General features: G+C 53.6%; 111 protein-coding genes and 4 tRNA genes (2 of these 115 only partly in view). 72 read left to right on the top strand and 43 right to left on the bottom strand.

What is annotated here, in order from left to right:
* On the top strand, positions 1–143 hold the end of the coding sequence (locus ACK3CJ_RS17310; protein WP_409523459.1) for a sodium ion-translocating decarboxylase subunit beta. Its footprint begins 1,159 nt before the window's first position; the window shows 143 of its 1,302 coding nt (coding positions 1,160–1,302); its start codon lies off the left edge, out of view; it ends in the stop codon at positions 141–143.
* Between the two features lie 45 nt (positions 144–188).
* Here the strand turns inward: ACK3CJ_RS17310 and ACK3CJ_RS17305 are convergent, their stop codons facing one another.
* Positions 189–1,058 carry a LysR family transcriptional regulator gene (locus tag ACK3CJ_RS17305; RefSeq protein WP_409523458.1) on the bottom strand — a complete coding sequence of 290 codons (870 nt, stop codon included), beginning with the start codon at positions 1,056–1,058 and terminating at the stop codon, positions 189–191.
* Between the two features lie 188 nt (positions 1,059–1,246).
* Between ACK3CJ_RS17305 and ACK3CJ_RS17300 the strand changes: the two genes are divergently transcribed.
* Positions 1,247–2,791: an aldehyde dehydrogenase family protein gene (locus ACK3CJ_RS17300; RefSeq protein ID WP_409523457.1), complete on the top strand. Its 1,545-nt coding sequence runs from the start codon at positions 1,247–1,249 to the stop codon at positions 2,789–2,791.
* 25 nt (positions 2,792–2,816) lie between these two features.
* Complete coding sequence (locus ACK3CJ_RS17295; RefSeq protein WP_409526610.1) at positions 2,817–4,085, top strand: NAD(P)/FAD-dependent oxidoreductase; 1,269 nt, start codon at positions 2,817–2,819, stop codon at positions 4,083–4,085.
* 42 nt (positions 4,086–4,127) lie between these two features.
* Here the strand turns inward: ACK3CJ_RS17295 and ACK3CJ_RS17290 are convergent, their stop codons facing one another.
* A complete protein-coding gene (locus ACK3CJ_RS17290) occupies positions 4,128–5,051 on the bottom strand; it encodes a histone deacetylase family protein (RefSeq protein ID WP_409523456.1) in 924 nt (307 codons plus the stop codon).
* A gap of 257 nt (positions 5,052–5,308) precedes the next feature.
* Positions 5,309–6,676: a DEAD/DEAH box helicase gene (locus ACK3CJ_RS17285; protein ID WP_409523455.1), complete on the bottom strand. Its 1,368-nt coding sequence runs from the start codon at positions 6,674–6,676 to the stop codon at positions 5,309–5,311.
* Positions 6,677–6,911: 235 nt separating this feature from the next.
* On the opposite strand from ACK3CJ_RS17285, the gene ACK3CJ_RS17280 reads away from it, so the two are divergent.
* Entirely contained in the window at positions 6,912–7,652 is a 741-nt protein-coding gene (locus ACK3CJ_RS17280) for a glutathione peroxidase (protein WP_409523454.1), read from the top strand.
* A gap of 740 nt (positions 7,653–8,392) precedes the next feature.
* Here the strand turns inward: ACK3CJ_RS17280 and ACK3CJ_RS17275 are convergent.
* Together ACK3CJ_RS17275 and ACK3CJ_RS17270 are read right to left on the bottom strand one after the other, a co-directional pair.
* Entirely contained in the window at positions 8,393–9,748 is a 1,356-nt protein-coding gene (locus ACK3CJ_RS17275) for a DUF1329 domain-containing protein (protein WP_409523453.1), read from the bottom strand.
* Positions 9,749–9,769: 21 nt separating this feature from the next.
* Positions 9,770–11,737 carry a DUF1302 domain-containing protein gene (locus ACK3CJ_RS17270; protein ID WP_409523452.1) on the bottom strand — a complete coding sequence of 656 codons (1,968 nt, stop codon included), beginning with the start codon at positions 11,735–11,737 and terminating at the stop codon, positions 9,770–9,772.
* Positions 11,738–11,960: 223 nt separating this feature from the next.
* Here ACK3CJ_RS17270 and ACK3CJ_RS17265 point away from each other — a divergent pair, with 223 nt between their 5' ends.
* The 5 genes from ACK3CJ_RS17265 (at position 11,961) to ACK3CJ_RS17245 (ending at position 13,546) form a co-directional block, all read left to right on the top strand.
* Entirely contained in the window at positions 11,961–13,046 is a 1,086-nt protein-coding gene (locus tag ACK3CJ_RS17265) for an AraC family transcriptional regulator (RefSeq protein WP_409523451.1), read from the top strand.
* Between the two features lie 123 nt (positions 13,047–13,169).
* Positions 13,170–13,257 (top strand) — tRNA-Ser (locus ACK3CJ_RS17260).
* Positions 13,258–13,283: 26 nt separating this feature from the next.
* Positions 13,284–13,359: transfer RNA gene (locus tag ACK3CJ_RS17255), tRNA-Asn, on the top strand.
* A gap of 15 nt (positions 13,360–13,374) precedes the next feature.
* A tRNA-Lys gene (locus ACK3CJ_RS17250) sits at positions 13,375–13,450 on the top strand.
* Positions 13,451–13,470: 20 nt separating this feature from the next.
* Positions 13,471–13,546 (top strand) — tRNA-Lys (locus ACK3CJ_RS17245).
* A gap of 68 nt (positions 13,547–13,614) precedes the next feature.
* On the opposite strand, the gene greB is transcribed toward ACK3CJ_RS17245, so the two are convergent.
* On the bottom strand, positions 13,615–14,130 hold the full coding sequence (gene greB / locus ACK3CJ_RS17240) for a transcription elongation factor GreB (RefSeq protein WP_409523450.1): 516 nt from the start codon (positions 14,128–14,130) through the stop codon (positions 13,615–13,617).
* 78 nt (positions 14,131–14,208) lie between these two features.
* Between greB and ACK3CJ_RS17235 the strand changes: the two genes are divergently transcribed.
* Positions 14,209–14,643, top strand: a complete 435-nt coding sequence (locus ACK3CJ_RS17235) for a hypothetical protein (protein WP_409523449.1) — start codon at positions 14,209–14,211, stop codon at positions 14,641–14,643.
* Positions 14,644–14,704: 61 nt separating this feature from the next.
* On the top strand, positions 14,705–15,604 hold the full coding sequence (locus ACK3CJ_RS17230) for a DMT family transporter (protein WP_409523448.1): 900 nt from the start codon (positions 14,705–14,707) through the stop codon (positions 15,602–15,604).
* 4 nt (positions 15,605–15,608) lie between these two features.
* Here ACK3CJ_RS17230 and ACK3CJ_RS17225 read toward each other — a convergent pair whose 3' ends face one another.
* The 7 genes from ACK3CJ_RS17225 to ACK3CJ_RS17195 all read right to left on the bottom strand — a co-directional run bounded on the left by ACK3CJ_RS17225 (position 15,609) and on the right by ACK3CJ_RS17195 (position 21,653).
* Entirely contained in the window at positions 15,609–15,995 is a 387-nt protein-coding gene (locus ACK3CJ_RS17225; RefSeq protein ID WP_409523447.1) for a hypothetical protein, read from the bottom strand.
* Positions 15,967–16,263: a hypothetical protein gene (locus tag ACK3CJ_RS17220; protein ID WP_409523446.1), complete on the bottom strand. Its 297-nt coding sequence runs from the start codon at positions 16,261–16,263 to the stop codon at positions 15,967–15,969. The genes ACK3CJ_RS17225 and ACK3CJ_RS17220 overlap by 29 nt, the downstream gene beginning before the upstream one ends.
* Complete coding sequence (gene dapE, locus ACK3CJ_RS17215; RefSeq protein WP_409523445.1) at positions 16,260–17,399, bottom strand: succinyl-diaminopimelate desuccinylase; 1,140 nt, start codon at positions 17,397–17,399, stop codon at positions 16,260–16,262. The genes ACK3CJ_RS17220 and dapE overlap by 4 nt, the downstream gene beginning before the upstream one ends.
* A gap of 54 nt (positions 17,400–17,453) precedes the next feature.
* Positions 17,454–18,485 carry a 2,3,4,5-tetrahydropyridine-2,6-dicarboxylate N-succinyltransferase gene (dapD, locus tag ACK3CJ_RS17210; protein WP_409523444.1) on the bottom strand — a complete coding sequence of 344 codons (1,032 nt, stop codon included), beginning with the start codon at positions 18,483–18,485 and terminating at the stop codon, positions 17,454–17,456.
* A gap of 103 nt (positions 18,486–18,588) precedes the next feature.
* Positions 18,589–18,939 carry an ArsC family reductase gene (locus tag ACK3CJ_RS17205; protein ID WP_409523443.1) on the bottom strand — a complete coding sequence of 117 codons (351 nt, stop codon included), beginning with the start codon at positions 18,937–18,939 and terminating at the stop codon, positions 18,589–18,591.
* Between the two features lie 21 nt (positions 18,940–18,960).
* Entirely contained in the window at positions 18,961–20,157 is a 1,197-nt protein-coding gene (gene dapC / locus ACK3CJ_RS17200) for a succinyldiaminopimelate transaminase (protein WP_409526609.1), read from the bottom strand.
* 122 nt (positions 20,158–20,279) lie between these two features.
* Positions 20,280–21,653 carry a class II fumarate hydratase gene (locus tag ACK3CJ_RS17195; RefSeq protein WP_409523442.1) on the bottom strand — a complete coding sequence of 458 codons (1,374 nt, stop codon included), beginning with the start codon at positions 21,651–21,653 and terminating at the stop codon, positions 20,280–20,282.
* Between the two features lie 109 nt (positions 21,654–21,762).
* Here ACK3CJ_RS17195 and ACK3CJ_RS17190 point away from each other — a divergent pair, with 109 nt between their 5' ends.
* Positions 21,763–22,758, top strand: a complete 996-nt coding sequence (locus ACK3CJ_RS17190) for a hypothetical protein (protein ID WP_409523441.1) — start codon at positions 21,763–21,765, stop codon at positions 22,756–22,758.
* 8 nt (positions 22,759–22,766) lie between these two features.
* Here ACK3CJ_RS17190 and ACK3CJ_RS17185 read toward each other — a convergent pair whose 3' ends face one another.
* From ACK3CJ_RS17185 to ACK3CJ_RS17165, 5 genes are read right to left on the bottom strand one after another with little or no spacing between them, the layout of a single operon-like run.
* Positions 22,767–23,480, bottom strand: coding sequence for a hypothetical protein (locus tag ACK3CJ_RS17185; protein WP_409523440.1), 714 nt, complete (start codon positions 23,478–23,480; stop codon positions 22,767–22,769).
* A 22-nt stretch (positions 23,481–23,502) separates the two neighbouring features.
* Complete coding sequence (locus tag ACK3CJ_RS17180; RefSeq protein WP_409523439.1) at positions 23,503–25,734, bottom strand: PqiB family protein; 2,232 nt, start codon at positions 25,732–25,734, stop codon at positions 23,503–23,505.
* On the bottom strand, positions 25,712–26,374 hold the full coding sequence (locus tag ACK3CJ_RS17175) for a paraquat-inducible protein A (RefSeq protein ID WP_409523438.1): 663 nt from the start codon (positions 26,372–26,374) through the stop codon (positions 25,712–25,714). Before ACK3CJ_RS17175 ends, ACK3CJ_RS17180 begins: the two co-directional genes overlap by 23 nt.
* The gene (locus tag ACK3CJ_RS17170; protein ID WP_409523437.1) at positions 26,367–27,023 is read right to left on the bottom strand and encodes a paraquat-inducible protein A; all 657 of its coding nucleotides are present in this window, start codon (positions 27,021–27,023) and stop codon (positions 26,367–26,369) included. The genes ACK3CJ_RS17175 and ACK3CJ_RS17170 overlap by 8 nt, the downstream gene beginning before the upstream one ends.
* Positions 27,013–27,804: a substrate-binding periplasmic protein gene (locus tag ACK3CJ_RS17165; RefSeq protein ID WP_409523436.1), complete on the bottom strand. Its 792-nt coding sequence runs from the start codon at positions 27,802–27,804 to the stop codon at positions 27,013–27,015. Before ACK3CJ_RS17165 ends, ACK3CJ_RS17170 begins: the two co-directional genes overlap by 11 nt.
* Before the next feature lie 139 nt (positions 27,805–27,943).
* Between ACK3CJ_RS17165 and pdxH the strand changes: the two genes are divergently transcribed.
* Positions 27,944–28,591 carry a pyridoxamine 5'-phosphate oxidase gene (gene pdxH, locus ACK3CJ_RS17160; RefSeq protein WP_409523435.1) on the top strand — a complete coding sequence of 216 codons (648 nt, stop codon included), beginning with the start codon at positions 27,944–27,946 and terminating at the stop codon, positions 28,589–28,591.
* 84 nt (positions 28,592–28,675) lie between these two features.
* Here pdxH and ACK3CJ_RS17155 read toward each other — a convergent pair whose 3' ends face one another.
* Together ACK3CJ_RS17155 and ACK3CJ_RS17150 are read right to left on the bottom strand one after the other, a co-directional pair.
* Positions 28,676–28,936, bottom strand: coding sequence for a hypothetical protein (locus tag ACK3CJ_RS17155; RefSeq protein WP_409523434.1), 261 nt, complete (start codon positions 28,934–28,936; stop codon positions 28,676–28,678).
* Between the two features lie 489 nt (positions 28,937–29,425).
* Positions 29,426–29,626 (bottom strand): hypothetical protein, encoded by a 201-nt coding sequence (locus tag ACK3CJ_RS17150; RefSeq protein ID WP_409523433.1) that lies wholly within the window; start codon positions 29,624–29,626, stop codon positions 29,426–29,428.
* A gap of 198 nt (positions 29,627–29,824) precedes the next feature.
* Here ACK3CJ_RS17150 and ACK3CJ_RS17145 point away from each other — a divergent pair, with 198 nt between their 5' ends.
* Both ACK3CJ_RS17145 and ACK3CJ_RS17140 read left to right on the top strand, forming a co-directional pair.
* Positions 29,825–29,959, top strand: coding sequence for a hypothetical protein (locus tag ACK3CJ_RS17145; protein ID WP_409523432.1), 135 nt, complete (start codon positions 29,825–29,827; stop codon positions 29,957–29,959).
* A 154-nt stretch (positions 29,960–30,113) separates the two neighbouring features.
* Complete coding sequence (locus ACK3CJ_RS17140; protein WP_409523431.1) at positions 30,114–30,827, top strand: alanyl-tRNA editing protein; 714 nt, start codon at positions 30,114–30,116, stop codon at positions 30,825–30,827.
* Between the two features lie 62 nt (positions 30,828–30,889).
* Here the strand turns inward: ACK3CJ_RS17140 and ACK3CJ_RS17135 are convergent, their stop codons facing one another.
* From ACK3CJ_RS17135 to ACK3CJ_RS17125, 3 genes are all read right to left on the bottom strand, one after another.
* On the bottom strand, positions 30,890–33,727 hold the full coding sequence (locus ACK3CJ_RS17135) for a valine--tRNA ligase (protein WP_409523430.1): 2,838 nt from the start codon (positions 33,725–33,727) through the stop codon (positions 30,890–30,892).
* A 182-nt stretch (positions 33,728–33,909) separates the two neighbouring features.
* On the bottom strand, positions 33,910–34,377 hold the full coding sequence (locus ACK3CJ_RS17130) for a DNA polymerase III subunit chi (protein WP_409523429.1): 468 nt from the start codon (positions 34,375–34,377) through the stop codon (positions 33,910–33,912).
* Positions 34,361–35,857 (bottom strand): leucyl aminopeptidase, encoded by a 1,497-nt coding sequence (locus ACK3CJ_RS17125; protein WP_409523428.1) that lies wholly within the window; start codon positions 35,855–35,857, stop codon positions 34,361–34,363. Before ACK3CJ_RS17125 ends, ACK3CJ_RS17130 begins: the two co-directional genes overlap by 17 nt.
* A gap of 129 nt (positions 35,858–35,986) precedes the next feature.
* On the opposite strand from ACK3CJ_RS17125, the gene lptF reads away from it, so the two are divergent.
* Positions 35,987–37,102 (top strand): LPS export ABC transporter permease LptF, encoded by a 1,116-nt coding sequence (gene lptF, locus ACK3CJ_RS17120; protein WP_409523427.1) that lies wholly within the window; start codon positions 35,987–35,989, stop codon positions 37,100–37,102.
* Positions 37,099–38,160 (top strand): LPS export ABC transporter permease LptG, encoded by a 1,062-nt coding sequence (gene lptG / locus ACK3CJ_RS17115; protein WP_409523426.1) that lies wholly within the window; start codon positions 37,099–37,101, stop codon positions 38,158–38,160. Before lptF ends, lptG begins: the two co-directional genes overlap by 4 nt.
* 29 nt (positions 38,161–38,189) lie before the next feature.
* Here the strand turns inward: lptG and ACK3CJ_RS17110 are convergent, their stop codons facing one another.
* From ACK3CJ_RS17110 to gloA, 4 genes are all read right to left on the bottom strand, one after another.
* Complete coding sequence (locus tag ACK3CJ_RS17110) at positions 38,190–38,636, bottom strand: RDD family protein (RefSeq protein ID WP_409523425.1); 447 nt, start codon at positions 38,634–38,636, stop codon at positions 38,190–38,192.
* Between the two features lie 32 nt (positions 38,637–38,668).
* On the bottom strand, positions 38,669–39,877 hold the full coding sequence (locus ACK3CJ_RS17105) for a YeeE/YedE family protein (RefSeq protein ID WP_409523424.1): 1,209 nt from the start codon (positions 39,875–39,877) through the stop codon (positions 38,669–38,671).
* Between the two features lie 15 nt (positions 39,878–39,892).
* Positions 39,893–40,699 carry a tetratricopeptide repeat protein gene (locus tag ACK3CJ_RS17100; RefSeq protein WP_409523423.1) on the bottom strand — a complete coding sequence of 269 codons (807 nt, stop codon included), beginning with the start codon at positions 40,697–40,699 and terminating at the stop codon, positions 39,893–39,895.
* Between the two features lie 199 nt (positions 40,700–40,898).
* Positions 40,899–41,291, bottom strand: coding sequence for a lactoylglutathione lyase (gloA, locus tag ACK3CJ_RS17095; RefSeq protein ID WP_409523422.1), 393 nt, complete (start codon positions 41,289–41,291; stop codon positions 40,899–40,901).
* A 190-nt stretch (positions 41,292–41,481) separates the two neighbouring features.
* Between gloA and ACK3CJ_RS17090 the strand changes: the two genes are divergently transcribed.
* The 3 genes from ACK3CJ_RS17090 to ACK3CJ_RS17080 all read left to right on the top strand — a co-directional run bounded on the left by ACK3CJ_RS17090 (position 41,482) and on the right by ACK3CJ_RS17080 (position 42,895).
* Entirely contained in the window at positions 41,482–41,811 is a 330-nt protein-coding gene (locus ACK3CJ_RS17090; protein ID WP_409523421.1) for a phasin family protein, read from the top strand.
* 9 nt (positions 41,812–41,820) lie between these two features.
* Positions 41,821–42,354, top strand: a complete 534-nt coding sequence (locus tag ACK3CJ_RS17085; protein WP_409523420.1) for a flavodoxin — start codon at positions 41,821–41,823, stop codon at positions 42,352–42,354.
* 70 nt (positions 42,355–42,424) lie between these two features.
* Complete coding sequence (locus ACK3CJ_RS17080) at positions 42,425–42,895, top strand: c-type cytochrome (protein ID WP_409523419.1); 471 nt, start codon at positions 42,425–42,427, stop codon at positions 42,893–42,895.
* Between the two features lie 3 nt (positions 42,896–42,898).
* Here ACK3CJ_RS17080 and ACK3CJ_RS17075 read toward each other — a convergent pair whose 3' ends face one another.
* Positions 42,899–43,639: a cytochrome b/b6 domain-containing protein gene (locus tag ACK3CJ_RS17075; protein ID WP_409523418.1), complete on the bottom strand. Its 741-nt coding sequence runs from the start codon at positions 43,637–43,639 to the stop codon at positions 42,899–42,901.
* Between the two features lie 169 nt (positions 43,640–43,808).
* Between ACK3CJ_RS17075 and prfB the strand changes: the two genes are divergently transcribed.
* The 3 genes from prfB to ung are packed head-to-tail and all read left to right on the top strand — an operon-like array spanning position 43,809 to position 47,161.
* Positions 43,809–44,903, top strand: coding sequence for a peptide chain release factor 2 (prfB, locus tag ACK3CJ_RS17070; protein WP_409523417.1), 1,095 nt, complete (start codon positions 43,809–43,811; stop codon positions 44,901–44,903).
* Between the two features lie 35 nt (positions 44,904–44,938).
* Complete coding sequence (gene lysS / locus ACK3CJ_RS17065) at positions 44,939–46,447, top strand: lysine--tRNA ligase (RefSeq protein WP_409523416.1); 1,509 nt, start codon at positions 44,939–44,941, stop codon at positions 46,445–46,447.
* A gap of 30 nt (positions 46,448–46,477) precedes the next feature.
* Positions 46,478–47,161, top strand: a complete 684-nt coding sequence (gene ung / locus ACK3CJ_RS17060) for a uracil-DNA glycosylase (protein WP_409523414.1) — start codon at positions 46,478–46,480, stop codon at positions 47,159–47,161.
* A gap of 119 nt (positions 47,162–47,280) precedes the next feature.
* On the opposite strand, the gene ACK3CJ_RS17055 is transcribed toward ung, so the two are convergent.
* From ACK3CJ_RS17055 to rsgA, 6 genes are all read right to left on the bottom strand, one after another.
* Complete coding sequence (locus tag ACK3CJ_RS17055; protein WP_409523413.1) at positions 47,281–47,847, bottom strand: FlgO family outer membrane protein; 567 nt, start codon at positions 47,845–47,847, stop codon at positions 47,281–47,283.
* Between the two features lie 10 nt (positions 47,848–47,857).
* A complete protein-coding gene (locus ACK3CJ_RS17050) occupies positions 47,858–48,526 on the bottom strand; it encodes a hypothetical protein (protein WP_409523412.1) in 669 nt (222 codons plus the stop codon).
* Positions 48,527–48,625: 99 nt separating this feature from the next.
* Entirely contained in the window at positions 48,626–49,666 is a 1,041-nt protein-coding gene (locus tag ACK3CJ_RS17045) for a YgfZ/GcvT domain-containing protein (RefSeq protein ID WP_409523411.1), read from the bottom strand.
* Positions 49,663–50,544: an archaetidylserine decarboxylase gene (asd, locus tag ACK3CJ_RS17040; RefSeq protein WP_409523410.1), complete on the bottom strand. Its 882-nt coding sequence runs from the start codon at positions 50,542–50,544 to the stop codon at positions 49,663–49,665. Before asd ends, ACK3CJ_RS17045 begins: the two co-directional genes overlap by 4 nt.
* 17 nt (positions 50,545–50,561) lie before the next feature.
* Positions 50,562–52,232 (bottom strand): HDOD domain-containing protein, encoded by a 1,671-nt coding sequence (locus ACK3CJ_RS17035; protein ID WP_409523409.1) that lies wholly within the window; start codon positions 52,230–52,232, stop codon positions 50,562–50,564.
* Between the two features lie 18 nt (positions 52,233–52,250).
* A complete protein-coding gene (rsgA, locus tag ACK3CJ_RS17030; RefSeq protein ID WP_409523408.1) occupies positions 52,251–53,279 on the bottom strand; it encodes a small ribosomal subunit biogenesis GTPase RsgA in 1,029 nt (342 codons plus the stop codon).
* Positions 53,280–53,381: 102 nt separating this feature from the next.
* On the opposite strand from rsgA, the gene orn reads away from it, so the two are divergent.
* Positions 53,382–53,924: an oligoribonuclease gene (gene orn, locus ACK3CJ_RS17025; RefSeq protein ID WP_409523407.1), complete on the top strand. Its 543-nt coding sequence runs from the start codon at positions 53,382–53,384 to the stop codon at positions 53,922–53,924.
* A 37-nt stretch (positions 53,925–53,961) separates the two neighbouring features.
* Here orn and queG read toward each other — a convergent pair whose 3' ends face one another.
* Complete coding sequence (gene queG, locus ACK3CJ_RS17020; RefSeq protein ID WP_409523406.1) at positions 53,962–55,035, bottom strand: tRNA epoxyqueuosine(34) reductase QueG; 1,074 nt, start codon at positions 55,033–55,035, stop codon at positions 53,962–53,964.
* A 53-nt stretch (positions 55,036–55,088) separates the two neighbouring features.
* On the opposite strand from queG, the gene ACK3CJ_RS17015 reads away from it, so the two are divergent.
* The 12 genes from ACK3CJ_RS17015 (at position 55,089) to ACK3CJ_RS16960 (ending at position 68,490) form a co-directional block, all read left to right on the top strand.
* Positions 55,089–56,615, top strand: coding sequence for an NAD(P)H-hydrate dehydratase (locus tag ACK3CJ_RS17015; RefSeq protein ID WP_409523405.1), 1,527 nt, complete (start codon positions 55,089–55,091; stop codon positions 56,613–56,615).
* Positions 56,602–57,084, top strand: a complete 483-nt coding sequence (gene tsaE / locus ACK3CJ_RS17010) for a tRNA (adenosine(37)-N6)-threonylcarbamoyltransferase complex ATPase subunit type 1 TsaE (protein ID WP_409523404.1) — start codon at positions 56,602–56,604, stop codon at positions 57,082–57,084. Before ACK3CJ_RS17015 ends, tsaE begins: the two co-directional genes overlap by 14 nt.
* A 17-nt stretch (positions 57,085–57,101) precedes the next feature.
* Positions 57,102–58,448, top strand: a complete 1,347-nt coding sequence (locus tag ACK3CJ_RS17005; RefSeq protein WP_409523403.1) for an N-acetylmuramoyl-L-alanine amidase — start codon at positions 57,102–57,104, stop codon at positions 58,446–58,448.
* A 26-nt stretch (positions 58,449–58,474) separates the two neighbouring features.
* Positions 58,475–60,406, top strand: coding sequence for a DNA mismatch repair endonuclease MutL (gene mutL, locus ACK3CJ_RS17000; RefSeq protein WP_409523402.1), 1,932 nt, complete (start codon positions 58,475–58,477; stop codon positions 60,404–60,406).
* Positions 60,407–60,411: 5 nt separating this feature from the next.
* Positions 60,412–61,353, top strand: coding sequence for a tRNA (adenosine(37)-N6)-dimethylallyltransferase MiaA (gene miaA, locus ACK3CJ_RS16995; RefSeq protein ID WP_409523401.1), 942 nt, complete (start codon positions 60,412–60,414; stop codon positions 61,351–61,353).
* A 129-nt stretch (positions 61,354–61,482) separates the two neighbouring features.
* Complete coding sequence (gene hfq / locus ACK3CJ_RS16990) at positions 61,483–61,722, top strand: RNA chaperone Hfq (RefSeq protein WP_151702873.1); 240 nt, start codon at positions 61,483–61,485, stop codon at positions 61,720–61,722.
* Between the two features lie 8 nt (positions 61,723–61,730).
* The gene (hflX, locus tag ACK3CJ_RS16985) at positions 61,731–63,032 is read left to right on the top strand and encodes a ribosome rescue GTPase HflX (protein ID WP_409523400.1); all 1,302 of its coding nucleotides are present in this window, start codon (positions 61,731–61,733) and stop codon (positions 63,030–63,032) included.
* Between the two features lie 72 nt (positions 63,033–63,104).
* Positions 63,105–64,328, top strand: a complete 1,224-nt coding sequence (hflK, locus tag ACK3CJ_RS16980; protein ID WP_409523399.1) for an FtsH protease activity modulator HflK — start codon at positions 63,105–63,107, stop codon at positions 64,326–64,328.
* Positions 64,325–65,254, top strand: coding sequence for a protease modulator HflC (hflC, locus tag ACK3CJ_RS16975; protein WP_409523398.1), 930 nt, complete (start codon positions 64,325–64,327; stop codon positions 65,252–65,254). The genes hflK and hflC overlap by 4 nt, the downstream gene beginning before the upstream one ends.
* A 168-nt stretch (positions 65,255–65,422) precedes the next feature.
* The gene (locus tag ACK3CJ_RS16970; RefSeq protein WP_409523397.1) at positions 65,423–66,595 is read left to right on the top strand and encodes an ATP phosphoribosyltransferase regulatory subunit; all 1,173 of its coding nucleotides are present in this window, start codon (positions 65,423–65,425) and stop codon (positions 66,593–66,595) included.
* Between the two features lie 39 nt (positions 66,596–66,634).
* Complete coding sequence (locus ACK3CJ_RS16965; protein ID WP_409523396.1) at positions 66,635–67,930, top strand: adenylosuccinate synthase; 1,296 nt, start codon at positions 66,635–66,637, stop codon at positions 67,928–67,930.
* Between the two features lie 197 nt (positions 67,931–68,127).
* Positions 68,128–68,490: a hypothetical protein gene (locus ACK3CJ_RS16960; RefSeq protein WP_409523395.1), complete on the top strand. Its 363-nt coding sequence runs from the start codon at positions 68,128–68,130 to the stop codon at positions 68,488–68,490.
* On the opposite strand, the gene ACK3CJ_RS16955 is transcribed toward ACK3CJ_RS16960, so the two are convergent.
* Complete coding sequence (locus ACK3CJ_RS16955) at positions 68,474–69,286, bottom strand: inositol monophosphatase family protein (protein ID WP_409523394.1); 813 nt, start codon at positions 69,284–69,286, stop codon at positions 68,474–68,476. The genes ACK3CJ_RS16960 and ACK3CJ_RS16955 overlap by 17 nt on opposite strands.
* A 188-nt stretch (positions 69,287–69,474) precedes the next feature.
* On the opposite strand from ACK3CJ_RS16955, the gene ACK3CJ_RS16950 reads away from it, so the two are divergent.
* From ACK3CJ_RS16950 to ACK3CJ_RS16900, 11 genes are all read left to right on the top strand, one after another.
* Positions 69,475–70,233, top strand: a complete 759-nt coding sequence (locus tag ACK3CJ_RS16950; RefSeq protein ID WP_409523393.1) for an RNA methyltransferase — start codon at positions 69,475–69,477, stop codon at positions 70,231–70,233.
* On the top strand, positions 70,226–71,026 hold the full coding sequence (gene cysE / locus ACK3CJ_RS16945; protein ID WP_409526608.1) for a serine O-acetyltransferase: 801 nt from the start codon (positions 70,226–70,228) through the stop codon (positions 71,024–71,026). The genes ACK3CJ_RS16950 and cysE overlap by 8 nt, the downstream gene beginning before the upstream one ends.
* An 81-nt stretch (positions 71,027–71,107) precedes the next feature.
* Entirely contained in the window at positions 71,108–71,605 is a 498-nt protein-coding gene (gene iscR / locus ACK3CJ_RS16940; RefSeq protein WP_409523392.1) for a Fe-S cluster assembly transcriptional regulator IscR, read from the top strand.
* A gap of 35 nt (positions 71,606–71,640) precedes the next feature.
* Positions 71,641–72,813, top strand: a complete 1,173-nt coding sequence (locus ACK3CJ_RS16935; RefSeq protein ID WP_409523391.1) for an IscS subfamily cysteine desulfurase — start codon at positions 71,641–71,643, stop codon at positions 72,811–72,813.
* A gap of 14 nt (positions 72,814–72,827) precedes the next feature.
* On the top strand, positions 72,828–74,264 hold the full coding sequence (gene sufB, locus ACK3CJ_RS16930; protein ID WP_409523390.1) for a Fe-S cluster assembly protein SufB: 1,437 nt from the start codon (positions 72,828–72,830) through the stop codon (positions 74,262–74,264).
* Positions 74,265–74,310: 46 nt separating this feature from the next.
* Positions 74,311–75,060, top strand: a complete 750-nt coding sequence (gene sufC, locus ACK3CJ_RS16925) for a Fe-S cluster assembly ATPase SufC (protein WP_151702885.1) — start codon at positions 74,311–74,313, stop codon at positions 75,058–75,060.
* Positions 75,061–75,062: 2 nt separating this feature from the next.
* Positions 75,063–76,373, top strand: a complete 1,311-nt coding sequence (gene sufD, locus ACK3CJ_RS16920) for a Fe-S cluster assembly protein SufD (protein WP_409523389.1) — start codon at positions 75,063–75,065, stop codon at positions 76,371–76,373.
* On the top strand, positions 76,366–77,616 hold the full coding sequence (locus tag ACK3CJ_RS16915) for an aminotransferase class V-fold PLP-dependent enzyme (RefSeq protein ID WP_409523388.1): 1,251 nt from the start codon (positions 76,366–76,368) through the stop codon (positions 77,614–77,616). Before sufD ends, ACK3CJ_RS16915 begins: the two co-directional genes overlap by 8 nt.
* A gap of 14 nt (positions 77,617–77,630) precedes the next feature.
* Positions 77,631–77,990, top strand: a complete 360-nt coding sequence (locus tag ACK3CJ_RS16910) for a HesB/IscA family protein (protein WP_409523387.1) — start codon at positions 77,631–77,633, stop codon at positions 77,988–77,990.
* A 2-nt stretch (positions 77,991–77,992) separates the two neighbouring features.
* Positions 77,993–78,526 (top strand): putative Fe-S cluster assembly protein SufT, encoded by a 534-nt coding sequence (gene sufT, locus ACK3CJ_RS16905; protein ID WP_409523386.1) that lies wholly within the window; start codon positions 77,993–77,995, stop codon positions 78,524–78,526.
* Positions 78,527–78,593: 67 nt separating this feature from the next.
* On the top strand, positions 78,594–79,016 hold the full coding sequence (locus tag ACK3CJ_RS16900; RefSeq protein WP_409523385.1) for a SufE family protein: 423 nt from the start codon (positions 78,594–78,596) through the stop codon (positions 79,014–79,016).
* Between the two features lie 10 nt (positions 79,017–79,026).
* Here ACK3CJ_RS16900 and ACK3CJ_RS16895 read toward each other — a convergent pair whose 3' ends face one another.
* Together ACK3CJ_RS16895 and ACK3CJ_RS16890 are read right to left on the bottom strand one after the other, a co-directional pair.
* Positions 79,027–79,296, bottom strand: coding sequence for an EscU/YscU/HrcU family type III secretion system export apparatus switch protein (locus ACK3CJ_RS16895; RefSeq protein ID WP_409523384.1), 270 nt, complete (start codon positions 79,294–79,296; stop codon positions 79,027–79,029).
* Positions 79,293–81,338: a flagellar hook-length control protein FliK gene (locus ACK3CJ_RS16890; protein WP_409523383.1), complete on the bottom strand. Its 2,046-nt coding sequence runs from the start codon at positions 81,336–81,338 to the stop codon at positions 79,293–79,295. Before ACK3CJ_RS16890 ends, ACK3CJ_RS16895 begins: the two co-directional genes overlap by 4 nt.
* A gap of 221 nt (positions 81,339–81,559) precedes the next feature.
* Here ACK3CJ_RS16890 and ccmA point away from each other — a divergent pair, with 221 nt between their 5' ends.
* Genes ccmA through ligA form a run of 11 tightly spaced genes read left to right on the top strand, consistent with a single transcriptional unit; the run spans position 81,560 to position 93,360 of the window.
* On the top strand, positions 81,560–82,198 hold the full coding sequence (gene ccmA, locus ACK3CJ_RS16885) for a cytochrome c biogenesis heme-transporting ATPase CcmA (RefSeq protein WP_409523382.1): 639 nt from the start codon (positions 81,560–81,562) through the stop codon (positions 82,196–82,198).
* Entirely contained in the window at positions 82,195–82,935 is a 741-nt protein-coding gene (ccmB, locus tag ACK3CJ_RS16880; protein WP_409523381.1) for a heme exporter protein CcmB, read from the top strand. The genes ccmA and ccmB overlap by 4 nt, the downstream gene beginning before the upstream one ends.
* A 9-nt stretch (positions 82,936–82,944) precedes the next feature.
* Complete coding sequence (locus tag ACK3CJ_RS16875) at positions 82,945–83,700, top strand: heme ABC transporter permease (RefSeq protein WP_409523380.1); 756 nt, start codon at positions 82,945–82,947, stop codon at positions 83,698–83,700.
* 7 nt (positions 83,701–83,707) lie between these two features.
* A complete protein-coding gene (ccmD, locus tag ACK3CJ_RS16870; protein WP_409523379.1) occupies positions 83,708–83,887 on the top strand; it encodes a heme exporter protein CcmD in 180 nt (59 codons plus the stop codon).
* Entirely contained in the window at positions 83,884–84,408 is a 525-nt protein-coding gene (ccmE, locus tag ACK3CJ_RS16865) for a cytochrome c maturation protein CcmE (protein ID WP_409523378.1), read from the top strand. The genes ccmD and ccmE overlap by 4 nt, the downstream gene beginning before the upstream one ends.
* On the top strand, positions 84,405–86,372 hold the full coding sequence (locus tag ACK3CJ_RS16860) for a heme lyase CcmF/NrfE family subunit (RefSeq protein ID WP_409523377.1): 1,968 nt from the start codon (positions 84,405–84,407) through the stop codon (positions 86,370–86,372). Before ccmE ends, ACK3CJ_RS16860 begins: the two co-directional genes overlap by 4 nt.
* 14 nt (positions 86,373–86,386) lie before the next feature.
* Complete coding sequence (locus tag ACK3CJ_RS16855; protein WP_409523376.1) at positions 86,387–86,923, top strand: DsbE family thiol:disulfide interchange protein; 537 nt, start codon at positions 86,387–86,389, stop codon at positions 86,921–86,923.
* Positions 86,923–87,456 carry a cytochrome c-type biogenesis protein gene (locus tag ACK3CJ_RS16850; protein WP_409523375.1) on the top strand — a complete coding sequence of 178 codons (534 nt, stop codon included), beginning with the start codon at positions 86,923–86,925 and terminating at the stop codon, positions 87,454–87,456. The genes ACK3CJ_RS16855 and ACK3CJ_RS16850 overlap by 1 nt, the downstream gene beginning before the upstream one ends.
* Positions 87,453–88,685: a c-type cytochrome biogenesis protein CcmI gene (gene ccmI, locus ACK3CJ_RS16845; RefSeq protein WP_409523374.1), complete on the top strand. Its 1,233-nt coding sequence runs from the start codon at positions 87,453–87,455 to the stop codon at positions 88,683–88,685. The genes ACK3CJ_RS16850 and ccmI overlap by 4 nt, the downstream gene beginning before the upstream one ends.
* Positions 88,686–88,743: 58 nt before the next feature.
* The gene (zipA, locus tag ACK3CJ_RS16840) at positions 88,744–90,999 is read left to right on the top strand and encodes a cell division protein ZipA (RefSeq protein ID WP_409523373.1); all 2,256 of its coding nucleotides are present in this window, start codon (positions 88,744–88,746) and stop codon (positions 90,997–90,999) included.
* A gap of 21 nt (positions 91,000–91,020) precedes the next feature.
* A complete protein-coding gene (gene ligA / locus ACK3CJ_RS16835) occupies positions 91,021–93,360 on the top strand; it encodes an NAD-dependent DNA ligase LigA (protein ID WP_409523372.1) in 2,340 nt (779 codons plus the stop codon).
* Here the strand turns inward: ligA and ACK3CJ_RS16830 are convergent.
* A complete protein-coding gene (locus ACK3CJ_RS16830) occupies positions 93,357–94,127 on the bottom strand; it encodes a LuxR C-terminal-related transcriptional regulator (RefSeq protein ID WP_409523371.1) in 771 nt (256 codons plus the stop codon). The genes ligA and ACK3CJ_RS16830 overlap by 4 nt on opposite strands.
* A 138-nt stretch (positions 94,128–94,265) precedes the next feature.
* Here ACK3CJ_RS16830 and ACK3CJ_RS16825 point away from each other — a divergent pair, with 138 nt between their 5' ends.
* The gene (locus ACK3CJ_RS16825; RefSeq protein WP_409523370.1) at positions 94,266–95,960 is read left to right on the top strand and encodes an FAD-dependent monooxygenase; all 1,695 of its coding nucleotides are present in this window, start codon (positions 94,266–94,268) and stop codon (positions 95,958–95,960) included.
* An 8-nt stretch (positions 95,961–95,968) separates the two neighbouring features.
* Positions 95,969–96,154, top strand: a complete 186-nt coding sequence (locus tag ACK3CJ_RS16820; protein ID WP_206060366.1) for a hypothetical protein — start codon at positions 95,969–95,971, stop codon at positions 96,152–96,154.
* A 43-nt stretch (positions 96,155–96,197) separates the two neighbouring features.
* Here the strand turns inward: ACK3CJ_RS16820 and ACK3CJ_RS16815 are convergent, their stop codons facing one another.
* Complete coding sequence (locus ACK3CJ_RS16815) at positions 96,198–96,845, bottom strand: CBS domain-containing protein (RefSeq protein ID WP_409523369.1); 648 nt, start codon at positions 96,843–96,845, stop codon at positions 96,198–96,200.
* Between the two features lie 118 nt (positions 96,846–96,963).
* Complete coding sequence (gene mnmC / locus ACK3CJ_RS16810; RefSeq protein ID WP_409523368.1) at positions 96,964–98,205, bottom strand: FAD-dependent 5-carboxymethylaminomethyl-2-thiouridine(34) oxidoreductase MnmC; 1,242 nt, start codon at positions 98,203–98,205, stop codon at positions 96,964–96,966.
* A gap of 138 nt (positions 98,206–98,343) precedes the next feature.
* On the opposite strand from mnmC, the gene rfaH reads away from it, so the two are divergent.
* The 4 genes from rfaH (at position 98,344) to ACK3CJ_RS16790 (ending at position 102,411) form a co-directional block, all read left to right on the top strand.
* Positions 98,344–98,835 (top strand): transcription/translation regulatory transformer protein RfaH, encoded by a 492-nt coding sequence (gene rfaH / locus ACK3CJ_RS16805; RefSeq protein WP_409523367.1) that lies wholly within the window; start codon positions 98,344–98,346, stop codon positions 98,833–98,835.
* Between the two features lie 69 nt (positions 98,836–98,904).
* The gene (locus ACK3CJ_RS16800) at positions 98,905–99,918 is read left to right on the top strand and encodes an NAD-dependent epimerase (RefSeq protein WP_409523366.1); all 1,014 of its coding nucleotides are present in this window, start codon (positions 98,905–98,907) and stop codon (positions 99,916–99,918) included.
* A gap of 9 nt (positions 99,919–99,927) precedes the next feature.
* Complete coding sequence (tviB, locus tag ACK3CJ_RS16795; RefSeq protein WP_409523365.1) at positions 99,928–101,205, top strand: Vi polysaccharide biosynthesis UDP-N-acetylglucosamine C-6 dehydrogenase TviB; 1,278 nt, start codon at positions 99,928–99,930, stop codon at positions 101,203–101,205.
* A gap of 126 nt (positions 101,206–101,331) precedes the next feature.
* The gene (locus ACK3CJ_RS16790) at positions 101,332–102,411 is read left to right on the top strand and encodes an MraY family glycosyltransferase (protein ID WP_409523364.1); all 1,080 of its coding nucleotides are present in this window, start codon (positions 101,332–101,334) and stop codon (positions 102,409–102,411) included.
* Here ACK3CJ_RS16790 and nadC read toward each other — a convergent pair.
* A complete protein-coding gene (gene nadC, locus ACK3CJ_RS16785; RefSeq protein WP_409523363.1) occupies positions 102,401–103,243 on the bottom strand; it encodes a carboxylating nicotinate-nucleotide diphosphorylase in 843 nt (280 codons plus the stop codon). The two genes, ACK3CJ_RS16790 and nadC, sit on opposite strands and share 11 nt — an antisense overlap.
* A 76-nt stretch (positions 103,244–103,319) precedes the next feature.
* Here nadC and ampD point away from each other — a divergent pair, with 76 nt between their 5' ends.
* Positions 103,320–103,880 (top strand): 1,6-anhydro-N-acetylmuramyl-L-alanine amidase AmpD, encoded by a 561-nt coding sequence (gene ampD / locus ACK3CJ_RS16780; RefSeq protein WP_409523362.1) that lies wholly within the window; start codon positions 103,320–103,322, stop codon positions 103,878–103,880.
* Between the two features lie 181 nt (positions 103,881–104,061).
* The gene (locus tag ACK3CJ_RS16775; RefSeq protein ID WP_409523361.1) at positions 104,062–105,264 is read left to right on the top strand and encodes a methionine gamma-lyase; all 1,203 of its coding nucleotides are present in this window, start codon (positions 104,062–104,064) and stop codon (positions 105,262–105,264) included.
* A gap of 4 nt (positions 105,265–105,268) precedes the next feature.
* Here the strand turns inward: ACK3CJ_RS16775 and ACK3CJ_RS16770 are convergent, their stop codons facing one another.
* Complete coding sequence (locus ACK3CJ_RS16770) at positions 105,269–106,081, bottom strand: SPOR domain-containing protein (RefSeq protein WP_409523360.1); 813 nt, start codon at positions 106,079–106,081, stop codon at positions 105,269–105,271.
* Positions 106,082–106,230: 149 nt separating this feature from the next.
* Between ACK3CJ_RS16770 and ACK3CJ_RS16765 the strand changes: the two genes are divergently transcribed.
* From ACK3CJ_RS16765 to ACK3CJ_RS16740, 6 genes are all read left to right on the top strand, one after another.
* Positions 106,231–107,085, top strand: a complete 855-nt coding sequence (locus tag ACK3CJ_RS16765; protein ID WP_409523359.1) for a metal-dependent hydrolase — start codon at positions 106,231–106,233, stop codon at positions 107,083–107,085.
* Entirely contained in the window at positions 107,075–107,899 is an 825-nt protein-coding gene (locus tag ACK3CJ_RS16760) for a class I SAM-dependent methyltransferase (protein WP_409523358.1), read from the top strand. Before ACK3CJ_RS16765 ends, ACK3CJ_RS16760 begins: the two co-directional genes overlap by 11 nt.
* Before the next feature lie 95 nt (positions 107,900–107,994).
* Positions 107,995–110,415, top strand: coding sequence for an EAL domain-containing protein (locus ACK3CJ_RS16755; protein WP_409523357.1), 2,421 nt, complete (start codon positions 107,995–107,997; stop codon positions 110,413–110,415).
* Between the two features lie 39 nt (positions 110,416–110,454).
* The gene (locus ACK3CJ_RS16750; protein WP_409523356.1) at positions 110,455–111,702 is read left to right on the top strand and encodes a capsule biosynthesis protein; all 1,248 of its coding nucleotides are present in this window, start codon (positions 110,455–110,457) and stop codon (positions 111,700–111,702) included.
* The gene (locus ACK3CJ_RS16745; RefSeq protein ID WP_409523355.1) at positions 111,703–112,497 is read left to right on the top strand and encodes an SDR family NAD(P)-dependent oxidoreductase; all 795 of its coding nucleotides are present in this window, start codon (positions 111,703–111,705) and stop codon (positions 112,495–112,497) included.
* Positions 112,498–112,685, top strand: the 5' end (the start) of a protein-coding gene (locus tag ACK3CJ_RS16740) for an LTA synthase family protein (RefSeq protein ID WP_409523354.1). 1,363 nt of this gene lie beyond the right edge of the window; only the first 188 of its 1,551 coding nucleotides appear in the window; its start codon is at positions 112,498–112,500; the stop codon falls past the right edge of the window.

Below are 112,685 nucleotides of genomic sequence, written 5' to 3'. Positions count from 1 at the left end.
CTATGGCAGCTCGCGTATCCAACAAACTGGGTCTGGAAGCCAACTCACAGAACTTCCTGCTGATGCATGCAATGGGCCCGAATGTGGCGGGTGTTATCGGATCTGCGATTGCGGCAGGTGTGATGATCAAGTTCGTAGGTTGATCTGTTAATAGGCTGACCTGTTAAACAGACAGTCTGAACTCGAGCCTAAACCGATCGGGTGGTACCGACGGCAAACTGACTGATCTGCTGCCTTGCTTCCTGCAGGGCAGCAAACAGACTGTTCGGTACCGCCTGATGCTTGTCATGAGTCAGTCCTACATGTCTGACCAGATGTACCCCCTCTATCTCACGAATACAGATATCCGGCCGCTGGTTATGCGAATGCAGCGGAATAATGGATACGCCTACTCCCGCCGCCACCAGATCCAGAGCATACTCCTCCGTTTTGACAACCGCTTTCACATTCAATGAGATATGCTGGCGTTGTGTCAGATAATTCCATTGCTGAATAACATCGCAAGGCGAGCGACTGACAAAAGGCATCTGATCGAGCTGGTTGAGTGAAACCTGCTCCTGATCCGATAGCTCATGGCCGACCGGCATGGCCAGAACATAGTGATCATCCCATAGATGATGAAACGCCTCCTTTTGATTGTTGCACAGGCTCTGACAGGTAAGTCTGAGTTCTGCTTCCTCATCAAAGTCCACCAACGTGAGATCAACCCCGGGTATCGTTTGCAGCAGAGTTTTCAGCAGCAGACTGACGCGCTGGCCTGAAAGAAATGGCATCAGTGAGATACTCACTGGCAGCCGGTCGGCAGGTTCTTCAAACAGGGTTTTGATTGCCCGTGATGCTTGCAGCAGGCTGCAGGCTTGTGGATAAAGTTTAGTCGCCTGCGCGGTGGGGGTAACGCCCTTCGCGTGTCGGATGAACAATGGCTGTCCGAGTTGATCTTCCAATATCGAGATAGCTGCAGAAATAGAAGGCTGTGAGATAAAGCAGCGCTTGGATGCGGCGCTCAGGCTCAGTTCCTCGTAGGCAGCGACAAAGTAACGAAGATTTCTCAGTTCCATGCTTGCTCACTCATCAGTCAGGAAAGAGATCTAATATAGGCAATAACTTTAAATATTTCTATATGGTAAAGCTTTTATCTATGCCTGATGCAGGAAAAGGATATTTCACTGTCACGTTTGAACGCGCTAAGGTGTTGTCATCAAGCATTGGGTGATAGAGGTTGGAGATAGAGATGGGAGACAAAGAGATGAGCAAAGATTTTCTGGAGTCACTGGGTGTCAATCAGTTGATGCAGCAGGGTGAGTATTGCAGCCTGCTCAGTGGCGGCAAGGCAGAGGCAGGTAAGGGGGAGCTGTTCACTATCACGACCCCTGTGGATGGTTCAGTGGTTGGACGATTCCGTGATGCAAGCGCCGATCAGCTTGACCAGCTGGTAGCGGAGATGGAACAAGCCTTTATCGAGTTTCGTACGGTACCGGCTCCACTGAGGGGTGAACTGGTGCGTCGAATCGGTGAGTTTGCGCGTGTTCACAAGGAGGAGCTGGCGCAGGTGATCTCGCTCGAAGCGGGCAAGATTCTGCCGGAAGCGCTGGGAGAGGTGCAGGAGTGGATCGATGTCTGTGATTTTGCGGTCGGCCTGTCACGTCAGTTGCATGGCCTGACCATCGCCAGTGAAAGACCGGGTCATCGCATGATGGAACAGTGGCATCCGCTGGGACCAGTCGCCGTGATTACCGCATTCAACTTTCCGATGGCGGTCTGGGCCTGGAACAGCATGTTGGGGCTGGTCTGCGGTAACCCGATTCTGCACAAACCTTCCGAAAAGGCACCGCTGTGCGCGCTGGCTTGCTTTGCGATTGTTCAAAAAGCGCTGGATACCATGCCTGAGCTGCCCAAGGCTATCTGTAATGTGGTCATTGGCAGACGTGCAACAGGCGAAGCGATTGCTGCAGATCGCCGTTTCCCACTGGTTTCTGCGACAGGGTCAACCGGTATGGGTAAGGCGGTGGCGGCGACGGTTGGTGCAAGACTGGGACGTTCATTGCTGGAGTTGGGTGGCAACAATGCGATGATTGTCAGTGATGCGGCTGATCTGGAACTGGCTTCACGCGCCATCGTGTTTTCTGCCGTGGGTACTGCGGGGCAACGCTGCACGACGCTGCGACGCCTGATTGTGCAGTCATCAGTGCTGGATCAGCTGTTACCGAAACTGCTCAAGGCCTATGGCTCTCTGCCTGTTGGCAACCCATTGGAAGAGGGGACTCTGGTTGGTCCGCTGATTGATGAGCAGAGTTATGGGGCGATGCAGAGTGCTCTGCAGCAGGCGCGTGATCAGGGTGGTGAGATCCTCTTCGGCGGCGAGCGTGTCACGGCTGGTGTACCTGAAGGTGGTTTCTATGTCAGGCCGGCTATCGTCAGCATTGCACATGATGCCCCTATTGTTCATGAAGAGACCTTTGCACCGATTCTCTATGTCATGACCTATGATCGCTTTGAAGAGGCGATCGCGATTCAGAATGAAGTACCACAGGGGCTCTCATCGGCAGTGTTCACCGAGCGCATGCGTGAAGCCGAGCTGTTCCTGTCGGCTGCCGGTTCTGATTGCGGCATCTCCAATGTCAATATCGGTACATCCGGCGCAGAGATAGGCGGCGCCTTCGGTGGTGAAAAAGACACGGGCGGTGGTCGTGAAAGTGGCTCCGATGCCTGGAAGAACTACATGCGCCGTAGCACCAATACGGTCAACTATGGTGGTGACCTGCCGCTGGCGCAGGGCATCCGTTTCGAATAGCCGCCTGGAGCAAGGGGTGATTCAGATGCAGCAGGCCGAAAGTTTATGGAGTGCCAGTGCCGTCGAAGCTGCAGTGGGTGATCCACTGCAGGAGTCGATGAGTGCGGATGTTGTGGTGGTCGGCGGTGGTTTTACCGGCTTGTCCACGGCATTGCATCTGGCGCGTCAGGGTGTCAGCGTCATTGTGCTGGAAGCGCAGGAAATAGGGCATGGTGGCTCGGGGCGCAATGTCGGGTTGGCAAACGCCGGGCTATGGATGGAGCCGGATCAGATGGTCAGTAAGCTGGGCGAGGAGCCCGGCGAGCGTCTCTATCATGAGCTGGCACAGGCGCCAGATCTGGTGTTTTCGCTGATCGAACAGCATCAGATCGCCTGTGAGCCGGTGCGTAACGGAACGCTGCATCTGGCCCATTCTGCTATGGGGGAGCGAGAACTGCAGCGGCGATGGCGTCAACTCAATGCACGGGGAGCGCCTGTAACATTGCTGGATCGTGCACAGACTCGCAAGCGCACCGGCGCTGAAGGTTATCAGGCAGCGCTGTTTGACCCTCGTGCCGGCACGATACAGCCGCTTGCCTATGCAAGAGGTCTGGCGCGTGCGGCACAGGAGGCGGGTGCCATTATCGCAACGCAGACGCCAGTAACTGCGCTGGATCGTCAGGCACCTTCCGGCTGGCTGTTGCACACCCCCAGTGGCACAGTGACAGCGGCTCAGGTAGTGCTGGCGACCAACGCCTATTCCGGGCCGCTCTACCCATCACTGGTACAGAGCTTTGTACCGATCAACTTTTTCCAATATGCCAGCGAGCCATTGACCGAAGTACAGTTGGCACGTGTACTTCCCAACACGGAGGGTACCTGGGATACGCGCAGTATCATGAATGCCTTCAGACTGGATCAGCAGGGGCGTTTTATTCTTGGCAGCATGGGCGATCTGTTGCCGGCTGACCGTCTGGCGGACTGGGCTGATAACTGGATCACCCGCACTTATCCTGAGCTGGGGCGACTCAACTGGCAGCATCGCTGGGTGGGGCAGATCGCTTTCAGTCAGGATCACCTGCCGCATTTTCATGAACTGGCCAGCGGTCTCTACAGTTGCATGGGATACAGTGGGCGGGGAATTGGACCAGGTACCTGGATGGGGCGGGCGCTGGCGCAATATCTGTGTACGGGGGATACCACTGTGATGCCCCTGCCGGTGACACAGCCGTCACGAGTTCCTTTGCGGGATCTGCAGGCGGCATTCTATGAGGTTGCCGCCAGAACAGCACATCGCTTCCCTCGGCTCTGTTAAAGGTGGTGTTGAAAGGGGAGGGTAAAAGAGTGCTGAGAGGGATCAGTATCCCGCCAGTACCTCAATATGTGCCTGAACACTGAACGCCAGCGCGACTGGATTGTAGCCACCTTCGAGTACTGATACGATCCGACCGCGGCTGTACTCCTCTGCAACGGCCATGATCTGCTGCGTCACCCAGCGATAATCCTCTTCATCCAGATTCAGATCCGCCATCGGGTCTTCCTTGTGTGCATCAAAACCCGCTGAGATAAATATCATGTCGGGCTTGTGCGCTTTCAAAGCGGGCAACCACCTGTTTTCCACAGCATCACGAAAGAGTTTACTGTTACTGTGTGCCGGCAGCGGGCAGTTGACGATATTGGGCCGCGCCAGATCGTGATAACGCATCGGGTAGTAGGGGTGCTGGAAGGTAGAGCAGACCAGTACTTCCGGGCGATCCTTGAAGATATCCACAGTGCCGTTGCCGTGGTGTACGTCGAAATCGAGAATCGCGACCCGTTCAATACCGGGTTGCTTCAGCGCATAGCCGGCACCGATGGCGACATTATTGTAAAAGCAAAAGCCCATCGCCGTGCTGTATTCGGCATGATGTCCGGGAGGGCGTACGGCGCAGAAAGCGTTGTGATTATGTCCGGCCAGCACACGATCGGCTGCCAGAATCACACTGCCGGCAGCCAGGCTGGCGGCATGCAGAGAGTCGGGGCAAAGTGCCGTATCATCATCGGCATAGACGATCCCCTGCTGAGGGCTGAGGATCTCGAGCTTGCTGTGATGCAGTCGAGCATGCACCAGCTGTATCTGTTCCTCTGTAATGGCAACGGAGTCTGTCTGATCCAGATGATCAATCAAGCCGGTTCGTTCCAGCACCTTGCGGATCGCCTGAAGCCTGACTGGGCTTTCAGGATGGTCAGGCCCCATATTGTGCAGCAGACAATCCTGATGGCTGATGTAGGCGGTGCTCATTTTATTATTATCTCCCGGTGAAGCGGCCAGGAATATTCAATAGAGACGTGTCACAGTTGTCATGAATATCAGGCCGCCAGACAGACGTTGATACACAGCATTGTAGAGCAAAATGGGCTCTGGAGACGTTAGCCCTTGGTTGTATGCGATTTTTTTGCTGCACAGACCAATACTTGATCCAGATCATAACTCGGAATCTGAACGGGGCGTAGTATTGGCCTCACAGCATAGAACTGTCTTGGGGCATCAGACGCCGTTCACCCTGCGTCCGGTGTCCCTCTTTTTTTCAGTGGTGCAAAACCGTCACTGATCACGCTGGGTTCTACTTTTTTCTCCACTGCTTTTTCTGCCGAAGGTACACGTCGTTTACCTATGGACTTCTGATCACGCAAGCGCTTCTTCACCTTGACGGTTTCCACGCTGCCCTTTCTGTCCGGCTCTTTCTTCTTACCGACCGCTTTACCTGAACTTCGAACCTTCTTCGGTCCGGTATAGCTGCCTTTCAGGCCTGGCAGGGCACGACGCTCGAAGCTGGTTTTCAGATAGCGTTCGATGCTCGACATCAGGTTCCACTCGTAATGAGCGATCAGCGTCACCGCTAGCCCCTCTTTACCGGCACGTGCGGTGCGGCCGATACGATGCACATACTCATCACCGCTACGCGCCATATCAAAGTTGATCACCAGATCGATACCGTCGATATCCAGACCACGCGCGGCGACATCAGTGGCGACAAGCACTTTGACCTTGTTCTGGCGCAGCAGGTTGAGCACCTGGCGGCGTTGCGGTTGTTGCATCTCACCATGCAGGACTGCTGCGCGATGCTTGTTATAGCGCAGTATGCCGCCCAGATGATCGGCTTGAACGCGGGTATTGGTAAACACCAGCGCCCGGTCGTAGGTTTCGTTGTTGAGAAGCCAGTTGAGCTCCTTTTCCTTATGCTGGTTATCATCTGCCAGTACAACCTGCTGACGGACATGATCCGATGAGGTCTGTGCCGTACTCAACAGAATCTGAATCGGATCTTTCAGCACGCGCTCGACCAGATCGTTGATCTCGCGACGATTCAGCGTGGCAGAAAAGAGCATGGTCTGGCGCTCTGCCTGACAGGCATCAGTAATTGTCAGCACTTCATCGCGAAACCCCATGTCCAGCATGCGATCGGCTTCATCGAGTACCAGACATTCCAGATCCTTGAAGTCCAGGGTATTGCGTTCGATATGCTCCACCAGACGACCAGGGGTACCGACAATGACTTCAGGATTGCGGCGAATACGTGCCGACTGCTCCTTGAAGCCTTCGCCACCACAGACCTGTATCACCTTGATGCTGCTGAAGGCCACCAGCGATTCGCAAACCTTGCTGACCTGTTCCGCAAGTTCTCGGGTCGGTGTCAGAATCAGTGCACGGGTACCACTGCGTGGCGCGTCTTTCTGCATCAACTGGTGCAGGATCGGCAGCAGAAAGGCCAGGGTTTTACCGCTGCCGGTTTCAGCGCCGACCATCAGGTCGCGTCCTGCCATGGCATCTTTGATGGTGCTGGACTGAACCGGTGTAGGCTCGGTAAAGCCGAGGGTTTCGATCGCCTTGTTCAGGCTGGAATCCAGGGTAATGTCAGTAAACACGCGTGTTAATTCTCACTGAGGATATATTAACCGTGATGCTAGCAGAAAATGAAGCGTTTGTCGGTCTGAGTTGGTGGTGATGACGTAGATAGTCACCAGGTAGAGAAACGGTATCGGGATAATATTTCGATAGTTTATTGCAATCGATTTTCAGAAAACAATTAATTTTCTTTCCACGACACATTTTTATACACTGTTTTCAATGAATTAATAAAATCTCAAATGGAGAACACATATGCTGCAGAACCGTGAAGGTCAACGTGTGCCGGATGTCACATTTCGAACCCGTCAGGGCAATGAGTGGGTCAACCTGACAACAGATGAATTGTTCAAGGGCAAGACCGTTGTACTGTTTGCACTGCCGGGAGCTTTCACACCTACCTGCTCCAGCACCCATCTGCCGCGTTACAATGAATTAGCGCCTGTTTTGAGCGGTTGTGGCGTGGACAGCATCATCTGTCTTTCTGTTAATGATGCATTTGTGATGAATGCCTGGGCTGCCGACCAGAATGTTGAAAACATCATGATGTTGCCAGATGGTAATGGTGAATTCAGCGAAGGGATGGGCATGCTCGTAGACAAGCAGGAGCTGGGATTCGGCAAGCGTAGCTGGCGCTACTCCATGCTGGTGAAGGATGGTGTGATTGAGAAGATGTTCATCGAATCTGAAACCGGTGGTGATCCCTTCCGCTTCTCTGATGCCGACACAATGCTGAACTACATTAATCCGAATGCGGTACAACCCAAGCGTATCACCGTGATGAGCAAGCCCGGTTGCCCGCACTGTGTACGTGCAAAACAAGCATTGGGTCAGAAGGGATTGCGCTATGAAGAGATCGTTCTTGGTAGCAAGGGTATCAGCTACTCTTCACTGACAGCGATTACCGGCCGCGGTACCACGCCGCAAATCTATGTGGATGGTCAACTGGTCGGTGGTGCTGATGAGTTGGAGCAGTGGTTAGCTGCTCAGGCTTGAACAACTGCTGTTGATACTCATCGGTGCTGATTAGCATACTGCACTGTTTACTGCGACAGTGCTTGTGAATGACGCCTGTGAATAGCTCTTGTAAACAGCTCTTGTATATAACCCCGTACACTTATCCTGTGTGATGGATAAGTGTACGGGGTTTTGTATTTATACAGGCCCGAAATGAGCTGTTATTCAACGAATATCGGCGGGGTGTAAAATGGTTGTGCATAAAATTTCAACTTCCTTCATTTACAAGCTCTTCAGTCTGCTATTTAAGGTAAATTAGTATCCTGGCCGGGTTGACTTTCTCTACCTGTTTATAATCGTGCTGGGGGTGGGTAACTTTTGACCTGTTTTTTTAAAGCCAGCATTGACGGGGCTTTCAGCTCTGTCTCCTAGCCCTGTCCCTAACTTGTTCACTGTTTTACACACAGAAACTGTGTGCAACCGCAGCAGTTGATATGGATTGAGGATAAATTGCCGTCAACTCGGGGTTTTTTGTGTATAAGGTGTTGATGGAACGGCATGAGAAGGGCCTTGTGGAAGCTCATTTCAGCTTCCGCATAAGTCTTCAGTGTTAGAAAGAGGGTTTGTGTATAAATAGCTGTGGAAATGTGTTTCTGGTTGCCGAATTCATGCATGGGGGCAGTTAGAAAATAATCCCCACCCTGTAATAGCAATAAAAAAGCCTCCAGTGTGGAGGCTTTCGGGTTGAAGGGGTAAATCAGTCAGCTTGCGATGCTGCCTCAGCGACCCATGCGACGAATCGCCTGCGGGGTGAAGTCCGCATAGTCAAAGCGCTGGGTGAAGTCGAAACCGTTACCCTCTTCGTTAGTCAGGCTGCCGACCAGGTAGCGACCGGACTGCAGGTCGTACAGAGTTTCAGCTGTGTACCAAGGTACATCGACATCACGATACTGGAAGTGGTGGGCTTCACCGACACGCCAGAGCTCACCGCGGCCATCGTAGTGATCCACCACGGCGGCCTGCCAGGTATCTTCATCGATGTAGAAGCTGCGCTTACCGTAGATATGGCGCTGGCCTTCCTTCAGTGTTGCTTCCACATGCCAGACACGGTGCAGCTCATAGCGTGTGTGCTCAGGGTTCAGATGGCCTGTGTGCAGGATATCGTTGTACTTCAGTGAACGATCAGCCAGCTTGAAGCTGTTGTAGGGGATATACATCTCCTTCTTACCAACCAGCTCCCAGTTATAGCGATCAGGGGCACCGTTGAACAGATCAAGGTTGTCGGTGGTGCGCTGGCCATCAGTGGCAGTGCCGGGCGCGTCATAGGCGATGTTCGGTGCCAGACGCACGCGACGCTGACCAGCGTTGTAGGTCCAGGCCTGACGAGGCTGGGTGATCTGGTTCAGTGTTTCATGGACCAACAAAATGTTGCCGGTCAGACGAGAAGGGGCTGTCACCTCCTGGACAAAATAGAACAGGATATTGTCGGTACGGTCTTCACCTGTTGATTTGAGATAGCCAGGAAACGCCATTTTTTCATTGATTTTTACTGGAGTGAAGGAGCCATTTGCCTGCACGGGTACCTGTACGAAGGTGCGTTCCAGTGAGCCTCCACGGAAGCGGGTCAGATGGTTCCATATCACTTCGAGTCCTGTCTCAGGAATCGGAAAGGCCAGCGCTTCCTGGAAGTTGATCAGCCCATTGCCATCGTCGGTCAGGCTTGTGTTGGCTGCATTGTGGCTGGCTGCATCATAGATTTTCTGAGGCATGGCTGCTGTACGATGAGTCGGGTAGACCGGCATGGTAAAGCTGTCTGGGTAGCGCTGGAACATTGCCAGTTGGCCGGGGCTCAATTGCGCACTGTAATCGGCTGCATTGGCTGCAGTAATCACGAACAGGGGCTGTTCATCCGCGAAGGGATTGCTGTATCGGTCACTGCTGCTGGACAGGCCACCATCCCATGCCGGGATGGTGCCGTCGGTGTTGCCTGCACGTTCAGCCCCGACCGGGGTCAGATCCTGACCCAGGCGCTCAGCGTTGGCCATACCCGCTGTGGATAAGGTAGATAACGCCAGTACCAGTGCTGAGCTGAGCAGTAGCTTTGGATATTTGAAACCAGGTGTTCTTACATTCATTTTCTTATTCTCCCGTCAGGCTCAGAAGGCTACTGATGCGCTTAAAGCGATGAAATCACGATCTTTGTCGGCGTTGAACTTGCCACCAAAGAAGCTTGTATAAGACAGGCCGACGGAGTAACGGTTCATATACTCAGCGGTCAGACCAAGGTTGATAGACCTTTCGCCTTCGCGAAATGCTGCACCAGGTTCCGGGCCGAAGCCTTTCACACCATGGCGGAAGCTGGCTTCAGGAATCAGTGTGACTCCGGCAAAAGCGTTCGGGTATTCCAGGCTACCGCGCAGTACATAACCAAAGGAGTTCTTGGTGACAAAGCCTTCGGTATCACCTGATGCATAACCAAAGACACCGTTACGTCCATACTTCAGGGCATTAGCACTTTCATCCAGGCCATGTACATGGGTCCAGCCCAGCTCTGCCACGGTTGCCAGTCGGCTGGCACCCAGAACATTGTCATAGAACTTGATGAAGGTGGTTTGCGCCTGAGTGACATCAAACGTTGAATAGCCTGCTACCGTTCCACCAGGACCTGCGTTGAGCACCAACTGATCTGCGGCATGGTTACCGATACCCTGGCCGGTCAACTGGTAGCCGAACTGACGCAGAATCGCACCGACCAGCAGCGGGCCATTGACCTGAACCGGTACATCACGCTTATGGCTGATCTCACCGGACCAGGCGATATCGCCCAGATTGGTATTGAAGCTCATACCCAGCATGTCGATATTTTCAGGATAGCTGACAAAGTAGGTGCTGCTGAAGGGCGCTGCAGTTGCCATACCCTGTACCGTGGCCATGGCTGTTGCCTGTGCCGCGGCCATTTCAGCCGGTGTCGGGCTCAGGGGGTTGGCTGCGTTGTTCATGATATAGCTGGTGGCAGCGGCCTGACCGGCAGCCTGGATCTGTGCGCCAGATACCGGTGTGTTAACACCACTGATCATCGGCAGACGGCTGTGGTAGCGCGTAAAATAGAGACCAAACTCGGTGTTATTCAGCTCTTCAGCAAAGTAGCGGAAGGCGACACCAAACTGTCCGCTGTCTTTTGCTTCACGGCGTCCGTTGGCATTGCGATAAACCACCGGATCAAAGCCTACTGCTGCTTGTGTGAAGGCAGGGTTGAAATACAGACGATCAGGCACCCCGGCAAAAGGTGTGCCTGCACCTACACGAATGCCATTACAGCCTTGTGGCGCAAAGTCATTGCTGGAGAAGTAGGTACCACAACCGTCAACAGCGGTAGGTTCCCATTTGATCTGATAGAAGGCCTCAGCACTGAGATTATCAGTCAGTCCGAGTGATGCAAATGCCATGTTGACCGGCAGCAGGCCTTCGCGCAGTTCAGCGCCTGGGCGACGGAAAGAGGCAACATCGATCGGGTTGATAACGTTGATGCCACCCTGGATAAATGTGCTTTCACCCCAGTTAACGACCTGACGGCCAAGGCGAAGATCCAGCGGTTTACCGCCGACATCAAAGAAACCGTAGACATAGGCATCCAGCAGCTCAGCACCGGAGAATTTGGCGTAACTGTTGAAATCCCGGTCATTCAGGCGCGCCCCAGGTACATATCCGTTGGGACTATGACCGTGAGCTCGGCTACCATCTTTGCCTTCAAAGTCATACCAGTATTTACCACGTGCAAATGCGCCAAAGTTTTCATAACGCAGGTCAAGCTCATGCAGGCCTTTGAAAACACGTGAGAAGGTTTCACCTTTCTTGAAGTTCTGAGTGCCGTCGTCATAGCTGCCAGAGCCCAGGCTGGTACCACCATTGGGTGGAGAAACCACAGCTGCACTCGGATCCTTCAAGCGCCAGCTGGCACCGACCGAGATGTTGGAATCCAGGCGACCCTGAACTTCACCGATCTGAAATTCCAGTGACTGAGCCTGGCTGCTGAGTCCTGCGGCTATCATACCGGCCAGCAGGGCGCGTTTGAATCCCGGACGTGCAGGAAGGGCTGCACGGGGTGCATGTGATTTCATTCCCATTTCGTTCATTCCGCCTTGTTATTGTTTTTTAACATTTATCTGCGGCGCTGGTAGCTGATAATATGTTTTATTATTAGTTACTTATATTAGCTGCAGAGAGTTTTCATAAAAATGGATAGATTGATAATGGATCAGAAGTGTCAATACAACAATGACAATAATCTCCAGAATATCTGACAAAATTGTGCGGCTCCACTTGCATGAAGGAGCTTTCGTGCCTTTAATGGATACAAAAAAAGAGATAGAAAAAATGGAACGTACCGTAACAGTGCCCGCCGGTTATGTGAGGTATCTGCTGGATCTGGCAGAGGATCAGGGATTTGATGTGGATGAGCTGTTGCAGCATGTTGAGCTGAACCGTGAAGATATTACCGGTCGCAATGAGCTGCCAGCCATTCAGCTTGGTTTGCTTTACCAGCACATTATGTGGATAGCGCAGGATGAATCATTCGGCATGCTCAGTGGCGGTCGCGTGCCGAATGGCACCTTCCGCATGATGTGTCACTGCATTATCCACTGCCGTACGCTGGAGCGGGCGCTCTGGCGCTGCAGTGATTTTTACGAGATCTGTCGCGGTTCCAAGATCAAACCTCAGCTCGTGCGCCGTGGGCGCTACGCCAAGATATCCTTTGCCCCGATCGACTCTCTGTCCGATGGAGAGTTTTCTGAGATGATGGCACAGGAGTCACCCACCAGAATCCGCACCTCTTTGTCGATGTGGCACCATTTCATCAGTTGGTTGATCGGTTGCCGGCTGGAGCTTAAAGCTGCCTATTTTGCTTTTCCCGAGCCGGACGATACGGATATGTTCCGGACACTGTTTCAATCCGAGATCAAATTTGATCAGCACGAGAATGCCATCGTGTTTCCGTCACGTTTTCTGGATCTGCCACTGGCGCAGGATGAGGATACTCTGCGAGGTTTTCTGAAGACGGCACCCTTCCAGTTGATTGTCATGGTTGAGGACGATAACAGCCTCAAGTCTCAGGTGATCTCGATGATCGGTAAGGATTTCAGCCGTAACCTGCCCAGTGCAGATGAAGTTGCTTATTCTCTGCATATGTCAGTGTCCACACTGCGCAGACGCTTACTGGAGGAGGGGACCTCCTATCAGAAAATCAAGGATGAGGCGCGGCGTGCAGCAGCGATCAACTACATGAACTCGCCGCAGCTGTCGATCAATGATGTCGCCATACTGATGGGCTTTGATGAGCCCTCAGCCTTCTTCCGATCCTTCAAAAAGTGGACGGGTATGACTCCGGGGGATTACCGTCGCAGCGAGAATTATACGCAGCTCTATCAGCGTTGAAACGGCCGACTCTGCGTGCCTGTATTTCAGGGGCGAATCGAATTTTTTATTAAATATAATGAGTTTATCGTAAGTAAGGGTTGACATAATTTTCCAAGACGTTAGAATTTGCGCCCATCCTTTGGAGGGATGGCTGAGTGGTTGAAAGCACCGGTCTTGAAAACCGACGAGTCGCGAGGCTCCCAGGGTTCGAATCCCTGTCCCTCCGCCAAAGGATGAAAGTTGGAAACTGGATATTCCCTGATAGCTCAGTTGGTAGAGCAGTAGACTGTTAATCTATTGGTCGCTGGTTCGAGTCCAGCTCGGGGAGCCATCCTGGATAAAGAGCGGGTCGTTAGCTCAGTTGGTAGAGCAGTTGGCTTTTAACCAATTGGTCATAGGTTCGAATCCTATACGACCCACCACTCTTGACTCCGAATTTGAAGGGTCGTTAGCTCAGTTGGTAGAGCAGTTGGCTTTTAACCAATTGGTCATAGGTTCGAATCCTATACGACCCACCATTTTCTTCTGTTCGCTTCTCAGATTTGATGGCAATCACCTCCGTGTGATTCAGGCCAGCATATCTGCTTCAGCTGTCCGGCTCCGGGCGATAATCGATTTGTAACACCTCGTACCAGATCTCCTGACCATCAGGCTTTTGCAGCGTGATCTCATCACCGACGCTTTTCTTCAGTAGCTGACGAGCCATGGGTGAGTCGACACTGATATAACCCGGCTGGTCATCTATCTCGTCAGGGCCGACGATGCGATAACAAAACGTTCGATCCGCTTCATCACAGACGGTGACCCAGGCGCCGAAGTACACATGGCTGCGATCATCCGGCAGGCGATCCACTACGCTCATATCTTCCAGCCGCTTGGCCAGATAGCGCACGCGGCGATCAATTTCACGCAGTTGCTTTTTGCCATAGATGTACTCGGCATTTTCCGAGCGGTCGCCCTGTGCAGCGGCCTCTTTAACCGATTGTGTCACCTCTGGACGTTTAACTTTCCACAGATATTTCAGCTCCTCATTCAGGCGTTTATAGCCGGTTGCGGTGATGTATTTCGCACTGCGGGGAGGGGGTTCGCGCCAACGTCCCATAACTGTCTGATTTCCTGAATATAATCTTAAAGAAAAAAGGTTCTCTGCCGATTATAAAGGCACAGAGTCGGAGGTGCGATGCAAACAGAGACTATTCAGACCAGAATTGAGAGCTATACCGCGAGCCTGCCTCAGGCAGTGCAGGGCGGTGGTGGTGCTCAATTCGGTTTTCTGCTGAGTCTGATTGCATCCAATCAGGAGCGTACACCGACGCCTGTAAATCAGGAAGCTGCGGGCGGTGGTAATTTTTCTCTGCCACAGAGCAACTCCCGCTATCCCGATCCCAACAGCCTGTTCAGTGACGAAGTGGTGGGGCGGCTGAATCAGTCGGTGAACAAGCGCCTGCGGGGTGAATATGCCTATCTGGTCAGCTATCTTGATATCAGGGCGCACACCCCTCAACGAGCGCCGCTACGCAACGATCACCTGGCCCAGATGGGGTTGGCTTCACTCGGTGGAAAGATGCTGGCGCATATCGAACAGGCGCGCTCGACACTCCAGGCCGTCGCCTGACATTCACGCCCCATTCTGCTAGGCTTGCCACCCTTTTCATATCTGGATCTATCAACTGTCCATGCAGGTCAAGAATCAACGTCAGTCGATGCTGCTGGCTTTAGCGGCTGTTTTTTTCTGGTCCACCGCGGCAACTGCGTTCAAGCTATCGTTGCAGGTGATGACGCCCACTCAGTTGTTGGCCTGGTCAAGTCTGGCCTCGCTGCTGGTGCTGGCCGCTTTTGTCACCCATGAAAGATGCTGGGGTGAAGCGCTCTCTGCGCTTCGGGCCAGGCCTGTCTATTATCTGGCGATGGGAGCACTCAACCCGTGCTGTTACTATCTGATTCTGTTTCAGGCTTATGATCTGCTGCCGGCGCAACAGGCACAGGCGCTCAACTATACCTGGGCGCTGATGCTGTCGGTGCTGGCCGTACCCCTGCTTAAACAGCGCCTGACGCGGCGCGATATTGTGGCGCTGCTGCTGGGCTATTCCGGGGCGGTGATCATCGCGACGCGTGGTAATTTGCTGTCGCTGGAGTTCGACAGTGGGCTGGGTGTATTGCTGGCGCTTGCCAGCACGGTTTTGTGGGCGCTCTACTGGATTCTCAACACCCGCTCTGCGACTACCCCTTCAGTCTCGCTGTTGCTGTGTTTCCTGCTCGGCACGCCACTGGTGTGGCTGGTGATGCTGCTGCAGGGCGAGATGGTGCTACCGGCCTGGCAGGGGCTTCTGGGGGCGCTCTATGTCGGGCTGTTCGAGATGGGGGTGACTTTCATGCTCTGGTTGGCTGCTCTACGCAGGGCTGAGCAGGTGAGCCGGGTCGGGAACCTGATCTTTCTGTCGCCCTTTCTATCCTTGATTTTCATCAATCTGTTTCTGGGCGAAAGTGTTGTGGCTGCGACCTGGCTGGGGTTGGTGCTGATCATCACCGCGGTGATTTTTCAGCAGCGGGGCCGGACCGGCAATACTGGTGGATGATCTTTCAGTCGGTTCCCCACTGGATTTTTTCCACAGAGCCGGCTTCAATACGCCACCATTCGTCCGGATCATCACCTTCGCTCCAACCATTAGCGATGCATCTGACCTGTGTGTGCAGTTGCTCTGACGCTTCTGCCGCGCAATCCAGATCTTTTTCCCAAGGGGTGCTGTCGGAGCGAAACCAGACGCTGGTCCAGGTTTTGCCGACTGCTTTCTCGTGGATCATCAATGACAGTGTCTTGCCCTGATAGCTAACCGTAATGTTATGGATAAGGCTGCCGCCAGGCTGTACCTGAACATCGTCAAAGCGAGTTTTCAGCCAGTCGGTGATAGTGCTCAGGGAGCAGTTCTTGATGTAGATTTCAATGTCGGGATGGCGGTTCGTTGTCATCGTCCTGATCCAGAAAACGGAATATGCGAAGTATGCTGAGGCTGAGAAACCCCACAGCAGCGAGTATGCAGCCCAAACCCAGCAGGATCAAGCCGAACAGAGCAGTCAGCTCGGCTGTCAGAGAGGGTGTCATCAGAAACTCGGCACTGCCGATCAGCAGCAGCCCCACGAAAAAAACAGCAAATCCGGCACCTGTCAGTGCCAGATTCTCATAGTGTGCGTCGGCTCGACGGCGCAGCCAGAGCCGCAGACGCGAAGGTTGCATCATCTGGCCAGCAGGCGCGCCAGAATATTCTCGTAAATATCTGACAGGGTATCGAGATCCTTCACCCGCACGCGCTCATCAATCTTGTGGATCGTGGCATTGACCGGGCCTATCTCGACCACCTGTGCGCCGGTCGGTGCAATGAAGCGCCCATCCGATGTGCCACCAGCAGTGGATAACTCAGTGTCACGTCCGGTGATGCTGTGGATCGCGGCACGGCTGGCTTCCACCAGATCTCCTGCAGCCGTCAGGAAGGGGTTGCCGGACAGTATCCAGTCGATATCCCACTCCAGCTTATGCCGATCCAGTATCTCGCGGACGCGCTCCTTGAGCTGATCAGCGGTGACTTCGGTCGAGAAACGAAAGTTGAATACCACCTCCATCTGCCCGGGTACAACGTTCGAGGCGCCGGTGCCGGCATGGATGTTGGAGATCTGGAAACTGGTGGGGGGGAAGAACTCATTCCCCTCATCCCAGACTTCGGCGGCCAGTTCGGCCAGTGCAGCAGCAGCTTCATGAACTGGGTTGCGCACCAGGTGAGGGTAGGCGACATGACCCTGGACACCGCGCACGGTCAGTGTGCCGGTGATGGAGCCTCGACGGCCGTTTTTGATCACATCGCCCACCTCATCGGTGCTGGACGGCTCGCCGACGATGCACCAGTCGATCTTCTCATTACGCGCTTCGAGGTGGTCCACGACACGTGTCGTACCGTTGATAAACGGCCCTTCCTCATCACTGGTGATCAGCAGTGCAATGGAGCCCTGATGATCCGGATGGTTGGCTATAAAGCGCTCCAGAGCCGTGATGAAGGAGGCGATGCCGCCTTTCATGTCGGCAGCGCCACGGCCGTAGAGATAGCCCTCGCGGAAGCTGGGTTCGAAAGGTGGTGACTGCCAGCGCTCCACCGGGCCGGTCGGCACAACGTCCGTGTGCCCTGCAAAGCAGAAGAGCGGGCGTTGTGTACCACGGCGTGCCCAGAAATTGCTGACATCTTCAAACTGCATGCGCTCGATCGTGAAGCCCAGCGCCTCCAGTCGGCTGATCAGCAACTCCTGACAGCCGGCATCCTCCGGTGTGATGGAGGGGCGGCTGATCAGGTCACAGGCAAGCTGCAGGGTTTCGGAGTGCTGGGTCATGTCAGGTTGTTCCTTTGCTCAGGGTGCTTCCGTTGTTACGGCTAAAGAGTTGGATCAGTTATGCTTGTGCAGCTCTTCGTTCAGGGCGATCGCACTTTTATTGGTTTTCACCTCAATGCGGCCATTCAATGAATTACGGCGGAACAGCAGATCGCTTTTACCGGCCAGTTCGGCTGCCTTGATCACGCTTACTTCCTGATTCTGGTCATCCAGCAGGACCACCTTGCTGCCACCCGTCACGTACAGACCCGCTTCAATCGTGCAACGATCACCCAAAGGAAGTCCCAGACCTGCGTTGGCACCCAGCAGGCAGTTTTCACCCACAGAGATCAAGACACTATTACCGCCGGAGAGGGTACCCATGGTTGAGCAGCCGCCACCGAGATCTGAGCCATTACCGACCACGACACCTGCAGAGATGCGTCCTTCGACCATGCTGACGCCGAGTGTACCGGCATTGAAGTTGATGAAGCCTTCATGCATCACGGTGGTGCCTTCGCCGACATGAGCACCAAGACGGATACGGCTGGCATCGCCGACGCGTATCCCGGCTGGTACGACATAGTTGGTCATTTTCGGGAACTTGTCGACGGAGATCACATCCAGAACACGACCACTGGCGCGAGCTGCGAGCTGGCGTTTAGGCAGGTCTTCCAGCGCAATGGCACCCTCGGAGGTCCAGGCAACATTCGGCAACAGACCGAAAATGCCGCTCAGGTTCAGACCGTGTGGCTTGACCAGTCGGTGCGACAGCAGGCTCAGCTTCAGATAGGCTTCGGCCATGCTGGTGGGTTCTGCGTCGGTTTCCAGAAAGGTGACGACCAGAGGCTGAGGTGTGCCCTCCAGAATCTCTGTCACTTCTGCCTGGGCTTCGGCACCGACAGACAGAAAAGCAATCTCCAGATCCTTCAACTGTGCAGCAGTGATTTCGATCGCCTGATTACCGCCGGTATAGCCCAGTTTCTCGGCTACAGCATCGATCATTGACTGTTCTGCGTTCAGCAGCGGGGCATTGTAATAGACCTCCAGCCACTGTCCGCTGGATGACTTGGTACCGACACCGACACCGAATGCAAAATTGCTCATGGGTTACTCCAGAATGATTCGTTTAAAATAAGATCGTGAAAAAAGGTTCTATTCTGAGCTAGGCACTAGGCACTAGGCACTAGGCACTAGGCTCAGCCAGCTATCAGTTCGGCAATAAACGAGACGCGTATTCATTTTCCTTGAAGCCGACATGGCAGCCATCGGCATAGGTCAGAACCGGGCGCTTGATCAGTGTCGGATGCTTCAGCATCAACGCCTGCAGGCCCGCATCATCCAGGCCGTCACGCTCACTTTCAGGCAGCTGGCGCCAGGTGGTGCCGCGCTTGTTCAGCAGCGTGTCGATACCGACCGCCTTGCACCAGTCGGACAGCAGCTCGGTACTCAGGCCATCTCGGCGAAAATCATGAAACTGATGTTCCAGTTGGTTGGCATCAAGCCACTTGCGCGCTTTGCGCACCGTATCACAGTTGCTGATGCCATAGAGGGTAATCATTTTGCTCTCCTTGTTCAGTTTTCAGAGCGACTTGATATAGGCTCTGATGCGCTCGGCAGCCTCAACGCACTCTTCAACCGTGGCCACCAGAGCCATGCGGATATAACCGGCACCCGGCAGTTGGCCATCTACCTCACGTGACAGATAGCGTCCTGGCAGTACGGTCAGATTCTGCTGCTCGAACAGTCCTCTGGCAAACAGATCATCGGCGATGGGGGTTCTGGCCCAGAGGTAGAAACTGGCATCGGGGGCCTGCACATCCATCACGGGTGACAGTATCTCGACGACACGGGCAAATTTCTCACGGTATTGATTGCGGTTGTCGAGGACATGTCCTTCATCGTGCCAGGCGGCGATGGATGCCAGCTGGTGCTGTACCGGCATAGAGCTGCCGTGATAGGTGCGATAGAGCAAAAAGGGTTGCATCAGGCGTGCATCACCGGCGATAAAACCGGAACGCATGCCGGGCAGGTTGGAACGCTTGGACAGGCTATGGAACACCACGCAGTTGCGATAGTCATGGCGCCCCAGCTCGGCGCAGGCTTGCAGCAGACCGGCCGGTGGCTGCTGTTCGTCCAGGTAAATCTCCGAGTAGCACTCATCTGAAGCAATGATGAAGTCATGTTCATCAGCCAGCGCGATCAGTTTTTTAAGTGTCGCGATGTCGTGTACTGCACCGGTTGGATTGCCGGGTGAGCAGATGAACAGCAACTGGCAACGCTGCCAGATCTCGGCCGGCACGGCATCGTAGTCGGGAATGAATCCCCTGTCAGCAACGCAGTTCAGATACCAGGGTTCAGCACCGGCCAGATAGGCGGAGCCTTCGTAGATCTGATAAAAGGGGTTGGGCGAGATCACCAGAGCATCGGGTTTGCGCTCAACTGCCGCCTGAGTGAAGGCAAAGATCGCTTCACGAGTACCGTTCACTGGTAGTACATGCTGCTCGGGATCAAGGCTGCCAGCCTCTAACAGGAAGCGTTTTTCACACCAGCCGGCAATCGCCTGGCGCAGTTCCAGCAGCCCCTTGGTTGTAGGGTAGTTAGACAGCAGCGACAGGTTGTTACGCAGCACATCCGTGACGAAAGCGGGTGAGGCATGTTTTGGCTCACCGATACCGAGTGAGATATGCTCCAGGTTTGCATTTGGCGTAACACCTGCTTTCAGGGCCGCCAGTTTTTCGAATGGGTAGGGCTGAAGTCTGTCGAGATCAAGGTTCATGCAATCATCACTCTGGCGGCTGCTGAAAAGTCGGGCCAGAAAGTATACCGGATGGCGCTCTTCTGGCCAATTCACGCCGCCAACAATTTGACCGACCCTCCTGGATTGTGACTTCCTGGCCGTCATTCCTGACCGGTCAGGCGCATCGGATCAAGCAGCTTCTCCAGTCTGGCGCGGCTGATATCGGTTTCTTCTGCCGCAACATCGATAATCGGTCGCCCCTGCTGATAGGCGCTTTTGGCCACGGCTGCGGCTTTTTCATAGCCGATAAGAGAGTTGAGTGCCGTTACCAGAATCGGATTTTTGGCCAGTACCTCCTCAATTCGCGCCTGATTCACGGCGAAGCCTGTGATTGCCTTGTCAGCCAGTGTCATGGCGGCGTTGGCCAGCAACATTTCGCTTTGCAACAAGTTATAGGCGATCAGAGGCAGCATCGTATTTAGCTGAAAGTTGCCATGCTGGGCGCAGATCATGATTGTGGTGTCGTTTCCCATCACCTGGGCGCCCACCATCATCACTGATTCAGAGATAACCGGATTGACCTTTCCCGGCATGATGGAGGAGCCGGGCTGCAGGGCTGGCAGGGCGATCTCGCCCAGACCCGCCAGTGGCCCCGAGTTCATCCAGCGCAGATCATTGGCGATCTTCATCAGCGATGTGGCACAGACCTTCAACTGACCGGACAATTCCAGCGCTGTATCCTGGCTCGACAACAGGATAAAGCGGTTATTGGCTGTCTGTACTTTGAGTCCGGTCCGTTCGCGCAGATGATGAGCAAACAGGTGTGGAAAGCCTTCAGGTGCATTCAAACCTGTCCCCACGGCGGTCCCCCCCTGGGCCAGAAGTGACAGGCGTGGTTTGACCTGCTGCAGACGATTGATGCAATCATGAATCTGTGCAGCCCAGGCAGACACCTCCTGGCTCAGGCTGATCGGCACCGCATCCATCAGATGAGTGCGCCCGGTTTTGACAATACCACTGAGGCTATCCGACTTTTGTTCCAGTACCTCCATCAGATGGTTCAGCGCGGGAAGCAGTGTGTGTTCCAGCGCCTGCAAAGCACTCAGATGAATCGCGGTGGGAATGACATCATTGGAGCTCTGGCTCATGTTCACCTGATCATTGGGGTGCACCTTGAGTTGACGATCGCGCCAGATCAGCCCGCTGATCACCTCATTCATGTTCATGTTGGTGCTTGTGCCTGAACCAGTCTGGAACAGATCAACCGGGAACTGATCTGCCGCTTCACCGGCAATGATCTGATCACAGGCAGCGATGATCGCTTCAGCCACTTCTGGTTCGAGCAGCTCCAGTTCAGCGTTGGTCAGGGCGGCTGCGGCCTTGATCTGGGCAACGGCTGCGATGAAAGAGGCAGGGAGGCTCAGGCCGCTGATCTGAAAGTTATCCACAGCGCGCTGAGTCTGAGCGCCATAAAGGGCATGATCCGGTACCTGCACCTCTCCCATGCTGTCATGTTCTGTGCGTTGTCTGATCATGGTTCCTCCTGTTGTTGGCCTGATTCAAGTATGGATCCGATGGCTGGAATTACCAACTTACTGTAAACAAGGCATAATGGCGGGCAACGACAGTGACAGAGGTTATTGCATGAGTGTACTGGCACACTGGCCAAGACGGAGTTTTGCGCTCAGTCAGCAGGAGTTGCAGCAGGCGGTTCGCGCAGTTGAATCTGCCTTTGCCTCGACACTGGAGACACTGCGGGTGGATATTGGCCTAAAGGAGATGATCGAAGAGATCTATGTGCCTCTGGGAGGTTGGATCACGTCGATTCAACGCCACAAGGGCGGGCCTTTGGTGGTCGGCATCAATGGTGCTCAGGGTGCCGGTAAATCGACCCTGTCTAATCTGCTGGAGGTAACGCTGGGTGAAGGATTTGGCCTCAGAGTCGTGAGCTTTTCGATCGATGACCTCTACAAAACCCGTGCAGAGCGTGAGGTGTTGTCCCGACAGGTTCATCCATTACTCTACACACGTGGCGTGCCAGGTACCCATGATGTGGCACTCGGTATGGAGATTCTGGCGTCTCTGATGTCGGCAGAGCCTGATCGGGTCACCAAGATCCCAGTGTTCGATAAATCGATTGATGATCGTTGTCCTACCTCCGTATGGCAGGAGTGGGTGGGGCCAGCTGACGTGATTCTGTTTGAGGGTTGGTGCATGGGGGCCAGACCGCAGAGCGATGCTGAGCTGCAGAGCCCGATCAACGCGCTGGAGCAGGAGGAGGATGCAGATGGCAGTTGGCGGCGTTATGTCAATGATCAGCTCAAGAGTGCCTATGCCGAGCTGTTTTCTAAGGTCGATCTATTGTTGATGCTGCAGGTGCCCAGCATGCAGGCCGTCTATGAGTGGCGTTCGCAGCAAGAGAAAAAGCTGGCAGAGCGGATGCGTTATATTCATGACACACAGCTACCGGCGGATCATCTGAAAATCATGAATGAATCGCAGATTGAGCGTTTTATTCAGCATTATGAACGGCTCACCTGCGCCATGCTGGCAGAGATGCCCGTCCGTGCCGATGTCACGCTCCGACTGAATCAGAATCACAAGATCAGCGATATCCTGGTTAACCGGCATGGCTCATGATTCTGACGTCAGATTGGAAACAGTGTAAATGATGCTACGCTGTGCACCACTTTGTTGATACTTCGATTGGTTTTATCTGCAATGATGCGTGCCATCATATCCTGATGGGCGATCAATTTGCCGAACAGCCTCTCAAAGCTGAGGTTCTGTGCGTACTCATCCAGACCGTTGGTCAGAAAATAAAGCTCGCCATTGCTTTGGCGGCGGTTGCTGAGCTGCCATACGACCACTTCAATATTGCGCGCACTATTGTAAAGCTTCTGCTGGTTGAGCTCGTCCAGCATGTAAAAGGTATCCTTGTAGCTGTAAGAGGCATGCAGCATACCGCTGATTCCCACCATCAGTGCAAATACTCGGTCCCCCTGAAACTCGGGATCAAACGCCAGTGGTATCGCATCGACTCCATACCGGTTGTTCAGCTCGGCATGGGTGATCAGACGAGGTGGGCTGAATAGAAGGTCCAGTCGGCGATCCAATGTCATTCCGGGTGGTCCCTTTGCCATTTCGCGAGGGTTGCGCAGATAGAGCTTGACCGTCAGCTCTCTGACCAGTTCGGTTATCACTTCGACATGCGCATCTGTCACCATGTCGATATCGGTCTTGGCAATACTCTTGATATTGAAAGGACGATCTCCGGGTGTGGCACAACCCGATAACAGCATCAGGATCAGGCAGTACAGTGTGTATTTGAACTTTCTATAGCTTTTTTTAATCACCTTCATCCCTTGTGTTTGTCCTTTCCTGTCAGCGGTTGTCGGCCTGAAGCAACTGAAAATGTGAGCCATCGCTTACTGGCTCAGCTGCGCCGGGGGTGGTGAATTCTATGCCACCTGCGAGGATCGTTTCCAGACTTTGTGCACTGATATCAACACCTTTGAATAATCCGGCGCTGGCTCTGAGCCCGCCGATATTACGAAAAACACTGCTCTGATTGATCAGTTGCTCATAGCGAGGTCGGATATTGGCGTAGATTTCGACACGACTGGCATCCTGACTGAGTTGGAACCCGGTAATCTGGCCGACGGCCACGCCACGGTGAAACACATTGCTGCCGATAACGAGCGATTCAAGTGTTGGTGAGGTGAGGACCAGATTTAGCCCGGGTCTTGGGCGCCAGGCTGGCGGTTCATCAAGTGCGACAAAACGAGTCGTTTCCTCACCTCTGCCTGGCTCGACAGCGACATGGTTACCGGTGAGCAGTCCTTCGGCATGTTCGATTCCGGTGAGGCGGATCTGAGGCTCCACTACCCAGAAAGTGGTGCCACTGCGGGCCAGAAAATGCCCCTCCTGATAGAGTATTGCCTGGGCCATCAGTCGTCCGGTACTGTCGAGCACCTTCAGATTGTCGATCAGGCCCACCACCTGGTCGCGAAAACGTATCTGACTGCCAGCTTGCAACGAGGGGCCGGGCGGGAACTCTATCTGAATGGATAAGTAACTTTCTTGACTGGAACGCTCATCAGGGTAGAGAGTGAAGGGTACTCCAGCACTTGCCGGAGCTGCATTTGTGTCGGAGGCAAAAGCGATGCCGCCTGCAGCGATGGCAGCAAGGCTGGCAGTCTCTATCTGCAGCCCCTGTTGCAGATCAAAGCGAGAGCGGATGCCGCTGGCGTTCCAGAAGCGTGAGCCCTCCCGCACCAGATGCTGATAGCGTTGACGAATCATGGCGTGAATAATCACCTGATCGCCTGCGTCACTCAACTCGTGACCAAGCACTTCACCAACGGCCATTTCGCGATAGAGTATCGGGCTGCCGCGTCGGATAGACCCGAGAGAATCTGCCCGCAGTTGAATTGCCAGACCCGTGAAACTGGCCGGAAGAATGGCGGGTGTTTCAACGGCACGAAAGCGAAAACGCTCGCCACCGGTTCCCGGTATCAGCTCAACATGCTGGCCGCGCAGCAGGTTCTGCAGATTGGGTTGTTCGTTGAACAGATCGGCTCGATTGATCCAGAAACGGCTACCTTCTCTGAGCAGTCCGCGGGCACGGGGATCAATCAGCAGGCGTGCTTGCAGATTTTGCAGATCATCGCTGATACGGGTTCCGGTAACGCGACCTATCTGTACGCCACGACTGAACACTTCAGTACCTTCCCTGAGATAAGTGGTGCCCGGGAATTCAACATACACCTGGATGCCATCCTCGGCAGCTTCGTAGCTTGGATACAACAGAAACTGATCACCTTGCTCAGCTGATGGCACATCGCCGTTATCGGGTGTATGTACCTGAATACCACCGGCCAGGATCGAGGCCAGTGAGCCCATACGCAGCGTCAGGTCCGGCAGATTGGCACTGATCTCTATGCCACTGGCATTCCAGAAGCGTGAGTGCTTGCGAATCAAATGGCTGTAATTCGGGTCGATGTAGAGATCAACGATGACCTGCTGATAATCGTCAGTCAGCCGATAGTCGAGCACTCTGCCAATCTCCATATCACGGAAATAAACCGGAGAACCACGGCTGAGTGAGCGGGCGGACTCAGCATAGAGGGAGATATAAAGCCCCTCTTCATCATGTTCTGCGATGGGTGCATCCGGTGTGGCGGTAAACTGGCGTGCCGGTGCTCCGGTACCGGGTCTGACGCCGATATAGTAGCCCGAGAGCAGCGTTTCAAGGCCACTGACGCCGGACAGGGATACCTCGGGTTTGACCAGCCAGAACAGCGCATCATCTGTCAGCACCGGCTCAGCGCTGGCATGCATTTCGATCCGAGCGGTGATGGTGCGCATATCTTGATTCAGATGCATGGAGCGGACTTCACCGGCGGGCAGACCTTTGTACAGCACCCGGGTTTTACCAGCCTCCAGCCCCTCGGCCGAGTTGAACACCACCTCGATCATGATGCCGGCTTCGGTGTAGCTCTTGTATCCCAGCCATCCAGCAATCAGCGCGGCCAGCAGTGGCAGCAGCCATACGACAGAGGGCCCCTTGTGTTGGCGGATAATCGCGCGCTCAGGTATCGGCTCGTTGCTCATCAGTATGCGTATCCTGTGTCATATGTCGGTCCCAGATGAGACGTGTATCAAAACTGTTGGCGGCCAGCATGGTGCAGATCACTACACCAGCAAAAGCGGTTGCTCCCGGTTGTCCGCTGATCTGGGCGATATTGCCCAGTTGTACCAGTGCGACCAGAACGGCGACAACAAAAATATCCAGCATCGACCAGCGGCCGATCCAGTGAACAAGACGAAACATCGCCATCTTCTGCTGCATATTGGTGGTCCACCCCAGTTGCAGAGCGGCAAGCATGATCAGCAATCCCAGCAGCTTTCCCAGCGGGATCAGTACACTGGCAGCCAGAACAATGAATGCAATGCCATACATACCATGGCTGCCGAGTTCAATTACGCCGCCGATGATGGTGGCCGGTTGCTGATGGCCAAGGCTGGTGATCAGCATGATGGGCAGCAGGTTCGCCGGTAATAGCAGGAAGGTTGCGGTCAGAATCAGCGCCCAGGTGCGGATCATGGCATTAGGTTTGCGAACATGAAGCTCTGCACCACAGCGCCTGCAGTGCTCACTCTCCATCGTCAGGGGCCAGAGCGCATGACAGTCATGGCAGGTGAGCAACCCTGCATCAATCGCACTTCTGTAGCGTGCAGTACTGTTATCCATGTTCATGCTTGCCTGACTTTTTGTTTCTGAGCTTACTTCTGAGCTGGCCTATCTGATGCCAGAACAGGTCACGATCAAGCATCGATGAACTCAGTGTGGTCACGACAATCAGCCCAGCGAGGCAGATAAGGCCGACTCCTGGCAACAGAGTAGCCATGGAGCTGAGTTTGATGATCGATACCAGAGTACCGAGCATATAGACCTCCAGCATGCCCCACTCATCCAGATGTTGATAGCTGCGCATGGCGAAGGGCAGGCCCGGCAGTTTTATGGATAAATGCAGTGCCAGACTGACCCAGAAGAGTAGCAACAGCTTGCAGGCAGGCACGATCATGGCAAACAGCAATACCAGCAGAGCCAGAAACCACAGACCATCATTGAACAGTGCCATGGCGCTGGTGAAGATGGTCTGACTTTGAGCATTGCCCATCAGTTCAAGTGTCAGCAGGGGATAAGAGACAGCCGGCAGAATCAGAATCAGGCCAGCACTGGAGAGTGCCAGGCTGCGCTCGATACTGTTGTGTCTGGCGGAAATGAGTGTGGAACCGCAACGTGGACATCGTGCCGCCTGACTATCCAGAATGATGGGTCGTTGCAGCAGCAGGTCACACTCGTGACAGGCGATCAGTTCGGCTTGTTCAGGAATCATTGGCAGTATCTGGCAGAGCATAGAGTCCTGCATCAAAATCGTTGAAATACTGCTGGTAAAGCCCGGTATCGCGAAAGATCTGCAGACGTTTATTAAATCGTGCCATCAACTCACTGCTGCTGTCCAGAGATCTGGGGAAGAGCAGAAAACTGTTATTATTCAGCAGTGGTAGAGGGTGATGGGTAAAAAAGGAGGCGTCTACCTGAGGCAGGCTATGCTGCAGTGTGTAATACCCGACACTGCGCTCTTCCGGAAATGCGTCAATATAGCCAGCCAGCAGTCGCAGGAAATTCTGTTGCGTTGAAGCAACACGTTCCAGTGTGAACAGCTCGGATTGCAGTGCCTTGTCAAAATCCGGGCCGTAGCTGTAACCGATGCCGCCTCCCAGGTTCATGCCGCGCAAATCCTCTACACTATCCCACTCCAATGGCCGTTCGGCCAGATGAAAAAAAACGAACTGCTCCTCCAGAACCGGGTCACTGTAATGAAAATCTGCCTCACGATCGGTCTGGTGCATCCAGATAGCTGTCGCAGCAAAGTAGCCGTCAGCCGCATCTGTGTAGGCCCGACCCCAGGGAAGAAATTCAAAGGTTACCTCGATATCTTCAGCTGCAAAAATATCGGATATCAGATGCGCAATGAATCCCTTGTGCATCTGATCTTCGGACAGAAAGGGAGGCCATTCGCCAACACTGATAGTGATCGAAGACTCTACAGCAGTCGACATCACAGGATTAATCAGCATTGATAAAAAAATAAACAGACGCAGAGTGCGCATCATCTGCTGCTCCGTTGATAAAGAGGTTGAGCGATCGTAATCATCCCTGATGGCAGCCTAGCGCAACAGATATTGATCTGAGGCACTGCAGAAAAAGTAAATTCGTTTATAGTATGACCGACTTGAAATCGGAGATCTAGGAATGAAAGACCAGGATATCAGTACTCTGAGGCGAGAGTATGTCGCCGAGGGCTTACACCGCAGAGATCTGCTGGCAGATCCGACGGCTCAGTTCGCTCAATGGCTTGAGGCTGCTCGCCTTGCTCACCCGGATGATGCGACCTCCATGGCGCTGGCCACGGCCGACAGTGAGGGGATGCCAGCTGTGCGTATCGTGTTGCTTAAGCGTTTTGATGCGCAGGGGTTTGCTTGGTTCACCAACTATGAAAGTGAAAAAGGGCAGCATCTGCTGAGCAATCCACAAGCAGAGCTTCTTTTCTACTGGAAGGGGTTGGAGCGGCAGGTAAGGGTGCGTGGTAGTGTTTCACGCTTGAATCATGATGAGGCTCAAGCCTACTTCAGTGAGCGGCCACTGGGCAGTCAACTGAGTGCTGCTGTGTCCAGTCAGAGCGCTCCGGTTGCCTCCCGCGAGGTGCTGGAAGACGCAGTGAAGCGTTTGCAGGAGCAGGTGGGTGATGCTGCTGTGACCTGCCCGGCGTCCTGGGGCGGTTACTTGTTACACCCTCAGCGTTTCGAGTTCTGGCAAGGGCGTGAAAATCGTCTGCATGATCGCTTTGTCTATGCCCTGGATCAGCAGGGTAACTGGGTGTTGACTCGTCTACAGCCTTGATTGAGGCGCAGCCACTCTTGTCATGACATCTCGGTATTCCTGGCACTCGCAACGGGTGTCAGGTAATTTCTCACACTATTTTTTTCACGCTACTTTTTCACGCCACTTCAGTTCACCAATCTGAACATTCAGCCAGTCAAACCCCACTCTGCGTGCAACTGCCGCGGCGCCATCCAGGCTTTTGAACTCTCGTTCAGTCTGTGAGCGTTGCAGGTTCAGCGTTACCTCCTCCTGATTACGTGTGATGAATTTCAAGGTCCATCCACGTGACATGGCGATAGGTATTGCCTGACAGGATTCAAATACGCCTGCTTTAAAAAGAAGCCTGATCTCTTTTTCCTGCATAATCACTTTCCTTTTTAGACTATTCAAATAGATATAATGATAATTATATATCTAGTATTGACTATTCTCAACATTATTATGAATTATTATTGTCGGTAACCAGTTGAAAATAATAGGTTTTTTAAAATAAATCGTGGTGGTTTCAGAGTGATCAGGTGAAAGATATAAGTTATTGAAAAATATATAAATTATTGAATGTGTTGGTTAGATTATTTTGCTGCAGGGGGAAGAATTTTTATAATCTTAAAGAGTCGCAATCAATTTTTGATGTTGTGTATTTTGAAATTAATAAATCAGATATTTGATTGCAGCAGTGCTCTTGTTATCAGAGGCACTCATATTATTAGCGGCATTTTGGCTTTCAGGCAGGAGGTGTAGATAGCGCGATGTAGAGGGTAGTGATGAAAATTGGGGGTTGAGGATAAGGGTTGAGGGAAGAACGTTGGGCCGAACCTGGTTATTGTCCCGGGTTCGGCATCTTCACAGGGATTACTGACCCTGTTTAGTGTGCAGGCGAAGCTGGAGAGCTTCCTCTATGGCATCGAGCTTGGCTTTCATCAGCGCGATAGACATATCGCTTTCGCCGTTATCCGGTGAGAACTTGATCATGTCCAGCACCTCAACCATAAAGGTTTCTTCATTCATTTTCAGCACCTGGGCTGCATTCCAGGATTTCACACGTTTAGGCATCGTCTGCTCCTCGCTTAGCGGATATCTGATTTCAGTTTAGTTCGATATATCAGATTTATCTGCTTTCTATTGACGTGGAAAATCTGTATCTGCTCTTAAATCCGGGAACAGGACAGTTCATTGAGCTGCGTCAATATAGGCAAGCTGGGGAGGCGGTATGCTTGTACAAAGTTTGAACAGAAACGTGTGAGGTGACTTATGTTCGGTATTGATGTACATAGCATGGAAGTACTGATTCCCAGCCTGATCGGCATCATCGGAATTACTGCAGTGATGATCTGGGCCGGTATAAAGGTGCGTCAGTTGATGAATGAGAACGGCAACAAGAAATAATCCCGAGCGACTGTTTGTATGCAGGAATTGTTATGGCGACATTTTAATTCTTGCAGGCCTCCACTCGACAGTTACACTGCAATAGATTGTATTTTCAACACCGTTGCCCGATAGCCTGTTGCTGTCGGGCGCAGTTTGAGGTCGGACTATTGCAATGAATATGTATCAGTTTTATCAGGATGCCTATCAGACCGTGCTGGACACCTCAGTGGTTTCACTGACTGAGCAGCGTCTGATCCTGGCTGACACGATTTTCTATCCCCATGGTGGCGGTCAGCCGGGTGACACGGGGGCATTACTGGTTGACGGGCGCCGTATCGATATACTGGATACCCGATACAATCAGGATCGCAGCCAGATCGAACATCACCTCGCAGAACCTCTGACGCTTGAGCCTGGTACCCAGGTCAGCTTGCAACTTGACTGGGATAGACGCTATCGGCTGATGCGAATGCACACCTGTCTGCATCTGCTTTGTCACCTGATCAAGGATCCGGTCACCGGTGGTAATGTTGGCGAGCAGCAGAGCCGGGCGGAGTTTGATCTGACCGAACCACTGGATAAGCGTGTACTGGAGCAGCAGCTCAACGACCTGATAGCGCAAGGTGCTGAGGTCTCAACTGAATGGCTGCCCGAGTCAGTGCTGGATGAACAGCCGGATCTGGTCAGAACCATGAGTGTGCAGCCGCCACGAGGGCAGGGATCGATTCGTATGGTGAGGATCGCCAGGAATGACTATCTCTTGGATTACCAGCCGTGTGGTGGCACACATCTGCGCAATATTGCTGAGGTGGGGCAGGTGAGAGTCCCCAGCATCAAGAGCAAGGGTAAGCAGAACAAGCGGATCAATATTGAACTGGTTGACTGAATCCTGGTTGACAGAAACAGAGCGCCCGACAGCACTTGTGCGGGCACTCTATCAGTCACTGACTAAATGGCGCTGATACTCGTCTGTTGATCCTGCAGACGGGTAAAGGCTTCGCGCATATCACTGAGTTTGCTGCGCTCCTTCTCCACGACATCGGCAGGGGCTTTGCTGACAAATCCGGCATTGCTCAGCTTGCCATCCAGTCGAGCGATCTCCTTCTGCAGCTTGTCCAGCTCTTTGGCCAGACGGGCCAGCTCTGCATCCTTGTCGATCAACCCTGCCATGGGTACCAGAATCTCCATGCTGCCGACCAGACCGGTGGCTGACATGGGTGCTTCTTCGCCTTCGGCGAGTATGGTGATCTGATCCAGTTTTGCCAGCTTGACCAGCGAAGTGCGATTGGCTTCCAGGCGACTCAGATCTTCGGCAGAGGCGTTGCGCAGCAGAATATTGATCGCCTTGCCGGGGCCGATATTCATCTCGCCACGGATATTACGAATCGCCAGCATCACTGCCTTCAACCACTCGATATCAGCAGTTGCCTGCGGATCAAGCTTGTGCTCCTCTGCCAGTGGGTAAGGCTGCAGCATGATGGTATCACCCTGCTTGCCAGCCAGCGGTGCAACACGTTGCCAGATTGCTTCGGTGATATAAGGCATCATCGGGTGTGCCAGGCGAAGTATCGCCTCCAGTACGCGCACCAGTGTGCGGCGAGTACCGCGCAGTCGTGCAGCTGGTGCCTGCTCATCCCAGAGTACCGGTTTTGAGAGCTCCAGATACCAGTCGCAGTATTCGTTCCAGACAAACTCATACAGCGCGCTCGACAGCAGATCGAAACGATATTCCTCGAAGTGGCGCGCAATCTGCTGCTCGGTTTCCTGCAGACGGGAGATGATCCAACGATCTGCCAGTGTCAGTTCGACGTCACCACCCTCAGCACCGCAGTCATGCTCTTCAGTGTTCATCAACACATAGCGGGCGGCATTCCACAGCTTGTTGCAGAAGTTGCGATAACCCTCCATACGGTTCATATCGAACTTGATATCACGTCCGGTGGTAGCCAGCGACAGGAAGGTGAAGCGCAACGCATCGGTACCATAGGCATCAATCCCCTCGGGGAAGTGCTTGCGCGTCTGCTGTTCGATCTTCTTCGCCAACTGAGGCTGCATCATGTTGCCGGTACGCTTGTCGACCAGTTCTTCGAGCTTGATACCATCGATCAGATCCAGTGGATCAAGGACATTACCTTTGGATTTGGACATCTTCTGTCCATCCTGATCGCGCACCAGTCCATGCACATACACGGTCTTGAAGGGCACCTCGTCGGTGAACTTCAGCGTGAACATGATCATTCTGGCGACCCAGAAGAAAATGATATCAAACCCTGTCACCAACACACTGCTGGGGTGGAAGGTTTTCAGATCTTCGGTCTGCTCGGGCCAGCCCAGCGTGCCGAAAGTCCATAGCGCAGAGGAGAACCAGGTATCCAGAACGTCGTCGTCCTGCTTCAGTGGCAGGTCGTGGCCAAGCTGATATTTCTCACGCGCTTCGAGTTCGGTACGGGCAACGTAGATATTACCGACATCATCATACCAGGCCGGAATGCGGTGGCCCCACCAGAGCTGGCGCGAGATGCACCAATCCTGCAGGTCACGCATCCAGGAGAAGTACATGTTTTCGTACTGCTTGGGCACAAACTGAATGTCGCCGTTTTCAACCGCGGCAATGGCCGGTTTGGCCAGATCAGCGACTGCAACAAACCACTGATCGGTCAGCAGGGGTTCAATCACCACGCCGGAGCGATCGCCATAGGGGACTTTCAGAGCATGGTCATCAATTTTCTCAAGCAGTCCGGCTGCTTCAAACTCGCTGATAATCAGTTTGCGCGCATCGAAACGATCCAGGTTGTGATACTGCTCCGGCAGGCGATCATCCAGTTCGCCGTTGATGCTGCCATCACTGTTGTAGATCTCGCAGCGAGTCAGAATGGCGGCATCGTGATCCAGAATGTTGATCAGAGGCAGATGATGGCGTTTGCCAACGGCATAGTCATTGAAGTCATGTGCCGGGGTGATCTTGACGCAGCCACTGCCGAAATCAGCCTCGACATAGTCGTCGGCAATGATCGGAATGCGGCGGTCGACCAGCGGCAGGGTGATGAATTTGCCGACCAGAGAGGTGTAGCGCGGATCTTTCGGATTCACAGCCACGGCGCTGTCGCCGAGGATGGTTTCGGGGCGCGTGGTGGCGACCACGATATAGTCTTTGCCATCAGCGGTAGTGGCGCCATCGGCCAGCGGGTAGCGGAAGTGCCAGAGGTTGCCGCTCAGGTCCCTGTTCTCGACCTCGAGATCGGAGATCGCCGTGTGCAGTTTCGGGTCCCAGTTGACCAGACGCTTGCCGCGGTAGATCAGATTGTCGTCATACAGGCGGATGAACACCTCCTGCACCGCCTTGTAAAAGCCCTCGTCCATCGTGAAGCGCTCGCGGCTCCAGTCGATCGACGTGCCCATGCGGCGCAACTGACGCGTGATGGAGCCACCGGACTCCTCTTTCCATTCCCAGACCTTCTCGATGAAGGCGTCACGGCCCAGATCGTGGCGTGACTTGCCCTCTTCATTGGCGATCTTGCGTTCGACCAGCATCTGTGTGGCGATACCGGCATGATCCATGCCTGACTGCCACAGGGTATTTTTACCCAGCATGCGCTGATGACGGATCAGGCTGTCCATGATGGTGTCCTGGAAAGCATGCCCCATGTGCAGACTGCCGGTGACATTGGGCGGGGGGATCATGATGCTGTAGGGATCACCCTTTCCTGATGGGGCAAAATAGTTGCTCTGCTCCCATTTTTCATACCAGAAGCTTTCGATTTCGTGGGGCTGATAAGTCTTGTCCATGCTGATCTCGGTCTAAATGAAACGGGGCCTGTTTTCAGGGCACTGAGTGACGTGGTTGCAGCGCGATACGTCGGGTCTGCCTGAACGCTGAAGCCGGCCATTATAGCCTTTTGCGCAGGCTGATTGTAGTTTGCAGAGCTGTTTTTGCCAGGTCATCACTTGTGATGAATATAAGCAGCTGTTCAGCGTGAAGCAGGTGTTTTCTGCGTCTGCATCTCATAACCGGCAAATTTGCAGCGCTGAAAATTGCTGCGGGTTGCTGCCAGTATCTCTTCCTGCTGAATCACTATCTCGACAACGCGCTCAAACGCGAGAGCACCATCGGGTAACGCGCCAGCCAGATTCAGAAAAACCTGACGATGGCTTGGCAGTTGATCGCCATGACCTATCTCGATAGGGGCTGCTGGCATCTGGCCCAGCAGTTGATGCGGTACAAAGCTGTCCGGCTTGAAGGACCAGAGCAACTGGTCCAGCCGTTTGGCACTGCTTTCGCTGTGCGTCAGGATAAATACCGACAGCTGCTGCGCCAGAATCTTTTCACACAGCCGACAGGCGAAGCGCATACGGCTGTCTTCGTCACTGTCGCTGAGGATGTAGTAGCTTGCCTTGGGCATGATAGGGACGCGTATCGGTTTATTCTGCGGCTTCAACCAGATTAACCAGATACTGGCTCAACAGCGGTACGCAACGACCTGTGGCACCTTTCTCTTTGCCATTGCTGTTCCATGCAACACCGGCAATATCGAGATGCGCCCAGCGATACTCCTTGGTGAAGCGGGACAGGAAGCAACCAGCGGTGATGGTACCGGCAGAGCGTCCACCGATATTGGCGATATCCGCGAAGTTGCTGTCCAGCAGTTCCTGATAGTCATCCCACAGTGGTAGTGGCCATGCGCGATCGGAGGCATAGTCGCCCGCCTGCAGCAGACTGTCGGCCAGCTCTTCGTTGTTGGACATAAGCCCAGTGGCGTGATGTCCCAGTGCGATGATGCAGGCACCGGTCAGCGTAGCAACATCCACAACGCTGGCAGGATTGAAACGCTTGGCGTAGGTCAGGGCATCACAGAGTACCAGGCGGCCTTCAGCATCAGTGTTGAGTATCTCAACGGTCTGGCCAGACAGGGTAGTGACGACATCACCCGGCTTGCTGGCACGATCACTCGGCATGTTTTCAGCTGCAGCCACGATCACGACGACATTGATCGGCAGTTGCATCTCGGCGATCGCTTCTGCGGTACCGATAACACTGGCCGCACCACACATGTCGAACTTCATTTCGTCCATATTGGCACCTGGCTTCAGGCTGATGCCGCCAGTGTCAAAGGTGATCCCTTTACCGATCAGTACATGTGGATCGCTACCGCTGTCATCACCGCTATACTTGATCACGATCAGACGTGAGGGCTGTGCACTGCCCTTGCCGACTGACAGCAGGCTGTTCATACCCAGTTCGCCCATCGCCTCTTCATCAAGAATTTCTACCTCGATGGAGTCAAACTCTTCAGCCAGCGCGATGGCGCGCTCAGCCAGGTAGCTTGGGGTACAGATATTGCCTGGCAGATTGCCGAGTTCGCGCGCCGTGTTGATGCCATTGGCAATGGCAACACCATCAAGCAGGGCACTTTCACCCAGTTCAGTATCGTCATCCGAGAGCAGGATTGAGATCTGCTCCAGCTTGATCGCTTCTGCCTTCTTGCTCTTGGTGGTGTCGTACTGATAAAAATCTGTGGATACCCACTCGACCAGCAGACGGGTCTGGCGATAGACATCATCGCTTGCACTGGCCAGTCCATCGAGAGCAAATACAACCTGGGTGATACCGCTCTTTAACAAGGTTGCATCTACGGCCTTGATCAGTTTACGGTAGTGGCGATCTTTGCGCTCTTCGGATGAGCCGACGCCAACGATCATGACACGCTTGGCAGCAACGCCGGGCAGTTTGTGCAGCAGCACTTGCTCTCCGGTCTTGCCGGTGATATCACCTGTTTCGATCAGGTCGCTGATATAGCCTTTGCTGGCTTTATCCAGAGCAGCAGCTGCAGGTGAGAGGCTGGCGTTTGCTTCCACTGCTACAATCAGACAACCTGTTTCAATCTTTGCAGCCTTCCCGTTAACGATCTCGAAATTCATGATGACTCCATACAAGACATTGCAAACTGATTAAGTAATAATGCGGCCCAGATTACTTTTGGGCCATGTTGGGTGCCACTATAAACTATTTACCCATCATCTAACCATGTTCAGAACCAGGATTGTTGCTTGATCATATTTCGCTATCTGACCAGAGAGGTGTTGCAGAGCACCTTCGCCGTGACAGCGGTATTGATGCTGATTATCACCAGTGCCCGCTTGATAAAATATCTGGCCGATGCCGCTGCCGGTAAGCTGGATGCCGGTGCTGTCTTGCTTGTATTGATGTATCGTCTGCCGGGATTTCTGGAGCTGTTGCTGCCGCTTGGGTTGTTTCTCGGTATTCTACTGGCGTATGGGCGCCTCTATCTCGACAGTGAAATGGTGGTCTTCAGTGCCACGGGTTTCAGTCCCAACCGGCTGCTGCTCTATACGCTGGGGCCAGCCTGTCTGGTAGCGGCGATTGTGGCCGGTTTATCTCTTTATGTCTCGCCAACAGGGTTGGCAAAAGCTGAGCAGGTTTTTGTGCAGCAGGAAGGTCGCAGTGAACTCGATCTGGTGACACCAGGGCGATTCCTGTCGCAGTCAGGGCAGGGACAGGTCACCTATGCTGAAGCACTGGAAGAGGGGCAACTCAGGCAGGTGTTCATCACTCAGCGTGGCAACAGTGGCAAGCCGGTCGTGCTGGTGGCTGAGCGGGCCGAGCGGCGTATCATGCCGGAAAATAATAAACGCTTTCTGGTATTGCTTGAAGGTAGCCGGTTCGATGGTCAGCCGGGTCAGGCTGACTTCAGACACACGCAGTTTTCGGAGTATGGCGTGCAGTTGCCCGAGCCTGAGTTGACCTCCGAGATCCGGGATCTTGATGCACAGCCAACCGCATTTCTGTTGAACAGTGATGATCAGCGTGAACGCGCTACATTGCACTGGCGCCTGTCTTTACCGGTGCTGGCGTTGGTGGTGGCAATGATGGCGGTTCCCTTGAGTCATACCAACCCAAGGCAGGGTCGCTTTGCCAAGCTGATTCCGTCCATTCTGGTATATCTGTTGTACCTTGGGCTTCTGACAACCGTTCGCTCCTCCATGGAGAAGGGGCAGCTACCGATGGCTGCTTTGTGGCTCACGCATCTGCTGTTTATTGTGCTGGCTGCGAACCTGATGTATGCCGGACGTTTCTGGTCGAAAGTGTTTGGCCACCTGGTACCTCATGGATTGCTGAGCAGAATCGGGAGCGGGAAAGCATGAATATTCTTGAGCGCTACATCGCCAGTCATGTTGCCTCCGCCATTGCGATCGTTTTGCTGATCATTCTCGGGCTGGACTGCCTCATGGCATTGATTGATCAGTTGGATCGCCTCAATGATCACTACACCTTTGTGGGTGCACTGCACTATGTTGCGCTGACGGCACCGCGCAGACTCTATGAGTTTATTCCACTGGGTGGGCTTGTCGGAGCGATGATCGGGCTGGGTATGCTCGCCTCTCACAGTGAGCTGACCGTCATGCGGGCGGCGGGCTTTTCCACCCAGCGTATTCTGCTGGCAGTATTCAAACCCGTGCTGCTGCTGGCGGTGATGGGTATGGTGATCGGCCAGTTCGTAGCCCCTCTGACTGAACGCAAGGCTCAAAGCGCCAGAGCGGTGGCGCTCTCCGGAGATGGTACCTTCTTTGTCCGTGGCGGCGTGTGGCACAAGGAGGGAACAGAATACATCCATATCAATGCGGTTGAGTCGGGTGATGTGATCCATGGCGTGACACGTTATCAGTTTGATGATCAGATGCAGCTGATACGCAGCAGCCATGCGCGTATCGGGCGCTATGCAGGCGATGTCTGGCTGCTTGAGCAGGTCCAGGAGACGCGCCTGCTGGGTACACACACGGAAACTGCGCTGTTGGCTGAAGAACGCTGGAACAGTGGTTTGACACCCGATCTGCTGGCAGTGGTGGTGCTGGAGCCTGAAGACTTGTCCATCAGCGGGCTCTGGTCCTACACCGAGTATCTGGAAGCTCAGGGAATAAAAGCGGATACCTATCTGCTGGCGTTCTGGGGCAAGCTGCTGCAGCCCCTGTCCATCGGCGCGCTGGTGCTGATAGGTATCTCATTTATCTTCGGACCGCTGCGCTCGGTACCGATCGGGCAGCGGGTGATCAGTGGGGTAGTGCTGGGTCTGGTGTTCAAGTTTGCTCAGGATCTGTTGGGGCCGGCGAGTACCGTTTTTGGCTTTCCCCCTTTTCTGGCTATTCTGATACCCATTCTGATCTGCGGTGGCGCTGGTTGGTTGATGTTACGTCGTGCTGGTTAATGCCTGTCTGACGACAGGCTACTGATCACTTATTTGCGCTCCCGTTTGGGTAGTAGGACCACGCAGGTATCGCTTAGACGATCGTGCCAGGTCAGTCGTTCATCACCGAACAACATCCAGAAATAACCCAGTCCAAATACCAGTAGTGATGGGATAGCCAGCATGTAGCGCAGCAGCGCCTGCCACCAGCTCAAACGTCGACCATCCATTGTCTGCACACGAAGACGCCAGGCCTGCATACCCAATGTCTGGCCGTTCCGGGTCCAGAAAAAGCCAAAAAACAGAAAGGTAGTAGAAAACAGGGTGGCCTTCATGATCGGGCCCTCAACAGCCTGGCCGTCATTGATGGCGACGGCGATAAAGCCGATCAGCATCCATATGGAGATGATCAGCAACAGGTCATAGAACATGGCCAGCAGGCGTCTGACCAGTCCTGCTGGTGAAGTGCGGATCTCATCGTTGTATGGGCGTGACATGTATCTGTTCCATTATTGGTGTGAGGCGTAAATCAGCTGCGTGGAAGGCTGAACAGGGGGCGAAGGCGCGTGCCTACCAATCCACCGAAGAAAGCTGCCAGCATCCATAGCCAGCCATGCAGGCTACCGGAGGCTATGCCGCTGAAGAAGGCGCCTATATTGCAGCCAAAGGCGATAGTGGCACCATAGCCAAGCAGGAGTCCTCCCACCACGGCTGCCACCCACTGCATGGGTGGCAGGCGCCAGGTGATTGAGAAGTGGCCGGATAGTGCTGCGGCCAGAAAGGCGCCGATGAAAATACCGATATTCATGACGCTGGCTGAATCAAATGCGAGAGGCGCCATCAGTGCGGCATCACGCCCGGTCATGACCCAGTAATCCCAGAATTCGAAATCGATACCCAGTCCGAGCAGTTCCGACATCTTGGCGCCCCACAGAGGGTAAGCCAGCGAGACCGCCCAGGGGCGACCGGTCAGAGCCAATGTAGCAAAGTTCAGCAGAGCCAGAACAACCGCACCCCAGATGAAGGGCCAGGGGCCGGACAGCAGGCGGATTTTAAGCGGCAGACCCTTACCTGCAGCGTCGACTTCGATCTGGCCGTGTCTGCGCTTTTCCAGCCAGATAGTCAGGAGGGCGATGCCGGCAAATAAAAGCAGGTTCAGTACTATGGCCAGCAGGACGCCGAATTGATCTATGCTGGAAAAGGGCGGCAACTGTGGCTGTGCCATCCACCAGTCGTAATCGTGTGTGGCCCAGAGGGCGCCGGCCATAAACCCGAGAATGCTGGGGATGGCTCTGATCTGCCCACCACCGGCGTGATAGAGATTACCGGAGGCGCAGCCATTGGCAATCTGCATACCGATGCCAAACAGAAAGGCGCCGACAACCACCGAGGTGCCCAAGGGTCTGATAAATCCGTTGACACTCTGGCCAAACAGCTCACCAGCGCCCAGTACCGGAAAAAACAGGCAGACGGCTACCGCCAGCATCAGCATCTGAGCACGGAGCCCTTTGCCCCGACGCTGTACGATCAGGGTACGCCAGGCGGTGGAAAAGCCAAAAGCTGCGTGATAGAGCGTCAGTCCCAGAGCAATTCCGAGCAGCATGATCACGCCCTGACGCGGGCCTGCCACCAGAGCATGATAGACAACGGCCAGCAACGACAGGGCAGCAGCCACCACTAATACCAGGCGCTGTTGGGGGCGGAAGAGTGGTGCCTGAATGATATTGCTCTGAGCCATGGTAGAAATTATCTGTTAACGATAAGGGGCAACATAGCGTTCTCTGTAGCGTTCTGCCAGTTTCTCTGCTGCTTCAGTTTGCTCGGCATCAAGCTTCATCAGCAAACGCTGAGCGATCGGCTGGGCGGTCTGGTTTCCTAAAGCGGCAGCATTCTGCATCCAGGCATAGGCGATGATATCCGGCTCATGCTCGTTATTACCGCCGTGATCGGTGGCATAGAGTGTGCCGAGGAAAAACAGGGAATCGGTATAGCCGCGCTCAGCCGCACGCAAGTACCAGGCTTCCGCTTCGGCAAAGTCCTGCTCGGTACCGGTACCAAAATTATAGCTGCGCCCCAGGTTGTGCCAGGCAGACACAATCATCTGCTCAGCGGCACGTTGATACCACTGAAAAGCCAGCTCCGCATTGCGCTCGACACCGTTACCGAACTCATACATCACACCAACCTGATTCTGTGCGTCGCCATCGCCTGCCTCGGCAAGTGGAAGCAGCCGGTTGAATTCGATCGCATAGGTCTTGTTACGCATGGCCCGCAGGCTCGTGACACTGGGTAAGTGCCCCTGGCGTGCACCCACGTCATACAGGCGCATCGCTTCGCGTTCGTCGGCCTCAACGCCCCAGCCATTTTCATACAGGGTTCCCAGCAGATGGGTTGCATCGAGATCGCCATCGCGCACCAGCGGCTGAAGCTGAGTAACGGCGGTGGTGTAGTCCTGGGACTGGATCGATTGCTGAATCTGATTCAGCGTGTTGGCACTGGCATACGCTACGGACACGGAAAGCGTCAGTCCAAACAGGGCCATGCGAACGGAGTTCTTCATTAAATTCATGCCTTTGTCAGTCTGTGAGCAAAAAAATCAACTACAGGAACGGCATGCATTCGTGATCAAGATCTGTTGCTGTTATTGTCGAATGCTTAGCTTCTGTATTCAGCTTTTGTACTTAATTTTGTACTTAAGGTGCGCAATTTTACAACAAAACAGAGTGGCTCTGCACCGTAGTTTCAGTTAGACATCCGGGTTAGTCTTTACGTTTCGGTGTCAGCAGTTCAATCATATAGCCATCAGGATCGCGGACAAAAGCCAGTACACTGCTGCCATGCTTCATGGGTCCTGCTTCTCGCACCACCTCGCCACCGCGAGCTTTGATCTCATCACAGGCGGCATAGACGTCGTCCACCTCAATTGCGATATGGCCATAGCCCTTGCCCAGATCATACTGATCGGTGTCCCAGTTATGCGTCAGTTCCAGCACGGTATTACTGGCTTCATCACCGTAACCAACGAATGCCAGGGTAAAGCGTCCGTCCGCATAATCGTTCTTGCGTAACAGGGTCATGCCCAGCACTTCGGTATAGAACTTCAGTGACTTATCAAGGTCTCCTACTCGTAGCATGGTATGTAGTAAACGCATGATGACTCCTTATGTTTGAATGTTTAAGATTCTACAGGGGTACTATAGTAAGGGCTGCTATAGTAAAGGTACTTGCCATGAAGTGGCTACAATGGATTATCATGAATATAAGAATATTATAATATCAGAGGCTGGTATGAGAGTTCCTCAGCCCTGCATCTGACCAGAGAAAAACAACGAGGAGATAATCATGTTTCAGGATATGACCAAACACATCACAGACTCCATGGAACCCTTCAAGGATCTCGTTAACATCCAGACCAAGATGCTGGAGGATCTGACACGTCAGCAGATGGAGTGCACCAAAGCGTGCATCGAAGCAACAATGCTTCAGACCAAGGAGTTGCAGAACTGCAAGACTCCTGCCGATCTGATGGCGCTGCAGCAGACCTACGCCAAGGGGCTGGAAGAAACTTTGCGCTCTGCCAACGAGCATAACCTGCAGGCGGTCAACGATGCTCGCGAGGCAATCGAAAAGCTGACCAAAGGCGCGATGGAATCCATTACCGGCAAAAAGTGATAGATACTTGTGACAAACGCGAAGCAGATAGGGCTTTTCTATGCCAGTACAACGGGAAATACAGAAGATGTTGCACAGTTGATTGCAGAGCGTCTTGAGTCCCTAGTTCAACTTCATGACATTGCGGTTGAAGGGGTTGCAGCGATGCAGCAATACAGCTTAATGATCATGGGGATTCCTACCTGGGATTACGGTGAGCTGCAGGAGGACTGGCAAGAGTGCTGGCAGGCGATTGCTGAGCAGGACTTTGTTGGCAAGCGTGTTGCGCTATTTGGTCTGGGTGATCAGATGGGTTACGGTGAATGGTTTCAGGATGCGATGGGAGAGTTGCATCAGTTACTGACATCAATCGGTGCCACTCTGGTAGTCCCCTGGCCGGTCGATGGCTACAGCTTTGAAGCATCCAGAGCCTTGACTGATGATGAACAATATTTTGTCGGTCTGGCACTTGATGAAGATGGGCAGCATGGCGTCACTGAGGAGCGTCTTGATCTGTGGCTCCCTCAGGTGTGCCAGGCATTTGACCTGCAGCAGGGTGGCTGAGTGAGAAGTGAGCATCTGGGTGAGGTGTCATGCAAATATCAATATCAGGGCAAAACAACAGGATAAGCATATGTGTAAAATACTGAATCTCGGATTGCTGGCAGTGTTGACCGCCGTTGCGTTTCCGGCGGTTGCCGACGCTCGGGATGCAGAGGATGCCATTGAGTATCGTCAATCTGTGTACAAGGCGATCAAATGGCATATGGACCCGATGGCGGCAATGGTGAAAGGTGATATCGAGTATGATGCTATCAGTCTGACACGACATGCCCAGAACGTACATGCCTTGAGCGGGATGCTGCTTGAAGGGTTTGTGCCCGGCTCAGATATGGGCGCGCATGCCGGCACTACCGGCGCACGTTCTGAAATCTGGGAGCGCTGGGGCGAGTTCGAAGAGAAGATGAGTACTCTGAATGAGCAGTCTCAGGCACTTGTAATTGCATCCACCAGCGGCGATTTGCGGGGTAATATCCGTCCGGCATTTGCCGAACTCGGACAGGCCTGCAAATCCTGTCATGATGAGTTCCGAGAGCGTCGCTGAGCATCACAGCAGTCGATTGATCGCGTACCAGATGATCGCTGCTGACAGGCTGGCGGTCATCAAGCCCAGCCAGATGGGGGCGTAAGGGTAACGCGGTGTATCTTCAGCAGCAGGCTTCTTGCCATGGAACATCGCCTGGATCAGGGGTTCACCTTTGATGAACTGATGATAGGCCACTCCCAGCAGGTGCAGTCCGACGGTGATCAGGAAATAGTCAACCAGCGTTTTGTGCCAGTAGGTCATCAGTCTGACAGTCTCGCTGTCGACCGCGCGTGCCAGTGGGCCTTCGATGAAAATATCATCGCTGGAAAACAGGCCCAATCCCGCCTGCGTCACGCAAAGCAGCAACAGCAGATAGACCATCCAACTGCCCAGAGGGTTGTGTCCCGTGTAAGTCGGTGCGCGGTTCCTCAAGAGCAGGCGCAGGTAGGACAGGGTTGATACAGGGTCGTGGTAAAAGTGATTGAAGCGGGTGTGGTAACTACCGATTACGCCCCAGATAACACGGAAAAGCACCAGTCCCAGTACCGTGTAACCCGCAATCATGTGCCACTCCATCAGGTCGAAGTCTCCCTGATTGCCTGTCCACCAGGCGGTGCCGAGAGCGGCTACCAGTAGCCAGTGAAATACTCTGATGAACAGATCCCATACGGGGGTTACACGCTGTTTAGCATCAGATGTTCGGGTTTCAGTTGTTTGGGTTTCTGTTGTTTGAGCTACAGTCGATCGTGTCCTGTCATGCATCAATCAGGGTTCCTTTTCCGGTTTTGTGCGCTGAACATATTCTGGATAATTTCTGATACTTCGGCAGGCTAAAAATTCAAACCTCACATTCAAACCGCTCATTCAAACTTCTGCGTAATTCGGGTAGAATGGCGTACTTTTTCCGAACAATGAGCTCCGAAGTCCCAACATGGAAATTAACCCGATTCTGAACAGCCTGAAAGATTTTGCCGAGCGGACGCGCACTCTGCGTCAGTACATGGATTATGACGGTAAAAAAGAGCGACTTGAAGAGGTTGAGCGAGAGCTTGAAGATCCGACAGTCTGGAACAACCCTGAAAATGCCCAGCAATTGGGTCGTGAGCGTAATTCTCTTGAGTCCACTGTGTCCACGCTGGACGAACTCAGCACGGGCATAGAAGAGGCGCGCGAGCTGCTTGATCTGGCCGTTGAAGAAGATGATGCCGATACCGTGACCGAGGTTGAAGCGGAAGTTGAAGCGCTGGGTGCCAAACTCGAAAACCTTGAATTCCGCCGCATGTTCTCCGGTGAAGCTGATGCCAACAATGCCTATGTCGATATCCAGGCGGGCTCAGGCGGTACCGAAGCCCAGGACTGGGCGAACATGATGTTGCGCATGTATCTGCGCTGGGGAGAAGACAAGGGCTTCAAAACCGAGCTGATAGAAGTGTCAGACGGTGAGGTTGCCGGAATCAAGAGTGCCACGATCCGTTTCGAAGGGGAATATGCCTTCGGTTGGCTGCGCACCGAGATAGGTGTGCATCGTCTGGTGCGTAAATCTCCGTTTGATTCCGGCGGTCGGCGTCACACCTCCTTTGCGTCGGTCTTTGTTTCTCCCGAAATTGATGACAATGTCGAGATAGAGATCAATCCGGCGGATCTGCGCGTGGATGTTTATCGTGCATCAGGTGCCGGTGGTCAGCACGTCAACCGAACCGAATCTGCCGTGCGTATCACGCATGAGCCGAGCGGTATCGTGGTGCAGAGCCAGTCGGCGCGTTCGCAGCATCAGAACCGTGATACCTGTATGAAGCAGTTGCGGGCAAAACTGTATGAGATGGAGATGCTGAAACGTCAGGCTGTAGCGCAGGAGCTGGAAGATTCCAAATCCGATATCGGCTGGGGCAGTCAGATCCGTTCCTATGTGCTGGATGATCAGCGCATCAAAGATCTGCGCACCCATGTCCAGACCTCTAATTGTGACCGCGTGCTGGATGGCGAACTGGATCAGTTTATCGTCGCCAGTCTGAAAGCAGGTCTGTAATTTTCCGAATTTGATCGAACAGGGTAACTATTTAAATGACTGATACAACTCAGCCGCAGGATGAAAACCGTCTCATAGCAGAGCGTCGTGAAAAGCTCCAGGCTCTGCGTGAACAGGGTAATGCCTTCCCCAGTAACTTCCGTCGCGACAGCTATGCAGAGGATCTGCAGCAGGAGTACGGCGACAAGACCAAGGAGGAGCTTGAGGAGGCTGGTATCATCGTTGCGGTTGCGGGTCGAGTGATGCTCAATCGCGGTGCCTTTGCGGTACTACAGGATATGACAGGGCGAATCCAGCTCTACGTCAACAAAGAAGCACGAGCTTTCGCCAAGGCAATGGATCTGGGCGATATCGTCGGTATTCGTGGTCAGTTGCATAAGTCCGGCAAGGGTGATCTCTATGTCGATATGGCTGAGACTCAGCTGTTGACCAAAAGCCTGCGTCCCCTGCCCGACAAGCACAAGGGCCTGCAGGATACCGAGATGCGCTATCGTCAGCGCTATGTCGACCTGATCACCAATGAGCAGTCGCGTCGTGTCTTTGAAGTGCGTTCACGCATCGTTGCCGGTATCAGGCAGTACCTGTCAGACAGACGCTTTGTCGAAGCAGAAACGCCGATGCTGCACTCCATCCCCGGTGGTGCTTCAGCACGTCCTTTTACCACGCATCATAATGCGCTGGATCTGGGCATGTATCTACGTATCGCGCCGGAGCTTTTTCTCAAGCGCCTGGTGGTGGGCGGTTTTGAGCGAGTTTTCGAGATCAACCGTAACTTCCGTAACGAAGGGCTGTCGACGCGTCATAACCCCGAGTTCACGATGATCGAGTTCTATCAGGCCTATGCGGATTATCATGATCTGATGGACCTGACCGAAGATATGCTGCGCACACTGGCTCAGAATATTCTGGGTACCACCACGCTGGTGAATACCGTGCGCAATGAAGAGGGCGAGGTGCTGGAGCGCTTTGAGTATGATCTCGGCAAGCCTTTCCGTCGCATGTCGGTGTTTGACTCCATTCTACACTTCAATCCGGATATCACGGCAGAGGCTCTGGCCGATCTGCATGCGGCGCGTCAGATTGCCGAACGCATGGATATCGATATCAAGGATATCTGGGGTCTGGGCAAGGTTCACATCGAGATTTTCGAAAAAACCGTGGAGCACCGTCTGGATCAGCCGACCTTCATCACCGAGTACCCGACTGAAGTCAGCCCGCTGGCACGCCGCAGTGATCATAACCCGATGGTAACCGATCGCTTCGAATTCTTTGTCGGTGGTCGTGAGCTGGCCAACGGCTTCTCGGAGTTGAATGATGCCGAAGATCAGGCCGAGCGCTTCCGCAAGCAGGTAGCCGAGATGGAAGCGGGTGATGATGAGGCGATGCACTATGATGCCGACTACATCAATGCACTGGAGTACGGTTTGCCACCGACAGCAGGTGAGGGTATCGGGATTGACCGTCTGGTGATGCTGTTCACCGACTCTCCCTCGATTCGTGATGTCATTCTCTTCCCTGCGATGCGCCCGCGTCAGCAACAGTAAGGCAAATCAGAGCAGACGATAGGAGGGCGTATGGCCTTGGAGGCAGCACCGAGCTGGAAAGCAGAGCTGGAAGGGGAGTTTTCTCAACCCTATATGCTGGCGTTGAAAACCTTTCTGCGCCAGGAGAAGGATCAGCATAAGGTGATCTTCCCTCCATCCGGCGAGTGGTTTCATGCGCTGGAAGCTACCCCTCTATCTGATGTGCGGGTGGTGATTCTGGGGCAGGATCCTTATCACCAGCCTGGGCAAGCACATGGTTTGTGCTTCTCTGTTCGCCCGGGTGTACGCATCCCGCCCTCGCTGATCAATATCTACAAGGAGCTGCAGGCGGATCTGAGTATTCAGCCGCCATCTCATGGTTATCTTGAATCCTGGGCGCAGCAGGGTGTGCTGCTATTGAATGCTGTTCTCACGGTGGAGCAGAGCAATGCCAATGCTCATCAGGGGAAGGGTTGGGAGCAGTTCACAGATCGCATTATTCACCTGGTGAATGAGCGCTGTGAATCAGTGGTGTTCATGCTCTGGGGAAGCTACGCACAGAAAAAGGGTGCTTTTATTGATACTGGCCGTCACTTGGTATTAAAGGCCCCTCACCCCTCACCTCTGTCCGCACATCGCGGATTTCTCGGTTGTGGCCATTTCAGCCAGGCAAATAATTATCTGAAAGCGCAAGGGCGTAGTGAGATCAACTGGCAATTGCCAGTTTCGGTCTAATAAGTGCCTGAATAAATTTCGGAATCAGCAGCTTGGATAAACTGCCTGGATAAGTGACCGGGCCCGACATGAGGTCGTGGCCCGGCTTCAGCTTTCAAGTGCTCTCCAGCGCTTCTTGGCTAGCGCGAACCCTGTGTTGGCAGCATGGCGCGGATATCTCGATTCAGTGGCAAGCGAAGATCTTTCGATCCCAGTATCACATTGTCGGTAGTGCGCACGATGCGAACGTTCACATAAACATGTGTGCCGCCCTGGGCATAGGTTCCCAGCAACACCGCCTGTGAATCATGAGATGCAGACAGACTGCGAACCTCTCGAGACAGAATCAGTTCACCGGTGCGTTCCTGAATGAACAGGCTGTCGCGCATTTTCACTTCGATTACTGTCTGACCACCGCGTGTCAGTGATGAGGAGAAGGTTTCAGACAGCATGCGGCCGAGAGTCGAGGTCTGCTGCAGGTTGTCGACATTGACAAATGTGGCTGCGATCAACGGTTTGCCCGGAGCCAGGCCCGAGGTGCTTTTCAGCAGATCGCTGGCAGCCTGTTGAATGACGGCCTGGATGTCAACATCTACATCCTGTGCCCGGTTTGCTGTCGAGTTATTGGCACAGCCTGTCAGGAGCAGCACCAGCATGATCAGCAGTGATATTGCATAGGTCTGCTTTGAAAGCGAAATAGGTTTCATCAGGGTCTCCTTACCAGGTGCCGGTCACAGGAACTGCTTTGGTGACACTCCGTCGAGCCTGGTAGTGGTCACTGTCCCCTGGGTTGATGTAGTAGATATTCGATGCCGAGTAGAGCACTCTGCCGTGCTCTGTCACCTGAGTGGTGATGATCACCTCTGAGCTGGTTTCGCTGGTCCAGTCTCCGCTCCACAGGTCTGCGGCTGCTGCAAAGGGGATCAGGGCAAGGGCTGGTTCGCTCCAGGTGTTGTAGGCCATGGCTGCGAAGCCAACGCTGGCAGTCAGGGCTGTCCAGGCACCTTCGGGTGCGCGGATATAACCGCGATCCTTGTGTCGTACTACCTGAACCTTGTAGTTGATAAGTGCGGTATTCATCGGTTCGGTTCTGACATGGGCGCCAGAATTTACCAATTGGCTGGTTAGCAGCGAGTCAAAGCCTTGAGAAAAGGGACTGGCGTTACTTTCGTGATGAATATAAAAGGCTTTGCCGGACAGGAAATCGGATTCCATCAACAGCTGTGCCTGGTGCTCGGCGAGAACATCCCAATGATGTGCTGCCTGCATTTTCTGTTGGTGCGATATGGGGTAGGTTTTGGCAATGGGTGCCTGCGACTGGTGAAGATTGAAGCAGCCGCTGAGAAAAGCAGCACTCACTCCGATGATACAAAGCTGGCGCAGCATGGTCAGAATCCTTTTTTTGGTCCGTTTTCGACAGTATAGCTTTTATGAAATGCCTGTCATCCTTTTTCTGGTGAACTTTTCGTCAGTTTTTGGTCTAACTTACCTTTTGCTTTCAAAGAGTCGTTTGTCCAACTGGTAAGGCAGGTCAAGTATTTCAAGTGTCGGTCTTGCAGGAGTGTCCAGCTGCATTTGCTCCTGTTCGACTCGATCCTTGACCATCACGGCCAGTAATTCGTACTCATCAGGAGTGCCTGTTGCAGCACTGAGCAGTACCTGTCCCTGATTATCACGAGTAGCAGCATGGATGATCATACCTGGTTGCGGAACATCTTTACTGATTACGCGTGCGCGGTACATCGGGCGCTTAAGCTGCCCTCGGTGTTGCAGGCGAGTAACTATTTCCTGGCCGGTGTAGCAACCTTTTGTGAAACTCACGCCTTCAAACACCTGCAGATTAGTCATCTGAGGAATAAATCCTTCTCGGGTCTCGGGTCTCAGGTCCGGTATGCCGGCCTGAATCTCACTGAGTACCCAGTCATTGGTGCTACCTGCTGCCGCTTTTGCAGACAAGTGCTTCAGAACAGCTTCGCTCTCCTCAGTCGGGAACCAGATTTCAAAACGGCTGCCGGGCAGGTTCACCGCCAGCGTGTTGTTCATCCTGCTGACGCTATCTGGTTCATCTGCATTCAGCTCAATCAATCCACTGATGATGGCTTTCGCATCAGGGCCTGCAATGCCCACACCTGCGAATGTTTCGCTACAGTCTTTCGCTTCTGCCTTGGAAAAGATGATATATCGTTTCAGGGCATTCAGAGATGATTCTGTCAGGCCGCGGTCGGTTCTCAGCCAGTAGGTATCAGGATCTGCATGGATCACACGATAAAGGCTGATCATGTGGCCTTTGATATTGCAGTGTGCCCCCAGACGAGAGCCTATAGCATCCACCTGCTTCAGATCACAGCTTAGCTGGCCCTGTAGAAACTTACCGGCATCCGGCCCGCTCACGCTGATGATGCTCTGATGCAGCAACGGAAAGTATCGATTCGGGTTATCAGATGCTGGTACGGATTCTACCGACATATGATCAGTACCTGTTTCGATATCCTGTGCATGCAGTTGCTTCAGCCACTGAACAATCATAATGAACTCCGCAAGTTATCCGTAGTGCACCGGGCGATTGACTGGCCCAGCTGGAGGGGAGAGCCCGCAGTCAGATGCTTATCCCAGTTGATCGCATCGGCTCCGAACAGCAGTACAACGGTCGATCCGAGATGGAAGCGTCCCATCTCTTCGCCTTTTTCAAGCGTGACCGGCTTCTGTCGATCAGTGAAGTTATCCAGCACCAGTGGTTTGCGCGGTAGTGGCGCGACCGGTCCCTGCCAGACGGTTTCGATACCGGCAACAATCATGGCGCCGACCATCACCATGGCCATAGGGCCGTGCTCGGTATCAAAGATGGCGACCAGGCGTTCGTTTCGCGCAAACAGGTTTTCGACCTCCTCGGCCGTTGTCTGATTGACCGAGTAGAGGTCGCCGGGGACGTAAATGCTCTCTCTCAGTGTGCCGGTCAGCGGCATGTGCACACGATGGTAGTCGCGAGGCGATAGATAAACAGTCGCAAAGCTGCCGTTGGTGAAGGGGGCTGCCCGATCTTCACAGCCGCCGAGTAAGGTTGTCAGTCCATAGCTGCGCCCCTTGGCCTGGAAAATGCGGCCATGCTCAATATTACCAAGCTGGCTGATGGCGCCGTCTGCCGGTGAAATAATGCTGAGGGCGTCTGGATCAAGAGGGCGGATGCCGGGCTTGAGGCTGCGGGTAAAAAAAGCATTGAAGCAGGTGTAGTCTTCGGCTTTCTCGAGTAGCGCCTCCGACATGTTGACGCGATAGCGTTTGATGAACCATTTGATAAAGCGATTTTTGAACCATGGAGCCTCGCATTCGGCAACACGCCCTGCCAGGCGCGAGATGAGATGCTGAGGAACCAGATGTTGAAACAGAATAAAAAGCGTTTTTTTCACGATACGTCCTGTTGTGTTCAGGGGGCGGCAACGGATTTCAGAGCCACTGTGGCAGCCGCACAAAGTTTGCGGAAGTGATCATAGTAAAAATCGGACATGGCTGCAGCCCTTTCTCCCTGATCGGCATAAACGATAGCAATGGGTTTGCCAGCCATGAAAATGGATATCAGCAGGCAGTCGTCGCCTGCCAGAAGGGCGCGAAAGCTATCGGGCAAAGTGGTCAGTGAGCGGTTGCGTGTGCGCTGGTTGATGCTGATGCAAGCGGGCTCTTTGCACAGGCGCTTGAAGAGACTGGGGACTGACAGGTCATATTCGAAGCGCAGGATCGGATGTTCGGCCTCAAAGCCGATCACCTGAACCGTTCGCAATTGCTGCTGCCCAATGTGTGTTCGCAGCAGAGCGATACGTTTGAGGCCAATACCTTGATTCAGTCCATGCATCAGGTCGCGCAGAATTGATCCCGGTTTTCTGCCTGGTTCAGGCTCACGGAATCTCTGTATCAGACGTTCCACCAACTGCGGGTTGTTCAGAGTATCCTTGCCGGTTGGTATCCCAGTCGTTGAGCCTGGTGTGGTGGATGGTCCGCTGACAATGACGGCACTCGGGGTTGGGCTGTCTGATAGAATGCTCTCGGGCATTTGGGGAGTAGGGTATTGCTCCAGGAAGTTCTGCCACTGCCTGATATCGAGAAGATCAGTGTTGCCGATCAGGGTCTCGCACATCAGAAGTTCTGCTGCCGGAGAGAGAGTGCCCGGCACATGATACTGGCGTGCGGCTTCTGCACAGTTGCCATGGAGTCTTGCTCGGGTATCATCAGCCTCCAGTCTGAGCAGATCGCTGACTATGTCGATTAATCGGGCTGCCTTGCTCGAGTTCCAGCCAAGCGTTACCGTCAGTGACAACCAGTTACAAAGCTTGACCGGGAAAAGTGGTTGTTGAACGAAGTGGCTGATCTCGCGGTGCTTTTCTGTATCAAGCTGAGGGTCTTTCATGGCGCGTTGGTGCAGTTTTTGCAGCATCTGGGCGGTCGGTGAGGTGCCGTGATCGAGTGCTTTGACCACGAGCTCGGGCAAGCCCCAGAGAATAGCAATACGCCGTCCAATGGATTGCAGTGTGCAGCCATAGACATCCTGCTCGGCCAGAGCACTGTCGATCTCCTCACGGTCTGTTTTCTGAAACAACAGGCGCTGATGCAGTGGCGCATGTAGCCATAGCAGCCAGTGAGTGAAGCCATAGAGCATAGCTGCCAGTCTGGCTTCCTCATTAAAAGGGGCTTTTCGATTGCTCAGCCAATCAGAGACCTGGACTGATGCATGCATACTGTTGGCGATGGAGCGGAAATACATCTTCTGAATCGGGTTCCGCGGGTTCAGTCTGAGTGTCTGTAGGCTGTCGAGCAGGGGATTCAACTGGTCGAGCCCCAGAGTTTGCACAGCATGATCTATGCCGGTGACACGCGTGTTTTGTGCGGCCTCTTTATGCATTGCCTGTGCCTGGCGCGCGACATGCAGGCAGATGACCGGGTCCTGGGCAACGAGTCTGGCAAGTTGTTGCACCGAGACTTCGTTCTCAGATTCGCCAAGTATTTTTTGCAGGCGCAGTACTGAGCTGCTCCTTGCCGGCAGAGGCTTGTCGGCCAGAAATCTGACCCAGGCGTCGGTACCTCTCAGTCTTTCTGCTCGATTCATCAGATCAGATCCAGTCTATCAATGTACTTCGGTCAGCGAGTGGAGAATCTGTCGGTAACTGGCAAAGCGCTGTTCGCTGATAGCGCCACTCTCGACAGCCCCCAGCAGTGCACAGCCCGGCTCCTGCTCATGCTTGCAGTCGCGAAAGCGACAATGGCCGATAAAGGGCCTGAACTCTTTGAAGCCATACAGCAGGTCCTCCGGGTCTATATGCCAGAGTGCAAACTCTCTGATGCCGGGAGAATCAATCAAATCTCCACCCTCAGGGAAATGAAACAGGCGCGCAGTCGTCGTGGTATGACGACCCTTGCCGCTCTGTTCCGACAGCGCACCGACACGCAGGTCAACACCCGGCAGCAAACTGTTCACCAGTGATGACTTGCCGACACCGGATTGCCCTACAAACACGCTGATCTGTTGATCCAGGCGTCGCTGCAAGGGTATCAGTCCGTCACGGCTGGTGGTTGATGCCTGCAGCAGGGTATAACCCAGTTGAGTATAGAGCTCAATCATTGGATCCAGCCAGGTGCGGTTATCCTCATTCAGCAGATCGACCTTGTTCAATAGCAGTAGTGGCTCTATCTCACACAGCTCGGCAGCTACCAGATAGCGGTCAATGAGGTTGAGGTGCGCCCGTGGTTCCGGAGCAATTGTAATAACGATCAGATCTATATTGGCGGCAACGGGTTTGAGTTCGCCCCGGTTATTGGGGCGTTGTAACTGACTCTTGCGTGGGTGAACTGCAACCACGACACCGCCACCTTCGGCAGATTCACGCCAGACAACCCTGTCACCTGTGACCAGCTGTCCAAGATGTGTGCGCATATGGCAGCGTACGATCGTGTCTTTCAACTCACCCTCTAGCGCTTCAACATCCAGCTGCTTGCCGAAATGTGAGATGATCAGACCATTCTGCTCAGGGCCAAGATCACCACCTTCCAGTTGCTCCTGGATGTTCTGATCCAGCCGAGTGGCGCGGTCGGTACGCTCCTGTTGAATCTTTTCTACACGCCATGACTGGCGGCGGGTCAGTTTACGCTTTGACATGAATTAGTATTGCCGGTTTACTTTGTTGATGGTGCATTTGTTGATGATGCTAAGGTATTCTAATCTGGCTACAATTAACAGTTTGTTCTTCAGGAGTGAGTCATGTCGCGTCAAAATAATCTGGTTTGGATCGATCTGGAGATGACGGGTCTTGATCCCGAGCAGCACCGTATCATTGAAATGGCTGCGATCGTGACCGATTCCGATCTTAATACGCTGGCTGAAGGCCCTGTCGTCACCGTACATCAATCAGATGCAATCCTGACCCATATGGATGAGTGGTGTACCCGCCAGCATGGTCAATCAGGCCTCACGCAGCGTGTCAGAGAAAGCAAAACCACTGAAGCAGAAGCGCAGCAACTGATGATTGACTTTATCAGCCAGCATGTTGATAAGGGTATCTCGCCGATGTGCGGTAACAGTATCGGTCAGGATCGACGATTTCTGGTACGCTATATGCCGGAGATGGAGGCGTTCTTCCACTATCGCAATCTGGATGTCAGCAGTATCAAGGAGCTTGCTAAACGTTGGAAGCCAGAAATCATGGGTGGTTTGAAGAAAAAGGGAACGCACCTGGCGCTGGATGATATTCGTGATTCGATAGAAGAGCTGCGTTATTACCGCCGCCACTTCTTCCGTCTCTGATTCCAATTCCGACTCTGATTCTGACTATGAGTCCTGCTTATTCAGACTTTTCCAGCTCGGCCAACGCCCATTCGATATGCTCTTTGACCAGAGGTGATGCGCTGGCCAGGCGTTGTTGCAGTGCCTGTCTGACCTGTTCGCCACCGCGACTGTTACCGAGTGCCACGGCAATATTGCGCTGCCAGCCTTCATGGCCCGTTCGGCGAATGGCTGATCCTTCGGTGCGTTGCAGGAAGGTGTTCTCATCCCAGTTGAAGAGGCTCAGCAGATCTGCCTGATCAAGGTGATGTCTGGGTTTGAAGTCATCCTCAGGGCTGCGCTTGGCGAAACGGTTCCACGGACAGACCATCTGGCAGTCGTCGCACCCGAATATGCGGTTGCCCATCAGCGGCCGCAGCTCAACGGGTATGCTGCCCTTGAGTTCAATAGTCAGGTATGAGATACAACGTCTGGCATCCAGTACATAAGGTGCCGGGAAGGCCTGAGTCGGACAGATATCCAGGCAGGCGGTACAGCGTCCGCAGTGGCTGTTCTGTTCCGGAGGGTCTATGGGCAGGGGTAAATTGATGAACAGCTCACCCAGGAAGAACCAGGAACCGGCATGACGGTTCAGCAGTAGTGTATGTTTGCCGATCCAGCCAAGACCGGCATTGCGGGCGAGTGTCCTTTCCAATACCGGAGCGCTGTCGACAAAGGGGCGAAAGCTGGTCTCGGCGGGTGAGTGCTCAGAGATCAGCTTGCCTAGTGTCTGCAAACGTTTGCGCATCAGTTTGTGATAGTCGCGACCCAAAGTGTAACGGGCTACGTATGCCTTGTCCGGCTGTTGCAGGATTTTCAGCGTCTCGACTTCAGGTGGCAGATAATCCATGCGGACACTGATAATGCGCTGGGTGCCGGGGACCAGCTGTGCGGGGTCGAGGCGAAGATCCGTGTTGCGATCGAGATAGTCCATCTCGCCATGCATCCCCTGTTCCAGCCAGGACTCAAGGCCAGCCTTCTCCTCCGACAGGTCGGTGTGAGTGATCGCACATTGTTGAAAGCCCAGCTCTGCCGCCCAGATCTTGATCTGTTCGGCCAGTGTGTCGAGTTCATTCCGGGTCGGGTGCGTCATCTGGCTGTGCGTTCTATTATACTATCAGGATAATTAAGGAGTTAGGGCTGATCATGGTTCAGAACAGAAGCAGCTTGCCTGCCACATTATACACAGCTGAGCAGTGTCGTGCGCTTGATCGTGTTGCCATCGAGCGCTTTGCTATCCCGGGTTTCAGGTTGATGCAGCGTGCAGGTCATGCCGTTTTTGCCGAGATGTTGCAGCGCTGGCCGGGTTGTCGATCTGTCACTGTCCTGTGTGGCGCAGGTAATAATGGCGGCGATGGATTGATTGTGGCTGGTCTGGCGCATCAACAGGGGCTAAGGGTACAAGTGCTGACGCTCAGTGCCGAACCCTATCCCGAACAGTTGCAGGGTGAGGCGCGACAGGCTTGGCAGTGGGCCGAAGCTGTCGGCGTAGTGACTCACCCCTGGCGCAGTGATATTGAGTTTGCCGGTGATGTCATCATCGATGCCATGCTGGGCACAGGGCTGCAGGGTGAGGTGCGCGGTCCGGTACGTGAGGTGATCTCCAGAGTTAACCAGTGCAATCGACCGGTCATAGCGGTCGATATCCCCTCTGGTCTGTGCAGTGATTCGGGGCGTGTGCTGGGAGCGGCGATAAAAGCCAGTCTGACACTGACATTTATCGGGCTGAAACAGGGCCTGCTGACACATCAGGGAGTGGACTATTGTGGCGAACTGCTGTTTGACGGATTGATGGTGCCGGACGAGCTTTATGAGGCGATACCGGTCAGCGGTTTTCGTACCGATGCAGAAGACGTTGCCGAAATGCTGCCGCCACGTCAGCGCTCTGCTCATAAGGGGCTTTATGGGCATGTCATGGTGGTTGGTGGAGAGTATGGCATGGGAGGTGCCGGATTGATGGCTGCAGAGGCAGCTGCGCGCAGTGGATCGGGCCTGACCTCTCTGGCAACGCGCCCTGAGCATATATCATCTGCGCTGGCGCGTGCGCCAGAGTTGATGGTGCGAGGTGTCAGCTCAGGTCAGGATGTCGAACCCCTGCTGGAAAAACCCGATGTGCTGGTCGTCGGTCCGGGGCTTGGGCAGGGTGCCTGGGCCGGGCAGATGATGCAGAAAGCACTGGCAAGTAAAAAGGCTCTGGTGTTGGATGCGGATGCACTGCATTTCCTGCACAATAGCACGGTGATGGCAAGCGTTCGCGATGGCTGGATTCTGACGCCCCATCCGGGTGAGGCGGCAAGATTACTCGGCACTGATACGCGTAGCGTGCAGGACGACCGATTTGCCGCTGTAAGAGAGCTGCATGAGCGTTATGGTGGCACGATTGTTCTGAAAGGCGCTGGCACCCTGACATTTGATGGTGACGTCATCCATCTGTGTAATGCCGGTAATCCGGGCATGGCATGTGGTGGCATGGGAGATGTCCTGTCGGGAGTGATCGGGGCTCTGTTGGCGCAGGGGCTCAAGCCGGTTGATGCGGCGCGCATCGGTGTGCATTCGCATGCACTGGCTGCCGATCTCTGTGCTGCCCAAAATGGTGAGCGCGGTCTTCTGGCTACAGATCTGATTGCAATGATAAGAAGGGTATTAAATGGGAAGTGTCATGAAATCGGGTGAAGGCAAATTGTTTTTACAGGATGAGCAGGCAACCCTGGAGTTTGGTGCATTGTTGGCTCAGGCCGCAGCTGCTGGGACTGTGATCTATTTTCATGGCGATCTCGGGATGGGTAAAACCACACTTTCCAGAGGTATACTGCGTGCTTTGGGGCATGTCGGTACAGTCAAAAGCCCGACCTATACCCTGGTTGAACCCTATGAATTACCGAATGGCTCGGTGTATCATTTTGATCTTTACCGTCTTAATGATGCAGAAGAACTGGAATTTCTCGGCATAAGAGATTATTTTGATGGAAAAAGTCTGTGTCTGGTTGAGTGGCCTGAACGAGGCGAAGGACTTCTGCCGGAAGCGGATCTGGACATAACGTTAAGTGAGAAGGGAAGCGGACGAGAGATACACTGGACTGCCAGTACTCAAGTCGGCCATCAACTGGCCGAAAAGCTAGACAATTCAGTCGTCGGCAAGTGAGTGAGCCTGAGTAAAAGATGCAGAAGCTGAACCTGAAATACTGGATATTGACATTAATTGCGCTGTTTGCAAGCAGTCTGGTGTCTGCATCTGCTGATGTCCAGTCAGTGCGAGCCTGGCTGGCACCTGATAATACGCGTCTGGTATTTGATCTTTCGGGCCCTGTAGAGCATCGTTTGTTTACATTGAGTGATCCCGAACGCATTGTCATCGATATTGATAATGCCTCCTTCAAAGCCTCTCTGGATAATCTGGGGCTGGAAAAAAGCCCAGTTCAGGGTATTCGATACAGTCAGACCAATGGCACGGTGCGAGTCGTTCTGGATCTCAGTGAGTCTGTGCGGCCCAAAAGTTTTGATCTGAAACCGAATGATCAGTATGGCCACAGGCTGGTGGTGGATCTTGAGCCTCGGCAGGCGGCCAATGTGCCAAGTCGTGTGGTGACTCCCAATGTTGCCCCGGATCAGGTTCGCGATATTATCATCGCAATAGATCCCGGGCATGGTGGTGAAGACCCTGGCGCTATCGGGTCCGGGAAGCTACGAGAAAAGGATGTCGTGCTGGCGATCGGGCGCGAGCTCAAAAAACTGATTGATGCAGAGCCTGGCTACCAGGCTGTGATGATCCGAGATGGCGATTATTATGTCAGCTTGCGTGATCGAACAGCCCTGGCACGCAAGTCCAATGCTGATCTGTTTGTATCTGTCCATGCGGATGGTTGGCACAGTCCAACCGCACGAGGTGCCTCTGTGTGGGTGCTGTCTGAAAGAGGTGCAAGCAGTGAAATGGGGCGGTGGCTGGCCAGTCGTGAAAACAGCGCTGACCTGATCGGTGGTGTGGGTAGTGTCAGCCTTGAGGACAAGGATGATGTGCTCGCCAGTGTATTGCTGGATATGTCCATGACGGCCAGTCGAACCGACAGCCGCCAGGTGGCTGCACAGATTCACGGTAATATCGGCCAGTTTGCTCGCATGCACAAAAAGAATGTCGAAATGGCTGGCTTCGCAGTGCTTCGATCACCGGATATTCCGTCAATTCTGGTTGAAACCGGATTTATCACGAATCCGAGTGAGGCCGCCCAGCTGAAAACTGCGGCCTATCAGAAGCGTATGGCTGTGGCGATTTTTTCAGGTATCACCGCACACTTCTGGCAGAAGCCGCCTGACAGGACCTGGATTGCTCAGCGCAAGTATGAAGGGGGTTCACAAGGTGGTCCGAGCAGAACCTACCGTGTTTCACGAGGTGATACACTGTCTTTGATTGCCGTTCAGAATGGCGTCAGCCTCAGCGCATTGCGTGAAGCGAATCAGATCTCTGGCGACCGTATCAGGGTCGGTCAGGTGTTGAGAATACCGGCGAGCTGATGTCGGCAACTGGAAATACCCGCGTCATGTCAAAAATTCAACTACTGTCGCCGCAACTGGCCAACCAGATTGCGGCTGGTGAAGTTGTCGAGCGCCCCGCATCAGTTGTCAAAGAATTGATGGAAAACAGTCTGGACGCAGGTGCTTCACGCATCGACCTGGATGTCGAGCAGGGGGGTATCAAACTGTTACGGCTTCGCGATGATGGTCGCGGTATCCCGCGTGAAGATCTTGAGCTCGCACTGAGTCGCCATGCCACCTCAAAAATTCAGGCTCTGGAAGATCTTGAAGCTGTTGCCAGCCTTGGTTTCAGAGGTGAGGCTCTGGCCAGTATCAGTTCTGTTTCACGCCTCAAACTGGTGTCCAAAACGTCAGATCAGGATTCCGGCTGGGAGGTGCGTGCCGAAGGGCGAGACATGGCCACAATAGTGACACCAGCACCGCATGGGCAGGGAACAACGGTTGAAGTGCGTGATCTTTTTTTCAACACGCCTGCCCGACGCAAATTTCTGCGCACCGAAAAAACCGAATACCGGCATCTTGAAGAGGTGGTCAGGCGCCTTGCGCTGAGTCGCTTCGATGTCGGATTTCAGCTCTCACACAATGGCAAGGCGATTTACCAGATGCGACCAGCCAGCAGTGAGCTGGAGCGGGAGAGGCGTCTTTCGTTGCTGCTGGGATCCAGTTTCATCGAGCATGCTCTGGTGCTGGATATGCAGGCAGAGGCCTCTGGCCTGCGGTTGTTCGGCTGGGTATCTCAGCCGACACATTCGCGTAGTCAACCGGATCAGCAATACTTCTTCGTCAATGGTCGTATTATTCGTGACAAAGTGGTGACTCATGCTGTCCGTCAGGCCTATCAGGATGTGCTCTATCAGGGACGACATCCGGCTTTTGTGCTCTATCTGACGCTGGATCCTGCGCTGGTGGATGTCAACGTGCATCCGACCAAGCATGAAGTACGCTTTCGCGAAAGTCGCCTGGTGCATGACTTTATTTTTCGCTCACTGCATCGTGCGATAGCTGATATGCGCCCCGGTGATGATCTCGCAGCCCATCAGCCACAAGGTGTCGAGCAGGCATCGGGTGCGCAGGCGGCAATGCCTGGAGCGCACGCTTCGTCACAGGATCACTATGAGCAGCGGAGGATGCCGCTTTATCAGAGCTCATATCAGAACTCTTATCAGAGTCCTTATCAGAAAAGCGGTGCTCCGAGCTCATCAGCAGTCCGTGATCAGATAAGTGGTTATGGTCGACTCTATCCCGAGGTGCCAGGTGGTGAAGTCTCGCCTGGAGCTGCTCAGGCGTCATCACTGATGTCATCTCAGTTGTCGCCAGCGATGACAACCATGGGCGCCAGTGACCCGGAGCAGGTGCCGCCACTGGGTTTCGCTGTAGCACAATTGCACGGCGTGTATGTGCTGGCGCAGAACGAGGTGGGTCTGGTTCTGGTCGATATGCATGCGGCACATGAGCGCATTGTCTATGAAAAGATGAAAATTTCCCTTGCCGAAGATCGCCTGCGCAGCCAGCCTCTGCTGGTGCCGCTGAGTGTTGCAGTCAGCTCACGTGAGGCGGATCTGGCAGAGCAGCAGCCTGAGCTTTTTCATCGCCTCGGGTTTGAGCTGCAGCGCATGGGTGATGAAACCCTGGTGGTACGTCAGGTACCTGTGTTTCTGAGTAAGGCAGATGTGGCTCAGCTGATTCGGGATGTACTGGCCGATATGATTGTATTTGGTGAAAGTCGTCGTATAGAGCAGCATATCGATGAGTTACTGGGAACCATGGCCTGTCATGGTGCGGTGAGAGCCAATCGGCAGCTCAGTCTGGCTGAAATGAATGCGCTGCTGCGCGATATGGAGCAGACTGAGCGCAGCGGGCAGTGTAACCACGGGCGCCCGACCTGGGTTCAGTTGGGGATGAATGAGCTGGATAAGCTCTTCATGCGGGGGCAGTAAACCGAATGGCTCAGGATAATCGCCCCCCTGCTGTTTTTCTGATGGGGCCGACTGCATCAGGCAAAACGGATCTGGCGATGCAGCTTCAGGATCGGCTGCCAGTGGAATTGATCAGCGTAGATTCTGCCATGATCTATCGTGGCATGGATATCGGCACAGCCAAGCCAGATGCTGAGACATTGAAGCGTTATCCGCACCGTCTGATCGATATCCGCGACCCTGCCGAGGCTTATTCGGCAGCTGAATTCCGCTCCGATGCATTGTCGGAAATGGCGGATATCACTGCCGCTGGGCGGATTCCACTGTTGGTGGGTGGCACCATGATGTATTTCAACGCGTTGCAGCAGGGGCTGGCATCGCTGCCCGCTGCGGATGCCGATCTGCGCCGCCAGCTTGAGCAGGAAGCAGAAGCGCTGGGATGGCCAGCGATGCATGCAAAATTGGCTGAGGTTGATCCGGTCGCGGCTGGCCGTCTGAAGCCTAATGACTCACAGAGATTGCAGCGGGCACTGGAGGTTTATCTCCTTACCGGCAAGACTTTGACCCGCCATTGGGAAGAACAGCAGCATCAGGCGCTTCCTTATCGTATACTCTCTCTGGCACTGATGCCTGATGACAGAGCCTGGTTGCATGAGCGGATAGAGCGACGCTTTGATCAGATGCTCGCGCAGGATTTTGAATCAGAAGTGAGAACTTTATGGCGGCGCGGTGATCTTACAACGCAGATGCCATCGGTTAGATGTGTTGGCTATCGACAGATGTGGGATTATTTTGAAGGAAGATCTGATTTCACTGCAATGCGGTATAAGGGTATAGTAGCAACCCGGCAACTGGCAAAACGCCAGATTACCTGGTTACGCAGCTGGGAAGATGTACACAGGATTGAGTGTAGCAGGGATAATAAATTGTCCCATGCCTTGAAGTTGATCCAAACAGTCGTTATATAGTTGAAGATTGGTGTGATCGAACACAAGCTCTCTCGTCATAGCCAATGGCTGATGCGTGCACTATTGATCAGCCAGCCCAAACCCTAACATAACCAATAATGTAATATCTTTTACGGGAAGGAGTTTGCAATGTCAAAAGGGCAATCTTTACAAGACCCTTATCTTAACGTGCTACGCAAGGAGCGTGTTCCGGTCTCTATTTTTCTGGTTAACGGTATCAAGTTGCAGGGGCAGATCGAATCATTTGATCAGTTTGTTATCCTGCTGAAAAACACCGTCAGTCAGATGGTTTACAAACATGCAATTTCAACGGTTGTTCCATCGCGCCCGGTCAAGTTACCGCAAGCTGATGAAAAGCCCGAAGAGTGAGTCGCTAATTGTTCTTTGAACGTCCCGAATCAGGAGAGCGTGCGATCCTGGTTCATATAGATATGGCATCAGAAGCCGAGAGTGAAAATCCGAGAGAGCTTGAAGAGCTGGCTCTTTCAGCGGGCGCAGACCCTGTTGTGTTTCTTAAGGGAACGCGGGCGGATCCTAGCGCCAAGTTTTTTCTTGGTAAAGGTAAGGTGGAAGAGCTGTCGGAGCTTGTTCGACTGCATGAAGCCGAGCTGGTGATATTTAACCATGCCCTCAGACCTGCGCAGGAGCGCAATCTTGAGCGTGAAGTTAAGTGTCGTGTACTGGATCGGACCGGGTTGATACTGGATATCTTTGCACAGCGCGCCAGAACGCATGAAGGTAAGCTTCAGGTCGAACTGGCGCAGCTTGAGCATATGTCGACACGTCTCGTACGAGGCTGGACTCACCTTGAGCGTCAGAAGGGTGGTATTGGTCTACGTGGACCGGGTGAAACTCAGCTGGAAACCGACCGACGATTACTGCGTGCGCGTATCAAAGCCATTCAGAAACGCCTTGAAAAAGTGCGCAAACAACGCGATCAGGGGCGGCGAGCCAGGCAGCGTGCCGAAGTGCCGACCATCTCGCTGGTTGGCTATACCAATGCCGGCAAATCCACACTGTTCAATGAGTTGACCTCATCAGATGTCTATGCAGCAGACAAATTGTTTGCGACACTGGACCCAACACTGCGTAAGTTGGAGTTGGATGATGTCGGTCCGGCTATTTTTGCTGACACCGTTGGTTTTATTCGCCATCTTCCACACAAGTTGGTCGAGGCATTCAGGGCAACGCTGCAGGAAACCTCTGACGCCTCCCTGCTGCTGCACGTGATCGACTCCTTTGATGAGGAGCGACAGGGGCATATCGAGCAGGTTAATCATGTGCTGGCAGAGATAGGTGCCGATGAGGTGCCTGCGTTGCTGGTTTATAACAAGATTGACTTGCTGCCTGATATTGGGCCCAGAATCGATCGTGATGAAGACGGTGTGCCCGTCCGAGTCTGGGTATCAGCCGTAACAGGTGCGGGTACGGATCTGTTGTTGCAAGCGGTCAGTGAGCGTCTGAGCACCGAGTTGTTTCAAGGTGAATTGACTCTGTCGCCAGCAGAAGGTCAGTTCCGCTCTCAGCTCTACACCCGCGGTGCTGTTGTGGGTGAAAAGATTGAGGAAGATGGGCAGATCAGGCTGGATGTCAGAATGCAGCGTAAGGATCTGATGCAGATCATGAGTAGGCTGCAACTGCAGGCTGAACATTATCTGCCACATGTTGTCGACCTTTAAATAGGTGGGTAGGGCAGCTCGTAGTAGAGTATTTGTAATTTTAATCAAAGTAGTGTGAATACGGAGAGAACTATGGCCTGGAACGAGCCTGGTGGAAATGGCAAGAACCATGACCCCTGGAGTGGTGGCGACAACGGCCGCGGCGGTAAAAAGGGTGGTAATGGCGGTGGCCCGGAGCAGGGACCGCCGGATCTGGATGAGGCACTGCAGAAGGTTCAGGAGCGTCTGAGCGGTCTGTTCGGTGGTAACGGCAAGAAGGGTGGCGGCTCAGGTGGCGGTTCAGGTGGCAGCCATATGGGCAGCTTCACGCTGGTCGGTATCGCAGCCGTTCTGGCGTTGCTGGTATGGGGAGCCATGGGCTTCTATACGATTGATCAGCAGGAGCGTGGTGTCGTGCTCAGGCTGGGTAAATTCCACAGCATCGTATCGCCCGGTCTGCAGTGGAATCCACCGTTGATTGATAACGTTGCCAAGATCAATATCACACGAGTTCGTATTCACGATCATCGTGCATTGATGCTGACGGAAGATGAGAATATCGTCGAAGTTGATATCAGTGTGCAGTATGTCGCTGAAGATCCTGAAAAGTTCAGACTCCGTGTCCGTAATCCTGAAGAGAGTCTTGCGCATGCTTCCGAGTCTGCGCTGCGTCAGGTGGTGGGTGCATCCGAGATGAACTCCATTCTGACTGAAGGTCGTGAAATTCTTGCGGTGGCTGTTCTCGCACGTTTGCAGAGCTACATGGACGCTTATAACACAGGCATCCGTATCTCCAACGTCAACGTCCGAAATGCGCAGGCGCCTTCACAGGTGCAGGATGCATTCGATGACGTGATCAAGGCGCGTGAGGATGAACAGCGAGTGAAGAACGAAGCGGAGGCTTATGCCAACGGTATTGTTCCAGAAGCTCGTGGTTTTGCGCAGCGTGTGCTGGAGGAAGCCAATGCTTATCGTGAGCAGGTCGTAGCCAGTGCAACGGGTGAAACCAGTCGATTCCTTGCTTTGATGAATGAGTATCAGCAGGCACCAGAGGTGACACGCGAGCGTCTGTATCTGGATACCATGGAAGGGATACTGGCAAGCAATCCCAAAGTGCTTATCGATGTTGAGGGTGGCAATAACATGATGTATCTGCCGCTGGATAAACTGATGGAGGGTCGTGGCCAGTACCGCGACAGCTCAGGTCGGCCGGCGCGAATGGATGATCAGAGTGTCAGACAGATTTCTGATCAGGTGCTTGAGCAACTGCGTCAGCGCCAGTCTACAACTGGTGGCCTGAGGGAGGGGCGCTCATGAAAACTAATTCTGTAATTGTTCTTGTCGGCGCACTGATCCTGGTGTGGCTGGCGTCTGAGACACTGTATATCGTAGATGAAACCGAGCGTGGTATTAAACTTCGCTTCGGTGAGGTGGTTCAGCCGGATATTCCACCGGGTCTGCACTTCAAGATTCCGTTTGTGAATACAGTGAAAAAGTTTGAAGCGCGTGTCATGACCATGGATTCCAGACCTCAGGCGTTCCTGACGTTGGAGGCCAAGCGTCTGATCGTTGACTCCTTCGTGAAATGGCGGATCAAAGACGTTGGTCGCTACTATGAGGCAACTTCTGGTGAAGAGATTCGGGCCTCCAATCTGTTGGCTAGCCGAATTGAAACCAGTCTGCGTAACCAGTTTGGTGAGCGTACGCTGAACCAGGTGGTGTCAGGTGAGCGCGAGGAAGTGATGATGCAGGTTAACCGAGCCCTGAGTGCGGTCTCTGAGCGTGAGCTGGGTATCGAGATACTTGATGTGCGTATCAAGCGAATCGACCTGCCATCCGAGGTGTCGGCATCCGTTTATGATCGTATGCGTTCAGAACGTCTGCGTCTGGCGCGAGAGCTGCGTGCTCGTGGTAACGAGCTGGCAGAAGGTATTCGTGCTGATGCTGACAGGCAGACCACGGTTATCCGGGCCAATGCTTATCGTGAGTCGGAGATCATGCGAGGTGAGGGCGATGCGCAGGCAGCTGCCATCTATGCCAATGCCTATACTCAGGATCCGGAGTTTTACTCCTTCCACCGTAGTCTCCAGGCATATCGTGAATCCTTCTCAGGTAATGGTGATGTCATGTTGCTTGAGCCGAACAGCGATTTCTTCCGTTACTTGCGTGACGCTACAGGCGTCGCGAATGGTTCGCAAAATGGCGGCATCTCCGGTGCCACTAATCTGTTGCCAACAAGGTAAAGCGAAAGCGAAAGCAGGTGCCAAAAGCACCTGTTTTCGTGGTATGATCAGCCAACCGGGTCGTTACCCGGTTTTTTTGTGACTTTTTAAGTACTTTTTATGTGAGAACAAGCGCCGTGATACAGCTATTTCAAGCTGTGTACGGTTCAGTCGATAGGGGAGTCTGGAATGGCATTGACTGACAGGTGGTTGCTGCCTGAAGGTATCAAAGAGCTGTTGCCGCCACAGGCGCGTCAGGTCGATCTGCTGCGTCGTAAGCTACTGGATCTGTATCACAGCTGGGGCTATGACCTGGTGATGCCGCCGCTGGTGGAGCATCTGGAGTCGTTGTTGACGGGCACCGGGCACGATCTGGACCTGAATACCTTCAAGCTCACGGATCAGGTCAGTGGACATACGCTGGGTGTGCGTGCTGATATCACGCCGCAGGTGGCGCGTATCGACGCTCATCGTATGCGTACCAAGGGGCCTAGCCGTTTGTGTTACTGCGGCACTGTTTTGCATACTCACCCCGCCAATATGCTGGCCAGTCGCAACCCGCTTCAGGCAGGTGCTGAGCTATATGGTCACTCAGGGGTTGAAAGTGATGTCGAAGTGATATCGCTGATGCTTGAGACGTTGAATACACTGGGTGTTCAGGGCGAAATCACTGTGGATCTCGGTCATGTCGGTGTTTTTACTGCGCTGGTGAAAGCGGCGGGTCTCAACGAAGATCAGAAGCAGGATTTTATCGACATTCTGCAACGCAAGGCCCTGCCTGAGCTGGATCAATACCTTGATGCGCTGGATCTCCCTGTTGCTCTGAAGCAGAAGCTGTCAGCGTTGCCTCGCTTGAATGGCACGGTCAATGCCTTGCAGCGTGCCCGTGAATTGTTTGCCGGTGCGCATCAGGAACTTGAGGCGATCGATTATCTGCAGGTTCTGGCTGAGGAGCTTGGCAAACGTTATCCTGAGGTTAAGCTTTACTTTGACCTGGGTGAGTTGCGTGGCTACCACTATCATACAGGTGTGGTTTTTGCGGCTTACACGCCCTCATTCGGGCAGGCGCTGGCCAAGGGTGGGCGCTATGATGAGATAGGGCAGGATTTTGGCCGGGCACGGCCTGCAACCGGATTCAGTACTGATCTGAATACTCTGGTGAATATCACTGGACTGAGCCCGGAGCCGGAAAAAGCAATATTTGCACCCTATGGTCGCGATGATGCGCTGCATCAGGCGATCGCCAGTCTGCGTGCTCAGGGTAAGCGTGTCGTTCAGGCACTGAATGCCGATGAGGTGGCAGGCGCTGGCGAGAAACAACTCGTACTGCGTGATGATGCATGGGCTGTAGAGTCCCTTTGAGCAGACTTTGATTAACATTAACGAGCACTTGAGATTGTAATGGGAAAAAACGTCGTTGTTCTGGGCACCCAGTGGGGTGATGAAGGAAAGGGCAAGATTGTTGATCTGCTGACTGAGCAGATTGCAGCGGTCGTGCGTTTTCAGGGCGGCCATAACGCCGGTCATACACTGGTGATCGGTGGTGAGAAGACGGTTTTGCACCTGATTCCCTCCGGTATTCTGCACCGTAATGTACTCTGCCTTATCGGTAATGGCGTGGTGGTTTCACCTGAAGCGCTGCTGAAAGAGATTGCCGGTCTGGAAGCGCGTGGCGTTCCGGTCAGTGAAAGGCTGCGTCTGAGTCCGGCCTGTCCGTTGATTCTGCCATCTCATGTGGCGCTCGATCAGGCGCGTGAGCAGCAGCGCGGTGATGCCAAGATAGGCACCACGGGTCGCGGTATAGGTCCTGCTTATGAAGATAAGGTGGCGCGCCGTGGTGTGCGTCTTGCGGATCTGGCATCACCTGAGCGTTTTGCTGTGAAGCTGAAAGAGGTGATGGCATACCATAACTTCATGCTGCAGAGCTATTACAAGGTTGACCCTGTTGATTACGATCAGGTGTTGGCCGACTGTACCGAGATGGCCAAAATCATCGTACCGATGATTGCTGATGTCACCGGTATTCTGCATGACCTGCGCAAGCAGGGTAAGAGCATCATGTTCGAGGGCGCGCAGGGTTCGCTGCTGGATATTGATCATGGTACCTACCCATTTGTCACTTCATCAAATACCACGGCAGGTGGCACCTCCACCGGTAGTGGCTTTGGCCCGCTTTACCTGGATTATATTCTGGGTATAACCAAGGCTTATACTACGCGTGTGGGTGGCGGTCCTTTCCCGACTGAGCTGCATTGTGAGGTCGGAGCGCGTCTGGCGGAGCGTGGTCATGAATTTGGTGCGACAACCGGGCGTGCGCGTCGCTGCGGTTGGTTTGATGCGGTTGCTCTCAAGCATGCGATTCAGGTTAACTCCATCTCCGGTATCTGTCTGACCAAGCTGGACGTTCTGGATGGTCTGGAGCAGATCAATATCTGCGTCGGTTATCAGGATGATCAAGGCAATACGATCAGCTACCTCAGCGGCAGTGAGGATTATGAAGCGGTAAGGCCGGTTTATGAGCAGATGCCGGGTTGGAGCGATTCGACTGTCGGCGTGAAGTCACTGGAAGAGTTGCCTGCCAATGCGCGCGCTTATATCAGCCGTCTGGAAGCGTTGATCGAAGCCCCGATCGATATTATATCCACTGGGCCTGATCGTGTTGAAACGATTGTACTGCGCGATCCCTTCGACGCCTGATTAGCCCTCTTTCTTCAATCCGACCTGCGATAGGTCGGATTGAAGTTCTCCTCGCTTCGATCCCTTCTGTTATCAAACGGTTATCCCCCTCTTGCTTGGCATGCATCCTTTAGGTTGATTTTTTCTATAAATGCTATTGATAATGCTTATCATTAAAACTAGTATAGTTGGAGAATAACACGACAGAGGGAGGGTTTATGTCGAGAAGTAATGCAGTGGATCTGGCAGATTTCATGATGCAGCATCATGAAGAGTTACTGGCGTATACGGAAGGGCGCTTCGGGTCTGCCTGTCTGGCAAAGGAGATAGTCGGAGATCTGATGTTTTATCTCTATAACTTTGCCACCCCCTGTATGGAGGAAAACCCGATGCGGCAGGTTCTGGAGATGGTCACCCGGTTGGCGTTATATAGAGAGCAGCTTGATAAGGAACGTAGTCGGGCTCGCAGGGTAGGGCGAACAGTCTGGTCACGCCCTGCCACAAACCATTTCAGGGTTTTGGGGCAGGGCGGAATGCTTCCGGGCAGTCAGATAAGCTTTGCGCTCAAGGGTGAAGTTTGACGACTGGTTGCAGAGACTTCAGCAGTGCTTTGAACATTTTCGGGCTGCCGGCAACCAGGTTGCCACTCTTCTGATGACTGCTGCCACCGTTAAAGTCACCCACAAGGCCGCCAGCTTCCTGAATCAGAAGTATGCCGGCATCCTGTTCTGCTGAGGTCAGGCCCAACTGGAAGAATCCATCGAGGCGACCAGCAGCCGTGTAAGCCAGATTCAGAACGGGTGAACCACTGATGAAAGTGTTGCCGCCAGCACTGATGATCTCACGCACCATTGCCTGGTGTTGTTCGAATTGCTCGCGGTCGCTGTTGCGGCCGAAGAAGCCGGTACCGATGAGAGTGCCCTGAACGGCTTTCTGATTGCTGACACGCAGGCGTCTGCCATTCAACTGAGCACCGCTGCCGCGACTGGCGGTGAACTCTTCGGCAGTAATCGGGTTGATCACAACGGTGTGTTCGAGCTTGCCATTAACGCGACCGGTCAGGCTGAGGGCAAACATTGGCAGGGCATTGGAAAAGTTGGTCAGGCTATCGACCGGGCTGATCTGCCACTCGCAGGTTGACGGGCCTTCACCTGTGCCTTCGTGACGACCGGTATATTCGCCATTCAGGGTATGATGTGGATACGCCTTATGAATATTGTGCACAATGGTGCGTTCAACCTGAATGCAGGTATCATTTATAAACTCAGCCACGCTGGATTGTTCTGGTTTGATCAGATCCAGGCGTTCAACGGCACGAGATAGTTGTTCACCCGCAAGGCGGGCAGCCCGCAGGGCAATATTGACCATCGGTTGCATTAGTAAGGCGTCCAAATTGTTCAAGAGCAAAGGCGCATTATACTGAAGTCGGGCCTCATGCTGAACACTTGATGGTCAATAATCCAGGCTAATTTGCTTTCAGGGCAGGGTGCACGACTTCAGTTGAGGTTAAAAGTGCCACGCTATCTGTTACTATACCCGCCTTATTTTTTTACGAAAGTCGGGCTATGCTGGAACAAACGCGAATAGTGCTGGTGAATACCACCCATCCGGGCAATATCGGTGCGGTAGCAAGGGCAATGAAAAACATGGGGTTATCTGACCTCTGTCTGGTTGCGCCAAAGCTATTTCCTCACCCGGATGCGTTTGCCCGCTCATCGGGCGCCGCAGATCTGCTGGAATCCGCCCGGGTGGTCGAAACACTGGATCAGGCGCTGGCAGATTGTCATCTGGTGGTGGGTACCAGTGCGCGTGGTCGCCATATCCCTTGGCCTTTGCTCAATCCGCGCCAGATGGCGGCAGTTGCCACTACACTGCAGCCCCAGTCTCGTCTAGCAGTGGTATTCGGTCGTGAAGATCGTGGCCTGACTAATGAAGAGCTGCAGCTGTGCCATCATCATGTTCATATCCCCACCAATGAAGCTTTCAGCTCTCTTAATGTAGCGGCGGCAGTGCAGGTCATAGCCTATGAGCTGCGTATGGCCGTGCTGGATCAGGATAAGGCCGAAGCGCCTCAATGGGGTGTCTCCTGGGATATAGATCTGGCTGAAAATCGCGAGCTGGAACTGTTGTTTGACCATCTCGAGCAAACCCTCGTGGACATCGACTTTCTTGATCCTGATAACCCGCGTCAACTGATGAATCGATTGCGGCGCATGATTCTGCGTGCCGTGCCGGACAAAGTTGAGGTCAATGTGCTGCGTGGCATTCTGACCAAAGTTGAGCGTCTGGCAGCTTCCCGAAAGCCTGGGGGTGATGATGTTTGAGCGTATGCGTGAGGATATCCAGTCAGTTTTTCATCGTGACCCTGCTGCGCGTAATACTCTGGAAGTGATCACGGCCTATCCGGGGCTCCATGCAGTCTGGTGGCATCGAATGGCGCATTGGCTGTGGCTACGCGGCTTCAAATGGCTGGCGCGTATCACCTCCAACTTTGTACGCTGGCTGACCGGTATCGAGATACATCCGGGTGCCACTATCGGCAGGCGTTTCTTTATCGATCATGGCATGGGTGTCGTGATTGGAGAGACGGCTGTGGTAGGAGACGATGTCACGCTATATCACGGCGTCACACTCGGTGGTACCAGCTGGAACAAGGGTAAGCGTCATCCGACGCTGTGCAATGGCGTGGTGTGTGGTGCCGGGGCCAAAATTCTGGGGCCTATCACGATCGGTGAAGGTGCACGCGTTGGCTCGAATGCAGTTGTGACCAAAGATGTACCGGCTGAAGCCACTGTGGTTGGTATACCGGGTCGGGTAATCAGGCGTCAGGATACAGAGGCGGATGAGAAGCGCAGGCAGATGGCAGACAAAGTAGGCTTTGATGCTTATGCAGTCACGCGCGAGGTATCTGACCCCGTGGCGCAGGCGATCAGCAGTATGCTGGATCATATGCATGCCGTAGATAGAAAGCTCGATACCATGGGGCGTGTGCTGTGCGAGATCAAACCCGGGTTCTGTGACGAGAGGCTTCCGGAATTGAAAAAGACGGATTTCGAGGTGGAGGCAGATCTGGCCACCGACGAGGCGGCATCAGTCGCGCAGAATAAAGTTGACTAAAACAGTAGGTTTAATAGTTGACTAAAACCGTTGGTTTTAGCATAATCCCATTGAATCTCATAGGGGAATGCGAGGCAGAAAATGCGATTGACTACTAAAGGCCGCTATGCGGTGACAGCCATGTTGGATCTGGCGCTGCATGAAGGAAAGGGACCCATCAGTCTGGCCGATATATCAGAACGACAGGGTATCTCTCTGTCGTATCTTGAGCAGTTGTTTGCCAAGCTCAGACGTAATGAGCTGGTTTCAAGTGTACGTGGTCCGGGCGGCGGCTATCAGCTCAAGCGCAGCCAGGATCTGATACATGTCGCCGAAGTAATCGATGCCGTGAATGAAGCCGTTGATGCAACCGGCTGTAATCACAAGGCAAATTGCCAATCCGGTGAGGTATGTCTTACTCATTATCTGTGGTGTGACCTCAGCGATCAGATCCATAACTTCCTGTCGGGCATCACGCTGGCTGATCTGGTCAAACGCAGCGATGTTCAGAGTGTCGCCGGCAGGCAGGATCGTCGCCATCTGGATCAGATGATCGCCAGCAGCAATAGAGGCGATGGCAAAATATCGCGAACGGCTTGATTTCCATCCATTAACCGGTTGAATACAAACGAGCAATGAAGCGCCCTATCTATCTGGACTATGCGGCAACAACGCCAGTTGATCCGCGCGTAGCGGAAAAAATGATGAGCTGCCTGACACTGGATGGCAATTTCGCCAACCCTGCGTCGCGCTCCCATATTTATGGCTGGAAAGCGGAAGAGGCGGTCGAGACTGCGCGACGGCAGGTGGCTGACCTGATCGGCGCCGACCCGCGCGAGATTGTCTGGACATCCGGTGCGACCGAGTCAGATAACCTGGCCATCAAGGGGGTTGCTCATCAGCATGCGCGGCGTGGCAAGCACATCATCACATCAATGATTGAGCACAAGGCGGTGATTGATACCTGCCATCAGCTCGAGCAGGAAGGTTTTGAGATCACCTGGCTTAAGCCTGATTCACAGGGGGTGATTCATCCTCAGCAGGTGGCTGATGCCTTGCGCGAAGATACGATTCTGGTGTCGCTGATGCAGGTCAATAACGAGATAGGTACGGTCACGGATATCGAGGCAATCTCTGAGCTGACGCAAAGCCAAGGTGTGCTGTTGCATGTGGATGCGGCACAGAGCGCTGGTAAGCTGCCGATTGATCTGAGTCGCATGCAGGTGGATCTGATGTCCTTCTGTGCACATAAGATTTATGGCCCGAAAGGTATAGGTGCACTTTATGTGCGTAGTAAGCCCCGGGTCAGAATTGAAGCGCAGATTCACGGCGGCGGACATGAGCGCGGAATGCGCTCGGGTACGCTGGCAACGCATCAGATTGTTGGTATGGGTGAGGCTTTTCGCCTGGCAGGCGAAGAGATGGAGCAGGAGTCAGAACGTATTCTGCAGCTGCGACGTCGTTTATGGAGCCGAATTGCCGAGCTGCCAGGTATAAGCTTGAATGGCTCAGAATCACAGCGGGTGGCAGGAAATTTGAATATTGCGGTGGCCGGAGTGGATGGTGAGCTGCTGTTGATGGCGTTGAAAGATATCGCTGTGTCGACAGGTTCTGCCTGCACCTCTGCCAGTCTGGAGCCCAGCTATGTGCTCAAGGCTGTCGGTATCCCGGATGCACTGGCTCTGGCATCGTTGCGTATCAGTATTGGCCGTTTCACGACGGAAGAAGAGATAGATTTTGCAGCTGCCCACATTACTCAGGTTGTAACGCAGCTCAATCGCGAGCCAGCGCTTGGCGGCGCACGTTAACAAAGGTAAAGATTATGTCTGAACAGGTCGAAAAATTAATTCGCAAAGCCTACTCTGCTGGCTTTCACAGCGATATCGAATCGAATACGCTGCCACCGGGGCTGAACGAAGACGTTGTGCGCTTTATCTCTGCCAAAAAGGGCGAGCCCGAGTGGATGCTGGAGTGGCGTCTGAAAGCGTTTCGTGTCTGGCAGACAATGGAAGAGCCGACCTGGGCGCATGTGCACTATCCGAAGATCGATTTTCAGGCGATCTCTTTCTATTCAGCGCCTAAAAGCTTCGAAGATCGTCCAAAAAGCCTGGATGAGGTGGATCCTGATCTGATCGAAACCTACAACAAGCTGGGTATTCCTCTGCATGAGCAGGAGATGCTGGCGGGTGTGGCGGTCGATGCTGTCTTTGACTCCGTGTCGGTGGTGACCACTTTCCGTGAAAAGCTCTTTGAAGCCGGTGTTATTTTCTGCCCGATCAGTGAGGCGGTGCACACCTACCCTGAGCTGGTGAAGAAGTATATCGGCTCAGTCGTGCCACAGCGTGACAACTACTATGCGGCACTGAATTCGGCTGTGTTCTCCGATGGCTCTTTCGTCTATATCCCGAAAGGGGTGCGTTGCCCGATGGAGCTGTCCACCTATTTCCGTATCAATGAACAGAATACCGGGCAGTTTGAGCGCACGCTGATCATTGCCGACGAAGGTTCGCATGTCAGCTATCTGGAAGGCTGTACTGCGCCTCAGCGCGATGAAAATCAGCTGCATGCGGCGATTGTTGAGCTGATCGCGCTGGACGATGCCGAGATCAAATACTCCACGGTGCAGAACTGGTATCCGGGGAATGAAGAGGGCAAGGGCGGAATCTACAATTTCGTGACCAAACGCGGTATTTGCCATAAGAATGCCAAGATCTCCTGGACCCAGGTCGAGACCGGCTCTGCCGTCACCTGGAAATACCCCAGCTGTATCCTCAAGGGTGATAACAGCATCGGTGAGTTTTATTCGGTTGCACTGACCAATAACTATCAGCAGGCGGATACCGGCACCAAGATGATTCACCTGGGCAAGAATACCCGCTCCACGATCATCTCCAAAGGGATCTCTGCCGGTAAAAGCCAGAACGCCTACCGCGGTCTGGTCAAGATGGGCCCTACTGCCGAAGGCGCGCGTAACTACACTCAGTGTGATTCGCTGCTGATCGGTGATCAATGTGGTGCGCACACCTTCCCCTATATAGAAAGCGCACACCCATCTGCGGTTGTGGAACATGAGGCCACCACCTCCAAGGTGAGTGACGACCAGATGTTCCTGTGTCAACAACGCGGGTTGGATGCAGAAAAGGCGGTGTCGATGATCGTCAATGGTTTCTGTCGTGAGGTATTCAAACAGCTGCCGATGGAGTTTGCGGTCGAGGCCGGCAAACTGCTTGAAGTGAGTCTCGAAGGCTCAGTCGGTTGATCGACAGTCATCTTTTAATGATTTTTTCAGTTTTGTGAGCGATGCAATGTTACAGATTAACGGTCTATACGCGAAAGTCGAAGAGCAGGAGATACTGCGCAACCTGAACCTGAACGTCAAACCCGGCGAAATACACGCCATCATGGGGCCGAACGGTGCAGGTAAAAGTACGCTGGGTAATATTCTGGCAGGCCGCCCCGGCTACGAAACCACGGCGGGCAGCATCAGCTTTCATGGTCAGGATCTGCTGGAGATGGACCCTGAGATCCGTGCGCGTGAAGGACTGTTTCTGGCTTTCCAGTATCCGGTTGAGATTCCCGGTGTCAGTAATATGGAGCTGCTGAAGGCGTCTGTTGATGCGCGTCGCTTACATAAGGGGCTGCCGGAGCTGTCTGCGATCGATTTCATGAAGATGGCGCGCGAAGCCTGCAAGGCGGTCAAGCTGGATCAGAGCTTCCTCAAGCGCGGTGTCAATGAAGGCTTCTCCGGTGGTGAGAAAAAGCGTAATGAGATCATGCAGATGATGCTGCTTGAACCAAGCCTGTGCATTCTTGATGAAACCGACTCAGGTCTGGATATCGATGCTTTGCAGGTGGTGGCCGGTGGCGTCAATGCGATGCGTGCAGAGGATCGCAGCTTTATTATCGTGACCCATTATCAGCGTCTGCTGGATTTTATCATCCCTGATTATGTGCATGTTCTGGCCGCGGGCCGTATCGTCAAATCCGGCGACAAGTCACTGGCTCTGGAGCTCGAAGCCAAGGGCTACAGCTGGCTGGAAGATGAGGTGGCGTGAGTATGAGCGAGTTTCAGCAACAGGCACTCAAGCTGGCCGGGCAGCAGCAAAGCCCGGGTTGGCTGGTAGGGCTGCGTCAGCGCAGCGCGGATCAGTGGCAGAATGCGGCATGGCCGACGCGCAAAACAGAGGCCTGGCGCTATACATCGCTGATGCCGCTTGAAAGTGGTCGCTTTGAAGAGTGGGCGCTTCCGGTCGAGGCCAGTGAAGCCCTCAAACAGCAGTTGCTGGAGATTGACGCCTATCGCGTGGTTCTGGTTAACGGTGTGTTTGATCCTGCGCTTTCGACTGAGTTGCCTGCTTCACTGGTGCGCTTCAGTGATGCCGATGCAGCATGCCAGGCCCTGATTGAAGAGCACCTTGGTCGGGTTGCTGATCAGGAAAAACATCTGTTTGCCGCCCTCAACAGCGCCTGGACAAGCGATGGCTTTCTGCTGCATCTGAACAAGGGGCAGGTGCTGGATAAACCGCTCTATATAGTTCATCTGTCTCTGCCCGGCGAGAGTGCTGCGGTGGCTAATCAGCGTGTGCTGACGGTTCTTGAAGCGAACAGCTCTGCGCGGATGATCGAGCACTATGTCACTGCAGACGGCCAGCAGCAAAACGGCTTCGTCAACAGTATCACCGAAGCGGTGGTGGGTGATAATGCGCAGCTTGAGCACTATCGTCTCAATCTGGAAGATGAAACGCTGCTGCATGTCGGTGGCGTGCATATCAATCTGATGGCATCAGCTCGCTTTAACGGCTTTACCATCGCTCAGGGTTCACGTCTGAAGCGGATCGACTATCAGATCCGGCATCTCGGACAGGGTGCCGAGCTGGATCTCAAGGGCGTCTATCTTCCCCGCAATAACCAGCGCGTGGATTATCACACCAATGTTGAACATTGCGTTCCTCATTGCACGACCAATGAAGTATTTCGTGGTGTGATCGGTGATTCCGCCAAGGCCGTATTTAACGGGCGTATCCATATCCATCCTCACGCGCAGAAAACGCTGGCCGAGATGAGTAATCGTAACCTGTTGACCTCACTCAAGGCGGAGGTGTTCACCAAGCCCGAGCTGGAGATCTATGCGGATGACGTCAAGTGTGCGCATGGCGCCACAGTCAGCCAGTTGGACGACGGTGCGCTCTTCTACATGACCAGTCGCGGCATCTCCGAAGAGGAGGCGCGTGTCATGCTCAGCTTCGGTTTTGTCAACGAATTGATCGAATCCTTGTCTGAAGAAACAGTGAAGAGTTATCTGCGTCCTCGTCTTGCGCAGCTTTTTGGTCAAGACGAAAAACTGACCAGGCATATTATTCATGAATAAGCCACTTGCAGTCGAGATCCGATCCAGCTTCGATGTTGATGCGGTGCGCGCGGATTTTCCGATTCTGCGCCAGCAGATCAATGGTCATCCGCTGGTCTATCTGGATAATGGCGCGACTACGCAGAAGCCACAGATGGTGATTGATGCGATCTGTCGTTTTTACTCCGAAGATAACAGCAATGTTCACCGCGGTGCGCATACCCTGAGCGATCGTGCCACGGAGAAGTTTGAGGCAGCGCGTAAAGCCCTTGCAGACTTTATCCATGCACCGGATCAGCGCGAAGTGATCTGGACGCGAGGCACCACCGAAAGTGTCAATCTGGTGGCTCAGAGCTGGGGGCGTAAAAACCTGCAGCCGGGTGATCGAGTGCTGGTGTCGGCGATGGAGCATCACTCCAATATTGTGCCCTGGCAGATGGTGTGTGCCGAAAAAGGCGCCACAGTTGAGCCGATCGCGGTTGATGAGAATGGCTGTATCGAGTTGGATGCATTTCGTTCCATGCTTGATGAGCGTGTGAAAATGGTGGCGGTCAACCATGTTTCCAATGCACTGGGTACGATCAATCCGGTTGCTGAAATGGCCCGTCTGGCCCATGAAGCAGGGGCGCTGATACTGGTTGATGGTGCTCAGGCTGCCAGCCACTGGATGGTGGATGTTGAGGCGATCGATTGTGATTTCTATGCGCTGTCTGGCCATAAGATGTTCGGACCGACTGGTATCGGTCTTCTCTGGGGGCGTGCAGAGCTGCTGGAGGCGATGCCTCCCTGGTTGGGTGGCGGTGAGATGATCGAGTCGGTCAGCTTCGCCGGTACCACTTACAACCAGATACCCTTCAAGTTTGAGGCAGGTACGCCCAATATTGCTGATGCGATCGGTCTGGCGGCGGCAGTCACCTATCTCAACAGTCTGGATCGCGACGGTGCGATAGCGCATGAAAAGGCGCTGCTGAATTATGCACTTGAGAAAGCCGCTGCCTTTGAAGGATTGCGTCTGGTCGGTACGGCGGTACAGCGCGTATCGGTGATGAGTTTTGTGCTGGAAGGTATCCATGCTGCAGATATCGGCATGCTGCTGGATCAGCAGGGTGTTGCTGTGCGTACTGGTAATCACTGCGCTCAGCCGATCATGGATCAGTTTGGTCTGGATGGTACGGTCAGGGCCAGTTTCAGTTTTTATAATACTTTTGAAGATGTGGATCGGTTATTTGCTGCGCTGGAAAAAGCGCGAGAGTTTCTGCTCTAAGAGGAGAGATCTGTATGTCGGTTGAGCAGTTTGATCCGGCAACCCAGGTGGTTGCGGTACACCCGGCGGCGATTGAGCATTTTCGTCGCCAGTTGGCACAGCATGAGGATGCGAGCGCGGTGCGTCTGAGTGTGAAACCCAGCGGTTGCTCCGGTTATATGTATGTGCTGGATTTCGTGAATGAGCAGCAGGAAGGTGACCTTGATTATCAGCTGGCGGTTGATGTCAAATTGCTGGTTGACCGTGGCAGCCTGCCGATTGTAACCGGCACGGAGATCGATTTCGTGCGTGAGGGTATCAATCGTCAGGTCAAATTCATCAACCCCAACGCCAAGAGCGAGTGTGGTTGTGGCGAAAGCTTTAATGTGAGCTGAGAATGGAAAGACGCATGGTCGTGACGCTGGTTGATTGTCCAGCGCGAATAGTACCAGCCGGAACGCCGGTGACAATTCCGAAAGATACCTTTGTGACTATCACTCAGTCACTCGGTGGTAACTATACTCTGACCTGGAGTGGTCAGATGGTGCGTGTGGATGGCACAGATGCAGAAGCGCTGGGCCTGATACCTGAAAAGATGAGTTTTCCCGAGCCTGAAGATGACCAGATTCAGGAGGAGCAGGTTTGGGAAGCGCTCAGAACCATCTATGATCCGGAGATACCGGTTGATCTGGTGAATCTGGGGCTGATCTACAAGGTCAGCATTGATCAGGATGCCAAGCGTGTCGATATTCAGATGACACTGACTGCGCCGGGTTGCGGTATGGGGCCTGTGTTGGTTGGTGATGTCGAGTATCGTGTCGCCAAAGTGCCTAATGTCGAGACCGTCAAGGTCGAGCTGGTCTTTGATCCACCCTGGCAGCGCGATATGATGAGTGAAGAAGCTCAGTTGGCTACAGGTATGTTCTACTGAGCTTATGTTCTATTGAGCTTATGTTCTACCAAACTACTCCTCTCTATCTGGAAATAAGGTTATCTGAATGAAACAGTTCGGCATCGATATCAGCGCCGACGATATTATCGATACGCTCTCCTTCTTTGACTCCTGGGAAGATCGCTATCGCTATATCATAGATCTTGGCAAAGAGCTGCCGCCCATGGATGAGTCTCTGCAAACGGAGGCGCATGAGGTCAAGGGGTGTCAGAGTCTTGTCTGGTTATGCTATGAATTGCAGGACAGCAAACTGAACTTTCAGGCGCAGAGTAATGCGCATATCGTGCGTGGTCTGCTGGCAGTTGTACTGGCTGCCTATAACGGCAAGTCACCGCAGGATGCTCTGGCTTTTGATATTGAGGAATACTTCAATCAATTGAATCTGATTAAACATCTGAGCCCTAGTCGGGGCAATGGTTTGCGGGCAATGGTCAAACGTATTCAGCAGATTGCTCAGGCTAACTGCTGAATCTGCTGAATCAAGTCTCTTTTTTCAGGTTGTAGGCAAAGGCGATCACTTCAGCGATCGCCTTGTACAGCGCTTCCGGTATCTCCTCTCCAAGCTCCAGACGTATCAATACCTCCAGTAGCTCAGGGCTCTGGTGAATATGGATATTGTTTTCCTGCGCAAGTGCAATGATCTGCTCGGCAATCAGGCCGCGGCCCTTGGCGACAAGGGTTGGAGCTGTGCCGGCTTCATGGTTGTAGCGAAGGGCAACGGCGCTTTTGTTCAGATCTTCCGGTGTCATGTGTGCAGATCCACCAGATGTCGGGTTATCGGGTTCTGTTCTGCATGGTTGGCAGGTTTGCCCAGTCTGATTCCGATTGACTCTATCTGAAAGCCTTTACTGCGCAGATCTGTTTCAAAACCGGGTAAGCGATCCCGAATCAGTTTGACGGTCTCCGGCTGCTCGGCCCAGAAGCTGGTAGTCAGTTCCCAGCCGTCTTTAAGGCTGATCTCGGCATCCACCTTACCAAACTCATCCAGGGTGAAATGAAGTCGTACTGTCCAGGCTGTGACGAATTCACCCTCCTCATTTCGACGCCGATGCTCTGTTATCTTCAACTCCGCATTTTCCAGCTTCTGATCCTGCAAAATGGGCAGGTCCAGTCGGTATTGTCGCTCCTGACCACCGTCCGGCAGTTCACGCCAGTTTTGCAGGCTGCCGATCTGTTGTGCGGTGGATCTGGCCAATAGTGAGTTGACCAACTGTGTCAGCTGTTCACGTGCTGCGGTAGGCAACTGATCGGCCAGCTTCAGTAACTGTCCCAACTGCTGTTTCAGATCGCCCCCCTGTGTCAGTCGATCAGCAGACCCCTGATGCAGGCGTGCTTCGCTGAGCAGTCCGCCCTGTTGCAGGTTGCGCTGAATCGCCTTGTCGGCGTCCTCGCTGCCGGGTTTCACACTGAACATATTCAGCATCGATTGAACCAACTGATTCAAAGCGTTGCTTTGCTGAGTGTTGGACTTGCCGTTTAATTGCATCAGCTGATTCAAGCCATCGGCCAGTGGTATCTGCAGTGGCAGCACTTCGCGCAAAGCCTGCTGCATCGCCGCCTGGATTGCGGGCTGTTGTGCCAGCGGCAGAGGTGCAGGTTGGAACTGGATCTGTACCTGACCGGAATCAGAGCGTGTCAGGGTTATCTGCTGACCTGATTGCAGGGGTCTTGGGCTGATCAGCTCGACAATCTGTCCCGCCACCATGACACGTACCGGAAAACCGGATGGGCGTTGTGGCGCCTCAGCCTGCGTCAGGCTGGCCGGTAGTGTCGGTGAGGGTGATGATGCCGCTGCAGCGGTCGGAGGGGAGGGAGGGGCAGCGACAGCCGTTGCAGGGCTATTCGTTGCAGTAGTCGCTGTTCCAGTGGCCGCAGCGCCAGATACTTGTGTTGCTGCCACCGTGTTAGCAGTGGCTGGAGCAACATTGGGTATCTGGATAGTATTCACAGCCATATTGTTGCCACTGTTAGTGGCCTGAGTGACGGCTTGTGCAAGAGGAGTGGTTGGTTGCCCTTGCTGAGCCGGTGCAGCAGCAGTTTGAGTGGTCGCCGCATTCGCAGCGCTGGCTCCAGTAGGGGCTGTATTGCCAGGAGGAGCTGTATTACCAGTAGGGGCAGTATTACCAGTAGGGGCAGTATTACCAGGAGCAGCTAAGTTACCTGTCGCTGCGGGAGCGGCATTACCAGTGGTAGCTGGCGCTGTTTGTGTTGCTGGCGCTGTGCTCTGTGCCGCAGTGTTCGTCGCTGGCGCTGTTGTCGTGACAGCAGCCTGTGCAGTCGCGGTCGCAGGGTTGGCTGCTGGCTGTGCAGCATTGCCGGTTTGTGCAGCAGTGGATGCCGGGGTGTTGGGCTGAGGCAACAGCACTGCTGTTTGCGGAGTGTTGGAAGGCAAGCTGTTGATCATCGCTGCAGAAGTGGCTGCCACCTGCACGGTCAATGCTCTGGGGCCTGCTGCCGTGTTCTGATTACTGCGATCTGCAAGACCGCTTTGCGGTGGCGGAGGAGGCTGTGCCACCGCAGTTGCCGGCAGCTGTATCTGCAACTGGCCACCGGCATTCCGGCTCAGAGTAATAAGGCTGCCCAGTGCAATCGGTCGCGAGGTTATCAACTCAATCAGGCGGTTGTTGGCTTCTATCTGAATCCTGAAGGCCTGATTCTGCAGCTGATCCTGAGAGACCATCTTGACAGTACCCGGCAGTTCGCGCCCGACCGGTAGTATCCGGTTCAGGTCACCTTCGTTGCCGGAGCCACCGACAACGCGCATTGCTTGTACGTTGAGTGTTGGCAGCACTGTTATGTTTACTCCCTGTTTTACTGAATCTGACCGCTAGGTAATTGACCGATTTTTTGACTCGGATCAGTCTCAGTACCAAATGAGTAGATATTCAAACTGACGTTGAAGTTCAGATCAGTTTATAATGACGCGTTTAGACTATGTCGGCCAGTAGGGCTGAAAATTTATTACTGTCGCACAATATCACTGCGATAGCTGCTATGCCGGAGTCAGCCTTTTTGTCAGAGCCACTGCTGAGAGTTGAAAATCTGTTCTGCGAACGGGACGAACGTGTTCTGTTTGACGAACTGGGCTTTGCGCTATCTGCTGGCCAGATCCTCCAGGTGGAGGGGCAGAATGGCAGTGGCAAGACAACACTGCTGAGAATTCTCTGTGGCCTTTCACGGCACTATGAGGGCGATATCATCTGGCGTGGTGAGCCCGTCAGTCAGCAGCGAGAGCGCTATCATCGGGAGCTGATCTATCTGGGACATCAGCCGGGCGTCAAGGCGGTTCTCACGGCTGAAGAAAATCTGCGCTGGTATGCAGCACTTGATGGCACCATCGATGAATCCGCAATCTCCTATGCGTTGATGCAGGTTGGCCTTGAGGGCTTCGAGGATGTGCCGTGTCATATGCTCTCAGCCGGCCAGAACCGCAGAGTCGGGCTGGCCAGACTTTATTTGAGTCAGGCGCTTCTGTGGATACTGGATGAACCCTTTACCGCGATCGATAAGAAAGGTGTTGCTGCTCAGGAAGCGCTTCTGGTTGAGCATGCCGAGCGAGGTGGATGTGTGATTCTGACAACCCATCAGGAGCTGCATCTGACCGATTATCTGAGCCGCATCAACCTGGATCGGCAGGTCGGAACTTCATGAACGATATGGAAACTAAAATCCGAAAGCTCGGACAGCTATCCGGCACGAGTGAGGAGGTCTTCCGTCCTGGTTCTGTGTTGCTGGCGACAATCAGGCGAGAGCTGTTGCTGGCTTTCAGGCGGCGCAGCGATCTGGTCAATCCTCTGATCTTTTTTCTGATGGTGGCAACCCTGTTTCCACTCGGTATCAGTCCTGAGCCGAGTGTGTTGACACTGCTGGCGCCCGGAGTGGTCTGGGTGGCGGCGCTTCTGGCAACACTGTTGTCCATGGACAGTCTGTTTCGGTCCGATTTTGATGATGGTTCGCTGGAGCAGATACTGCTAAGCCCTCAGCCCCTGTTCATGGTGGTACTGGGTAAGGTGATGGCGCACTGGATCATGACGGGTCTGCCGTTGACGCTGATCGCTCCTGTGCTGGGTATTATGCTGTTTCTCCCAACAGAGGGGATGGGTGGGTTGATGCTGAGCCTGTTGCTGGGAACGCCGACCCTGAGTCTGATTGGTGCCATAGGCGCGGCGTTGACAGTAGGTTTGCGCAAGGGGGGCGTGCTGATTTCTCTGCTGGTGCTGCCACTTTACATACCGGTACTTATTTTTGGTACCGCTGCTGTTGAGGCCGCTGTGACAGGGCTTCCGGTGGCGGGACACCTTGCGCTGCTGGGCGCACTGCTGGCGCTTGGGTTCAGTCTTGCGCCGCTTGCCATTGCCGCAGCTCTCAGAATTTCTGTTAGTGGGTAGTTGAATATTATGAGTGATAAAAAATGGATGCCACGCTGGTTTTACCAGTTAGCCTCTCCGCGCTGGTGCTACCAGATTACCGGCAAACTGATGCCTGGCTTTATGCTTGCGGCTGTATTGCTGATTCTGGGCGGTGTGATCTGGGGGCTGGTATTCGCACCTTCTGATTATCAGCAGGGCAACAGCTTCCGAATCATCTACCTGCATGTTCCGTCAGCATTTCTGGCTCAGTCCATCTATATAACCATGGCGATTGCCGGTGCGATCGGGTTGATCTGGAAGATGAAAGTAGCCGATATGGTGGCTAAATCCTGTGCTCCGATCGGTGCATCCATGGCGATCCTGGCCTTGGTCACCGGTGCCATCTGGGGCAAGCCGACCTGGGGCGCCTGGTGGGTCTGGGATGCGCGTCTGACTTCCATGCTGATCCTGCTTTTTCTCTATTTTGGCGTTATGGCATTGAACTCTGCGATAGAAAACGAGTCAACTGCCGCGCAGGCGACCGCTGTGTTGGCTATCGTGGGTCTGGTGAATATTCCAATTATCAAATATTCAGTTGACTGGTGGAACACTTTGCATCAGCCTGCCACCTTCACATTGACTGAAAAACCGGCCATGCCGGTTGAAATGTGGTTACCTCTCCTGATTATGGTGCTGGGTTTCTACTGTTTTTTTGCAGTTGCTCTGATGCTGCGACTGCGCAACGAAATCATTCAGCGTGAACGCAGAGCCGGTTGGGTGCGTGAACTGCTGACTGATAAGTGAGGTTGCTGTGTTTTTCGAGAGCTTTGGCGAATTTCTGGCGATGGGTGGGCATGGTCTTTATGTCTGGCTCAGCTATGGCTTTGGTCTGTTTATCTTGATTCTCAATATCCTGTTGCCCTTGCAGTCGCGCAAACGTTTGCTGGTTGAGCAAGCGCGTCGCCTGCGTAGAGAGGAGGCTCGTTCATGAACGCAGTACGCAAGAAGCGCCTGTATATCGTCCTGTCTATCCTGCTGGGGACAAGTGTGGCAGTAGGGCTGACAGCCTATGCGCTGAGTCAGAACATCAATCTGTTCTACTCACCTTCTCAGATTGCTGAAGGTGAAGCCCCGGCTAACACCCGTATACGTGCCGGTGGCATGGTTGTCGAGGGCAGTATCAACCGAGATCCCGGTAGTCTTAAGGTTCGCTTTGATATCACTGATTATGCACATACTGCGACTGTCGAATATAACGGCATCCTGCCGGATCTGTTTCGCGAAGGGCAGGGTATTGTTGCCCAGGGAGCTCTGGACCAGAACGGCCTGCTGATTGCTACCGAAGTACTGGCCAAACATGATGAGAATTATATGCCGCAAGAGGTGGCTGATGCGTTGGTTAAAGCTGGCAAAATGCCGGATTATAACTATCAGCAACAGGCCGCTGGTGATAGCGGAAGCGAAGGTCAGGGCTATGGTAAGAGCAATGGCAGTCAGGGGTATGGTCAATGATTCCTGAACTGGGGCAGTTTTCATTAATTCTTGGTTTGTCTCTGGCGCTGATTCTGTCAGTAGTGCCCATGGTAGGGGCCTATAATGGAAATCAGTTGTGGGTCGACTATGCTCGCCCACTCAGCAAAGGCGTGTTTGTATTTCTTACCTTCAGTCTGTTTTGTCTGGGCTGGGCTTTTTTAAGCGACGACTTCTCTGTCGTGTATGTTGCCAATGGCTCGAATACTAACCTGCCATGGTTCTTCAAGATAAGCGCTATCTGGGGCGGTCATGAGGGCTCATTGCTGCTGTGGGTCTGGATTCAGGCTGTCTGGACATTAGCGGTTGCACTCAAGAGCAAAACGCTACCCCACGATATTGTCGGTCGTGTACTGGGTGTCATGGGAATGATCTCGGCAGGATTCCTGCTTTTCATCCTGTTTACCTCCAACCCGTTTGACCGTTTTCTGCCCGGCTTTCCGGCTGAGGGTGCCGATCTTAATCCGTTGCTGCAGGATTTTGGCCTGATTATTCACCCGCCCACGCTCTATATGGGCTATGTCGGTCTGTCGGTTGCTTTCTCCTTCGCCATTGCTGCACTGCTGAGCGGAAGACTGGATGCTGCCTGGGCACGCTGGTCACGCCCCTGGACAACGGTCGCCTGGGCGTTTCTGACCATTGGTATCGCTCTTGGAAGCTGGTGGGCCTATTACGAGCTTGGTTGGGGTGGCTGGTGGTTCTGGGATCCGGTAGAAAACGCTTCACTGCTGCCTTGGCTTGTGGCCACTGCATTGATCCACAGTCTGGCAGTGTCGGAAAAGCGTGGCGTATTCAAAAGCTGGACGGTGCTGCTTGCAATCGCTGCATTTTCACTGAGCCTGCTGGGTACCTTCCTGGTTCGCTCCGGGGTACTGACTTCGGTTCATGCCTTTGCAACAGATCCACAACGCGGGATGTTCATACTGGGTATGCTGATCGTAGTGATCGGTGGGTCTTTGTTGCTTTATGCGCTTCGGGCGGGATCGGTCAAGAGTGATTCGAGTTTTAGCCTGTTGTCGCGTGAAAGCCTGTTGCTGGTGAATAATGTTCTGCTGACTGTGGCTTGTGCCATGGTACTGATCGGCACGCTTTATCCGCTGGTGATGGATGCATTGAATCTGGGTAAAATCTCTGTCGGGCCTCCCTATTTCAATGCCCTGTTTGTGCCGCTGATGTCGATCATGGCTGTGTTTCTGGGTATCGCCACTGTCAGTCGCTGGAAACAGACCTCCGTATCCTTCCTGGTTTCGCAACTTTGGTTGCCAGCCGTGGCGGCGATACTGGCAGGGATTGCCACGCTTTGGTTATACAGCGGCGCATTGGACATCTGGGCTGGTATGGGGCTGGTACTGGCTTACTGGATTCTTTTCACGGGTATGCGTGATCTTTATAACCGTATACGTCATCGTCGAAATGTGTGGCAGGGGATGCGTCAGCAGTCGCGCAGTTTCTACGGCATGATTCTGGCCCATATCGGCGTTGCTATCATGATTGTCGGTGTGGTGATGGTGACCATTTTCGAAGAGCAGACTGATATGCGCATGGTGCCGGGCGACAGAATGACTTTTCGCGACTACACCTTCATCTTTGATGGCACACGTGAAGGGCAAGGCCCGAATTATACCTCCGATATGGGGCGTGTCCGAGTCTTGTATCAGGGCGAGCCCTATACAGAGATGTTCCCGGAAAAGCGTCTTTATACTGCACGCGGCATGGTCATGACTCAGGTGGCACTGCAGCCTGGATTATTCCGCGACCTCTACATTGCACTGGGCGAACAGCTTGAACCGGAAAGTGGTGCCTGGGCTGTCAGGCTCCAGTACAAGCCATTTGTACGCTGGCTCTGGCTGGGTGCCATCTTTATGGCAGTCGGAGGTGTGCTGGCAGCGGCTGATCCACGCTATCGCAAGCAGGCACGGCGTGATGCTGCTGCGGCCACAGTCTGAAGGAGGTTGTCTGGATGCGTAAGATTTTTTTGTTTATTCCGCTGCTCGCTTTTCTGGCGGTGGGTGTGTTTCTGTTTCGTGGCTTGTTCATGGATCCGACCAAGCTGCCTTCAGCGCTGATCGACAAACCCATGCCTGAGTTCAGCTTGCCGTCGCTGTATGAGCCAGAACAGATGTTAACAGCCGTCGATCTCAAGGGTGAGGTTGCGTTGCTTAACGTCTGGGCGACCTGGTGCCCGACCTGCCTGGAAGAGCATGGTCAGTTGAACAAGATAGCCAAAGAAGAAGGCGTCACCATCTATGGTCTGAATTACAAGGATGAACCAGATAAAGCGCTGAGCTGGCTGGAGCGTTACTATGACCCATACAAACTGGTGGTTGTGGATCAGGCGGGTTCGCTGGGTCTGGATATGGGGGTGTATGGTGCGCCTGAAACTTTCATACTGGATAGGCGCGGCGTGATTCGCTATCGCCATGTCGGGGCGGTGGATGAGGCCGTGTGGCAGAAACTGCGCAGCATGATGCAGCAGATTGAAAAGGAAGATGTCTGATGCGTTATCTGTTGCTGTCTGTATTGTTGATGTCGGGACTCGCGCTGGCTGCAATAGAAGGCTACGAGTTCAGTAGTTCAGAAAACGAAAGCCGCTTTCATAGCATGACGCATGAGCTGCGATGCCCGACTTGTCAGAACCAGAATATTGCAGACTCGGATGCACCCCTTGCAGCTGACCTGAGGCGCGAAGTACACCGCATGATCGAAGCCGGGGAGTCTGATCAGGATATCATCGACTTCATGGTGTTGCGTTTTGGTGATTTTGTACACTATCGCCCTCGTGTGACCAGTACGACCTGGTTCCTTTGGTATGGCCCCTATGTGTTGCTAGCTCTGGGTTTTCTGGCAGTTATTATTATCAGCCGCAAACGTCGCAGTCAACGCGTACCTCAGGAGGATGGCGCTGAAACAGTGGCCAGCGAAGCCGTGGTGGATGCCTCTGATACTGAAGCAGGTATGGAAGCCGCTCGATTGTCACCTCAGGAGCAGCAACAGCTGCAAAAACTACTGCAACAGGAACAGGATAAATGACATTACTCTGGGTTGGTATCGCGCTCCTGACATTGGTGGCGGTTGCGATAGTTTTCTGGCCACTGCTGCGCAATAGACATGCTCATCTGGAAACCTTGCAGCATGTGGATCGTAAAGCACAGAATATCGAAATTTTCAGAGAGCGACTGAGCGAACTGGAGCGAGAGCGTGATGCAGGGACTCTGGCCGAGCAGGAGTTTGGCGAGCTGAAGATTGAGCTGGAGCGGAACCTGTTATACGACGCAGCGGATCTGCAATTAACTCAATCCCGCGTGCGGTTGGGTAAGCGCCAGTTGGTCGTCGTGACACTATTGGCACTCATGGTGCCTGTTCTGTCCTTCAGCCTGTACCAGCATCTGGGTCGGGCCGATGATCTGGCTGTGGCGATGCATCGTGCTGCATTTGACTCATCCTTCAGTGAAGGACCGACCTCTATAGAGGAGGCGATCGAGCGCCTGGAAACAGAGCTCGAGCGTAATCCGAATAATCCGGAAGGCTGGTATTTGCTGGCAACTACATTGATGAATATGAATGAGTTTGATCGTGCCGCTCAGAGCTTCCGTCAGGCGCTGGATTATCTGCCAGAAACTTCTGAAGAGTATCCGGGTGTAATGGGACAACTCAGTCAGGCGCTGTTCTTCGCGCGTGGCGGTAAGGTTGATGATCAGGTGCGGGATCAGATTGATGCAACTCTGGCACTGGATGTGAATGAAGTGACATCGCTTGGCTTGCTGGGTATAGACGCTTTTGAACAGGGACGTTATGAAGATGCGGCCGGCTACTGGGAACATGCACTGGCCTATGCTGAAGAGGGGCAGGCCAGTGTGTCGCTGCAGGCTGGCATTCAGCGTGCGCGCGAGCGTATGCAGCAGGGTCAGGAGCCAGAGCTTTTGCGGATCACGATTGAGGTGGCCCCGGAACTCATGACCGAAATACGCTCGGATCAAACAGTCTATGTTTTTGCACGACCAGTGGGAGGGCGTATGCCGGCAGCCGCCATGCGACTGCAGGTCGGACAACTGCCGACAACTGTGTCTTTCAATGATGGAATGGCGATGATGCCCGAGATGCGCCTGTCACAGTTCGAAGAGGTCGAAGTTGTTGCCCGGATCAGTCAGCAGGGAGTCCCTGAAGAACAGTCGGGTGACTTTAAAGGTAGCCTTGGCAATGTTAAAGTCAGCACTTCGGATGGAACTTACACGCTGGTGATTGATCAGCTAGTAGAGTAGGCTTCAATTTTTAAATTTTTATACTCAGACAGCAGAATACTCGGGATACAGTTACACCATGGAGATCAGTCTTCGCGAATGGCTTATAGTTGGCGGTATTCTCGTCATAGTGCTGATACTGTTTGATGGCTGGCGCCGTATCAACAGTAATCGTAACCGTTTGCGTATTGATATAGATCCGAATTTTTCCGACAGCGATGCAGCGGAGCCTGTCAGCCACTTCAATCCCGAGCTACCGAATGGTGGCGCACGCCCGCTGCGCAATGCTTCAGGTGTTGATCCCGAAGCAGAGCAGGAAGTTGCTGACGCGCCTGCAACTGACGGTTTCAAGCATACCAGGCTAGGTGCCATGGTGCAGCCTCAGGCACTGCGGCAAAAGATGGAGCCCTTGAGCGCTACATTGAAAGCCGCTTCCTCATCGGTTCTGGCCAAGGCTCAGGATAAACCGGTTGAGCATGACAGGATAGAGCCGGGCTTTGACTCAATGGGTGAATCCACGAACGATTTACCGGATGAACAGGATATCTTGCCGGGCCTTGAATCTCACCAGCGAGACTCCCATAGCGCCTCTGCCGAACTGGAAGCCTATGAAACAGATCTCCCATTGGATGATGTGCCTGTTCAGGATGAGTTTCTCCGGGATGAGCCTTATGAAAATGAGTATCAGGAAACGGCAGACGAGCCAAAAGAGCGCTGGATCTATTCCACCGATGAGATTCCCGAACCGGCACTGGACATTACAGTAGAGCCGGAAGCGCCACTTGAACATGCTGATGCACCGGTTGCAGAACTGGATGCTGAAGACGACAGTGATGCTTTCTTTTCCACTGAGCTTGATTATGATGACCCCGTTGATATTGTCGGCGAGGAGTTTTTGGATGAGTCGCTTTCGGAGGAGCAGCCTGACACGCTGCCAGCTTCTCTGGATGAGGAGCTGACTAGTCTGGAACAGGCCGAAGACCTCATCTCAACTGATCTTTATGAAAACGATCCTGAAGAGCTGTCTATTGAAGAGTTGTCTACTGAGGAGCTGCTTGAAGAGCTACCTGAAGATGCTCAGCCTGATGATGAGGCGATCGATTTGGCAGCTGCTTCGGCAGCATCAGAAGTGGTCGACGAGGAGTGGCGGCAAGATCTATCTGCCCCGGTCACGCATATTCAGGACACCCGTGCACTGCATGAGATGGACCCCCTGTTTGATGATATACCACCCTTACCACGGGCTTCTGCTCGCCAGGGTGTCTCTCAGCCACCGCAACAATCGCCTGCAAAAGCACCTGACGCACCTGCCCCTGTGCAAGAAGCTGCACAAGAGCCCAGGCAGCCGCAGCAGCCACCTGCCGATGCTGAACCAGCAAAGGGTCAGAATCTGGACCTGGATTTAGATCTGGATCAGCCCATCACCATGTTGTTGGATCGTTCACGTAACAAGCGAGCGGCGATGTCCGGCTCTGCTGCGCCAGCATCGGACAGCCTGGATGAGACGCCATTGGCGGCTGAGCCGAAAAGAAGCACACGTCCTGAACGTAAGAAGCCTCAGGCACCTTCTGCAGGTGCGATTCGTGATTTGTGGGCCGATCCGGAACCGAGCATCACATTACCGGGCTTTGATTTAGATCCCGAAGAGCCAGAGCTCATAAAGCCTGAAGCCGATTTTTCAGCACCAGTAGCTACTCCGAGCAGTACACCGCCTGTCGAGGAACCTCCGTTCTTTGCACAGGAGCCAGCTCCTGCACCCACTCCTGCACCCACTCCTGCACCCACTCCTGCACCCACTCCTGCACCAGAGCCAGAATCAACTGCTGTCTCTGATCTGGCAGGTCCACCGGTGCAAGAAAGCAAGCCAGCAAAAAAAGCGCTGAGTGACCTGCCCGAGCCTGAACACGTACTGGTGATTACCGTTGTTGGTAACAACAAGGAGCCCTTTACTGGCGCCATACTTCGCCGGATCGTTGAGGCCTGTGGTATGGAGCATGGTGATATGTCGATATTCCATCGCTTCGAAGGCGATGACGACAACAGCCCGGTTCAGTTCAGCATGGCCAATGCGGTCAACCCCGGCACATTTGATCTGGAGCATATGGATGAGATGGAGACACCCGCCGTGTCTTTCTTTATGTCGATGCTGGAGCCCCGTGAGCCGATGACAGCCTACGAATGCATGCTGGCAACCGCTGAAACACTGGCCAAGCATGTGGGTGGAGATCTGCTTGATGAAGATCGTTCCGTTATGCGCCCCCAGACCAAGGAACACTACCGTCAGCGTATCCGTGACTTTGAAATGGAAAATCGCAGACAGCAGCGTGTGCTCTAGTCCACCATAAAAAGTCACATTATGAATCCTGAAATCCGTATCCAGCAGTTACGTGATCAGATCAACGAGCATAATTATCGTTATTATGTGCTGGATGATCCGACCCTTCCCGATATCGAATATGACCGCCTGTTCATTGAGTTGCGTGAGCTGGAGGCGGCCCATCCCGAGTGGGTGAGTGATGACTCACCTACCCAGCGAGTCGGCGCGAAACCCGATAGTGGCTTTGCCGAAGTCCGGCACGAAATGCCAATGCTGTCACTGGATAACGCCTTTGCTGATCAGGATCTGACCGATTTTATCCGTCGGGTGCATGAGCGCCTGAAGCGACCTGCTGCAGAGGTGATTCAGTTCAGTTGTGAACCGAAGCTGGATGGCATCGCAATCAGTATTTTTTATGAGCAGGGTCGCCTGACTCGTGCCCTGACCCGTGGCGATGGTTACACCGGCGAAGATATCACCCTGAATGTGCGCACGGTGCGCAATGTGCCAGTCAGACTCAGAGGCGACGACTGGCCGGAGCGATTGGAAATCCGGGGTGAGATCTATATGCCGCGTGCCGGGTTTGAAAAGCTCAACGAGCGTGCGCGTGAAAAGGATGAAAAAACCTTCGTTAATCCGCGTAACGCTGCTGCCGGCAGTCTGCGTCAATTGGACCCGGCTATCACCGCATCGCGCCCTCTGGAACTCTGCGCCTACAGCACCGGTATTGTCGAGGGCGGCACACTGCCTGACAGCCACTACGAAACTCTCAAATTGCTGCAGCAGTGGGGGCTGCGCATCAATCCTGAGATGCGCTTGGTGGACGGGCTGGAAGGTTGCCTTGCCTACTACGAGCAACTGGCCAACAAGCGTGATGGCCTTGGCTATGATATCGATGGCATCGTGTACAAGGTCGATGACAAGCGCCTGCAGGAAACTTTGGGTTATGTGGCCCGCGCACCGCGCTGGGCGATTGCACGTAAATTCCCGGCACAGGAGGAGATTACCCGCCTCAATGCCGTGGAGTTTCAGGTTGGGCGCACCGGGGCGATTACGCCGGTTGCGCGCCTGGAGCCGGTGTTTGTCGGCGGCGTCACGGTCAGCAATGCCACGCTGCACAATATGGATGAGATCGCCCGACTGGATATCCGCGAAGGGGATCAGGTAATCGTGCACCGCGCCGGGGATGTGATTCCGAAGGTGGTGCGAGTGCTCACCGAGAAGCGCACGGGCGATGAAAAACCGATACAAGTGCCCAGCCATTGTCCGGTCTGCGGATCGGATGTCGAGCGGACGCAGTTGCAGCGCCACGGTAAAGGCAAGGTGCACAGCAGCGAAGGCTCTATCTACCGCTGTGTCGGTCGTCTGGTCTGCAGTGCGCAGCTGAAACAAGCGATCCTGCACTTCGTGTCGCGCCGTGCGCTGGATATCGAAGGCCTGGGCGAAAAGAACGTTGATCAACTGGTGGAGCGAAAGCTGGTGCGCTCACCTGCCGATCTGTTTTCTCTGACGGTCGAAGATTTCCTTCAACTGGACGGTTTCGCGCAGCTGTCATCAGAAAACCTCTACAACGCGATCCAGGCTCGCAAGCAGACCACACTGGCACGCTTTATCTTTGCACTCGGTATTCCCGAAGTGGGTGAAGAGACCGCCCGGACGCTTGCGACCAGCCTGGGATCGCTGCAACGGATACGCACGGCGTTGCCGGAACTGCTGACCTGGCTGCCGGATATCGGGAATGAGGTGGCTTTCTCCATCGCTCATTTCATGCAGGATGAGCATAACCGCCAGATCCTGGATAGCATGATTGAGCAGGGTATGGTGTTCGACGACGAAGGCGGCCTGTCACCGGCTCTGGTGGGGCAGATCAGCTTTGCGCAGTTGCTGATCAAGATGAGTATTCCCGGTGTGGCACAGACCGGCGCAGAGAATCTGGCCAACTATTTTACAACGCTGGAGGCTCTGCTTGAGGCAGATGCAGCCCGGCTCAGTCAGATACCCCGCTTCAGCGCAAAAGCACGCGCAGGCCTGCTGGAGTGTCTGGCAGACAAGGAGTGGTGCCGCTTGATTGGTGCACTGGAGCAGCAGTTAAGTGATTTTGGCATGCACTGGGAGTGTCAGGCCGAAGTTGCCGTGACGGAACAGCCACTCTCGGGCCAGACCTGGGTACTGACAGGCACGCTCGAAAGCATGACCCGCGATGAAGCCAAGGATCGCCTGGTGGCGCTGGGTGCCAAGGTCAGTGGTAGTGTCTCAAAGAATACCGATTGTGTTGTGGCAGGCCCCGGAGCGGGCTCTAAGCTCAGTAAAGCGGAACAGCTCGGCGTACGGGTAATGGATGAAGCCGGATTATTAGCCTTTCTGCAGGAAAAGAGCTAGGCACCCAACAGCGCGATAAGCTCTGTCTTACGTCTTATGCCCAGCTTCTGATAGGCGCGCTGGCGATAGGTCGATACCGATGTGGCCGACAGGTTGAGTGTCTGAGCGATGGTTTTCACAGGATGGGCACGAGCGATCATCTGGCACACCTGTGCTTCACGCTCCGACAGCGACGCCAACAACAGATGACGCTGCCCCTGCAGGTCGGAATTATCGCGCAGCTGCCGGATCAGCAGGGCGCTGACAATCGGTACCGCCTGCTTCAGGCGCTCCAGCTCCTGCTGGGTAAACAGCCCCTTTTCCGCAGAACGGTAGAAGTTGATATAGAACAGGTTGCCGCTCTCCTCATCGCGCACAGCGATCGCGAACTTTTCGTTCAATGCCGGATGATTGAAAAACGTCTGACGGTACACTGCCGGCAGTGAGCGGTGCAGTAGCACTTCGCAGGCATGTTCCCCCGGGTTATTCATCACCTCCGCGATCAACTGCTGCAGCAGACTATCCTCACGGAATTGCCCACCGGCATAAAGGCGAGCCAACTCCAGCCCCAGCTCCGGGTTGCTGCGATTATGCGCCAGACGACAGCGCATCTGATCCGCATCAGAATCGAGTTCAAACACCATAAACTGCTCAATCACGGCGATTTGCGACATCAACTGAAAGAAGCGAGGGAAAAAGCGGCCGCTGCCCAGCGCCTCAATGCAGGAGGCGATAACAAGGCTCTGTAGCTGATGATCAGCGCTCTTTATCGAGGTATTTGAAGGCATGGCAACATCATTGTCTGTGCGAGTCTTTCTGTCAACTGGCGTCATTATTGTCATAGTTTTACTAGGACATGCTCCAGAGATAAGAGTGTCTAAGGTAGAGGTACAAGAATAACCAACAGGATATCGAGGACACCTCTCATGCATCAGCCTGACACCTCACCGCGCCATTCAATTTACTATGACTACAAGGTCTACCCCTTCCAGCGCCCATCGGAGATGGATGACAAAAAGCTGCGCCACAAAGCAGTGATCGTCGGGGCCGGCCCGATCGGTATGATGACCGCTTTGAACCTTGCACAGCATGGGATCCCCAGCGTGGTGCTGGAGGCGGATAATCAGGTGTCTCACGGCAGTCGTGCCATCGTCTTTACCCGCCGTTCGATGGAGATACTGCAGCAGGTGGGCGTAACGGCCCGCATGCTGGAAAAGGCCCTGCCCTGGTCCAGAGGCAACTCCTTTTATCGTGGGCAATGTGTGTTTCGGATGGAGGCACCGGATACACCGGACAGTCGCTTTCGTCCCATGTACAACCTTCAGCAGCAGTATCTGGAGGAGTATATTCTGGATCAGGTGATGCACAGTGAACTGATCGAGATGCGCTGGGCCAGCAAAGTGATGGCCGTGGAGCAGGATGACAACTGCGTGCATCTGATGGTGGACACTCCCGAGGGCGAGTATCGCCTGACAAGCGACTGGCTGGTGGCGGCTGATGGCGCACGCTCCTTTGTCCGCAGTGCCCTGAATCAGCGGATGGAAGGCGCGAGCTATAGTGGCCAGTTTGTGATTGCGGATATCCGCATCGATCTGGATTTTCCGACCGAGCGCAGAGCCTATTTTGATCCCGAGTGGAATCCGGGCAATACCGTGCTGATGCACCGCGAGCCGGATAATATCTGGCGTATCGACTATCAGTTGCCGCAGGGTGAAACACCGGAGCAGGCTTTGTCGGAAGCGTCGCTGCATCAGCGGATCAATGCGCAGCTGAAAATGGTCGGTATCGATGCACCCTGGGAGCTGGACTGGTGTTCGGTCTACTCCGCCCGTACGCTGACACTGCCTGATTATCGCGTGGGGCGTGTGGTGTTTACCGGCGATGCCGCACATATTCTGCCGATTTTCGGCGTACGCGGTGCCAACACCGGGCTGCAGGACTGTCAGAATCTGGCCTGGAAGTTGGCGCTGCATATCAAGGGGGTGGCCGGCCTTGATCTGGTGGACAGCTACAGCCGGGAGCGGGTGCAGGCGGCCAGAGAGATTATCGATGAGGCTGGCAAAAGTACCCGCTTCATGACACCGCCGAGCAAGGGCTATCGCCTGTTGAGAGATGCGACCCTCTCCCTGTCCCTGCAGAAGGATTTCGTCGGCCCCTTGTTTCACTGGCGCACCTCTCGTGCACACAATTATCCCGATTCAAGTCTGAATACGGCAGCTGACAATGCGGTTTTTGCCAGTGGTCCGGCGAATGGCATGCCGCTGGAAAACATTCAGCTGAGCGAGAATGACTATCTCTTTGATCATCTGGATAACGCCTTTAATCTGCTTCTGTTCAATCTGACGCCAGTTCAGTTGGATCAGATGCAGACTCTGCAGGCAACGCTGCAGACTGAAGAGATCCCGATCAATCTTCTGCATGTCACCAGTCGCCCAGCCGAGCAGGCGGAGCCATCTGTCACGCGACTAGTGGATATCAGTGGTCATATGCGCAGTGCCTATGGTGCAGGTTCCGGCAGTGTTTATCTGGCAAGGCCGGATCATCATGTCGCGGCACGCTGGTTGTCACTGGATGTGGCAGCGGTAAAACAGGCGATAGACAACATTCTGAACAAAGCATGAGAGGTAAGATGATGAACAGCAATCTGAGACCACAGGAGCTGGAAAGCGTATATGACGCGCTGGCCGAATCCCTCGATCAGGCCGGTGAGCAGGATCGGCTGTACCTGGTCAAGGTCGCCTTGTGTCTGGCCAATCTGACCGGTGATGCGGACGCGGTATTGAACAGTTTCAGAGAGTGTCTTGAGGATCTGTAGTCGATAAAAGTAGTTTACAGTCAGGATGAAAGCCGAATCTGATTCAGGCCCAGCTTTCGATATGTGCGCTGTTGATCAGCAGGCGAATCAGGTCGGTGCGAGTAATGATTCCCTGCAGCTTGTCCCCCTGATCGATCACTGGAATGGCTGTGACAGGGTAATCAACAAAAATGGTTGCGATCTGTGGCAGTTCGGTTTCAGGAGCAGCCACGATCATGCGCTTTTGGAAAGTCACCGCAATGGTGACCGTCGAATCAGTGCCGTGATCGATGATCTCTTGTCTTGTGATCAGTCCCAGCGGTTTGTTTTCATCGGTTACCACAACCAGTTGGCTGATCTCATGTTCCTCCATTATGAGCCAGGCCTGGCGCAAATTGTTTTCCGGTGTGATGGTCTGAACCGGAGAGGTCATGATTTTACTGGCTGACAGAATGGGTATCGGCTTAGGTTTGCCGGCCTGAAGCGTTTCCTCATAGGCCTTTCCTGCATCCTTGCTGACTGCAGGCTGTTTTTTGCGGGCGTCCGGGTCTATGTGGAAGAAGTTATCGACATCTTCCGCCAGATGTTCTTCAGAACCAGGTATATGACGAGAGCGTCTGGTTTCTGTCAGACTCTCAACACTGCGATCCTGAAACAGCGATCTCACAGGGGTCTGTATCCGATATCCATGATCGTAGATTGCCAGTGCCATATTTGCCGCCTCCGCCTGTTACTATAACCTATATCGGCTATATCAGGAGAATCTTAAGCGCTAAAGTGTAAAACGTCTGTTTGTTTGATGCTTGAATGATCCAAAAGTTTAAGTGTGATTATAATTGGTTACGAATCAATTTTTTGATGATGAAACGTGCTGGGTGAACCAGGTCACTCATAGCGTTTTCAAGCGGCAGTGGTTCATCACAGATCTGGGCTGCAAGCAGTTCAGCGCTGATCGGGCAGGTGATCAAGCCTTTTGAACCATGGCCCGCGTTGATATAAAGCCCGTCATGGAAGCTTGCAGGGGTGCTGAAACGCCAGTTGGCGTCGTCACGCAACTTGCCATAGTGCTCGATAAAACTATCGAAAACCGGAGCAGGCCCGACAGCCGGCAGGTAATCCGGTGTGGTGCAGCGAAAGCCGACACGCCCCTCCTTAATGCTGGCCGTATTCAGTGCTGCAAAGCCGGGCAGAGCGGCAACAAGCTTCTCCAGATTTTCCTGCTGATCCTGAATAGTCAGTTTTGCGTCGTGATTATGCAGATTGAAGCTCGCACCAAAGCAGTAACGCCCATGCAAGGCGGGTGAAATATAACCATCACCACACACCACGGTCTTGATATGGGGGAGGCCAGGGGAGGCCTCGACATAACTGGTCTGGCCTCGTATCGGTTTCAGGGGGAGGTGGTGCAGTGGTTCAAACGCTGCCGCTTCTGCTGCCCCACAGACGACTACGACAGATGCTGAATACTGTGTTCTATTTGCTGTATCAAGCATCCATCCATCCTGGGTTCGATTAATGCGCTTAACCTCACAGCCGGTGATCAGCTCGATCTGCGGATGCTCAAGTAACCAGTGGCAGAAGGCCGGAGGCGAAACCCAGCCAGCAGATGGAAAGAACAGTCCACCAGCGCCGACTTCACTGCCGGCAATGGCGGTGGCTGTTGTCTGATCAACCCATTGCACCAGCTCAGCGCTGTAATGAGCCAACTCAATCAACTCCTGTTGCCGTTTGGCCTCCTTGTCGGTCAGTGCCAGTTGCAACACACCACATAAGGACACCATATCAGGGTGTGTGTGCATCAGAGGAGCCAGCAGACGTGTGACCTGTTGAAAGCCCGCCAGATGAAAATCGCTGTGAGCGGTGGGACGCGCCGAGAGCTTGGCATAGAGTGCTCCCTGAGGATTGCCTGATCCGGCCTGAGCAGGCTTATTCTGGCGCTCGAGTACCTTGACCCGTATCCCACGCTCTGCCAACGCGCGTGCCGTAGTGGCTCCGGCCAGACCTGCGCCAACGATAATCACCGCTTCAGGGCGCTCAGTTGGCTGTCGTGAGAACCAGATAGGCTGTTTCACAGAGAGTCCCCGCTTAATTTTTGCTGCATAACTTTTGTCAGTTAACTACTGCTGGGCTGTAATCAACGCATAGCGCGCAGTATAATGCCAGAAAGGATGATCAGGCTGAAGGTTCAGTTTGGAACAGAGGACGAAGTAATGACTGAACGGGCGTGGTATCTGGTGCAATGCAAGGCGGGGCAGACGGGGCGTGCAGACGAAAATCTGCGCAACCAGAACTATGAATGTTTTCTGCCGATGCTGGAAGTGGAGCGTATCAAACGCGGTCGGAGGACACGTGTTGCCGAGCCGCTGTTTCCCGGTTATGTGTTTGTCCATCTGGATAAAGTAGAGGATAACTGGGGGCCGATACGCTCAACTCGCGGCGTGTCACGTATTGTCTCTTTCAACGGTATGCCGCTTCCAATCAATGATGAAATTATTGAAGAGCTGGAATCGAGATCCCGGTTGTCAGACGCGCTTCCTGTTATACAGAAAGGTGATCGTATCCGCATTACGTCCGGCCCTTTCAAGGAGTTGGAAGCTATTTTCGACTCTTTTGACGGTGAACAGCGTGTCGTGATTTTACTTGAGCTGCTTCATACTCAACAGCGCCTGCACTTGCCGATAGATAGTGTGCTGAAAATATGAAAGCACTTATATGCTAAAGTACTTATATATGAAAACCCTGATTAAGAGTGCTTATATGACGGCCCTTACATGAAAGTTCTGGTCACAGGTGTTGCCGGATTCATCGGCTTTCATGTTGCGCGTGCCCTGCTTGAGCGAGGAGACGAGGTTATCGGTATCGATAATCTCAATGACTACTATGAGGTCTCACTCAAACATGCCCGTCTGAAAGAGCTTGAGCCCTATGGCCAGTTTCGTTTCAACAAGATGGATATTTCTGATCGAGCAACAGTTGCTGAACTTTTTGCACGCGAAAAACCTCAGCGAGTGGTACATCTGGCGGCCCAGGCAGGTGTCCGTTACTCGATCGAAAACCCACATGCCTATGGCGACAGCAACCTCACAGGCTTTCTGACGATTCTGGAGGGCTGTCGGCAACAACAGGTCGAACATCTGGTGTTTGCGTCCTCCAGCTCTGTTTATGGAGCTAATGAGACCATGCCTTTCAGCACAGCGGACAATGTGGATCATCCGGTATCGCTTTATGCCGCCACAAAAAAAGCCAATGAGCTGATGGCACACAGCTATAGTCATCTATATGGATTACCAACCACCGGGTTACGTTTTTTTACCGTATACGGCCCCTGGGGGCGTCCAGATATGTCGCCATTTTTGTTTGTCCGGGCTATTTTGTCCGGACAACCGCTGAAAGTATTCAACTATGGCCAGCATCGTCGGGATTTCACCTATATTGATGATATCGTAGAGGGTGTTATTCGCTGTCTTGATCGGATTCCATCCGGCAATACCAACTGGTCGGGTATGACACCTGATCCGGCGAGCAGCCGTGCCCCCTGGAAACTATACAATATTGGTAACAGCCAGCCGGTTGAGCTGCTGAGGTATATTGAACTTCTTGAGCAGGCGCTGGGTCGGACCACTCATAAAGAGTTGTTACCCTTGCAACCGGGTGATGTCGAACACACTTACGCCGATGTTACCGAATTGATCCGTGATACGGGTTATGCCCCTCAGGTATCGATAGAGGAGGGGATCACCCGCTTCGTTGCCTGGTATCGTGCTTTTTATACTGATTCAGTTTAAGGATTTTGAATGCTGCAGCTCCATGAAATCAGAATCGCTGTTATCGGCATGGGTTATGTCGGCCTGCCGTTGGCGGTCGAGTTTGGCAAGCAGTTGCCCACACTGGGATTTGATATCAATCAAGCACGGCTGACAGAGCTGGAGTCAGGTAATGATGCCACACTTGAAGTCACTGCTGAGGAACTGAAATCCTCCACACATCTGACATTCAGCGCCAACCCCGAGGCGCTGATGCAATGCAATGTGTTCATTGTAACCGTGCCGACTCCGATCAATGACAACAAGCAGCCTGATCTGACGCCGCTGCTGAAAGCTTCTGAAACCATCGGTGGGGCCCTGAAGCAGGGGGATATCGTCATCTACGAATCGACGGTTTATCCCGGTGCTACGGAAGAGGATTGCGTACCTGTGCTGGAACGTGTCTCCGGGCTGGTTTTCAATCAGGACTTTTATGTCGGTTACAGCCCGGAGCGGATCAATCCGGGGGATCGCCTGCATCGTGTCACCACTATTAAAAAAGTAACGTCCGGCTCCACGCCGGAAACGGCGGATCTGGTGGATGCGCTGTATCTGTCGATCATCACAGCCGGTACACATAAGGCGAGCAGTATCCGTGTTGCGGAAGCTGCCAAGGTGATCGAGAACACCCAGCGGGATCTGAATATTGCGCTGGTGAATGAGCTGGCGATCATTTTCAACCGGTTGGGGATCGATACACTGGAGGTGTTGGAGGCAGCGGGTACCAAGTGGAATTTCCTGCCCTTCCGGCCTGGGTTAGTGGGCGGTCACTGTATCGGGGTCGATCCCTATTATCTGACCCACAAGGCGCAAAGCGTCGGCTATATTCCCGACGTGATTCTGGCCGGGCGTCGCATCAACAGCCATATGGGGGCTTATGTTGCCGGTGAGATGATCAAGGCGATGCTGCGCAAACGTATTCATGTGCTGGGTAGTCGTATACTGATTCTGGGCCTGGCATTCAAGGAAAACTGCCCGGATCTGCGCAACACCAAAGTGGTGGATATCATCACCGCCCTGAAAGAGTTCGGAGCCGAGGTGGATGTGCATGACCCCTGGGTTTTGCTGGATGAGGCCAAAGAGGAGTATGGTGTTGTACCGGTAGCTGTACCGGCCTCTGGCAGTTATGACGGGATTATTATTGCCGTTGCACACGACACCTTTCGCCAGATGGGAGCTGAAGCGATCCATGCCTATGGCAAGGACGATCATGTGGTTTACGATCTTAAGTATGTGCTGGATAAGGCGGAGTCTGATATCAGGCTCTGATCAGAAAAATACGGAACGGCAGGTTTGCTCTGTTTTGGTGCAAAACGGGTCCGAAATGTGTACGAAAATTGAATTTCGGGCCAACAAATCGGATAATGCCGGACATTGAGTTTAAAAGGATTGCAGATGACCTCCCTCTGGGTGTTGATACCTATCATCACTGCGGCTTGCGTGCTGACTGCCATGATGCGTCGCTATGCGCTGTCACGCAGTTTGCTTGATATACCGAATGAACGAAGCTCTCATACAGTACCGACACCAAGAGGTGGAGGCATTGCGTTTGTTGCTGCTTTTTTTGGCTCTACTCTGCTTTTTGCAGCAACCGGTGTTGATCAGATGGGCTGGGGAATGTTACTGGCGCTGATTCTCGGAGGAGGCTTGATCGCCCTGATAGGTTTTCAGGATGACAGAATCTATATTCCGGTTCGATACCGCCTGTTGGTGCATTTTATAGCTGCAATCTGGGGTATCTACTGTTTGGGTGGTTTCCCGGATCTACCGTTCTTCGGGGTTGAGGTCAAGTTTGGTTGGGCTGGCTGGCTGTTTGCAGCTTTCTATATAGTCTGGCTATTGAACCTCTATAACTTCATGGATGGACTCGATGGATTGGCCAGCCTTGAAGCTGTCACCGTCTGTATTGGTGGCGCACTGGCCTATTGGGTGGCAATGACCAGTAGCGGACAGGCAGTCAGTATGACCGACAGCGCGATACTCCTGCCGCTCTTTCTGGCGGCATCAGTGCTTGGGTTTTTGCTCTGGAACTTTCCACCGGCAAAAATATTCATGGGCGACGTTGGAAGCGGCTTTCTCGGTTTCACCATCGGTATGCTGTCGTTGCATGCTGCCTGGATTGAACCGCAGTTGTTCTGGAGTTGGCTGATCCTGTTGGCTGTGTTTGTTGTGGATGCTACGTATACACTGCTGTGTCGCTTGGTCAGAGGGGAGCAGATCTATCGTGCTCACCGAACCCATGCTTTCCAGTATGCATCTCGGTTACTGGGTTCGCATCAGCAGGTGACGGTGAACGTCGCGCTGATCAATGTGATCTGGCTGATGCCAATGGCGTTACTGGTGGCAATAGGGCGCATGGATGGGGCGCTTGGTGTGTTGATCGCCTACCTTCCATTGCTGCTGCTGGCTGTTAAACTCAAGGCCGGGCAACCGGAAACTATCGTGGTTGCTGATCTGGCGCGTGTCAGAAGATAATCCGCATCGACAGATCAATCGCCCGGCAGTGTTTGGTCAGGGCACCTATCGAGATAAAATCCACCCCGGTTTCAGCAAAGCTCAGAAGTGTCTCATCGGTGATATTGCCTGAGGCTTCCAGCTTTGCCCTGCCTGCTGTCAGTTTGACCGCTTCGCGCATCTGATCGGGTGTGAAATTATCCAGCATGATGATATCGGCATTCGCATTCAACGCTTCCTGCAATTGCTCCATGCTCTCTACTTCCACTTCAACCGGCTTGCCGGGGTGAAGGGTCTGAGCAGTTTTGATGGCCGGGGTGATGCCTCCACAAGCCATGATATGGTTTTCTTTGATCAGAAATGCATCATACAGACCAATGCGGTGGTTATGACACCCGCCACAGCTGACGGCGTACTTCTGTGCCAGCCTCAGCCCCGGTAGTGTTTTGCGCGTATCCAGCAGCCTCACTCCTGTCGTGGCAACACGCTGTGCATAGCGGTAACTGGTGGTAGCAGTACCCGACAGCGTCTGCAAAAAGTTAAGCGCGGTACGTTCTGCCGTCAGCAGTGATCTGGCTGAGCCTGACATGGCGAAGAGCAACCCACCTGGTTCGACCTGATCACCATCTTTGACATGCCATGTCAGCTCGACACTCGGGTCGACCTGATGAAACACTTCATCCACCCAAGCAGCACCGCTGATCACCGCAAACTCGCGGCTGATCACCCGGGCTTTAGCCTGAGTGTCGGCAGCTATCAAATCGGCAGTGATATCACCCGTGCCGACATCCTCCTGGAGTGCATTCAGGACATTTTCTTTAATGGTTGGGTACAGAGTAGTCAGATCCAGCATGCCGGTGTGTCATTCAGTTGCTATAGTAGAGCGCAGTTTAATGGAAAATCGTTTCCTGTCACAGCGGAGCAGAGTATTGAATAGGTATTTCAGCCTTGAGGAGCATCTTTTGGCACCGGCAGAGCAGGAGGCATCGCCGAACTACAATGAGCGACCAGTCGGTGAAATCTCGCTGTTGGTAATCCATAACATCAGCCTGCCACCGGGCGAGTTTGGCGCAGGCTACATCACGGATCTCTTTTGTAATCGACTTGATCCTGATGCACACTCCTATTTTGCCGAGATAGCACATCTGCAGGTATCGGCTCATCTGCTGATCACCCGTACCGGCCGCGTGATTCAATATGTGCCCTTCGATAAGCGAGCCTGGCATGCTGGCGCTTCCTGTTTTGAAGGGCGTGAGAACTGCAACGACTTCTCCATCGGTATCGAGTTGGAGGGTACGGATGATACCCCCTACACCTCAGAACAATACGATGTGCTCAGCGCCGTGACTCGTGTGCTGATGCAGACCTACCCCGCGATTACAACAAAACGAATTACCGGACACTGCGACATCGCACCCGGCCGCAAAACCGACCCCGGCCCAACCTTTGACTGGCCGCGCTTTCTTGATTCCCTTGAATCGATGCCGTGAAGAAATTCGAGATGGGGTGCTTTCTGTCTCAGTATGAATTAATTGCGGCATAATATGCCAAAAATTAACAATTTATACCTATAAATGGCACAAATTCGCCTCTGGAATCACGTTATTCTGAATGGCATAACCACTGTGGCTCAGTTCACAGCGCCAGATAACAAGATAAAGAGAGCGAATCATGTCTGCAAAAAAAGATCTGTCCTTCTCGACCCGTGCTATCCACAGTGGCTACGATGCCAGCGACAGTCAGGGGAGTCTGACACCACCTCTCTACCTGACCTCTACCTTCTCTTTCGACAATGTTGAGCAGGGAGCTGCACGTTTTGCCGGTGAGGAAGCGGGTCATTTCTATAGCCGTATATCCAACCCGACCCAGGAGCTGCTGGAGACGCGTCTGGCAGATCTGGAGGAGGGTGATGCAGCTCTGGCTACAGCGTCTGGCATGGGTGCTATCAGCGCAACACTATGGACCCTGCTGTCGCCGGGTGATCGGGTTGTGGCGGATATCACGCTTTATGGCTGTACCTTCGCGTTTCTGCGTCACTCATTAGAGCGCTTCGGTATCGAGATTGTTTTTGTAGACTGCACCGATCTCAAGGCGGTATCTGCTGCTCTGACTCAGAACACGCGCGTCGTCTACTTCGAGACCCCGGTCAATCCCAATATGCGCCTGACCGATATCCGTGCCATCAGCGAGCTGGTGCATGGCTATGATCCTGATATCAAAGTGATGGTCGACAGCACCTACTGCACACCTGCACTGCAAAAACCACTGACACTGGGGGCGGACCTTGTGGTTCACTCCGCCACCAAATATCTGGGTGGGCATGGCGATCTGATCGCTGGTGCCGTGATCGGTAAGGGGGATCTGATTCAGCGTATCCGTCTTGAAGGGCTCAAGGATATGACCGGTGCGGTTATCTCGCCCTTCACCGCGTTTCTGGTGATGCGTGGCCTGAAAACATTGGAACTGCGGATGCAGCGGCACAGTACCAGTGCCACCTGGCTGGCAGAAAAACTGCAGGATCACAAGGCGGTTGAAATAGTGTACTACCCTGGCCTGGCCTCCAACCCCTATCATGAACTGTGCAAGCAGCAGATGAGCCAGTCGGGCGGTATGATCGCTTTTGAACTCAAAGGTGGCTATACCCAGAGCGTGCGCTTCATGAACAGCCTTCAACTGATTAAACGCGCCGTCAGTCTTGGGGATGCCGAAACACTATGCCAGCATCCGGCGAGCATGACTCACTCCACCTATACTCCAGAAGAGCGTGCCGCACACGGCATCTCCGAGAGCCTGATCCGTCTGTCAGTCGGGTTGGAGGATGCTGGTGATATTCTGGCAGATATCGAACAGGCACTGCAGCAGGCGATGATGTAACCCTTTACAGTCTGCCGACAAAACAGTCCTGGCCCTGTGACTTCAAACGTTCGCACTCAACGTTGGCTAAGCGGATGTCGTTGAAGGGGCCGAGTTGCAGGCGGTAGACATTACGACCATTGTTGCGCGTCGAGAGGTTGATGAAGGGGGTGATACCCTCAGGAAGTTGATGACCATAGCGTTGCTGCCACTGTACTTGGGCTTTGTTGGCTGAGGCTTCATCCATCAGTGCGGCAACCTGCACATAGTGTCCGGTGCCTGGAGATGGTGCGCTATCGTTGTAAGTCTGTTTAACGATCTCTACTGAGGTATGTTCAGCGTCCACTGCAACTGAATCGTCTTCCCCCTCGGTGGCGGCCAATAAGGTTCTGCTGAGTTGCTGTGCTTCACGTTGTTGCTGCGGTGTCAGCAACCTGGACATTTCGCTCCGTATCGACAGTGCTTCCGGCAAGGCCTGCTCAGCAGCCAGTTGCAACCATGCAAAGGCACGTAGTTTATCGTGCCCCAGCGCAGCATCCTGATGGTAAAGAAGGGCCAACAGATATTGTGCGCGTGCATCGCCTTGTAGTGCTGCCTTGTACCACCAATCGTATGCGGCCTGAGTGCGTGGCGAGTCATCAAACGCAAGGTAGTAGAGCGCGCCCAAGTCCAGTTGTGCGGCGAGATTGCCAGCCTCGGCCGCTGCCAACAGGTCTTGTTCTGTCTGAGACGGGTTTGGTTCATTAGTATATGTATCGATCTGCGCCTGGGTGTGACTACTCGCGATTGATATGAACAGAGTCAACAGCAGCGGGATTAAACGTTGGAAATGGGTCATTCAGTACCTCTGAAAAAATGGACTTTCAACTGAATTCAAATACTTGTTGATGCCTGGTCGAAGTGGGTTGGATCGTTTGAAGTGATTTACCCGACTGAGTAAATAGGTTAGATTGCCTGCAGATATCAGTTTACAGCAGGAACATTACCTTGAGCACTTCCAGTCTGATCAGACCCAGAAACCTGCGCTTTGACTTGCCTGAGAGTCATCAGCGGGACTGGTTTGAGCAAGATGCAGTCAAGACAATTTATTGTGATGCTCTTTCCCTGTTATTTCCAGAGGGAGAGCGTTTTTTTATCAGATCGGTCAAGCATTATGTGAACAAGCTGGACAACACCAAGCTGCGGCAAGATATCGAGGATTTTTGCATTCAGGAGGCCTATCATACCCGTGAGCATGAAGCCTACAATCAGCTTCTGGCAGAAAGTGGCTATGATGTCGAAAAAATGGAAGCGCGAGTTAAGCATGCTCTCGCGCGCCTGAAAAAACCACTGTCCAAGTTGGCTTTCACGGTCGCTGTCGAACACCTTACCTCTACTTTGTCATACATGATTTTGAGTGATCCACGTCTGCTTGAGCGATCTACCCCCGCTTACCGCGACCTCTGGATCTGGCACGCCATCGAAGAAACAGAGCATAAAGGGGTGGCGTATGACCTTTTTCTGGAGGTGACTCGGGAGCTGTCACCCTGGAAGCGGTATATGTTTCGTTGCTCCATGATGCAAGTGGTGACAATCGAGCTTCATCGTGTTCAGTTTGCTAATTATCGGGATATGTTGAAGACAGCTGGATACAAAATAGGCGCTCTCACCTGGTTGCGTGCTTTTTCTCTGTTGTTTGTTCGTCCTGGCTACTATCGACGTGCTCTTGGATACTACCTGCGATTCTACTTACCAGGTTTTCATCCTTGGAAAAATGATGATGGAGCGCTTTTGAGTGCAGCTCGCGAGCGGTTTGAAGCTCAATCTTCGACACATGAACAGAGGGTGTCTGATGCTGGATAAAGCATTCAAGCGGTTCCTGAGTTCAATCAATCAGGGAAGTGCGCCAGCCTGGTTGCAAAAAGGTCTGTGGAAGGGCTGGTATAGTTTACTGGCAAGGCGCTGGCGTGATGACGGCTGGACATTCATGAACTACGGATGGGTGCCGCCTGATGAACAGCCGCAGATCGAGCTGACGCCACAGGATGAGCCTGATCGCTATTTTATCGGCCCCTATTTTCTCTTGGCCCAACTCACAGAGCTGGAAGGTAAATCCGTGCTGGAAGTTGGTTCCGGGCGAGGTGGCGGTGCTTCTTACCTGGCGCGTTATCATCAACCGCTTCATGTGATTGGTGTGGATTACTCAGGAGCGGCAGTCGACCTCTGCCGACGCCTGCATGCTCAGGTTGGGCAACTGAGTTTTCAACAAGGTGATGCGGAAAACCTGCCTTTTGATGATGCCAGTTTCGATATACTGCTCAATGTGGAATCCTCACATTGCTACGGTAATATGGCGCGGTTTGTATCTGAGGCAGCCCGGGTTCTCAGGCCTGGAGGCAAATTTGGCTGGGTGGATCTGCGTGGGCCCGATATGATGACTACAACCGAACAGGCGTTTACGCACCCAGCACTCAAACTGCTTCACGAGCAGGATATAACCGCTCAGGTCGTCAAAGCACTGGATGCCGCAAGTGAGCGTAAAGCCACTGCAATCAATCGTCTCAAAGTGGGTGGCGAACTGCTCCGCCAGTTTTCAGCGATGCCGGGGTCTGCGCTGCACAAGGGGCTGAAATCTGGGCGTGTTCGTTATCTGTGCCGTATCTATGAGCGATCCTGACAGTGGCGGGTAAAAACCGGATACGCATCACAGTTTTTCTAACCTCTCTTCTGCTATTGCTATTGGCTCTGCTACTCAGCATTGCGGGCTATCTGATGCCCGGAAAGGCAATCAGTGGACAGATTATTCCTTTGTGGATACCGCTGGGTATCGTTTTGACGGCAACATTGCACTATGGCAGGTCGTTGTTGCCAAGCCGAAAAGAGAGAAAAACAGATAAGCGGTTTCGATTGGCATTGCAGCTCGGTGCGGTGCTGCTCAGTGTGGTTGGTTTGAATCAGCTTTACATGAAGCATCTGGATGAGCAGGTGGGGCGTGCATTTCAACAGGATGTCAAAGTGCTGGATGCCCAGATTCAGGCGATCGTACAGCAAAATCTGGCTGAGCTGGCCAGTCTTGAACAACTGGTTATGCCAGGGAAACAGGTTGATCCCGCTGAGTTCAGGCAGGCGGTGCTGAGGCTTCAGGCCAGTAATGCCTCGGTTCTGGCCTATTCCTGGGATCCCATTGTGCCGCGCGATGAGCTGGGTCTTTTTGAACGCAGAACACGGCGATTACTGGAGGACCCAGGCTATGCGGTTTATGGTGAATCGATCGAGCCGGATGATCCGATTATTCCCGTGCAGTTTGTAGAGCCGCAGGAGCACAATCGCCCGGCGTTGGGCTTTAATCTGCTGTCGATTGAGGATCGGCGCAACTGGGTCATGCTGGCGCAGTCTCTGGGGCGGCCGGTCGTGACCCAGATTCTGAATCTGACACAGGCCCCCGATGAACCGGGGCTGCTGATTCTGCATCCGGTCTATACCCTTGTGGAGCCGAGTCATCTGCTGATGGGCAACAAGCAGCTCTCTGGTTATATGGTTGGGGTATTCACCGTACAGCGTATGTTTGATGCGGCATTGAAGCGTGCCGGGATACAGAATATTGAGTTCAGTCTGTATGAGCAGCATGCACCGGATCCTTTCTTCCAGACGCTCGGCAGCGTGGCGCAACAAGGGGCCAGCGACGAAGCACTTTTCGATGTGGAGTTTGCTCAACAGATTTGGCGTATACGTGCAATTGCCGGTCCTGAGTACCGAGCGCAGCATCCTGTCAGCAGTGCCAAGTTGATGCAGACACTGCTGGTCCTGGTAGGCTGCCTCGGCGGGCTTTTGATTCTGGGAATGCATGATCGTGAACGCTTGCTGCTGGAACAGGTCAAGCGACAGACGCGAAGCCTGGCTTATCAGGCAAGGCATGATGATCTCACCGGGCTACCCAATCGCTTGAGGCTGACCGAGCGGGTTCGTGAGCGGCTCACAATTGAGCGGGGTGTGGCGTTCAGTGTACTATTCATAGACCTTGACCGCTTCAAGATGATCAATGACAGCTTGGGGCATCAGGTCGGGGATCAACTGCTCAAGCAGATGTCTGCCCATCTGCAGCTCAAGCTAGCCGATGGCTGCGAACTGTTCAGAACTGGCGGTGATGAGTTTATTTTGCTGGTCAGTGGGCCGCATGAGCAAGTTTATGTCGAAGCGGAACGCTTCATCTATCTCTGTGCTTTGCCCCTGCAGGTGGATCATCACAATCTACAGGTCACGGCCAGTATCGGTATCAGCCACTACCCGGAACATGGCGAGGACCTCGATACGCTTATCAAACATGCCGATACCGCCATGTATCGCGCCAAGGCTCGGGGTAAAAACTGCTTCGAAGTCTATGACACGGTATTGACTGATGCAGCAGTTGAGGCGTTCCAACTTGAGCAGGATCTGCGGGTAGCGCTGCAAGAAAAACAGCTGATACTGCATTATCAACCTCAATATTCCCTGCAAGATCAATCGATTTGCGGCCTTGAAGCGCTGGTGCGTTGGCAGCATCCTGAGAAGGGCTTGTTGCCGCCGGGCCAGTTTATTCCGCTGGCAGAAGAAACCAATCTTATCATGCAGCTTGGATGGCAGGTGATAGAGATGGCGTGTGAGCAGATTCTGGCCTGGCAGGAAGAGGGGTTGGAACTACCCCCCGTCGCGGTCAACATCTCGCCCCCGCAATTGTTGGAGGTGGATTTCATTCAGCATATCAACTTGATTGTTGATCGCTATCGTGTGCCTCGAGGATTGCTGGAGTTGGAAATTACGGAGAGCTTGATCCTGCAGGATCCTGATATGTCGATCGACCTGCTGGGGCAACTCAGGCAGGCGGGTTATCGGTTGGCACTGGATGATTTTGGCACCGGTTACTCCTCATTAAGCCGTTTGAAGCAGCTCCCGTTGGACCGCCTGAAAATTGATTACAGCTTTACGCGGGATATTGGCAAAAATCCCAAGGATGAGGCGGTCATTCTGACAGTGATCGCTCTGGGACGCAGTTTGAATATTGAGGTGCTGGCCGAGGGTGTAGAAACAGAAGAGCAGTTACAGTTCCTGCAAAAACAGGGGTGTGACAGTGTGCAGGGATTCTTGCTTAGCCGACCGACCACTGCAGATAAATGTGCTATCATGCTCGGTCTGGGGCAGTCAGTGGATGCTTCATAGTGCAGGCCGTAAGCTGTTTGAAGTAAGGAAAACTGTGCAGTGAGTCAGGTGAGACGTTCTTTTTTGCTGCTTCAAGGTGTATCTTCCCCTTTTTTTGCACGCCTGGCTGACCATCTCAAAGCACAGGGGCATCATGTCTACAAAATCAATTTCAATGCCGGTGACTGGTGTTTCTGGACGCCTCGCAGCTCCCATTCCCACCGCGGTACGCTTGCTTCTCTGCCGCAGTTGATCGAGCATATCTGGAATAAGCACGAGATTACTGACCAGATACTCTTTGGTGACAGGCGCCCAGTGCATCGTTATGCAGTAGACAAGGCGGAACACTGTGGCATCAGGACACATGTTTTCGAGGAGGGGTACTTCAGGCCTTACTGGGTAACGCTTGAACGTGAGGGTGTGAATGGTCACTCTCTTTTGCCTCGCGATCCGGTCTGGTTTCGACTGGCCGCCGATGTGGTTCCATCGGAGCGACCATATCAACGTTTCCGCTCTCCGTTCAGAAAACGCGCTGTCAATGATGTGCTGTATCATCTGCCGGGCTTGATCAATCCACTCCTCTATCCGGGATATCGCACACATGCATTGGAGAGCGCACCGCAGGAGTATGCTGGTTTCCTGGCTCGTTTTGCCCGAGAGGGGTACTGGAAGAAGCGCGACAAAAAAAGGATCGACAGACTGCTGACATCGTCTGATCCTTTTTTCCTGTTGCCTCTTCAGCTTAACTCAGATGCTCAGATCCGCGATCATTCGCGATTTACCTCCATGCAGGAAGTCATAGAACTGGTCATGAGCTCGTTCGCAAAACATGCGCCATCGGAAACTCGGTTATTGATTAAAAACCATCCGCTGGACTACGCCTTCAACCACTACCCTGATCTGATTTCCAAGCTCAGTCGTTTTTATGGCATTGAGGGCAGAGTCGTATATGTTGAAACGGGAGACTTGAATCAGATTCTGCCCAGAGCTGCAGGCTGTGTCACTGTCAACAGCACGGCAGGTATGGTTGCGCTTGAGCACTCATGTCCGGTAAAAGCATTGAGTGATCCGATCTACAACATGCCGGGATTAGCGTTCCAGGGTACGCTGGATGAGTTCTGGGTCGACGCTGATTTTATTGATACTGAACTGTTCGCTGATTTTTGCTCAGTCACCTTCTACGCCACTCAGGTTAATGGTGGTTTCTATTGCAGCGAAGGCATAAATATTGCCGTGAATAATGTTGATAAAATCTTAACTTCTGCGATTTCACCACTTGAAGAACTATTGCAATTGACGGGGGTCTGAGTGACGAGGAATAGACAGCAGCCTGGCACAGTGCTTATTACAGGTGCGACCGGAGCGATAGGTGGTGCATTGGCAAGACATTATGCTGCATCAGGTGCCACGCTCTATCTTCAAGGGCGCAATGAGGCTGTGCTTCAGTCTATCAGTCGAGAATGTCAGCAACTGGGCGCCAGGGTAGAGGTGTTTGTGCTGGACCTTTCCGATCAGTTACAGCTGTTCGATTGGCTGGAGACGCTTAAGCAGATGGCTTTGCCAGATCTGGTCTTTGCCAATGCGGGGATGAACATCAATACGGGCCCTGATAATCAGGGTGAGTCATGGCAGGCAATGGATAAACTGCTGGATCTGAATGTGAAATCAACAATGGCACTGATCCATCATATGGCGCTGTTGATGCGGCAGCGTGGTTCAGGTCAGTTGGTGCTGATCAGTTCACTCGCAGCCTGGTTCGGTCTACCGGTTACGCCCAGCTACAGTGCCAGTAAAGCGGCTGTAAAAGCCTATGGTGAAGGGCTTCGCGGCTGGCTGGCGGGCAGTGGGGTAGGCGTGAGTGTGGTCATGCCCGGCTATATTCAGTCCGATATGTGTGAGGCCATGCCCGGCCCGAAGCCGTTTATGCTGACCCCAGCACAAGCTGTACAGCGTATCTCAAAAGGTGTTGCCCGTAACAGGCCCCGGATCGTATTTCCTTGGTTGCTGGGTTATGGCTGCTGGTGGTTAACGGTTCTGCCGCCCGGACTGTCGCAGTGGATTCTGCAAAAGCTGGATTATACTCCGCACAAGCCTGGAGTCTGAATGCTGCTATTGATTGAACTGCTGGTACCTCTGTGTTGCTTGTTGTTGGGCGCCACATTGCTGGAACTGAAAATCAAGCCGGGCGTACCATCCTGGCAGGCAAGGCCACTATCGAGCTGGTGGGTGCATCTTGGCTGCGTGACGCTTTTCTACTGCCTCTATCTGCTGGTCTCACAGCGTCCCTGGTT

This window comes from Nitrincola salilacus (assembly GCF_046271865.1).
GTDB lineage: Bacteria > Pseudomonadota > Gammaproteobacteria > Pseudomonadales > Balneatricaceae > Nitrincola > Nitrincola salilacus.
The sequence above is the reverse complement of the archived record's forward strand: the minus strand, read 5'-3'. Positions and strand labels throughout refer to the sequence as shown.

Excerpts from the sequence above, each read along its gene's own strand:
- ACK3CJ_RS17150 (WP_409523433.1), bottom strand. The coding sequence starts at position 29,626 with ATGCCTAAACGTGTGAAATCCTGGAATGCAGCCCAGGTGCTGAAAATG.
- tviB (WP_409523365.1), top strand. The coding sequence starts at position 99,928 with ATGCTGCAGCTCCATGAAATCAGAATCGCTGTTATCGGCATGGGTTAT.
- ACK3CJ_RS16965 (WP_409523396.1), top strand. The coding sequence starts at position 66,635 with ATGGGAAAAAACGTCGTTGTTCTGGGCACCCAGTGGGGTGATGAAGGA.
- iscR (WP_409523392.1), top strand. The coding sequence starts at position 71,108 with ATGCGATTGACTACTAAAGGCCGCTATGCGGTGACAGCCATGTTGGAT.
- ACK3CJ_RS17155 (WP_409523434.1), bottom strand. The coding sequence starts at position 28,936 with ATGCAGGAAAAAGAGATCAGGCTTCTTTTTAAAGCAGGCGTATTTGAA.
- ACK3CJ_RS16850 (WP_409523375.1), top strand. The coding sequence starts at position 86,923 with ATGCGTTATCTGTTGCTGTCTGTATTGTTGATGTCGGGACTCGCGCTG.
- ACK3CJ_RS17140 (WP_409523431.1), top strand. The coding sequence starts at position 30,114 with ATGAATATGTATCAGTTTTATCAGGATGCCTATCAGACCGTGCTGGAC.
- hflK (WP_409523399.1), top strand. The coding sequence starts at position 63,105 with ATGGCCTGGAACGAGCCTGGTGGAAATGGCAAGAACCATGACCCCTGG.
- ACK3CJ_RS17295 (WP_409526610.1), top strand. The coding sequence starts at position 2,817 with ATGCAGCAGGCCGAAAGTTTATGGAGTGCCAGTGCCGTCGAAGCTGCA.
- ACK3CJ_RS16910 (WP_409523387.1), top strand. The coding sequence starts at position 77,631 with ATGTCGGTTGAGCAGTTTGATCCGGCAACCCAGGTGGTTGCGGTACAC.
- sufT (WP_409523386.1), top strand. The coding sequence starts at position 77,993 with ATGGAAAGACGCATGGTCGTGACGCTGGTTGATTGTCCAGCGCGAATA.
- ACK3CJ_RS17290 (WP_409523456.1), bottom strand. The coding sequence starts at position 5,051 with ATGAGCACCGCCTACATCAGCCATCAGGATTGTCTGCTGCACAATATG.
- ACK3CJ_RS16815 (WP_409523369.1), bottom strand. The coding sequence starts at position 96,845 with ATGGCACTGGCAATCTACGATCATGGATATCGGATACAGACCCCTGTG.
- ACK3CJ_RS16830 (WP_409523371.1), bottom strand. The coding sequence starts at position 94,127 with ATGCCTTCAAATACCTCGATAAAGAGCGCTGATCATCAGCTACAGAGC.
- lptG (WP_409523426.1), top strand. The coding sequence starts at position 37,099 with ATGAATATTCTTGAGCGCTACATCGCCAGTCATGTTGCCTCCGCCATT.
- ACK3CJ_RS17105 (WP_409523424.1), bottom strand. The coding sequence starts at position 39,877 with ATGGCTCAGAGCAATATCATTCAGGCACCACTCTTCCGCCCCCAACAG.
- pdxH (WP_409523435.1), top strand. The coding sequence starts at position 27,944 with ATGAAAGACCAGGATATCAGTACTCTGAGGCGAGAGTATGTCGCCGAG.
- ACK3CJ_RS16950 (WP_409523393.1), top strand. The coding sequence starts at position 69,475 with ATGCTGGAACAAACGCGAATAGTGCTGGTGAATACCACCCATCCGGGC.
- ACK3CJ_RS16770 (WP_409523360.1), bottom strand. The coding sequence starts at position 106,081 with ATGACCCATTTCCAACGTTTAATCCCGCTGCTGTTGACTCTGTTCATA.
- ACK3CJ_RS17165 (WP_409523436.1), bottom strand. The coding sequence starts at position 27,804 with ATGATGCGCACTCTGCGTCTGTTTATTTTTTTATCAATGCTGATTAAT.
- ACK3CJ_RS16820 (WP_206060366.1), top strand. The coding sequence starts at position 95,969 with ATGATGAACAGCAATCTGAGACCACAGGAGCTGGAAAGCGTATATGAC.
- dapD (WP_409523444.1), bottom strand. The coding sequence starts at position 18,485 with ATGAGCAATTTTGCATTCGGTGTCGGTGTCGGTACCAAGTCATCCAGC.
- ACK3CJ_RS17125 (WP_409523428.1), bottom strand. The coding sequence starts at position 35,857 with ATGAATTTCGAGATCGTTAACGGGAAGGCTGCAAAGATTGAAACAGGT.
- ACK3CJ_RS17190 (WP_409523441.1), top strand. The coding sequence starts at position 21,763 with ATGAGTGTACTGGCACACTGGCCAAGACGGAGTTTTGCGCTCAGTCAG.
- orn (WP_409523407.1), top strand. The coding sequence starts at position 53,382 with ATGTCGCGTCAAAATAATCTGGTTTGGATCGATCTGGAGATGACGGGT.
- ACK3CJ_RS16855 (WP_409523376.1), top strand. The coding sequence starts at position 86,387 with ATGCGTAAGATTTTTTTGTTTATTCCGCTGCTCGCTTTTCTGGCGGTG.
- ACK3CJ_RS16955 (WP_409523394.1), bottom strand. The coding sequence starts at position 69,286 with ATGCAACCGATGGTCAATATTGCCCTGCGGGCTGCCCGCCTTGCGGGT.
- ACK3CJ_RS16935 (WP_409523391.1), top strand. The coding sequence starts at position 71,641 with ATGAAGCGCCCTATCTATCTGGACTATGCGGCAACAACGCCAGTTGAT.
- ACK3CJ_RS16825 (WP_409523370.1), top strand. The coding sequence starts at position 94,266 with ATGCATCAGCCTGACACCTCACCGCGCCATTCAATTTACTATGACTAC.
- ACK3CJ_RS17075 (WP_409523418.1), bottom strand. The coding sequence starts at position 43,639 with ATGCATGACAGGACACGATCGACTGTAGCTCAAACAACAGAAACCCAA.
- ACK3CJ_RS17050 (WP_409523412.1), bottom strand. The coding sequence starts at position 48,526 with ATGCTGCGCCAGCTTTGTATCATCGGAGTGAGTGCTGCTTTTCTCAGC.
- ACK3CJ_RS16915 (WP_409523388.1), top strand. The coding sequence starts at position 76,366 with ATGAATAAGCCACTTGCAGTCGAGATCCGATCCAGCTTCGATGTTGAT.
- sufC (WP_151702885.1), top strand. The coding sequence starts at position 74,311 with ATGTTACAGATTAACGGTCTATACGCGAAAGTCGAAGAGCAGGAGATA.
- ACK3CJ_RS17275 (WP_409523453.1), bottom strand. The coding sequence starts at position 9,748 with ATGAATGTAAGAACACCTGGTTTCAAATATCCAAAGCTACTGCTCAGC.
- dapC (WP_409526609.1), bottom strand. The coding sequence starts at position 20,157 with ATGAACCTTGATCTCGACAGACTTCAGCCCTACCCATTCGAAAAACTG.
- ACK3CJ_RS17230 (WP_409523448.1), top strand. The coding sequence starts at position 14,705 with ATGCAGGTCAAGAATCAACGTCAGTCGATGCTGCTGGCTTTAGCGGCT.
- ACK3CJ_RS17270 (WP_409523452.1), bottom strand. The coding sequence starts at position 11,737 with ATGGGAATGAAATCACATGCACCCCGTGCAGCCCTTCCTGCACGTCCG.
- ACK3CJ_RS17045 (WP_409523411.1), bottom strand. The coding sequence starts at position 49,666 with ATGATTGTTCAGTGGCTGAAGCAACTGCATGCACAGGATATCGAAACA.
- ACK3CJ_RS17035 (WP_409523409.1), bottom strand. The coding sequence starts at position 52,232 with ATGAATCGAGCAGAAAGACTGAGAGGTACCGACGCCTGGGTCAGATTT.
- ACK3CJ_RS17100 (WP_409523423.1), bottom strand. The coding sequence starts at position 40,699 with ATGAAGAACTCCGTTCGCATGGCCCTGTTTGGACTGACGCTTTCCGTG.
- ACK3CJ_RS17170 (WP_409523437.1), bottom strand. The coding sequence starts at position 27,023 with ATGATTCCTGAACAAGCCGAACTGATCGCCTGTCACGAGTGTGACCTG.
- hfq (WP_151702873.1), top strand. The coding sequence starts at position 61,483 with ATGTCAAAAGGGCAATCTTTACAAGACCCTTATCTTAACGTGCTACGC.
- cysE (WP_409526608.1), top strand. The coding sequence starts at position 70,226 with ATGTTTGAGCGTATGCGTGAGGATATCCAGTCAGTTTTTCATCGTGAC.
- ACK3CJ_RS17015 (WP_409523405.1), top strand. The coding sequence starts at position 55,089 with ATGGTTCAGAACAGAAGCAGCTTGCCTGCCACATTATACACAGCTGAG.
- ACK3CJ_RS16760 (WP_409523358.1), top strand. The coding sequence starts at position 107,075 with ATGCTGGATAAAGCATTCAAGCGGTTCCTGAGTTCAATCAATCAGGGA.
- ACK3CJ_RS17135 (WP_409523430.1), bottom strand. The coding sequence starts at position 33,727 with ATGGACAAGACTTATCAGCCCCACGAAATCGAAAGCTTCTGGTATGAA.
- ACK3CJ_RS17225 (WP_409523447.1), bottom strand. The coding sequence starts at position 15,995 with ATGACAACGAACCGCCATCCCGACATTGAAATCTACATCAAGAACTGC.
- ACK3CJ_RS17220 (WP_409523446.1), bottom strand. The coding sequence starts at position 16,263 with ATGATGCAACCTTCGCGTCTGCGGCTCTGGCTGCGCCGTCGAGCCGAC.
- ACK3CJ_RS17080 (WP_409523419.1), top strand. The coding sequence starts at position 42,425 with ATGTGTAAAATACTGAATCTCGGATTGCTGGCAGTGTTGACCGCCGTT.
- ACK3CJ_RS17175 (WP_409523438.1), bottom strand. The coding sequence starts at position 26,374 with ATGGATAACAGTACTGCACGCTACAGAAGTGCGATTGATGCAGGGTTG.
- ACK3CJ_RS17180 (WP_409523439.1), bottom strand. The coding sequence starts at position 25,734 with ATGAGCAACGAGCCGATACCTGAGCGCGCGATTATCCGCCAACACAAG.
- ACK3CJ_RS17235 (WP_409523449.1), top strand. The coding sequence starts at position 14,209 with ATGCAAACAGAGACTATTCAGACCAGAATTGAGAGCTATACCGCGAGC.
- ACK3CJ_RS16790 (WP_409523364.1), top strand. The coding sequence starts at position 101,332 with ATGACCTCCCTCTGGGTGTTGATACCTATCATCACTGCGGCTTGCGTG.
- ACK3CJ_RS17195 (WP_409523442.1), bottom strand. The coding sequence starts at position 21,653 with ATGATCAGACAACGCACAGAACATGACAGCATGGGAGAGGTGCAGGTA.
- mutL (WP_409523402.1), top strand. The coding sequence starts at position 58,475 with ATGTCAAAAATTCAACTACTGTCGCCGCAACTGGCCAACCAGATTGCG.
- queG (WP_409523406.1), bottom strand. The coding sequence starts at position 55,035 with ATGACGCACCCGACCCGGAATGAACTCGACACACTGGCCGAACAGATC.
- dapE (WP_409523445.1), bottom strand. The coding sequence starts at position 17,399 with ATGACCCAGCACTCCGAAACCCTGCAGCTTGCCTGTGACCTGATCAGC.
- ACK3CJ_RS16800 (WP_409523366.1), top strand. The coding sequence starts at position 98,905 with ATGAAAGTTCTGGTCACAGGTGTTGCCGGATTCATCGGCTTTCATGTT.
- ACK3CJ_RS17055 (WP_409523413.1), bottom strand. The coding sequence starts at position 47,847 with ATGAAACCTATTTCGCTTTCAAAGCAGACCTATGCAATATCACTGCTG.
- ligA (WP_409523372.1), top strand. The coding sequence starts at position 91,021 with ATGAATCCTGAAATCCGTATCCAGCAGTTACGTGATCAGATCAACGAG.
- ACK3CJ_RS17300 (WP_409523457.1), top strand. The coding sequence starts at position 1,247 with ATGAGCAAAGATTTTCTGGAGTCACTGGGTGTCAATCAGTTGATGCAG.
- ACK3CJ_RS16970 (WP_409523397.1), top strand. The coding sequence starts at position 65,423 with ATGGCATTGACTGACAGGTGGTTGCTGCCTGAAGGTATCAAAGAGCTG.
- tsaE (WP_409523404.1), top strand. The coding sequence starts at position 56,602 with ATGAAATCGGGTGAAGGCAAATTGTTTTTACAGGATGAGCAGGCAACC.
- ACK3CJ_RS16895 (WP_409523384.1), bottom strand. The coding sequence starts at position 79,296 with ATGACACCGGAAGATCTGAACAAAAGCGCCGTTGCCCTTCGCTACAAC.
- zipA (WP_409523373.1), top strand. The coding sequence starts at position 88,744 with ATGGAGATCAGTCTTCGCGAATGGCTTATAGTTGGCGGTATTCTCGTC.
- ACK3CJ_RS17145 (WP_409523432.1), top strand. The coding sequence starts at position 29,825 with ATGTTCGGTATTGATGTACATAGCATGGAAGTACTGATTCCCAGCCTG.
- ccmI (WP_409523374.1), top strand. The coding sequence starts at position 87,453 with ATGACATTACTCTGGGTTGGTATCGCGCTCCTGACATTGGTGGCGGTT.
- greB (WP_409523450.1), bottom strand. The coding sequence starts at position 14,130 with ATGGGACGTTGGCGCGAACCCCCTCCCCGCAGTGCGAAATACATCACC.
- sufD (WP_409523389.1), top strand. The coding sequence starts at position 75,063 with ATGAGCGAGTTTCAGCAACAGGCACTCAAGCTGGCCGGGCAGCAGCAA.
- hflC (WP_409523398.1), top strand. The coding sequence starts at position 64,325 with ATGAAAACTAATTCTGTAATTGTTCTTGTCGGCGCACTGATCCTGGTG.
- ACK3CJ_RS17205 (WP_409523443.1), bottom strand. The coding sequence starts at position 18,939 with ATGATTACCCTCTATGGCATCAGCAACTGTGATACGGTGCGCAAAGCG.
- ACK3CJ_RS16960 (WP_409523395.1), top strand. The coding sequence starts at position 68,128 with ATGTCGAGAAGTAATGCAGTGGATCTGGCAGATTTCATGATGCAGCAT.
- rsgA (WP_409523408.1), bottom strand. The coding sequence starts at position 53,279 with ATGTCAAAGCGTAAACTGACCCGCCGCCAGTCATGGCGTGTAGAAAAG.
- prfB (WP_409523417.1), top strand. The coding sequence starts at position 43,809 with ATGGAAATTAACCCGATTCTGAACAGCCTGAAAGATTTTGCCGAGCGG.
- lysS (WP_409523416.1), top strand. The coding sequence starts at position 44,939 with ATGACTGATACAACTCAGCCGCAGGATGAAAACCGTCTCATAGCAGAG.
- ccmE (WP_409523378.1), top strand. The coding sequence starts at position 83,884 with ATGAACGCAGTACGCAAGAAGCGCCTGTATATCGTCCTGTCTATCCTG.
- ACK3CJ_RS17265 (WP_409523451.1), top strand. The coding sequence starts at position 11,961 with ATGGATACAAAAAAAGAGATAGAAAAAATGGAACGTACCGTAACAGTG.
- gloA (WP_409523422.1), bottom strand. The coding sequence starts at position 41,291 with ATGCGTTTACTACATACCATGCTACGAGTAGGAGACCTTGATAAGTCA.
- sufB (WP_409523390.1), top strand. The coding sequence starts at position 72,828 with ATGTCTGAACAGGTCGAAAAATTAATTCGCAAAGCCTACTCTGCTGGC.
- nadC (WP_409523363.1), bottom strand. The coding sequence starts at position 103,243 with ATGCTGGATCTGACTACTCTGTACCCAACCATTAAAGAAAATGTCCTG.
- ACK3CJ_RS17185 (WP_409523440.1), bottom strand. The coding sequence starts at position 23,480 with ATGAAGGTGATTAAAAAAAGCTATAGAAAGTTCAAATACACACTGTAC.
- ACK3CJ_RS17090 (WP_409523421.1), top strand. The coding sequence starts at position 41,482 with ATGTTTCAGGATATGACCAAACACATCACAGACTCCATGGAACCCTTC.
- ACK3CJ_RS17005 (WP_409523403.1), top strand. The coding sequence starts at position 57,102 with ATGCAGAAGCTGAACCTGAAATACTGGATATTGACATTAATTGCGCTG.
- ACK3CJ_RS17305 (WP_409523458.1), bottom strand. The coding sequence starts at position 1,058 with ATGGAACTGAGAAATCTTCGTTACTTTGTCGCTGCCTACGAGGAACTG.
- ACK3CJ_RS16860 (WP_409523377.1), top strand. The coding sequence starts at position 84,405 with ATGATTCCTGAACTGGGGCAGTTTTCATTAATTCTTGGTTTGTCTCTG.
- miaA (WP_409523401.1), top strand. The coding sequence starts at position 60,412 with ATGGCTCAGGATAATCGCCCCCCTGCTGTTTTTCTGATGGGGCCGACT.
- ACK3CJ_RS16875 (WP_409523380.1), top strand. The coding sequence starts at position 82,945 with ATGAGTGATAAAAAATGGATGCCACGCTGGTTTTACCAGTTAGCCTCT.
- rfaH (WP_409523367.1), top strand. The coding sequence starts at position 98,344 with ATGACTGAACGGGCGTGGTATCTGGTGCAATGCAAGGCGGGGCAGACG.
- ACK3CJ_RS16775 (WP_409523361.1), top strand. The coding sequence starts at position 104,062 with ATGTCTGCAAAAAAAGATCTGTCCTTCTCGACCCGTGCTATCCACAGT.
- ACK3CJ_RS16755 (WP_409523357.1), top strand. The coding sequence starts at position 107,995 with ATGCCCGGAAAGGCAATCAGTGGACAGATTATTCCTTTGTGGATACCG.
- ung (WP_409523414.1), top strand. The coding sequence starts at position 46,478 with ATGGCCTTGGAGGCAGCACCGAGCTGGAAAGCAGAGCTGGAAGGGGAG.
- ACK3CJ_RS16900 (WP_409523385.1), top strand. The coding sequence starts at position 78,594 with ATGAAACAGTTCGGCATCGATATCAGCGCCGACGATATTATCGATACG.
- ccmB (WP_409523381.1), top strand. The coding sequence starts at position 82,195 with ATGAACGATATGGAAACTAAAATCCGAAAGCTCGGACAGCTATCCGGC.
- ACK3CJ_RS17110 (WP_409523425.1), bottom strand. The coding sequence starts at position 38,636 with ATGTCACGCCCATACAACGATGAGATCCGCACTTCACCAGCAGGACTG.
- ACK3CJ_RS17280 (WP_409523454.1), top strand. The coding sequence starts at position 6,912 with ATGCTGCAGAACCGTGAAGGTCAACGTGTGCCGGATGTCACATTTCGA.